We start from the raw sequence: 112,225 nt of genomic DNA on the forward strand, positions 1-112,225 counted from the left end.
TGAAACTTTTTATATGTTGCTTGCCGCTAGGTCTGCCCGGCACTTTTTGCTAAGGTGTCCGGCATCCCAATAAGACCATATCGCGAGGTGTCTGCTTGATTAGGGTGCTAGTGGTCGACGACCATGATCTCGTTCGTACAGGCATTACACGGATGCTGGCCGATATCGATGGCCTGCAGGTGGTAGGCCAGGCCGAGTCCGGGGAAGAATCCCTCATCAAGGCTCGTGAGTTGAAGCCCGACGTGGTGCTGATGGACGTCAAGATGCCAGGCATCGGCGGTCTCGAAGCCACGCGCAAACTGTTGCGAAGTCATCCCGACATCAAAGTGGTCGCGGTCACTGTGTGCGAGGAAGATCCGTTTCCCACACGGTTGTTGCAGGCCGGTGCGGCGGGGTATCTGACCAAGGGCGCCGGATTGCCGGAAATGGTTCAGGCCATTCGCCTGGTATTTGCCGGCCAGCGCTACATCAGCCCGCAAATTGCCCAGCAACTGGCAATCAAATCCTTTCAGCCGACCAACGATTCACCGTTCGATGCGTTGTCTGAACGGGAAATCCAGATTGCGCTGATGATTGTCGGCTGTCAGAAGGTTCAGATCATTTCCGACAAATTGTGCCTTTCGCCGAAAACCGTTAACACCTACCGCTACCGCATTTTCGAGAAGCTCTCGATCAGCAGCGATGTCGAACTGACGCTGTTGGCGGTTCGACACGGCATGGTTGATGCCAGCCTCTGACCATGACTGAAGCATTCGATTCGGGCGCCTTTCTTTCGACCGTCAGTGGGCGCCCCGGCGTGTACCGCATGTTCGACAGCGATGCGCGTCTGCTGTACGTCGGCAAGGCGAAGAACCTCAAGAAACGTCTGGCCAGTTACTTTCGCAAGACAGGCCTGGCGCCGAAAACCGCGGCACTGGTCGGGCGTATCGCCCAGGTCGAAACCACCATCACGTCCAACGAGACAGAGGCGTTGCTGCTCGAGCAAACCCTGATCAAGGAGTGGCGGCCGCCGTACAACATCCTGCTGCGCGACGATAAATCCTATCCCTATGTCTTTTTGTCTGACGGGCAATTCCCGCGCCTGAGCATTCATCGCGGGGCTAAAAAGGCCAAGGGCAAGTATTTCGGTCCCTATCCGAGTGCCGGGGCGATTCGCGAAAGTCTCAGTCTTCTGCAGAAAACGTTCTTCGTGCGTCAGTGCGAGGACAGCTACTACAAGAACCGGACCCGGCCGTGCCTGCAATATCAGATCAAGCGTTGCAAGGCGCCCTGCGTCGGATTGGTCGAGCCTGAGGTTTACGCCGAGGACGTGCGTCACTCGGTGATGTTCCTCGAAGGGCGCAGTCATGCGTTGACCAATGAGCTGTCGACGGCGATGGAAGAGGCAGCAATCAACCTCGAATTCGAACGCGCCGCCGAACTGCGCGACCAGATTGCCTTGCTGCGTCGGGTGCAGGATCAACAGAGCATGGAGGGCGGTACCGGCGACATCGATGTGATCGCTGCGTTCGTCAATCCGGGCGGTGCCTGTGTCCACCTGATCAGCGTGCGGGGAGGGCGGGTGCTTGGCAGCAAGAACTTCTTCCCACAAGTCGGGATTGAAGAAGAAGTGGCCGAGGTCATGGCCGCTTTCCTCGGGCAATACTTCATCAGCAGCCCTGAACGCGATTTGCCGAGCGAACTGATCGTCAACGTCGTGCACGAAGACTTCCCTGCGCTGATCGAGGCCATTCAGGCGCTGCGCGGACGTGAGCTGACTATCAGCCATCGGGTACGCGGCACACGGGCGCGCTGGCAGCAACTGGCTGTGACCAATGCCGAACAGGCGCTGGGCGCCCGGCTGGCCAACCGTCAGCACGTTGCCGCGCGTTTCGAGGCATTGGCAGAAGTGTTGAACCTCGACGAGCCGCCGCAACGGCTGGAGTGCTATGACATCAGCCACTCCAGCGGTGAAGCCACGGTGGCCTCCTGCGTGGTGTTCGGCCCGGAGGGGGCGATCAAATCGGATTACCGTCGGTACAACATAGAAGGCGTGACCGCCGGCGACGATTATGCCGCCATGCATCAGGCCCTGACCCGACGCTTCAGCAAGTTGAAGGAAGGCGAGGGCAAATTGCCGGACATCCTGTTGGTGGACGGCGGCAAGGGGCAGCTGTCGATGGCGCGTGATGTGCTCAACGAGCTGGCTGTCCCGGATCTGATCTTGCTGGGGGTCGCCAAGGGTGCCACGCGCAAGGCGGGATTCGAGACTTTGTATCTGAATGATGCGGCGCACGAGTTCACCTTGCGGGGTGATTCGCCGGCGCTGCATCTGATCCAGCAGATTCGTGACGAAGCCCATCGCTTTGCAATCACTGGCCACCGCGCACGCCGCGGCAAGACCCGCCGCACGTCAACGCTCGAAGGCGTAGCAGGCGTCGGGCCAACCCGGCGTCGGGACTTGTTGAAACATTTTGGTGGATTGCAGGAGCTGTCTCGTGCAAGCATCGAAGAGATCGCCAAAGCACCGGGGATCAGCAAAAAGCTAGCAGAGTCGATTTATGCAAACCTGCATAGTGAGTAGAATGCCCATTCACCTCGTAGCCAGTTGTGCCGATGAATATCCCTAATCTGATTACCGTTCTCCGCGTCCTGCTCATCCCGATCTTCATTCTGTTGTTCTATCTGCCTTACCAATGGAGCTATCTGGCCTCAAGTTCGGTTTTCGCCTTTGCGGCGGCAACGGACTGGCTGGACGGCTATCTCGCGCGACGCCTGGAGCAGAGCACGCCGTTTGGTGCGTTTCTGGATCCTGTCGCTGACAAACTGATGGTTGCCGTTGCCCTGGTGCTACTGGTGCAAGAACACGGCAATCTTTGGCTCACACTTCCGGCGGCTGTCATCATCGGTCGCGAGATCGTAGTTTCGGCATTGCGTGAGTGGATGGCCGAGCTTGGTGCGCGGGCCCATGTGGCCGTGTCGAATCTGGGCAAGTGGAAAACTGCTGCACAGATGCTCGCGCTGGTGATCCTGCTGGCCAATCCAAAAGATTTCAGCTTTTGGGTTCTGGTCGGTTATGCGTTGCTGATGGTCTCTGCAGGCCTGACCCTGTGGTCGATGGTTCAATACCTCCGCGCTGCCTGGCCACATCTGAAGACCGATGTTGAAAAGAAATAAAACTTTTTTGAATCAAAGGGTTGACGGGGCATCTGGAATCTATAGAATGCGCCACACCAAGCGGGAATAGCTCAGTTGGTAGAGCACGACCTTGCCAAGGTCGGGGTCGCGAGTTCGAGTCTCGTTTCCCGCTCCAAGTTTGTACAACGTTTGTTGTTGCGCTACTGACAGCAAATGTTTTGAGGCCGAGTAGCAAAATGGTTATGCAGCGGATTGCAAATCCGCCTACGCCGGTTCGATTCCGACCTCGGCCTCCACTATAAACAAGCTCCGTAGATCCATGATTTACGGAGCTTTTTTATTTGCGTTGCACTGAAAGATTTAGTCTTTGAAACCGCAACTGCAAACTTGCTTCACCGGGAAGTGATGTATATATTTCCCCCTCTGCCGCCGACATGCAGTTCCTGTCAGGACTGTGAATCGTCGTCAGAACCAAGCAACACCGCGCTACCGCCCGAATGGCGAAACTGGTAGACGCATGGGACTTAAAATCCCCCGCTCGTAAGGGCGTGCCGGTTCGATTCCGGCTTCGGGCACCATGAATATCAAGGGCTTGCGTGAGTTTACTCATGCAGGCCCTTATCATTTGCGCTCCGCAATTTCGGAGCCTGCTCCGCAACTCACTTGGTCGGGGTGACTTTCTTGCCGATCCTTTTCCGGGTGTCATTCTCCGTCGACACTTCTGTGGTGTGCCCGAGCTGCTCCTTGTTTTCCATAGCGCACAAGTATCGCGAAACGCGCACGGCTTTCTTTAACTCGGCCTAGCGTCGGGGTTTGTATTAAAGATTTCAGCTTTGCAGACGACATAGTGGTGTTAAGAACAATACGCCGGAGGAAAAAATGGGATTTTTCGACAAGGTCAAGGAGCTGGCTCTCAAAGCTAAATGCGGAGTCGGCATTCACGCCGGAGACTATGTCAAGGCTGTTAGTGGCCCGGCGTGTTTGCTGGAAAAAACATGCCCTGACTGTTTTGAGCATTTGACCAAACACAAGCATGAGTTTGGTGAGTTTACCTACAAGAACCATCATACCTGTACGATGATTCGCAACTGCGTACATTGCGAACACGAAGATTCAAAGGTGAAGCATGAAGATTTCGTCGAGATGGGCACAGATGATTTTTGCAAGGTGAAGGAAAAATGCATCAGATGCGGCTTCACTCAGGTGAAGAAGGAGGACCACTACATGACTGAGGTCTCCCGTAACGATACGCATAAAACGCTTTCGTGCATCCGGTGTAACAAGACCGAGACAAGGCAGTTAGAACGATACTGAGTTTGAAAACATCCAAAACCCGGCCACCGAGCCGGGCTTTTTATGCGCATGATTCTTGTCTGAACGCTGTTTTGAAAAGCCACCACCTTTTTCCCTTTCCTATCCCAGGTGTACTTTTCGGTCATTGCGAGCGAAGTGAGCTAGTGTTTCTTTCTGGCTCAACCGAACACAGGACAATGATGATGAAGCGACTGCTATTGAGCGTTTTGCTGATGTCTTCAGGCTTTGCTCAAGCCGGCATCCCGCTGTTGAACGCAACATGCCCGGGCAATATCGAGGTCCATGCTGACAAGGGCGGCCCGATCTATATCAACGGTAAAGAAGGGAAACTGAAGAAATTCAACGATAACGCCTTCGAAGCCAAAGGCAGTGGCGTGACCATCTCGCTGACAATCATGCCCGACGGCTCACCTGATGTTTCTTACACGGGCAAGAACAAAGCCAATGGGGTTTGTCAGGTGAAGGAAACAAAGTAATTCGGGTTGTTCCATTAATAAGCAATGATCAGCGGGGCGTTGAGCAAACAAAAAAATGGGCCGATTTAATCGGCCCATTTTTTTTGCTCAGACAAAAGTTTGCCCAGTAAACCCTCTAGGCAAGCGCTGAAGTCCGGCCATCGCGGTCAACCGCTCGATCCACTCCGAACGCCAGTCGGACGCGGAGTGTGCAGCCCTGGAATGGCGAGCCGCGCGCCGCGCCGCATTGCGCTGGTCTTTGCGCGCATCCTTGTATGCGTCGGTATTGCGGCAGCTGCGGCACTTCACACGATTGAGTTCGCTGCTGGAGGAGAGGTTGTTGCCCTTGTGCCCGCAGGCCAGGTGCCCGTCGACTTTGAAATGAATGACCATAAGACGTCTCCTTGGTGACGTGTAAAGGTATTGACCTCTCACGACCAAGGACGTTCTTTATTCGCGCACCGTGAATCGATGGCTTACCTGAAGCGTGGCAACGGCCGGTCGATCGGTTTGAGCGATGACAGGGTGCTGCGAATCAGCGGGGTATCCTTTTCGATATCGTTCAGCCGGTCGCGGATGCGCAGGGCGGTGGGGTGCCCGCCTTGATGGTCGACCCAGTCGGCGATCTCTTTGCAGGCCGCGGCCAGGCGTGCTTCGCGGGCATCGAGCAAGGTGAGGAGAGTGGTGATGGACTCTCTTTCGGACATGGAACACCTCCGTTCATTAATCCGCTCGGTGGCAGCAAAAAGCCCGCGAAGGGCGAGCTTTCTGCCGTTGGGGCGCTGCTCCTTCAGCTGGTTTGAGTATAGACCCGTAAATGACAGCTATCAGCCCGACGACTCGGGGGCGGTCACTCGCGAGCTGGCGGCGTTGAGCCGATGACATTCCTTGCGGGCGTCTTCTTCCCGATCGTAGCCATCGCCGATGAAACCGCCGGTTCGCGTGTCGCAGATGCGATACCAGCCCAGGGCTTCTGCGGGCTCATGGAGAGTCTCTCCGGCGCGCCGGCCGTGGATGACGATCTTGTTGCAGCGCTTCACGACGAATATGTCTTCCATGGCGTCACCGCGGCTGATTCGTACCAGATCAACTATAGAAGCCCTGAGCAATCGTGCAAAAAATAGCCAAGTCAGTTCGTCGGGTGCAGTTGCCAGCCTAATGGGTGCCAGCGCAGATGGTGAGTCGGATTCAACGCCTCGAGGAAGTCCTGATCGTGGGAAACGGCGACAATGGCACCCGGAAATGACTGCAACGCCCGTTCGAACGCTTCCACCGACGGCAGATCCAGATGGTTGGTCGGCTCATCCAGCAGCAACAGCTGCGCAGGATCCGTTCGCCACAAGGCCAGCGCCAGTGCGGCTTTCAGGCGCTCGCCACCGCTCAACGAAACGCAGGGAGCCGTGGCGCGGCTTGCATCCAGCTGCAAGTGTGCGAGATAGCTGCGCAGGGTGCCCTCGGTCAGTGCAGTTCCTTGCATCATCAGCTGTTCGGTGATGGAACGCTGATCGTCCAGTTGCGCCAGTTGCTGATCCAGGAATGCGAATGGCACGTGAGTCGTGGCGGTTCCATCGACGGGTGTCAGTTCCCCGGCGAGCGCTTTCAACAGGGTTGATTTGCCACAGCCGTTGGGACCGCTGACAGCGATGCGCATCGGGCCGTGGATCGTAAGGCTCAGTGCGCCGTTTGACAGCCAGGGCAGCCGAGCGTCAACCAGCGAGCAGATCTGGCGGTTGTTCGGCACCGCGCTCCCGGGCAGGTTGATCAGCACGCTGTCCTCGGGTTGCACCTTGGCGTAAGCCTCGCGCACCTGGGCATCGAGCTCTGACTTGCGGGCCTGATGACCCTGACGTACATGCCCCATGATCTCTCGCGCGGCGCCCTTGATCGCCACGTATTCGAAACTGGCAATGTTGGCGGTTTCGGCGTTGCGCCGCGAGTTGGCGGCGTGGCGCTGTATCGTGTCGTGTTCGCGCCGTAGCCGAATCCGCTCTCGCTGGCGTTCGCTTCTGGCGTGGTCGAGGCGTGCCTGCGCCGCGGCTTGATGGATCCGCTGATGCTCGCGGAATGCCGAGTAATTGCCACCGAATTCGATAGCCCCCGACGCGCTCAACTCGACAATCCGCAGCATCCGGTCGAGCAGCTGCCGATCATGGCTGACGACGATCAAACCAGTGTGCCAGCGTTCCAGTAAGTTCATCAGCCATTGTCGTCCTGGTGCATCCAGATGGTTGGTCGGCTCATCGAGAACCAGCAGCGGAGCCTGACTCAAAAACGCGCCAATCAGTGCGATGCGCGCTTGCTGGCCACCACTGAGGTTTCCGGTCTCGTCGGTGAAGGCGACTTCGGCCAGGCCGGCGTCATCGAGCAGGCGGCGCAGACGGTCCGCCAGATCCCATTGTTCGCCAATGAGATCGAAATCCTCGACTGATCCGCAGCCCCGGTTCATTCGGTCCAGAGCCTGAAGAATCGCGGCGCTGCCGGTGGACTCGGCGACCGTCTCGCCGGGTGCAGCGACAAAGCTCTGCGCCACGTAGGTTGTCGCCACGGCGCGCGTCACGCTGCCGCTGGTGGGTTGCCATTCTCCGGCGATCAGGCGCGCCAGTACGCTTTTGCCAACGCCATTGCGCCCGACGATGGCGGTCGGGGTGTGATCGAATTTCAGATTGAGTGCAGTGAAAATCGTCTCGCCATTGGCGAACTGAAAACCCAGTTGATTCAGGGAGACGAGAGCAGGCGTACGCGAGACGTGAGTCATCGGCACCTCCAGAAAATGTCGTGAACACTGACACGCGCCATGAATGGCGTGTCGCGATTACATTTTTGAAGGCTTAGTTGTTCACTTCTGCGGTCGTCCCGGGGAGGTAGGAGGGCGTAGCCTAGTCGAGACGGCCGAAGGCTTCAAGGCGTGCCTGCCTGCTCGACCATCCGCTCAAGGAATAGCGCCAATGCGACTTCTTCCTTGCGCAGGCCTTTGCGGATGCGCGGCTTCGGCAGCTCGGCCAAGGCGCCGAGCATGAAATGCTCGACCACCGCCGGGTGGATGTAGCACTTTCTACAGACCGCCGGCGTGTTGCCCAGTTGGCGGGCGACGCCCTTCACCATCTCGACCACATGCCGCTTGGCCTCGGTCTCGGATTCCCATTGCAGCTCCCGCAGAACCGCCAAAGCGAGGGCGCTGCCGGCCCAGGTTCGGTAGTCCTTGGCGGTGAAATCCGCGCCGGTCAGGGTTTGCAGGTAGGTGTTGACGTCAGAAGAGCTGACGGTATGCCGCTCGCCATTTTCATCCAGATACTGAAACAGGTTCTGCCCCGGAATTTCCAGGCAGCGCTTGATGATCCGCGCCAGTCGCCGGTCCTTCACCGTGATCTGATGTTCGATGCCGCTCTTGCCGCGAAACTGGAACAGGATCGCGCTGCCGTTGACCTCGACATGCCGGCTGCGCAGGGTTGTCAGGCCGTAGGAGCGATTGTCCCGCGCGTATTGCGTGTTGCCGACGCGGATCAGCGTGGCGTCGAGCAGCGTGATGACCGTCGCCATGACTTTGTCGCGGCTGAAGCCCGGCGAGGCCAGCAGCGCCTCCAGCTGTTTGCGCAGTTTGGGCAGCGCCAGACCGAACTCACGCAGACGCGAATACTTGTCCGCGTCGCGCACTTCGCGCCAGCGAGCGTGATAGCGATATTGCTTGCGCCCACGTGCGTCCCGGCCGGTGGCTTGCAGATGGCCGCGCGGGTCGGCGCAGATCCACACGTCGACGTAGGCCGGCGGAACAGCCAGTGCGTTGATGCGTTTGATCTCGTCAGGATCGGTGATGCGCTGGCCTGCGGGGTCGAAATAGGCGAATTTTCCGCGCAGTTTTTTTCGGGTGATACCGGGCTGTGTGTCATCGACGTAATGCAGATCCGAAGGCAACACTTCGGTGAGCGCAGTATCGGGCATGGCGGACTTCCTTCGCGTCAAATCAGGCTGTTAAAGCCATTGACCGCACGCCATGACGGTCGTGCCCGCGGATTTACGCCAACACCGCGACGGCCTTGATCTGGGCCCACAATGACTGGCCCGGATGCACGCCAAGCTGATCCCGCGAGTAGCGAGTGATGCGCGCCAGCAACGGTGTCCCGCCGGCATCGAGGCGAATGAGCACGTGCGCGGCGTTGTCGGCCGGTTGTTCGCTGACGACCGTGACCGGGAGGCGATTGAGGATGCTGCTGAACTCGCTGTTTTGCAGGGTCAGGCTGATGTCGCGTGCGTGCACCTTGCATCGCAGTCTCTGGCCCGTCGTCATCGGCGCGTGAGTCACGCGGATATTCAGTGACGAGTCCGGCAGTTGCAGGGCGAGCAATTGATAGTCGGCATCGTAGCCGCTGACCTGGCCTTCAATGATCACGCCTGCGTCGTTGTCCATGGCCAGTGGCAGGTCGAGCCGCGCCAGGGTTTCGCCAATCGGACCGCTGGCCAGCGCTTTGCCGTCGCTGAGCAGCACCAGATGATCGGCGAGCCTGGCCACTTCGTCCTGAGCGTGGCTGACATACAACACCGGGATTTCCAGTTCGTCGTGCAGGCGTTGCAGGTAGGGCAGGATTTCGCTTTTGCGCTGACTGTCGAGGGCCGCCAAAGGCTCGTCCATCAGCAGCAGTCTGGGGCTCGTCAACAGCGCGCGAGCGATGCCGACACGCTGACGCTCACCGCCGGACAAGTGCTGCGGATGACGATCGAGCAAGTGGCCGATCCCTAGCAGTTCTGTGGCTTGGGTCATGTCGACCCGGCGCTGTGCCTTGGCAATGCGCTTGAGGCCGAATTGCAGATTGGCCAGCACCGACAGATGCGGAAACAGGCTGGCTTCCTGAAAGACATAGCCGAGCGCGCGTTTGTGCGGCGGCACGAAAATGCCTTTCTCGCTGTCCTGCCAGACCTCGTCATTGATGCGGATAAAGGCCTGTGGCGCGCGTTCGAGCCCGGCGATGCAGCGCAGGCATGTGGTCTTGCCCGAGCCGGACTGACCGAACAGCGCCGTCACACCGCGACCGGGCATCTGCAGATCGACATCGAGGCTGAAGCCCGACCAAGCCAGTTTCAGACGTGCATCAATCATCGATCAGCTCCAGCCCGCGCGGGTCTTGCGGCTGGAATACAGCGCCAGCAACACCAGAAACGAAAACACCAGCATCGCCCCGGCCAGCCAGTGCGCCTGCGCGTACTCCATGGCTTCGACGTGGTCGTAGATTTGTACGGAAACCACCCGGGTCTTGTCAGGAATATTCCCGCCGATCATCAGCACCACACCGAATTCGCCGACGGTGTGGGCGAAGCCGAGGATTGCTGCAGTGATGAAACCGGGGCGGGCCAGGGGCAGAATCACGCTGAAGAAGGTATCCCAGGGATTGGCGCGCAAGGTCGCGGCCACTTCCAGTGGGCGAGTGCCGATCGCGGAGAAGGCGTTTTGCAACGGCTGCACCACGAACGGCATGGAATAGAGCACCGAGCCGATCACAAGGCCGGTGAAGCTGAACGTCAAGGTGCCAAGCCCCAGCCACTGGGTGAAATGGCCAATGAAGCCATTGGGGCCGAGGGCCAGCAGCAGATAGAAACCGATGACCGTCGGTGGCAGCACCAACGGCAGCGCGACAATCGCGCCGATGGGGCCGCGCAGCCAGGAACGGCTGCGCGACAACCACAGGGCAATCGGCGTGCCGACGACCAGCAGGATCGCGGTGGTGAGGGACGCCAGTTTCAGGGTCAGCCAGATCGCCGCGAAATCGGCACTCGTCAGCGACATTTACAGCTGATAACCGTAGGACTTGATGACCGCAGCGGCTTTCGGGCCTTTGAGGTAATCAACCAGCGCCTTGGCAGCGGCGTTGTCCTTGCCTTTGTTGAGGATCACTGCGTCTTGCTTGATCGGGTCGTGCATGCTCGCCGGAACGATCCACGCCGAACCGCTGCTGACCTTGCCGTCCTTGTAGATCTGCGACAGGGCGACGAAGCCCAGCTCGGCGTTGCCGGTGGACACGAACTGGTAGGCCTGGGTGATGTTCTGGCCTTCGACGATCTTGGCTTTGGTGGCGTCGGTCAGTTTCAGTTTTTCCAGCACCTGAGTGGCGGCCAGACCATAAGGGGCGGCTTTCGGATTGGCGATGGACAGGTGCTGGTACTGGTTTTTCTTCAGGACGTCGCCTTTGGCGTCGACGTAACCTTCCTTGGCCGACCACAGTGCCAGGGTGCCGATGGCGTAGGTGAAGCGCGAACCCTTGACGGTGTCGCCTTCTTTTTCGAGTTTTTCAGGGGTGGTGTCGTCCGCCGAAAGGAATACTTCGAACGGCGCGCCGTTTTTGATCTGGGTGTAGAACTGGCCGGTGGCGCCATAGGCTGCGACCAGTTTGTGCCCGGTGTCTTTTTCGAAATCGGCGGCAATCGCCCGGATCGGCGCGGTGAAGTTGGCCGCGACAGCGACTTGCACTTCGTCGGCCTGCGCGGCGCCGATGGCGAATACCGCGAGCAGGGCAGGGGCAAAACGTGAGGCACGATTGATCATGTAACGGCTCCGTGGATGGCAAGTGCAGTGGGCAGTTGTTATTGGAAGGTAGACTGCGCCGATGCGAGGGGGTGAAACGCTATATAGAGAAATATATAGCGAAATGCCGCCAAACGGAAAGCACTGCTTTTAAACCGGGTGAGAGCGCCACGCTCCTCACCCGTTCGGGTTCATCATCGCGTCAGTTTCGCCAGTGCGCCTTCCGCCAGTTGCCGGGTCAGTTCGGCGGTGCCGAGGTCCTTACCAAGTGTGAAGGCCTGGCCGGCCCAAAGGTTACTGAATTCGGCTTCACCCTTCGCGCGCAACGGCATCAAGGCACCGCCGGCCAGCGGAAAGGCGGGGGCCTTGTCCGACATCGGGCCCAGCTCGCGCATCACCCGATTGAGAATCCCCCGCGCCGGGCGCCCGGTAAACAGATTGGTCACCGCTGTCTCGCTTTCCTTGGCGGTGCGTAAGGCCTTGTGATGCGACGCACTGACTTTCGCTTCCGGGGTAAACAGATACGCCGTCCCGACTTGAACCGCCGAAGCACCGAGCATGAACGCTGCCGCGACGCCGCGCGCATCGGCAATCGCACCGGCGGCAATCACCGGCACACTCACGGCGTCGACCACTTGCGGCACCAAGGCAAACGTACCGACCTGACTGCTCAGGTCAGCGCTGAGGAACATCCCGCGATGGCCGCCGGCCTCGTAACCCATGGCGATGATCGCGTCGCAACCGTTCTGCTCCAGCCAGATCGCTTCGTCGACGGTGGTTGCCGACGAGATGATTTTCGCACCGGTGGCCTTGACCCGATCCAGCAGGGATTTTTCCGGCAGGCCGAAGTGGAAGCTCACCACTTCAGGGCGAAATTCTTCCAGCACTTCGCAGGCGGCCGCATCGAAGGGCGCGCGGTTGGATACCGGCGTCGGTGCATCGAAATCGACACCCAGTTCGCGATAGTAAGGTTCCAGCAGGTTTTTCCAGTCACGGGCCTTTTGCTCATCGGCGGCCGGCGGTTGATGGCAGAAGAAGTTGACGTTGAACGGCTTGTTCGTGCCCTGGCGAATGGTCTTCAGCTCTTCGCGCAGTTGCTCGATGGTCAGCATCGCGGCCGGCATCGAACCCAGGCCACCGGCGTTGCACGCTGCGATGACCATGGATGAATTAGTGGCTCCGGCCATGGGGCCCTGGATGATCGGCAGTTCGATACCGAACAGGTCAAGAATGCGGGTATCAGGCCATTGGCTCATGGAATAGCTTCTCCGACGACGAAACAGGGCAGGGACGGTAGCAGCCGGTTTTTTAACGCAAAGCCACCCCCCATGACCAGCACAGATTTGTAGCTTGAACAGCCGGCGCTGGCTCGGCGTTCGGGCCCGATTGGCTAAAGGTCGAGTGGGGCAAAATGTTTCAGTGTGCTATTCCAAACCCTCGACATCCTGAATTCCACCCGTGAGAGGCAGTCATGTTCAAAGGCATTTTGATCGACAAAGACGACAGCGGTTATCGCGCCAACCTGCATGAGATCAACGACGAGCAGTTGCCCGAGGGCGATGTGACGGTTCGCGTCGCGTACAGCACGCTGAACTTCAAGGACGGCCTGGCGATCACCGGCAGTAGCCCGGTGGTGCGCAAGTTTCCGATGGTGCCGGGGATCGATCTGGCGGGTACCGTTGAAGTCAGCTCGCACCCCGATTACAAGGTTGGCGATGCGGTTCTGCTCAACGGCTGGGGCGTCGGTGAAAACCACTGGGGCGGTCTGGCGCAAAAAGCGCGATTGAACGGTGACTGGCTGATTCCGCTGCCCAAGGCATTCACCGCCGCGCAAGCCATGGCCATCGGCACGGCCGGCTATACGGCGATGCTTTGCGTCATGGCGCTGGAGCGAAACGGCGTGACCCCGCAACAGGGCGAAGTGCTGGTAACGGGGGCCAACGGCGGCGTCGGCAGTTTTGCCATCGCATTGCTGAGCAAGCTGGGCTACCGCGTGGTCGCTTCGACCGGTCGGGTGTCGGAACACGAATACCTGAAACAACTGGGCGCGGGCGAAATCATTGATCGCGCCACCCTGTCCGAACCCGGCAAGCCGCTGGCCAAGGAGCGCTGGGCGGGCGTTATCGATTCGGTCGGCAGCCACACGCTCGCCAATGCCTGTGCCAGTACCCGGGCCGAAGGCACCGTGGCTGCGTGCGGTCTGGCTCAGGGCATGGATTTCCCCGCATCCGTGGCGCCGTTCATTTTGCGTGGCGTGACGCTGGCCGGGATCAACAGCGTGACCCAACCCAAGGCGCGCCGCATCGAGGCTTGGGATCGCTTGGCGAAGGATCTGGATTTTGCCCTGTTGCCGCTGATCAGCCATGAAATCGGCCTCGGCGAAGCTATCGACGCGGCACCGAAGTTGCTGGCGGGGCAACTCCGGGGGCGAGTTGTCGTTGATGTGAATCGCTGATTACTGTCAGGGTTTGCCTTCACGCTCGAGCAATTTGCGCTTGCGCTCCACGCCCCAGCGATAGCCGCTGAGGTTGCCGTCGCTGCGCACCACCCGGTGGCACGGAATGGCCACCGCGAGGCTGTTGGCGCCGCAAGCCTGAGCCACTGCGCGCACGGCTTTTGGCGAGCCGATCCGCAGGGCGATGTCCGCGTAGCTGGCGGTGCTGCCGACCGGTATTTCCCGCAGCGCCTGCCACACCCGTTCCTGAAATGCTGTGCCGCGCACATCCAGCGGCAAGTCCAGTCCGATGGCAGGCGCTTCGATGAAACCGACGACGCGAGCGATCAGTTGTTCGAACTCGGCATCGGCACCGATCAGGTTGGCCCGGCGAAACTGGTCCTGCAGGGCGCACACCAATTGGTGCGGATCGTCGCCCAGCAGAATCGCGCAAATCCCGCGCTCACTCTGTGCCACCAGAATAGCCCCGAGCGAGCATTGGCCGACGGCGAAGCGGATGTCATTGTTCTGGCCGGCGGCCCGGAAGTCGCCGGGTTTCATGCCCAGCACCTGATCGGCCGCCTCGTAGAACCGGCTGTTGGAATTGAAACCGGCGTCATACAGCGCTTCGGTCACCGAGCCGCCGTCGGCCAGACGCTGACGAACCCGGCGCGAGCGATGCGCGGCGGCGTAGCCCTTTGGCGTCAGGCCGGTTGCGGCCTTGAAGACACGATGAAAGTGAAAGGCGCTCAGACCGGCGGTTTCGGCAAGATCGTTGAGCGCCGGCAGGCTGTCCGAAGCCTCGATCTGTCGACAGGCTGCCGCGACAGTGGCGGTATGCTGCGCGGCGACTTCGGTCTGATCCTTGCTCGCCCGTTTGCTGGGGCGATAGCCCGCGGCTTCGGCGTCCTCGGCGTTGTCGAAAAACTCGACGTTCTGCGGTTTCGGCAAGCGCGCCAGGCTGCTGGGGCGGCAATAGATGCCGGTGGTTTTTACGGCGTAGACAAACTGGCCGTCCGCCCGAGGGTCGCGTGCCACGACAGCGGCCCAGCGTGGATCGTCTTCAGTGTTCAGTGAGGTGGAAAGCGTTTTCATGATGGAGAGTCCGTTGACCTGTTGAATTTCAGGTTAACCAGTGCCACCGGCCGGAACACTCCGACCCTTGCGGTCAAACTTTGCAGGATTATCCGGCGGTGCGAAACGTCAGGTTGAAACGCTGTTCGCCCAGGCGCGGGTGCCGGCCGGGTTTGATCGGCAGGATGCCGTGATAGCGCAGCCGGTCTACGCCGCCCCAGATCACCATGTCGCCGTGCAGCAGCGAGATTTTCTGGCTCCTGTCGCCGCGTGCGAAACCGCCGAACAGGAACGTCGCGGGCAAGCCCAATGACAGAGAAACGATCGGCGCTTCGTAGGCGTTTTCGTCTTTGTCCTGATGCAACGACATCTTCGCGCCTGGGACATAACGATTGATCAGGCAGGAATCCGGCATGAAGTCGGCAAATCCGGCGCGTTTCGCTGCGGCCTGGGCCAGCTCGCGAAACACCTCGGGCATGACTGGCCAGGGTTGGTGGCTCACGGGATCTTCGGATGAATAGCGGTAGCCGCTCCGATCGGTGATCCAGCCCAGTGCGCCGCAACTGCTGGTGGCCACCGACATGCTGAAGCCCCCGGGCGTCATCATGTGGCGCAACGGGGCGCAGGCGATGATCGATTCCAGGGCCGGCAACAATTGCTCGATTTGCGGCAGGGCAAACCCGCGCAGCACCCAGGACTGCTCGCCGATCTGTTCGGCGCGCCGGGGTTGCTCGGATTCTGTGTCGGCGAACAGATCGAAGGTGGTTTGCATGATCGTCAGGTCGCGTCGTGGAAGATGATGCCCAGAGTATGCCGTGTTCCGCTGTGCAGTCGGCTGACACCGTGGCGCATGGTCACCCGATAGTCGCCGCGCACGCCTTTGACCGGGCGCTGGTTGACGGCAAAGATCAGCGCATCGCCTTTTCTCAGGTCCATTACCAGCGGCCGGGACTGCATTCTCGGACGCTGTTCGGTCATGACGAACTCACCGCCGGTGAAGTCTTCGCCAGGTTCTGACAGAAGAATCGCCACTTGCAGCGGAAAGACATGTTCGCCGTACAGGTCCTGATGCAGACAGTTGTAGTCCTGCGGGCCGTATTGCAGCAAGAGCGGGGTGGGTCGCAGTTGACCGGCGGCGTGGCAGCGCTCGAGAAACTCGCGGTGTTGCTCTGGAAAGCGCGCTGGCAGGCCCATTCGTTCATGCCAGCGGTTGGCCAGTGGCACGAGTCGCGGGTAAAGCGCGCTGCGTAGGCGTTCCACAGCGGGCGGAAGCGGATAGCGCAGGTATTTGTATTCCCCGCGCCCGAAACCGTGGCGAGCCATGATGACCTGGGACCGAAACGGTTCGCTGTGCGGGTAAAGCGCACTCAACCGATCACAGGTGTCCGGGCGCAGCAGCGTGCTGATGACAGCACAACCGTCCTGATCCAGTTGCTGCTCCAGGGCGATCCAGTCGAGCGCATCGAGCGGGGAGGCGGGTGAGGGTGACATGCTGATTCCTTGGCGTACATTCAGGTATCAGTCTGGGTCGTCCACCCGGCCGCAACACTCCGCCGCTTGCGGTCGAATTTCGTCCGGGTCTTACAGGGCCTTGCTGACGCGGATGTCGCTGATCACATCGTCGCTCTGGCCGTGCAGAGCATCCAGTGCAGCTTTGGCTTCTTCCGGCGTGCCATTTTCCAGCTGGGCGAACTCGAAACGGCGCTCACCGTTGAGTTTGTACTTGATCACGTATTTGGTCGTTTGGGCCACGTTGATGCTTACCTGTCTGCGTTGGCGGAACCGCTCAGCTGAGTTTGGAGCTCGAGCGGCGAATGATCTTGATCGAGTGCGTCAAGGTCGGTTTGCGAGTCACGCTGATCGCGCGGCGGTTGACGGTGTCGATGGTGATGTTCCAGAAACCGGTGCTCGGCGCGGTGATACGGGCCGGGAACGTGTCGAAAGCGCCGCCGTGATAGGTGTGACGGCCGCCATTTTTGAAGCTGCGGAAGTTGGCGTCGTTCATCAAGCGGATGTTGCAGGTTTGCGAGCATTGGATGACGACGATGTCGTCTTCGTTGAGGTGCTCGCGCTGGTGAATGAATTTCATGGGCGCCTCCAGAAGGGCTTTTTCTACAAAATCAAAACGATAGCATTGTCGATTGGCGCAGTTTATCAGCCCGGACGGGTTATTATCCGGCCGTCGGGCGCCGCTTTGACAATTAAAAACAGATATTCACGATTTGATGTGGGTTAAATGCAGTGAGCCTCGGAGAAAAACGGCATTCGTGCTGTCGGAGGGTCTTTATTGGAGGTTTTGTATGAAATGGGGTGTGGTGATTCTGCCGTTGGCATTGGCAATGGGTGGTTGCGCAAGCGTTTCGGAAATCAATGAAACGCTGCCAACCATGAACGTCATTTCCGGCAAGAAACCCCATGAATATGCTGAGTGCCTGGCCGAAAAGCTGTCCGACAGCCGGGGTGCCTTGCAGGTCGAGCGACACAAGGATGAGGTTCGGGTCATCGTTCCAGGCAAGCTGGGATCGGGTCCGGCCGCGGTGTTTGACATCGAGGATCGCTCCGGCGGCAGCAGCATCAAGCTGCATGAGCGAATGTCCAATGTGCCGCTGCGCCCCTGGGATGTGCGCAAAGCCGCCACGGCCTGTATTTCCGGCTGATAGACTGTCAGCAGTCAGCATTGATGCCGTCACAGCGTTGCTGTGGCGGCATTGTCATTTCTGGAGAGGTGAATGAAGAGAGAGCAGGTGCGGGAGCGACACAAGGAAGGGCTCATTGCGGCGACCCATGTGATCCAGAACCCGGCGAATCCGGGGGAGTGGATCGTGTTTTTCAAGAAGAGCGCCGGCCGCAGTTACTTCCTGGTCGACGATAACGACGAAGTCGAGTCCTTCAACCGGCTCGACGACCTGATCGAGGTCGTGCGCGGGCTGGGGATCAAGTTCGCCGAAATTCATATGTAAGGCTATTTACACACGACCACCACGCTGCGGTTTTTGTAGTTGCCGACATCGACGCCCAGTGTCTTGTCGTCTTCCTTGGGCGCCGGTGTGCCGTCGGTCCCGACGATGCGGTAGCCGGTTCCGGCGCAGGACGCGTCAGCCTTTTCATAGCAGGTGGCCCAGGAATTGGCTTCACCGGAACAGTCGATGCTCAACCCTTGTTCGCCGTTGTTCAGGTAGGTGGTCTGCGAGGTAGCGCAACCGGCCAGAGCCACGAGCGCAATCAAGGGCAGGAAGTTGATGCAGGGGCGGTTGATCATGGCGATGTCGTCTTCGAGAGGGAGAGGGCTAGACGCTATGACAGCGCCGACATGAAAAGGTTATAGCGATTGGCCAGTTCTTTGTGCGAAGCCCAAAAAAAAGCCCTGCGCGAAGGCAGGGCCGTGATTTGCAGTCGTCGATCAGTCTTGATCCTTGCCGCGACGCTTCGGTGAAGGAGGCGTGTAATCAAGCACCGCGGCCACTTCAATCGCCATCGCTTCAGTGGGCAACGGGCCGGACACGTCTTCGCCGTTGGCGGCAGTGATATGCCACTGGCCATCTTTCGCCTTGGCGACGGTGTACCCGTTGATGATTTTTGCTGCGGACATCTAGCGGCCTCGTTGGCTGGTTCAAAGGCGCCATGATAACGGTAAATGGGCGAACGGGCGCAGGTCGATGCGGCGTTCCGAGATCTTTGGGCTAAGCTGAATGCGCAGCCTCCGTGTGCGGATTGAACTATCTGCCAGATTATTTCTCTATGTTGACATCGGTTAGCCAGTGCGGGGCATTGTAAGGTGCACGCCGCCTGATTAGACTGCGCCGAAACTCGTACACACAGCCCTTTCAAGGACTTATATGATCAAGAAATGCTTGTTCCCAGCAGCCGGTTACGGTACTCGCTTCCTCCCAGCGACGAAGGCCATGCCCAAAGAAATGCTGCCGGTGGTAAACAAGCCACTGATCCAGTACGGCGTCGAAGAAGCTCTGGACGCTGGTCTGACTGAAATCTCCATCGTGACCGGCCGTGGCAAGCGCGCCCTGGAAGACCACTTCGACATCAGCTACGAGCTGGAAAACCAGATCAAGGGCACCGACAAGGAAAAATACCTGGTCGGTATCCGCAAGTTGTTGGACGAGTGCTCGTTTTCCTACACTCGTCAGACCGAAATGAAAGGCCTGGGTCACGCGATCCTGACCGGTCGCCCATTGATCGGTGACGAACCGTTCGCTGTGGTGCTGGCGGACGACCTTTGCGTCAACCTCGAAGGCGACGGCGTATTGACCCAGATGGTCAAGCTGTACAAGCAGTTCCGCTGCTCGATCATTGCCATCCAGGAAGTCGATCCGCAGGAAACCAGCAAGTACGGCGTGATCGCTGGCGAAATGATCCGCGACGACATCTATCGCGTACACAGCATGGTCGAGAAGCCAAAGCCGGAAGACGCGCCGTCGAACCTGGCGATCATCGGCCGCTACATCCTGACCCCGGACATCTTCGACCTGATCGAACAGACCGAGCCAGGCAAGGGCGGTGAAATCCAGATCACAGACGCCCTGATGAAACAAGCCCAGAACGGCTGCGTAATGGCCTACAAGTTCAAGGGCAAGCGTTTCGACTGCGGTGGTGCAGAAGGCTACATCGAAGCAACCAACTTCTGCTTCGAGAACTTCTACAAGACTGGCAAGGCTTACTGATAAAGCCTGATCTGTCTGTACGAAAAAGCCACCTTCGGGTGGCTTTTTCATTTTCCGCCCCTATATCGGCAGGAGTGCTTGCCCAACGGACGACGGCGGGTATGCTGATCGCCTGCCGAGGAGATAGAAATGGCCTACGATTTTGACCTTTATGTGATTGGCGCCGGTTCCGGCGGTGTGCGGGCTGCGCGTTTTGCTGCCGGGTATGGTGCGAAAGTGGCGGTGGCCGAGAGCCGTTATCTGGGTGGTACTTGCGTCAACGTCGGTTGCGTACCGAAAAAACTGTTGGTGTACGGCGCCCACTTTGCCGAAGACTTCGAACAGTCCTCGGGTTTTGGCTGGAGCCTGGGCGAGGCGGATTTCGATTGGGCCACGCTGATTGCCAACAAGGATCGCGAGATCAATCGCCTGAACGGCATTTATCGCAGTCTGCTGGTTAATAGCGGTGTGACGCTGCATGAAGCCCACGCGAAAATCGTTGGTCCGCACGAAGTTGAGGTCAACGGCGAGCGCTACACCGCGAAGAATATTCTGATCGCCACCGGTGGCTGGCCGCAGATCCCGGAGATTCCGGGGCATGAGCATGCGATCAGCTCGAACCAGGCGTTCTTCCTCAAAGAACTGCCCAAGCGTGTACTGGTCGTCGGTGGCGGTTACATTGCCGTCGAATTTGCCGGGATTTTCCATGGGTTGGGCGCCAACACGACGTTGCTGTATCGCGGGGATCTGTTCCTGCGCGGTTTCGACGGTTCGGTGCGTAATCATCTGCAGGAAGAGCTGACCAAGCGCGGTCTGGATCTGCAATTCAATGCCGACATTGCCCGCATCGACAAGCAATCCGACGGCAGCCTGAAGGCCACCCTCAAGGATGGTCGCGTGCTGGAAGCGGATTGTGTGTTCTACGCCACCGGTCGGCGTCCGATGCTGGACAACCTGGGGCTGGAAAATACCGATGTGCAGCTAGACGACAAGGGTTTCATCAAAGTCGACGAGCAATATCAAACCACCGAGCCGTCAATTCTGGCGCTGGGCGATGTCATCGGTCGTGTGCAGTTGACGCCAGTGGCGCTGGCTGAAGGCATGGCAGTGGCACGGCGTCTGTTCAAACCTGAGCAATACCGCCCAGTGGATTACAAGATGATCCCGACAGCAGTGTTCAGTCTGCCGAACATCGGCACCGTCGGCCTGACCGAAGAAGAGGCGCGGGACGCGGGTCATGACGTGGTGATCTACGAAAGCCGCTTCCGGCCGATGAAGCTGACCCTGACTGACTGCCAGGAGCGCACGCTGATGAAGCTGGTGGTCGATGGGAAGTCCGACAAGGTGCTGGGCTGTCACATGGTCGGGCCGGATGCTGGCGAGATCGTGCAAGGTCTGGCAATCGCGTTGAAGGCTGGCGCCACCAAGCGTGACTTCGACGACACCATCGGGGTGCACCCGACGGCGGCCGAAGAATTTGTCACCATGCGTACGCCGGTCGGCGCTTAAGTCTTTTTCGGTTCTGCTGCGTCTGGCGCTGCCGCAACGGTGGTGGCCAGGCGCAGACTGTCTTGCGCCTTGGTCAATTCCTTTTCCAGTGACTGATTGAGCTGCGACTGTTCGTCGACGTTTTGCTTGAGCGTCTGGCTTTCCAGCAACGCCACGCGCAGGCGTTCCTGGAGGAGGGTGCGTTCGCTGTCGACGCGGGACGCTTGCTCCAGCAATTGATCCTGTCGCTGATTGCTGTGCTTGAGCTGATCCTGCACCAAGCTCAGTTCACGCACGGTGCCGCGATTTTCGGTCAGCAGGCGCTCGTTGTCGCGGTGCAGCTGGGTGATCTCGTCCTGACGTACCAGCGCACTTTGTTGCGCCTGGCGCAGCTCCATCTGCAACTGCTGCACCTGAGTTTCGTGACGGCTTTGCTCCTGCTCGCGCTGTTCCTTGATGGCGTTGCGGTAGTGTTCAAGCGCATCGCGGGCATGCAGGTGTTTCTCTTCCAGCGAGCGGATCTGCTCATCCTTGTCCTGCAAGCGCAATTCAAAATCGGCCAGCGCCTGATTCAGTCCGGCATTGCGAGTCTGCTCGGTCTGCAGCATCGAGCGTGTATCGCTCAAGGCTTCGGATTCCTTGGCCAGCGCGGCGGCCTGGATGTCGTGCTTCTTCTCCAGTTGCGCGTGATCCTGACGAAGCTGATTCAGCTCGTCCTCCAGTGCCTGACGCTGTTGCTCGTACTGCTCGCGCGCCTGATCAATCGGCTCCTGCGCCTGTTCTTTCAGGCGTTGGGCAAGGCGCGTGACGAGTGCCAGCAGCTCGTCATCGATGGGTTCTGCTGAAGGATCGGCCGGCTCGCTGCCGTCATCCAGCTCCTTCAGATAACGATGAATCGTGGTTTTTGAACCCGTATTACCCAGCTCGATGCGTACTGCGTCGATGCTGGGGTGTTCGCCACGGGCGAGGATCGCTGTGCGCGCGATCTGAACTACTGCTTTGTTAACGCCGCCACGTGCCATATCTGCTCCTACCATTTCGTACTGTGGTACATGCCACCAAAGTACGCAGTGTACCATGTTGAAAATAAAGTGAAACAAGCACCGATAAACGGGCGGGATATACTGGTATTACCCCATGTGAAACCCCTAAAATCGGTTTCCGCACAAACCCTCAGTACGCCACGAGAAAATCAGCCCATGAGCGATATCGATCGCTACCTGCAAGCCGCCACCCGTGACAACACCCGCCGCAGCTATCGTGCGGCCGTCGAGCATTTCGAAACGGTATGGGGTGGGTTCCTGCCCGCGACAGCGGACAGCATCGCGCGGTATCTGGTGGCGCATGCGGGCGTGTTGTCGGTCAACACGCTGAAGTTGCGTCTGTCGGCGCTGGCGCAGTGGCACAACAGTCAGGGCTTCGCCGATCCCACCAAGTCGCCGGTGGTGCGCAAAGTGTTCAAGGGCATTCGCGCCCTGCATCCCGCCCAGGAGAAGCAGGCCGAGCCATTGCAACTGCGGGATCTTGAGCAGACCGTCGCCTGGCTTGAGCAGGAGATGAAAGACGCCCGGGAAAAACAGGATCGACCGTTGCTGCTGCGGGCCTGCCGTGATCGAGCATTGATCCTGCTGGGCTTCTGGCGTGGCTTTCGCAGCGATGAATTGTGTCGTGTGCAGATCGAGCATGTGCAGGCGCACGCCGGCAGCGGCATCACCCTGTACCTGCCCCGCAGCAAGGGTGATCGGGAAAACCTCGGCCAGACCTATCAGGCCCCGGCGTTGCTCAAGCTATGCCCGGTGCAGGCTTATATCGAATGGATCACCGAGGCAGCACTGGTACGAGGCCCGGTGTTCCGCGCCGTCGACCGCTGGGGCAATCTGAGCGAGGAGGGCTTGCACGCCAACAGCGTGATTCCGTTGCTGCGCCAGGCCCTGGAGCGCGCCGGGATCTCCGCCGAGCGCTACACCAGCCATTCCCTGCGACGCGGCTTCGCAACATGGGCCCACCAAAGCGGCTGGGATCTCAAATCGTTGATGAGTTACGTGGGCTGGAAGGATATGAAGTCCGCCATGCGCTATGTTGAAGCGAGCCCCTTTCACGGGATGGCCCGGATTACGGATAAGCCGCTGTCGCCGTAGATATCGTTTTCTTCTATTAATACAGTCCGCTAATAGCGAAAACAAATCAGCAGCATCAGGTTTGCCAATGAGCCATCCGTCGAGTGACTGGGTAGGATTCACCCATCGAATTCACAACCCTGACGGAGAGTCATCAATGCCTATCATCAACAGCCAAGTAAAACCGTTCAAAGCTACCGCGTTCAAAAACGGCGACTTCGTACAAGTCTCGGACGCTGACCTGAAAGGCAAATGGTCCGTAGTGTTCTTCTACCCGGCCGACTTCACTTTCGTTTGCCCAACCGAGCTCGAAGACCTGGCTGACAACTACACCGCCTTCCAGAAACTGGGCGTAGAGATCTACAGCGTTTCGACCGACACCCACTTTGCCCACGCTGCCTGGCACAACACTTCGCCAGCCATCGGCAAAATCCAATACACCATGATCGGCGACCCGACTCAGGTCATCTCCCGCAACTTCGACGTGCTGATCGAAGAAGCTGGTCTGGCTGACCGTGGCACCTTCGTGATCAACCCTGAAGGCCAAATCAAAATCGTTGAACTGAACGATGGCGGCGTTGGCCGTGACGCTTCCGAGCTGCTGCGCAAAATCAAGGCTGCTCAGTACGTCGCTGCTCACCCAGGCGAAGTTTGCCCGGCCAAGTGGAAAGAAGGCGAGGCCACTCTGGCTCCGTCCCTGGACCTGGTCGGCAAGATCTAAGTCTGTGACACACGCAATGCAGGGCGGGATTCCGCACCTACTTAAGTAAGCTGCACCGCCCAATAGAAAAGCCCGGGCGAGATTCGCTCGGGCTTTTTTTCGCCTCAAATAAAGTCAGGAGATCGCCCGTATGTTGGACGCCAATCTTAAAGCCCAGTTGAAATCGTACCTGGAACGGGTCACCCAGCCGATCGAGATCGTTGCTTCACTCGACGACGGTGCGAAATCCCGTGAAATGCTCGATCTGCTGAAAGACGTTGCCAGTCTTTCGCACCAAATTACCTTGATCGACAGCGGCGACGATGCACGCAAGCCGTCGTTCTCGATCAACCGCCCGGGTGCCGATATCAGCCTGCGTTTCGCCGGTATCCCGATGGGCCATGAATTCACTTCGTTGGTGCTGGCCCTGCTGCAAGTCGGCGGCCACCCTTCGAAGGCCAGTGTCGAAGTGATCGAACAGATCCGCTCGCTCAAGGGCGACTTCAACTTCGAGACTTACTTCTCGCTGTCCTGCCAGAACTGCCCGGACGTCGTTCAGGCGCTGAACCTGATGGCCGTGCTGAACCCGAACATCCGCCACGTCGCCATCGACGGCGCGCTGTTCCAGGACGAAGTCAATGATCGCAAGATCATGGCCGTGCCGAGCATCTACCTCAACGGCGAAAACTTCGGCCAGGGCCGCATGGGCCTGGAAGAAATCCTCGCCAAACTCGACACCGGCGCCATCGAGCGTCAGGCCGAGAAAATCAGCGCCAAAGAGTCTTTTGATGTGCTGGTAGTCGGCGGTGGCCCGGCGGGTGCTTCCGCGGCGATCTACGCCGCACGTAAAGGCATTCGCACCGGTGTTGCAGCCGAGCGCTTCGGCGGTCAGGTGCTGGACACCATGGCCATCGAGAACTTCATTTCCGTGCAGGAAACCGAAGGCCCGAAACTGGCGACCGCGCTGGAAGAACACGTCAAGCAGTACGACGTCGACATCATGAACCTGCAACGCGCCGACAAGCTGATCCCCGGCAAGAATGGCGAGCTGCATGAAGTCCGCTTTGCCAGCGGCGCGACCCTCAAGGCCAAGAGCGTGATTCTGGCGACCGGTGCACGGTGGCGTGAAATGAACGTGCCGGGCGAGCAGGAGTACCGCAACAAAGGCGTGGCGTACTGCCCGCACTGCGACGGCCCGCTGTTCAAAAGCAAGCGTGTGGCGGTGATTGGCGGCGGTAACTCCGGCGTCGAAGCGGCCATCGACCTGGCGGGTATCGTCTCCCACGTGACCCTGCTGGAGTTCGACGTTCAGCTGCGCGCCGACGCCGTATTGCAACGCAAGCTGCACAGCCTGCCGAACGTCACCGTGATCACCAGTGCGTTGACCACTGAAGTCACCGGCGACGGCCAGAAGGTCAACGGCCTGCGCTACAAGGATCGCAATACTGACGAGCTGCGCACGGTCGAGCTGGAAGGGATCTTCGTGCAGATCGGTCTGCTGCCTAACACTGATTGGCTCAAAGGCACCATCGAGCTGTCGCCGCGCGGCGAGATCATCGTCGACAACCGCGGTGAAACCTCGATCCCCGGCATCTTCGCTGCCGGTGACGTGACCACCGTGCCGTACAAGCAGATCGTGATTGCAGTGGGCGAGGGCGCCAAGGCTTCTCTCAGCGCTTTCGATCACCTGATCCGCACTTCGGCTCCGGCGTAAATCCCGGGCCTGAAAAAGAAAACCCCCATCAGTGATGATGGGGGTTTTTCTTTGCGGGGGTGCTTTCTAGCCAGGTTCAGCTTTACAGCGGTGCCGGCTGGATGATCTCGACCCAGTAGCCATCCGGATCCTTGATGAACGCCAGACTCTTCATGCGGCCATCGGTCAGGCGCTTCTGGAAGTCGCAGCCCAGTTCTTCAAAGCGTGCGCAGGCAGCGACGATGTCCGGTACCGAGATGCAGATGTGGCCGAAGCCACGCGGGTCGGTGTTGCCGTTGTGGTAGGCAAAGTCCGCGTCGTTTTCGGTGCCGTGGTTGTGGGTCAGTTCCAGGATGCCGGGAATCGACTTCATCCACTCGGTGCGGGCAGCGGCGTCGGCCGGGATCTGCGATTTGTCGACCAGGGCGAGGAAGTACAGGCTGAATTCAGCTTCCGGAAAATCACGCTTCTCTACCAGCGAGAAACCCAATACACGGGTGTAGAAGTCCAGCGACTTGGTGATGTCTTTGACGCGCAGCATGGTGTGGTTGAACACGAAGTTGCGGGTTGCGCTGTCCGGGGTGGCGGTGACGCCAGGGAAGGTGTTCAGTTCTTGCAGGCTCATGGGCCCTCCGTAACAAATTGGGGCGAGTGAATGGGCGCAATGATACGCATGCCTGGCAGCATCGCCAAACCGAAAGCGCGGGCTTGCCCTGTGAGCGGGCGGGCCTCAGACTTTACGGCTCAATCCGCGAGTGCCTCTGGTAATGATCCGACCGTTCAAATCGCTGTTCGTTTTCCTGGGTTTTTCCCTGCTTGCTCTGCCTGCCTTTGCCGAGGCGCCGAGCATCACCTGGCCGGCTGGCTGGGAAGTCGAGGCGCTGCCTGAAACCTCCCCGGAAGTCTCCCGTCAGCGGGCAGTGAAGACTGACGCCGATGGCAATCAGGTGATGGTGATGGAGTTGACGATGACCCGCGTGGAAAGCGGCCATCAGGTCAACTTGCAAGGCGTGTTGCTGGAGATGCGCAAGTCGGTTCAGAAAGACTTTTTCCAGAGCGGTTATCAGAGTGTCTGCAACAAGGTTCACGCGAGTACGCTGGGCTCGCTGACCGCGCTTGAAACCACTTGTACGGTGACTGAAAACGGCCGCCATGTGTTGTCGCAAACATTGGTTGCAGCGGTCGAGGCGGATAAGGCTTACGTACTTTCGTATGCAGGGCAGGCAGAGGTTTATAAGGCGAGCGGCGACGACATAGTGGCTGCGCGAAACAGCTTGAAATTCTAGTCGTCTGTTCGTGGCCGGTCTGGTGTTAGATACCGGAACTGATTAAACATAAAGTTAATCTCCGGCTAACAGGGCAACATTCGGAAGCATAGTTTCAGTGCGAGAGCGGTTTGAGACTCAACTTTCCCGCCAGAAAAATCGTTGTATTTGTTAAATATTGTCCAAAAAAAAGCCCTGCATATGCAGGGCTTTCATGTTTGCGAGGGATTAACCGCGCAACCAGGAATCAACGGTAGCTGCACCGTATTGTTCCTTCCAGGCCTTCAGGCCGCGATGGTTGCCACCCTTGGTCTCGATCAGCTCGCCGGTGTGCGGGTTCTGATAGACCTTGACCACGCGAGCGCGGCGGGTTTTAGGTGCGGCGGTCGATTGCAGACCGGATTTCGCCGGGTTCGGATCGAGAATGGCGATGATGTCTTTCAGGCCTTTGCCGTAGGTTTTCATCAGCCCCTGGAGCTTTTCTTCGAATTCGATTTCTTTCTTGAGCCCGGCATCGTTCTTCAGCGATTCCAGCTGCTTGAGCTGTTCCTGAAGGGCCTTTTCAGCTGCACGAAATTCAGCGAGTCTGGACAATATCTTTACTCCAATAGTGTGTTTGGCTGATACCAACCGCAAACAAAGCTATAAGCCAAGAGCCTTGAAGCGACTCGGTGATAATGGCTCACCTGCCCATCTTGCAACAGGTAAGAAAAATTGTAGTAGTTAATGCGACAAGAGTAAATCCTGACTTTTTCTTCATGTAACAACAACGCTGTTTTGTATCAATTTGGTGCGCGCTGTCGGCGAGTCTGGATTTATCCCGCCAAGTTAATGATGAGTTAATGCTTCGATGAAGTCTGCAGCCGGCATCGGTTTGCCGAAAAGGTAACCTTGCAGAAAGTTGACATGGTGAGCGGCCAGATAATCACACTGGGCTTGCGTCTCCACACCTTCGGCCACGATGCCCAGATCCAGTTTGGTAGAAAGCTCGATGATGGTGTCCAGAATGTGCCGCGACAGGGCATCTTTATCGATCATGGCCACGAATGTCTGATCGATCTTGAGGAAGTCGACATTGAAGGTCCTCAAATAGCCGAGGCTTGAATGACCGGTGCCAAAGTCGTCAATCGCGATCTTCACGCCCATTGCGCGCAGTTGCGCGAACAGTTGATGGGTGATGTCGGACGGCTCGATCAGCTCGCGTTCGGTCAGCTCCAGTACCAGGCTGATGCTGCCAGGCTGGAACGCTGACAAAAATTCACGGCAATCTTCAACCAGCTCCAGATCGTGGCAGTGGCTGGCGGTGATGTTGATGCCGATGTGGAAGGGCGCGGTAAAGGTCGATGACAGCGGCCCCAGCACAACAGCCGTTTGTTGCATCAAGGCGCGGGTCATCGGCACGATCAACCCGGAGTGTTCGGCAAAGGGAATGAACAGGTCCGGACGCACCAGCCCCTCCTTGGGATGTTTCCAGCGCATCAGCACTTCCGCGCCCGACCAGCGTTTGCTGTCGCTGTGCACCACCGGTTGAAAATAGGGAATGAATTCACCTGCTTCCAATGCCCGAAGCATTTCATGGCTGGGCGAGGTGGAGCGCTTCTGAACGATGTAGCCGATCGCTCCTGATACGGCGCCGAAGAACATCAGCAGACTGAACAGCGGCGGATACTCGTCTTTCATGTAGCGCCAGGTTTCGCCTTCCGGAAAAGCCGCTGTCACTGAGAATGCATAGTGTGATGAGTGCAAGGTACTTTGCGCCACGGGCAACGCGGGCAGGGCGCCCTGATGCACTTTGCCGTCGGCGGAGAGCCAGTTGTTGCCGACTTGCAGCAACAACAACGTGTGCCGGCCGATCAGGCGCAGGATGTTGCTCAGGTGATAGCCGTCCAGCGTGCTCAGTGCGCCACCGCGTCCCTCGCTCAGGCGATACACCAGCAGCGCGGTGTTTGGCGTCACCGGGTTGCCGTTCATGAGCCACAACTTGCCTTGGGCGTAGTCGCCGGGATTCACGACTTCCTTGAAGTCGCCGAACAGCGAACTGCAATAGAGGTTGTCGTCCCACACCAGATTGGTCGAGCGCACAAACGGGCGGCGGGTGACTTGTTCGCGCAGGGCCAGTTTAACCGTCTCGCAGGTCTGGCCGGCCAGAGGCAACAGTTCGCGGGCGGCCTGGGCAGTGTTGTCGAGCATCAGTTCGAACTGCCGCAGGGCTTCATCGGCGGTGTGTTGCGAACTCTGCTGAAGGGCGCGTCCGGCCTGCATATAAAGAATCACGCTGCCGAGTACGATCGGCAGCAAGCCGCACAGCAATGTCACGATAATCCGTGTGCTGCGCTTGCGGCGGGGCCTGACGGTCAGTGGCATGGGCGCATCCTGTCGCGGTGGAGTGGGGCTCTTGATGGCAGGCGAAGCGTGCGCGCAAAGCCCGAGGTCTGAGCCCATGATAGATGGCCAATGACACCTGCGCCGCTCAACGATAATCCAGCCGGGTTGCCAGCTGAATGAATGCCAGCGTGGCAGGCGATGCCTGGCGCTGGTCCAGCACCGCCAGGCCGACCTGCCGGGTGACTACGGGGGACAGCGGTCGCTTGATGTATCGCGGTTCCGGATCGAAAGGCAACGAACCTTCGGCCACCACGGTCATCGCATCGCCCCGGCCCACGGTGTCGAGCGTGCTGAGCAGCTGCGAACAGCGATAGCGGATGTTGGGGCTCAACCGCGCGGCGTTGAACAGGCGCGAAACCAGTTCCGACGAACCCGCCTCGGTCAGCACAAACGGATCGTTGCACAGGTCTTTAAGACTCACTGAGTCGTGCGCCGCCAGCGGGTGACCGAGCGGAAGAAGGGCGACCATCTGATCTTCAATCAAGGTGAACGTGTCGAAGCGCTCCTCGGGCAGCACCACAAAACCGATATCGATCCGCCGCTCCTCCAGCCACTGAATGACCTGCCGATCCGGGCCTTCATCGATGTGCACTTCGATCCCCGGATGCGCCTCGCGATACTGCTGAAGAATCCGCGGCAACAATTTGATCGAAGACGTCGGCCCGAACGAGCCGATGCGCAGCGTGCCGCGTTTCATGCCGCGCGCATCCGCCGCCTCCTGACGCAAGGTGTTCGCCAGCCCAAGCATCGCCCGTGCCCGCAACAGCAGTTGTTCGCCGATGTCGCTCAGTTCCACTTGCGATTGATGCCGGCGCAGCAGCTCGACGCCCAGTTCCTGTTCCAGCGACTTCAATGCATGAGACACCGCTGACTGGGAAATTCCCAGACGATGGGCGGCGAGGGTGAAGCCGCGCAGTTCGGCCACCAGCGAGAAAATTTCGAGTTGGGTCAGGGTCATGAGTAAAGACTCATTTTACGATGATGAGGAATCAATCGAATGATACGTCATCCGTCAGTCTCATCGTTGGAGCGTTATGAGTTGTCATGAACCTGTTCGTCCGGTCGCCTCGGACATGCCCGTCTATTTGAACCTGGCCTTGGTCACCATGATCTGGGGCGGAACGTGGGTGGCCGGGCGTTTTCTGGCCGGCAGCCTGAGCCCGGTGTTTGCTGCCAGCCTGCGGTTTCTGCTGGCCAGCGTGGCGTTGCTCGTGTGTTTAAGGCTCGCTCGAATACGGTTGGCGCGGCCTACGTTCAGGCAATGGCTGCAACTGGCCCTGTTGGGGTTCTTCGGAATTTTCTTCTACAACCTGTGCTTCTTTTACGGGTTGCAATACATCAACGCTTCCCGGGCCTCGTTGATCGTGGCGCTGAATCCGGCGGTCATTGGTCTGGCGTCATGGCTGCTGTTCAAGGAGCGGCTGAGCCCGTTGAAGGTGACCGGCATCGCAATCTGCATCGGCGGGGCGGGTGTGGTGATCGTCAGTCGCAACCCGCAGCTGTTGAGCGAAACGCCGGACGCGTGGATTGGCGATCTGCTGATCCTCGGCTGCGTTTTGAGCTGGGGCGTCTATTCGCTGTTCTCTCGCGGCCTGAACCAGAGCATCGGTCCGGTGCAGACCGTGACCTTTTCGATTCTGCTGGGCACCCTGATGTTGTGGGCGCTGGCCCTGAGCCGGGGCGAAGTGGACGTTGCAGCGCTGGCGGCACTTGGCACACGCCAATGGCTGAGCCTGGCTTATCTGGGCGTACTCGGTTCGGCGCTGGCCTACATCGGTTACTACGATGGCATCCGTAAAATCGGCGCCACACGCTCCGGCGTGTTCATTGCGCTCAATCCGCTGACCGCCGTGCTGGCCGGTGCAATCCTGCTGGGTGAACAGCTGACGCTGGCCATGTGCCTGGGCGGCGTGCTGATTCTGGCGGGCATCTGGCTGTGCAACAAACCCCTTGCACCGGCCGGAAAAAAGCGGATTTTATAGAGAGGGCAGACAACCCTATTTACGCTGTGTAGAATCGGGTTACGCATACAATAATAATCGTCTTCTGGCAGCAGAAGCCTCGCCCGCAAGAGCCTTGGGTCGACAATGAAGATATTCGGGTTTCAACTGATCTACGGTGACTTCCTCGCCCGCAGTGTGCGTGGCATCTCCTGTGCGCCACCCACCGGTCTCAGCATTACTGACAAATAACTCTGGTTAATTGATAAGAATGATGAGGCGCCAACCATGGCAGATTTATACGAAAACCCAATGGGCCTGATGGGCTTCGAGTTCATCGAGTTCGCATCGCCGACACCTGGCACCCTGGAGCCGATCTTCGAGATCATGGGCTTCACCAAGGTCGCGACCCACCGTTCCAAGAACGTGCACCTGTATCGTCAGGGCGCGATCAACCTGATCCTCAACAACGAACCCCACAGCGTTGCTTCGTACTTCGCGGCCGAGCACGGCCCGTCCGTTTGCGGCATGGCGTTCCGGGTCAAGGATTCGCAGAAGGCCTACAACCGCGCACTGGAACTCGGCGCCCAGCCGATCCACATCGAAACTGGCCCGATGGAACTGAATCTGCCGGCGATCAAAGGCATTGGCGGTGCGCCACTGTACCTGATCGACCGTTTCGGCGAAGGCAGCTCGATCTATGACATCGACTTCGTGTTCCTCGAAGGCGTTGACCGCAACCCGGTCGGTGCCGGCCTGAAGATCATCGACCACCTGACCCACAACGTGTATCGCGGTCGCATGGCCTACTGGGCGAACTTCTACGAGAAGTTGTTCAACTTCCGCGAAATCCGCTACTTCGACATCAAGGGCGAATACACCGGCCTGACCTCGAAAGCGATGACAGCGCCGGACGGCATGATCCGCATCCCGCTCAATGAAGAATCGTCGAAGGGCGCCGGGCAGATCGAAGAGTTCCTGATGCAGTTCAACGGCGAAGGCATCCAGCACGTGGCGTTCCTCACCGACGACCTGGTCAAGACCTGGGATCAGTTGAAGAAGATCGGCATGCGCTTCATGACCGCGCCGCCGGACACCTACTATGAAATGCTCGAAGGCCGCCTGCCGAACCACGGCGAGCCGGTGGATCAACTGCAATCGCGCGGCATCCTGCTCGACGGTGCGTCGGATAAAGAAGACAAGCGTCTGCTGCTGCAGATCTTCTCGGAAACCCTGATGGGCCCGGTGTTCTTCGAATTCATTCAGCGTAAGGGCGATGATGGTTTCGGCGAAGGCAACTTCAAGGCTCTGTTCGAATCGATCGAGCGTGACCAGGTGCGTCGTGGCGTACTCGCTACCGAGTAATCCGCACCAGATGTAAAAAAGCCCGGCCTGCAGAAATGCAGGCCGGGCTTTTTATTGCGCGTCTTACGGGCGCCGTTGGCGCATCAGATGCTTGAAGCCTTCAAACACCAGCACCACCACGGCGAGCCAGATCGGGATGTAGGTCAGCCATTCTCCGGGCTTGATGCTCTCACCCAGCAGCAGCGCCACGCCGAGCAACAACACTGGCTCTACGTAACTCAACAAACCAAACAGACTGAACGGCAGAAGGCGACTGGCAATGATGTACACCACCAGCGCCGATGCACTGATCAGACCGAGCAACGGAATCAGCCATGTCAGCGCCGGGTACAGATCGAACACGCCGAAACCCTGTTCGCCGCCGCGCACAAACCAGTACGCCACCGGCAGCATCAGGGTCATGTCGACCCACAAACCGCCGAGGTTGTCGGTCTTGAGGTATTTGCGCAGCACGAAGTACAGCGGGTAGCCGACGACCACCACCAGCGTCGCCCAGGAAAACCCGCCGACCTGATACAACTCGTTCAACACGCCGAGGCTGGCAAAAAACACCGCGACTTTTTGCAGGTATGACAGGTTTTCGCCATAAGCGATGCGTCCGGTCAGGACCATGGACAACGGCAGCAGGAAGTAACCCAGCGAGACGTCAAGGCTGTAGCCATTGAGCGGCGCCCACATGAACAGCCACAACTGCACGCCCAGCAGCGCTGACGAAAGAATCAGGCCACCGATCAACTTCGGCAGCGCAGGGATCCGGCGCAGCAGCTCCAGCACCCGCCGCCATTCGCCGGAAACCAGCATGAACACGGTCATGCAGGGCACGGTCAGCAGCATGCGCCAACCGAAGATTTCCACGCCGCTCAACGGGGTGAGCAACGAGGTGTAGTAATACATGACGGCAAACAGCGTCGATGCTGTCACCGATAAAGCAATGCCTTTAGACAAACTGTCCTCGCGGGGGTGATGGTGAAACGGGGCGCGCAGGATACGTGGTTTTTGTGCTGAATATTGGCCGAGTGATCAATATTTCCAACATTCGACACAGGTCCGGTGAGAGCACGGACCTGTGTCGAAGCATAGGTGCTTAAGCCTGATGCGGTTTACGCCCCGACACAAAATGGCTCACATCATTAAACCCCGGCGTAGAAGCATGCCCCGGCGTCACCAGTGAGTCGATAAACGCTTCATCCTCAGCCGTAATCTTCACCGCCTGCGCCTTGGTGTACGCATCCCACTGTTCTTCAGTACGCGGCCCGACAATCGCCGACGTCACCGCGCTGTTGTTCAGTACCCAGGCAATTGCGAATTCAACGATCCCGACCCCACGCTCCTGGGTGTATTGCTGAATCTGCTGGGCAATGCGCAACGACTCCACGCGCCACTCGGTTTCCAGAATCCGTTTGTCCTGACGCCCGGCACGGCTGTTGGCGTCCGGGGTCACGTCCGGTGCGTACTTGCCGCTGAGCACGCCACGGGCCAGCGGGCTGTAAGGCACCACGCCAAGGCCGTAAGTCTGGGCGGCGGTGATCTGCTCGGTTTCGGCCTGACGGTTGACGATGTTGTACAGCGGCTGGCTGATCACCGGGCGATCGACGCCGAGTTTGTCCGCCACGCGAATCACCTCGGCAATCCGCCAGCCGCGATAGTTCGACAGGCCCCAATAACGGATCTTGCCCTGGCGAATCAGATCGCCAATCGCCGAGATCGTCACTTCAAGCGGGGTGTTGTGGTCTTCGCGGTGCAAGTAATAGATGTCGAGGTAGTCGGTGCCGAGCCGGGTCAGGCTGGCCTCCAGACCGTTGAAGATGTGCTTGCGGCTCAAGCCGCTGCGGTTCGGCACGCCATCCACCGGGCCGAAACCGACTTTGGTCGCCAGCACCCATTCATGCCGATGACGGGCGATGGCTTCGCCGACGATCTCTTCCGAGCGGCCGTTGGTGTAGACGTCTGCGGTGTCGATGAAGTTGATACCCTGATCCCAGGCCTTGTCGATGATGCGCAGCGAGTCTTCCGCGCTGGTCTGCTCGCCGAACATCATCGTGCCGAGGGTGAGGGTGGACACCTGCAATCCCGAGTGACCCAGTGTGCGATAGCTCATGCCGAAATCCTTTTGTCGGTGGGAAAGCTTCCATCAAATACCAGAAGCGCCCGGCGCGGCAAAGTGAATTTATCGACGCAATGCCTCGCAGCGCTCGCGTAAAAACGCCTGCAACACCTTGACCCGTTCCGACACCTGCACCCGGTGCGGGCACAACAGATTGAACGGCACGCTCTCGCCGAGCCAGTCATCGAACAGCGTCAGCAGCCGTCCGGCGCGTACGTCTTCGGCCACGTCGAGCCAGGCTTTATAGGCGATGCCGTGCCCGGCTAGTGCCCAGCGGCGGGCGACTTCGCCGTCGTCGCTGAGGTAGTCGCCGCGCACTTCGACCTCGACCGTTTCGTCGTCGCGATGGAAACGCCAGGTGTTGTAGGGACGGCCGTTGCGCAGGTAGAGCAGGGCGCTGTGCTCGCTCAGTTCAGCAGGATTTTGCGGTGTGCCGTGGCGTTTCAAATACACAGGGCTGGCGCAGGCCACGCGGCGATGCTCCTGCAGAATCGGCAACGCCACCATCGTCGAATCACTTGGCACGCCAAAGCGCAGCGCAACATCCACCGTCTCGCGAAACAGATCCGCATGTCGGTCGTTGAGCAGCAATTGCAGCTGAATGTGCGGGTGCTCGCGCTTGAAATCGTCCAGCCACGGCAGCAACACATTGCGCCCGAAGTCCGACGGCGCCGCCAGTTGCAGCACGCCGCTCAAGCCTTCGGTCTGCTGCTTCAGCGCCTGCTCGCCTTCCGCCAGGGTGGCCAGCGCCAATCGCACGCTTTCCAGATACCGCCGGCCTTCTTCAGTCAGGCGCATGCTGCGGGTCGAGCGGGCGAACAGGCGAATGCCAAGGCGGGTTTCCAGACGTTTCAATGCGATGCTGGCGGCCGCCGGCGTCAGCTCCAGCGCCCGGGCGGCGGCGGAGATGCTGCCGGAGTCGGCGGTGCGGACGAAGATTTCCAGATCGAGGATTGAGCTCATTAGTAAAAATCCGTTGAAGATCCTTGGCGTTTTGCGGGATTTTTCCGGGATTGGCAAGCGCAGATACTGAAATCCTGAATAACCGCAGGAGACAGACATGACGTGGACATTTGATCATCTGGCCTTCAACACTGCTGACGGTCAGGCGCTGCAGGACGCTTTTGGTGGGTTGTTGGGATTGATGCCGGGGCGCCGGCCGCCGTTTCCGTTTCCCGGGCGGTGGTTGTATCAGGATGAGCAGGCGTTGGTGCATGTGATTGAGCAGCCGGCGCTGGATGAGGCGGCGTTGAGTCATATTGCGTTTCGTACCGATGAAGACGCAGCCGCGGTTTTGAAGCGGGTGCAGGGCAGTGGGTTGCCGTATCAGGTGGCGCAGGTGCCGGAGGACGGGATCTGGCAGATTTTTGTGAGGATGCCGGGAGGATTGGTGCTGGAGCTGGATGCGAAAACGGAGGTTTTGTGAAATTAAGCCACCACTTGTTTCACTCTAATATTTTTCACAATTAGCATTTTGTCCTTTGATTCTTGAGATTTTCAGCTCAATTAGCGCACTTGGCTATAAGCGAGACTTGGTTATTCAAAAATGCACTTGAAAACTGTCAGAACTGACAGTGGAAATTCGCTCCGCGACACATCAGGATTTATTCAAGCACCAAGAGCTATTCAAATCGGTATTAAACCCGGCATCACACATCAAAAATTGACTTCATTGAAAAATGAAGCAAGCACACGTCGATGTACATCGAAAAAGGAATGCATCATGACCGTCACACAGAAGCAGCCAATTGCACCACTTCCGACGTCCCCATCGATTCCCCTAATAACAGCTCTTAGTACTACTACCCCTCCCTTGAATCCGCCAGGGGTACCAAACGGCGCCCCAGCACCGGTGCTGGACTCCTCGGGTCGTGTTGTTCAACACCCAATACCGGCTACTGCCAGGAATGGGCAAACTATAATTATTTATTTGTCAAATCCCGCCAACGCCCAACTCTGGACTCTTTACAGTGTGACACTAGATCAAAATTTGTTATCAATTATGTACAAGGATCAGAACGGTGTATTCAAGTGGTGGGGGTTGTGGGAAGGGCTGAAAAATAACCAAGTCCCACTAGGGACCTATGAGATAAAAGTCACATACTGGACTTCTCCAACTTCGGTAGCAATCGTTTCGCAGGCGTTAACTATTACGTATTCTTGATTAAAGCAAAAAGCCAGAGTGGGAAGCTGAGCAGGACAGCACGACAAGGTCATAATTAAAGATGCTGGTGAAGCCCAGTCATATTGACAGTTAATTAATGGAAATAAGAAACCTGTCTTTCTGGGGTATGTGGAAACCAGGTAATCCGCCCGATGTAAAAAATGCTCCGTATTTAAAGATACGGAGCATTTTCGTCATGGGCTGCTCAGTGGCGGATTTATTTTTCGGGATTTGGTGAGTGTTTAAGTGTGGTGTTTAAAGGACACGTTCAGACACGCACCCCAGGCTACACAACCTTGCGCCGTTGCCTACGACTAAGCCAGAATCCGCCGGCTTGTGCGCTCAAGGGCCGGGTTTTATCGTTGTCCCGTCGCTGAAAAGAACAGCGATCGGGTTTGGTAGCCCGGGTCTTTAAGTGCAGAGTGCTCCATTTTGTAGAGTCTTTTGTCTCTGTTTTATGGTGGTCATTCGCAGGGCACCTTCGGGTGCGCCGTTTCTCCTAAGGCCCGGTCTACCAACCTGCGTCTGGCCACCACCATCGTTTGGTAGCGAGTGTGGTGGCTCCAATAAGCGCCTTAGGAGTTTCACCATGATCAAACCAACACCCAACCCACCCGAAACCGACACCACCTCGCCCTACGAGTCCCTCGACTCCAAGACCTTCCACGAAGCCGCCGAACGCGCCCTCGATCACTACCTCAATCCGCTGCTCCCCAGAAAACCGCTGCTCAAACCCAACACCCGCTACCTCATCGCCCCCGGCATCGACAGTGAAGAACTGCTGGCCGATGCCTCTGAAACCCTGACCTGCGCCAAAACCATGGCCACCGACTTCGCCGGGCTGGTGGACGGCTCGCATCGGCATGTGCTGCTGGGGATCGCGCAACTGATCATGCTGGGGGAACTGGCGGTGAATCGGGCGCTGGATAATCTGGAACTGAAGGCTGAAGCGCCGCTGTAGCCAGATCTAAAAGAAAAACGGCCCGTAATGGGCCGTTTCTGTATTTCGACTAATGCTTAAGCCCGCAACGTCCGCGTCATCCGCAACGCCAGCAGACTCCCGCCAACAATCACACCCGCCAGCAGATACAACGCCGCATCGGTCGACCCAGTGCTGTCCTTCACCCAACCAACAAGGTAAGGGCTCAAGAACCCCGCCATCTGCCCCATCGAGTTGATCAACGCCAACCCACCCGCCGCAGCGCCCGCGCTCAGCATGGCCGTCGGCACCGGCCAGAACATCGGCAGACCGGTCAGCGCGCCCATGGTCGCAATGGTCAGGCCGAGAATCGCAATCGCCGGATTCGCCGCGAAGTTCACCGCGATCAGCAGGCCGACAGCGCCCATCAACATCGGCACCACCAAATGCCAGCGACGTTCTTTACGCAAGTCCGCCGAACGACCCACTACCAGCATGAACACGGCGGCCAACAGATACGGAATCGCACTCAACCAGCCAATCACCAGGTTGTCGCTGAAGCCGAGGTTCTTGATGATCGACGGCAGCCAGAAGTTGATCGCATATACGCCGCTCTGGATGCAGAAGTAGATCAGGCCGAAGGCCCAGATGGCCGGGTTCTTGAACACGGCAATCAGCGAATCGGAAGTGGTTTTCGGCTTGTTCGCCAGGTCTTCTGCCTGATCCGCTTCCAGCACCGAACGTTCATGCGGGGTCAGCCATTTGGCGTTCGCGAAGTTATCGCTCAACAGGAAGTAGGCGAGTGCGCCGAGGATTACAGTCGGAATGCCTTGCAGCAGGAACATCCACTGCCAGCCGGCGAGGCCACCTTGCCCTGCGGCGAAGTGATTGAGGATCCAGCCGGAAAACGGGCTGCCGAGCAAACCCGAAACAGGGATTGCCGACATGAACAGCGCCATGATCCGGCCACGGCGGAAAGTCGGGAACCACTGCGAGAGATACAGCACAACGCCCGGGAAGAACCCGGCTTCGGCGGCGCCAGTGAACAGGCGCAGGGTGTAGAACTGGGTTGGCGTGGTGACGAACAGCAGGCAGGTCGACAGCGTGCCCCAGGTGATCATCATCAGCGCAATCCAGCGCCGGGGGCCGAACTTGGTCAGCGCCAGGTTGCTCGGTACGCCGCACAGCACGTAGCCGATGAAGAAGATACCGGCACCGAGGCCGTACACGGTTTCGCTGAATTTCAGCGCGTCGAGCATCTGCAGTTTGGCGAATCCAACGTTGACCCGGTCGAGGTAGTTGAACAGGTAGCAGATGAAGATGAAGGGGATCAAACGCAGGGTGATGCGTTTGTAGACGGCGTTTTTATCGTCATCGATGGTCTGGGCGGCAGCGGCGCTCTGCGACATGGCGGCTCTCTCTTTATTATGATTTTTTGCGATGCAAAGGGTAACGTTGATCGCCCTGAGAGTCTCGGCCACCTTTGGCCGGATTGTCTTTGTGCCTGAGCACAGGGTTTGCCGCCAGACCCTGTGCGGGTGAACAACCGTCCGCGCCTGTTTTCAAGGATTCCAGCCCCTATGTTCGAACTCGATCACGACCTCGCCCAGGACATCGTCGACCGGGCCATGGCCATTTTGCCGTACAACGTCAACGTCATGGACAGCCAGGGGCTGATCCTGGGCAGTGGCGAGCCGGAGCGCATCAACACCCGCCACGAGGGCGCGCAACTGGTGCTGGCCAACGGACGGGTGGTGGAGATTGACGCGCAGACGGCGGTGCATTTGAAAGGTGTGCAGCCGGGGATCAATCTTCCGCTGTTGCTCGATCAACGCTTGATCGGCGTGCTTGGCATCACCGGTGAGCCGGAGCAGCTGCGCACTTACGCCGAACTGGTGCGCATGACCGCTGAAATGCTGGTCGGCCAGCGCAACCAGCAATCCGAGCAGCAATGGCGGCGGCAGCGTTGCGATGACTTGCTCGCGCTGCTGTTGAGTGAAGCAGGGGATTCGCCGCGCTTGGTGGATGAAGCCCAGCAGCTAGGGCTCAAACCGCAACTGACACGAGTGCCGTATCTGTTCGAGTTGGGCCTGGAACACGGACCGGGGCAAACCGTCGAGGCGCTGAGTGCCTGGCTGATGTCGCGCTATCCCGACAGTTGGTGTGTGAGCTCGGCCAAGTCGTCACTGCTCTGGTGCCGGCCGGCGAGTCAGGCCGTCGAGCATGATCGCCTGCTGGAAAAGCTCGATGGTCTGGGCTGGAACATTCTGCGTATCGCGGTGGGCGGGCAGGCCGACGGGTTGACCGGGTTGCGCCGTTGCTATCGGCGGGTCGGCGACTTGCTCGCCTATGGCCGCGAAGTGCTGCCGCGTTCACGGCTGCTGACCCTCAATCGCTATCGTTTGCCGGTGATGCTCTGGCGCCATCGCAACGATGATGCGCTGGATGAACTGCTCAAGCCGTTGCGCAAGGTGATCGCCAAGGACAGCAACGGCCAGTTGCTCGCGACTTTGCGCAGCTGGTGCGATCACGACGGGCAGAGCCAGGCCTGCGCAGATGCATTGGGCATTCACCGCAACAGCCTGCGTTACCGGATGGAGCGAATTGCCGAGTTGAGCGGGGTCGATCCGCTGAAGCTCGACGGCATGCTGGCGTTGTATCTGGGGGTGCAATTGCTGCCGCAGACTGACGATTTGTCGAAATGAACAATAAACGCCAATCCAACTTGTGCAGCGGACAGGCGTCAACCGGCAAGGCGACTGGCAGCATGAGGGGCATTGGAACTGGAGAATTTGCATGAAAATCGTCATCGCCCCCGATTCGTTCAAGGACAGCCTGAGTGCCCAAGGCGTTGCAGAAGCCATCGCGCTGGGTCTGGCGCAGGTCTGGCCGCAGGCGACGCTGGTCAAATGCCCGATGGCCGACGGTGGCGAAGGCACGGTGGAGTCGATTCTCGCCGCCTGCGAAGGCGAACTGCGCCGCACCCGCGTGCGTGGCCCGTTGGGCGCAGCAGTTGAAGCTGCATGGGGCTGGTTGCCGCACAATCACACCGCAATCATCGAAATGGCTGAAGCCAGCGGCCTGCAATTGGTGCCGCCGGGGCAACGCGATGCGTGCATCAGCAGCACGTTCGGCACGGGTGAGCTGATCCGCGCTGCGCTGGATGCCGGCGCACAACGCGTCATTCTGGCCATCGGCGGCAGCGCCACCAACGACGGCGGCGCTGGCGCGATGCAGGCGCTGGGCGTGAAACTGCTGAATGCTCAAGGGCAAGCTCTGGTGCCGGGCGGATTGGCGTTGGCGCAACTCGCACGTCTGGACCTGAGCGAACTCGACCCGCGTCTGGCTCACGTCCGTTTCGACATCGCCGCTGACGTCAACAATCCACTGTGCGGCCCCCACGGCGCTTCGGCGATTTTTGGCCCACAAAAGGGCGCATCACCGGCGCAAGTTCAACAACTGGATCAGGCCCTCGGCCACTTCGCCGGACTCTGCGCGCAGGCGTTGGGCAAGGACGTACGCGATGAACCGGGCAGTGGTGCCGCAGGTGGGTTGGGCTTTGCCGCCAAAGCGTTTCTCGGCGCACGCTTCCAGGCCGGTGTCGAAGTCGTCGCAGAACTGGTCGGACTGTCCGACGCAGTGAAGGGCGCAGATCTGGTGATTACCGGAGAAGGGCGCTTCGATGCCCAGACCCTGCGCGGAAAAACCCCGTTTGGCGTGGCGCGGATCGCCAAGCAACACGGCGTACCGGTAATCGTCATAGCCGGTACGTTGGGCGAGGGCTATCAAGCGCTCTACGATCACGGCATCGACGCTGCATTCGCGGTCACCAGCGGCCCGATGTCCCTGGAACAAGCCTGCGCCGAAGCCCCGCGCCTGTTGCGTGAACGTGCAACAGATATTGCTCGCGTATGGGGTATGGCAGCTCCAGCCTGACCTGTCAGTCATCATCTGAAGCGAAGGGTGTTTCACCGCTGAAACACCCGCAACACTTTGAAAAATATTTCATCTTTCCCCGCAAACTTCCTCAAGCCTGGCCGATACAGAAGTCAGGCGCACACAAGACTTCTTAAAATAGTGACGCCGGACTGAAGCCCGCCCCAAGGGCCAGTGATCACGGCATGGACGCTCGTAGTTTCAATCATCCGAGAGTCCTCCTATGTCCTTGCGTAATCTGAATATCGCGCCCCGTGCCTTCCTCGGTTTTGCTTTTATTGCCTTGCTGGTGATCGTGCTTGGCGTGTTCGCCGTCAACCGCATGTCGATCATCCGTCAGGCTTCCCTGGAGATGGACTCGACGCAGTTGCCAAGCGTCACCCAACTCGCCGTGGTCACGGAAAACGTCTTGCGTCTGCGCATTCTGTCGTTCCGCATTCTGGTCAACCGCGAACCGGCCGGTTTGCAGGAAGCCCAGACCCGCATCGGTGTGCTGGTGGACAAGGTGCGCGCTGCCCAGGCCAGTTACGCGGCATTGCCGGCCGGCCCGGAGGAACGCGCGTTATATCAGGAGTTTTCGACGACTCTCGACAACTATGTGCAAGCGCAGAACCAGATGATGGAGCTGTCGCGCCAGGACAAGCTCGACGAGATGCGCGCCCTTATCAACACGAAGATCAAGGACGGCACCGACAAGATGGGCGAACAGCTCAACAAGCTGATCGCGATCAACGCTGCCGATGCGAAAACCGCTTCCACTCAAGCGGGTGAGTATTACAACAGTGCCATTACTGGAATCATCGCCGTGGCCGTGATTGCCGCGTTGCTGACCGTGCTGTTGGCCTGGCTGCTGACCCGCAGCATCGTCACCCCGCTGAACCGCGCCGTCGCTGCCGCGCAAACCATCGCTGGCGGCAACCTGACCAAAGCCATCGAAATCGACGGCAAGGACGAACCGGCGCGCCTGCTTGAAGCGCTGGCGGCGATGCAGACCAATCTGCGTAAAACCATCGAACAGATTGCCGGCTCCGCCACGCAACTGGGCGCCGCTGCCGAAGAACTCAGCGCCGTGACCGAAGAAGCGTCCCGTGGCCTGCAACAGCAGAACGACGAAATCGAACAGGCCGCCACCGCCGTCAACGAAATGACCGCTGCTGTAGAAGAGGTCGCACGCAACGCGGTGTCGACTTCCGAAGCCTCGAACCAGTCGACCCACGCTGCCCGTGAAGGTCGCGACCAAGTGGTGAAAACCGTCGATGCGATCCAGACCATGACCCACGACGTCCAGAACACCGCGCAAATGATCGAAGGCCTGGCCGCTCAGGGCCGCGACATCGGCAAGGTGCTGGACGTGATCCGCGCCATCGCCGAACAGACCAACCTGCTGGCGCTCAACGCCGCCATCGAAGCGGCCCGTGCCGGTGAAGCGGGTCGCGGTTTCGCCGTGGTGGCGGACGAGGTTCGCGCCCTGGCCCATCGCACTGCGCAATCGACTCAGGAAATCGAAAAAATGGTCGCCGGCATCCAGAACGGCACCGGCGAAGCGGTCGAGTCGATGCAGCAAAGCAACCAGCGCACCCAGACCACCCTGGAAATGGCCCGCGCCGCCGGTGTTGCACTCGAGCAGATCACCCAATCGATTCACCAGATCAACGAGCGCAACCTGGTGATCGCCAGCGCTTCGGAAGAACAGGCGCAGGTGTCCCGCGAGGTCGATCGCAACCTGGTCAACATTCGCGACCTGGCCACCCAATCAGCTGCCGGCGCGAATCAAACCAGCGCCGCGACCCACGAACTGTCGCGTCTGGCGGTGGATTTGAATGCGATGGTGGCGCGCTTTGTGATTTGACCTAGGGTGAAGGCTGGAGACCGCGCAATCAGGAGACGTACATGCGCTATTCAGCCTTGACCCAACGAATCGCCGGGGAGGGAGCAGCAGCCTGGCGGATTCACGACCGAGCGCTGGAGCTGCGCGCCGAAGGGGTCGATGTGTTGCTGCTGTCGGTGGGTGATCCGGATTTCGATACGCCGCTGCCGATCATCCACGGCGCCATCGACAGCCTGTTGGCGGGCGATACCCATTATTCCGAAGTGCGCGGCCGGCTGGAGTTGCGCAGGCACATCGCCGAGCACCATCGGCAACGCAGCGGCCAGGACGTCGATGCCGAGCATGTGATCGTGCTGCCCGGCGCGCAATGCGCGGTGTATTCGGTGGCGCAATGTCTGCTGGATCCGGGCGATGAAGTGATCGTCGCCGAACCGATGTACGTGACTTATGAAGGTGTGTTCGGTGCCTGTGGCGCAACCGTGGTGCCTGTTCCGGTGCGGCCGGAAAACGGTTTTCGCGTCGACCCGGTGGATGTCGCGACGCGGATCACTCCGAAGACACGGGCCATGTTGCTCAACAGTCCCAACAATCCTTCCGGTGCGAGCCTGTCGTTGTTGATCTGGCAGGAGCTGGCGGCGTTGTGCATTCGTCATGACCTGTGGCTGATCAGCGATGAGGTCTACAGCGAATTGTTATACGAAGGCGAGCACGTCAGCCCGGCGAGCCTGCCGGGCATGGCCGAGCGCACCGCGACCATCAACAGTCTGTCCAAATCCCATGCGATGACCGGGTGGCGGATCGGCTGGATGATCGGGCCGAAACCGTTGGCCGAGCATCTGGTGAATCTGTCGCTGAGCATGTTGTTCGGTCTGCCGGACTTTGTGCAGAAAGCGGCGCAGATCGCGCTGGAGAAAGATCTGCCGGAAGTGATGCAGATGCGCGAGGAATACCGGTTGCGTCGGGATCTGGTGTGCGAGCGGTTGCGTGGTTGTCCGGGGTTGTACCCGATCAAACCGGATGGCGGGATGTTCGTGATGGTCGACGTGCGCCAGACCGGGCTCGGCGCGCAGGATTTTGCCGAGCGATTGCTGGAGGGGTATGGGGTTTCGGTGCTGGCGGGTGAGGCGTTCGGGCCGAGTGCGGCGGGGCATATTCGCATCGGGCTGGTGGTGGATAGAGTAAAACTGGCGGATGCGTGTTCGCGGATTGCACTGTGCGCTGCGCAGCTTCTCCAGGTGCGCAGCGCCTGAGGGTTTCCTCCTGATCGTTCCCACGCTCCGCGTGGGAATGCAGCCCGGGACGCTCCGCGTCCCTTCCAGAGCTGGAACGCGGAGCGTCCCTTGAGGCATTCCCACGCAGAGCGTGGGAACGATCATCAGTGGAGAGAATTCACCAGGTTGGCGGGTTTTTCACCGGCCAACCCCGCCAACAGATTCTCCACCGCACACCGCGCCATAGCCTCGCGCGTTTCATGAGTCGCCGAACCCATGTGTGGCGTTGCCACCACGTTATTCAGTTGCAACAACGGCGAGTCATGATTCAACGGCTCACGCTCGAACACATCCAGTCCCGCCGCGCGAATCCGGTTATGCCGCAAGGTTTCGATCATTGCAGCTTCGTCTACTACCTTGCCCCGTGAGATGTTGATGAAGATGCTCTCCGGTCGCATCAGCGCAAACTGCTCGGCGCCGATCAGACCTTCGGTCTGCGCCGTCAACGGCAAGGTCAGACAGATGAAATCCGCCTGTCGCAACAGATCCTCCAAACTGCGGTACTGCGCATCAAAACGTTCTTCAACCGCCGGTTTGCGCGACTGGCTGTGATAGATCACCGGCATCCCGAACCCGAAATGCCCACGCTGGGCCAACGCCTCACCGATCCGCCCCATACCGATGATGCCCAGCGTCTTGCCATGCACATCGGTACCGAAATGCGCCGGGCCGATGCTGCGGTGCCAGTGACCGCCACGCACCATGTTCGCCAGTTCCACCACGCGCCGGGCAGTGGCCAGGATCAGTGCGAAACCGGTGTCGGCGGTGGTTTCGGTGAGCACGTCCGGGGTGTTGGTCAGCAGGATTTTGCGCCGGGTCAGGTAGTCGATGTCGTAGTTGTCGACGCCCACCGAAACGCTGGAAATCGCTTCAAGCTTCGGCGCCAGATCGAGCAGCGCCGCGTCCAGTTTCAGGCTCGCGCCGAGCAAGCCGTGGGCACCGGGCAGGGCGTCGCGCAGTTTCATCAGGCCATCGGCGTCGAGGCTGTCGATCAGTGTCACATCGACCTGTTCCTCAAGACGCGCCATCAATTGCGGCGACAGTTTCTTGTACAGCACAACCTGCTTTTTCATCGCAGTCATCTCTCTATCAATTCAGGAATGAGCCGGCTGCGGACGCGGTGCGACGCGCTTGGCCGTCACCCGGTCGCTTGCGCCGGGCTTGAGAAAAATCGTCAGCACCACCGAGAGCATCAGCGCGCCGCTCATCAACAGGTACGAAGCGCCGGGCGAACCGGTGGAGCTGTTCAGGTAACCGACCAGATACGAACCGCCGAAAGAACCGAGGGCGCCCATGCTGTTGATCAGCGCCATGGCGCCGCCGGCAACGTTGGCCGGCAGGATCTCCGGGACGATGGCGAAGAACGGCCCGTACGGCGCGTACATGCAGGCGCCGGCAATCACCAGCAGCGTGTACGACCACCAGAAATGCTCCGCGCCCAAGGCGTAGGAGCCGTAGAACGCCACCGAGGCAATCAGCAGCGGCGGCCAGACGAAACGTTTGCGCTTTTGCAGTTTGTCCGAGCCCCACGACACCAGCAGCATGCCGATCACTGCCGCCAGATACGGCAGGGCCGACAGCCAGCCGGCCTCGATCATGTCCATCTGCGCACCGGCCTTGAGGATCGACGGCAGCCACAGCACGAAGCCGTAGACGCCGATGCTCCAGCAGAAAAATTGCAGCGCCAGAATGATCACCTTCGGCGAACGGAAGGCCTCGGCGTAGTTCTTCACCGCTTTGATGCCGACCTGTTCGGCAGCGAGCGCGCTTTCCAGATCGTGCTTTTCCTGCTCGCTGAGCCACTTGGCCTGGGCCGGACGATCATCGGCGAGCTTCCACCAGATGAATGCCCAGAGCACCGCCGGCAAGCCTTCGATGATGAACATCCAGCGCCAACTGAAATGCTGCACCAGATAGCCCGAAACCACCGACATCCACAGCATCGTTACCGGGTTGCCGAGGATCAGGAAGGTATTGGCCCGCGAGCGTTCGGCGCGGGTAAACCAGTGGCACAGGTACACCAGCATCGCCGGCATCACCGCCGCTTCGACCACGCCGAGCATGAAGCGGATGACGATCAGCCAATAGGCGTTGGAAACCACGCCGGTCAAGGTGGCGAGCCCGCCCCAGAGGATCAGGCTGACGAAGATCAGCTTCTTGACGCTATGCTTCTGCGCGTAGATCGCGCCGGGCACCTGGAAGAAAAAGTAACCGAGGAAGAATAGCGCGCCGAGCAGCGAGGACAGGCCCGGCGTGATCATCAGGTCGGCGGCCATCCCGGAGGCAGCAGCGAAGCCGTAATTGGCGCGGTCGAGGTACGCCAGGCTGTAGGTGATGAACACGATCGGCATGATGTACCACCAGCGGCGGGTGGCGAGGGTTGCGGTTTTCATGGTCTTGCTCCTGAGCTTGTTGTTTTTGTCGCAGCAGGTTCAATGGTTTATTGCTTGCTCGTTCCCACGTCGAGGCGTCGAACCGTCCGCGTGGGAACGCCTCCGGGGACGCTCGGCGTCCCATGTGACGCAGAGCGTCACGAGCTGCATTCCCACGCAGGAGCGTGGGAACGATCAGCGGTGAGTTCGGATCGGGTCGGCAAACCCTCCATGTCCCCCCGGCTCTGCACCGCCCGGCTGCCAATCCAGTTGGCACGTCTGACCGCCTCGGGAAAACTCTGGTGCTCCAGCAGGGCACTGATCATCCCCACCGCAAACCCATCCCCGGCACCGACCGTATCGACCACGGTTTCGACCGGCACCCCGGCGACAAATCCCTGATCCAGATGCGTGCGGTAATACGCGCCCTGCGGCCCGAGCTTGATCGCCACGGCTTCGGCGCCCTGATCGAGATAGAACGCGGCGATGTCCGCCGGATCCTCAAACCCGGTCAGCAGCCGGCCTTCGCTCAACCCCGGCAACACCCAGTGGGCGAGGGCGGCGAGGCGGTTGATTTCAGTGATCATCTCCCGCTCGCTGGCCCACAGGCTCTGGCGCAGGTTCGGGTCGAACGACACGCTGCGCCCGGCGTTGCGCATGCGGGTCATCAGTTCACGGGACATTTCCCGCGCCGAAGCCGACAGCGCCGGCGGAATGCCGGTGGCGTGCAGGTGCCGGGCGCTTAACAACGTCGGGGTGATCGACTGCGGCGATAGATGACTGGCCGCCGAGCCGCGACGGAAGTATTCGACCGTCGGATCGCTGCCGTCATCGTTGCGCGATTTGAGCTGGAAACCGGTCGGGTGCGCGTTGTCGACTTCGACATGGCTGCAATCCAGGCCTTCGCGGGCCAGGGTTTCGACGACAAATCGTCCCAGCGAATCGGCACCGACACGGCTCAGCCAGGCCACCTTGAAACCCAGCCGTGACAATCCGATGGCGACGTTGCTGTCGGCCCCGGCAATCCGCTTGTGAAACTGCTCGACCGAGGCCAGATCGCCGCTCTGTTCAGCAACAAACATGGCCATGGTTTCGCCGAACGACAGAATATCGATCTCAGACATGAGCAGGCTCCAGACGGGACTGGCCGAGGCGGGCAAGGGCGGCGACGTGTTCGGTGGTCAACTGCACCAGGTCATCGCCCTGCAACGGGTATTCGGCGGCGCGCATGACCCCTTGGGCCATGTGCCGCAGCAGTTGTTCCCACAGATGCAGGTCGGTGGCGGCGGGCGGCACCGCGACCAGTTTGCCGTCGGCACGGCGGGCCACGGCTTTGCAATGCACGTAACCGACATGACGGCCCAACAGTCGAGCGGCACCGGTGGCGGACTGGTCTTGCCACTGCCAGTTGCCGATATCGAAAGTCATCTTGATTGGCAAGTTGTGTTGCTCGACGGCGGCGAAGAAGCGCTGGAACGGTTCGATCCGCCCGCCGTGCAGCGTCTGATCATTCTCTACCAGCAACTGCACCGGGCTTTGCGCAAGGATTTGCGCCAGCGTCTGCAGATCGTTGTTGTCGGTGAAAAAACCAAGGGAGACCTTCAGCCACTTCGAGCCGAACGCTTCGGCGTTTTGCAGCGCGGTGATGAGTTCCGGATTGGGCCGCGACTGACCGGCGAGCCACAGTTCGGTCGGTGAGGAATAGATGCTTTGCAGGCCTTGGGCTTGCGTGGCGGTGGAGAGTTGTTCCGGGACTTCGTTGGTCAGCAACTCTTCGCGCCATTCGATGCGATGGGCGCCGGCAGCGGCCAGCACTTCGATGAAAGAGCCTTGGCCGCGACGGCGAACAAGATCGGCGCCGTAGCTGGACAGGCTGATGGAAACGGCAGGTTTATTCATTGTTATCTACCTCTGAAACCGGTTTCATTTTTGTTCAAAAAATTTTGGGTGGCCCCGCAGGGCCTTATTCTGCCTTGCTGCGCGTCGAACCGCGCTCAATCAGCACCGGTGCAAAATCCCGCGTCCGCGCCGCTTCATCATCCCCACGCAACCGCTTGAGCAAGCACTCAAACGCCCGCGCACCAATCTCCTCCGTCGGCTGAGCGAGGGCAGTAATCCCGCTGCCCACCAACGGATACCAGTCCAGATCATCCAGCGCGATCAACCCGACATCCTCGAACAACCGGCAGCCAATCTCGCGCAAGGCCAGGGTGCAAGCCAACGCCGCCACGCCGTTGGCGCAGAACAGGGCTTTCGGGCCCGAATCAGGTGTGTTCAAAAAGGTTTGAAGATCGTTCGCAAGACTCGAACCGGTTTCCAGCACCGCGCCACGCATGTCTTTGCGCTGACCAATCTGCTGCTGAAAACTGCTGACCCGCTCGATCCGCGAACTGGTGCCGTCATAGGGTTCGGTCACCAGCAGCACATTGCGATAGCCACGCTGCTGAAGATGTTCGAGCGCCATCTCGATGGCCTGCGGGTTGTTCAATCCGACCATGTCACTGTCGAGCCCCTCGACCTTGCGATCCACCAGTACCAGCGGCATTTCCCGCTTCAGCCCATCCAGCTCATCCCGATGATGGCCCAGGGTGTTCACGATCAGCCCTTCGATGTTGTACGAGCGCAGCAGCGCCAGGTGCTGGCGTTCCTGCTCGTCATCGCGGTCGGTGTTGCACACCACCAGGCTGTAACCGTGCCGGCGGCAGGCGGTTTCCACACCGTGCATCACGGCAATCGAATAAGGGTTGCGGATATCGGCCACCAGCATGCCGATCAGACGAGTGCGCCCGCGTTTCAGGCCTCGGGCCATCTGATTGGGGCGGTAGCCCAGTTCGGCAATCGCCTGCTCGATGCGCCGGGCAATGGCATCGGAGAGCAGGGCGCGGTCATCGCCGATAAAGCGCGAGACGCTGGCCTTGGACACGCCAGCGTGTTCGGCGACATCGAGCATGGTCACGCGGCTGCGCTGGGCGGCGGAGAAATCGTTCACGGTTGAAAAAGCCTTTTTATTGGAATTGTTCGAGTCAGCACGGCAAGGCTGAAACCGGTTTCAGATAACCGCATTAACCATCGCTTCGTCAAGCCCGAGAGGATCTGAATCAGAAACAGCTGAAGGTCAATTCCGACCAGCGGTCATCAAACCTGTCAGATCTGACAGTAGGCGAAAGCGCGGTTACTGCGTTTAATTTCTTCCGAAGCAAAGTGTTTTTTACGCCTCTGGAGAACAGTGGATGAGCGCCAAAAAATCCATCGGGACATTCGCCTTGCCGTTGACCATCGAAGGGGTGGGTGCCGACAAAGTGCTGCCTCTGGATGCGCATATCAACGGCGTCACACTGCGCATGTCGCCGTGGGTTGCACCTTCGATCATCCCCGGCAAAAGTGATTTGCTGGAGATCTGGATACTTGAGCCCGGGGCAATATCCGAGACGCGTTTCTACAACAACCTGTTTCCGGTTCCGGTGGTCTTTCCGGGCACGATCCACCTGCCTGCGCAGTACTTGCAACAGACAGGCGACATCACGTTGAGGTACCGGGTGACCTCCGGCGACACCAGTAATGAAGATGACTCGATACCGCAAGTGTTCATCCTCAAGCGCCCGGTTCCGGTCAAATTGAAAGAGGTGGTTTATCCCGACGCGAACCTTTGGGGCTGGCTCATGTGTTTAACATTCCCGGCGATCTGGGATGTGGTGGTCGTGCGGGTTCCGGCGCAACCGGGAACGTTTCTGGCGAATGATGAGTGCGTACTGAATTGGGAAGGCTGCACGAGCCTGAACGGTGTCAACCCAATTCCGGGCACAGCGCTACGAATTCGAAAAACGCTGTCGCAACAGGAAGCGACCTCTCCCCAAGGGTTCGATTTCAGACTCGACAGTAGCTACTACGTCCAATACATCAAACCGATCGAATTCGGATCTGCGATGTGCACCTACACCCACTACCGAAACGGTGTTGCGCTGGCCAGTTCATATCCGGAATTCGTGAAGATCGACAGGCGCCTTTCCGGGAAACCGCCTTGCGGTCCTTGAATCAAGCAGTCCAAAAAAGCAGTGAAAAGCGATAGATCCAACAAAACGTTGGCAGAACGTCAATCCCAGGAACACGCAGCCCGCAGTCGCGAAATTCTTCATTGGGAAACAACGTTGATGGTTCAACAACACACTCATCGATGGAGTTCACGAACATGAATATGCAGGCTAAAACGGGTGGTGGTGCTCTGGCGTTGCCGCCAACGATTGTGGGTCAGTTGGCAGATGGTCGACTGACGTATCAGCAACTGAAAGTTGATAAAAAAGTGACCTTTCAGTTGGCGGACGTTGATGACAAAACTCCGGATGGTGCGCACCAAATTCAACTGTATATCTTTCCGGAAGGGGCGACGCTGATACCGGGAGATCCGACTTATTTAGTGGACACTAAGCTTAAAGCCAGCCAGCCAGGAGGTGACTGGACTTTTCCGGTCAGTTTTGACCGGACCGGCACGCAGCTCAGTATCTTCGTCGACAAGTTCTCGGCTAGCGGGGATTACAACAAGTTTTTTGCAGCGTTCGTTATCATTGACGCATTCGGGAACCTCGACAACTCTCAACCGCATCTCGTGATCCTCATCGACCTGACTGCACAATGGCAGCGCCAACCCGGCACTGGCAATGGCACCGGCAATCGGCCGCCGCAGATCAGCCTGACAGGTTTGCCAACCCTCATCGATGACGCTTGGTTGAACAACCCTGCCAACGCTGGCGGCTTGAACATCACCATTCCAACGGGCTGGACAAAATTCGAACCAGGCCTTGATCTGGTCAACTTCTTCATCTCCCAACTCACCACATTCACCGGCATGCAAGGTGAGGGCGCTGTTGTTGTAGATTTGCCGGTGCGGCCTGACGGCGTTATCAATATTTCACTGGTCATTCTGCAAGCGTTGAAGGATGGCGCGTATTTTTACTCCTACAACCTAGAGGATGACGCGGGCAATATCAGCAACAACGCACCCATCACGCTGCTGTTCAATCGGGTCAGCGCACCGGCCCCGGTGCTGGGTATTCCAAGGATTCCGGCGACCGGTATCAACGGTCAGACGCCCATTACGCTCGCATCATTCAAATCTGATCCAGATGCAGTGGTAATGGAGATCGATTTCCCGACCAACTCGTTGCAAGATGACCGAATCCTGCCGCATATCATGGATTCGAAGGGTATTGTCCATGATCTTGCGGAACAGACAATCCCGGCGCCAGGCACTGCCGGGCCGCTGAAATTCGTGATTGATTACGCCTTTTGGGCGGTGGTCTTCGGCGACCCTAACCGGGACACCGAAGAGCAGGTCGAGTACTGGTACGAATTGATTCGCTCGACGATTACACCGAATCCGGTTTCCACGCCTCAGCAATTTGCTACTGTCGATTTTGCATACGCCGGGGATGAGCAGCCGAACCTTCCTGAACTGGAAAACCCCAATGCCATCCCGGTGATCGTTCAGGGTGGCGGCACGCCTGTGCCTGCACCCAACACGCTTGGCCCGGCTCAGGCCGGTCTTGATGCAACCATGATCTGGAACTTGTGGACAAATCCTCTGCGGCCGATTACCGGTCGAGAAATCGTCACGTTCTTCTATCAGGGCAAACAAGTGGGTCAGCCTGTGGGCGTGCAGGTTGGCGCGACGAGGGTCACCACGCGATTGCCTTGGGCCGAGATTCTGTTGGAAGGGAACGGCACCGGCGCTACCGCGCGCGAGGCCTACATTGTTGTCTCCTACCCCGGCAGTTCAAACGCGATGACGCAGACGCCTGTTACGCGTGTCAACGTGACAGCGATCGTGATCAATCTGCCGGCGCCGAAGATTGTCGTTTCGGCGTTCAGAACCCCCACCGGTGCGGTGGTTCCCGAGAGCTTCTTGATGTCCGTCAACTGCCCGTGTCTGGATCACCCGGCTGTCGCGAACGGACCGATGCCGCCGTATGAGGCTACACGCAGACTGCGGATCAGGGTCGAGCGGGATGCCAACATCCCGACAGGTGCAACGGTTGCGTTAAAATTTGAGGGGCGGACGACCAACGGAGCTGGCGGGACGGTGATACCCAACACGCCATTCACAGATTCCAAGCTCATGCCTGCAACGGGCCCTCTGGAATTTGACGTGCCATACACCAATGTCCGTCCGATCCAGCTGCCGAGCCCCGGTCCTGGCCAGCGTCCGGCGACTCAATATGCGTACATCGAGTATGGGGTCAACGGCATTACAGCGTCGGTCATCGTCCCTGTCGCGCTCTTGAACTCGAGCCTGGTGTATTGCGACCAGAACCGTCCTTGATCGTGCATCAACAGTACTTCGAGTGAAGTTTCCTGCGATGGGGACGGCAGTCAATACCGTCCCCATCGTGGGAATCGAAGTCAGATACGGGTGCTCTTACGGGACAAGGGGATAAGTCGTACGAAGATGGAGATTAGTCCTACATATCCCTCGGAAAGTTATCCGTAGTCTGGCGACCGCTTCAGTTCCGGCTCGCAACTCGTTTGAGTCGGACGCTCGTTCCTCACGGAATGTAATCGAGTAGGACTCAACCATGTCGCCCAAATTGAACACCCCGTTTCAGAAAACCTCGATCAGCTTGGGAATTTTGTCCCTGCTGCCCCTATTGATGAATTCGCCGCTCACCCAGGCGGGTACCGTTCCGGCGGGTACCATGCTTGCCATTGACGGCACGACGCCGGTGCAAATCTGGCAACTTCAAGACAACGCCATCCTGAATGCCACCAATGCCACGACACTGGAAATGAACAGCAATCCCGGTGGCCTGATCAATCTGACGGGCTCGAATGTCAACGCCGCAGCGGTCTCGGGGATTTCACTGGTCAACGCCAGCGCAACCCTGGACAACTCAACGGTTAACAATGCCACTGGCATCGGCATTTCGGCAGTACGCAATAACAACAGCGTAGGCGGTTCAAGCGTGACGCTGCGTAATGGCTCAGGTGTTCAGGGCTTGACGGGGGGCATTGCGGGCAACCGATTCAGCGTCATCAGTCTGCAAAACTCCACCGCCGAAGGCACTGGTGCGAACAGCTTCGGGATCAGGATGCTGGAAGGTTCACTGTCGGCCACCGGCAGTACGATTAGCGGCGGTCTTAATGGCGTGACGGTTGGCACTGACACTCAGGTGAACGCCGTTATCCCGACCAAAATAATTCTGGACGGCACTCGTGTCGAAGGCCAGACCGGCTCGGCACTGGTGGTCGGCATCAACGCGCCGAATTTCCCGACAGTGGCAGACATCGAAGTGCGTAACCGTTCGACGCTGGTGGCCGGCAACAACACGTTGCTTGAAGTCCGACAAGGTGCTTCGGCTGGATTCCTCGTCGACAACAGTGACCTGACCGGTAACGTCACGGTGGTTTCGGGCAGTTCCGCGAATGTCACGTTGCAGAACAATGCGTCGCTGACCGGTGATCTGCAAAACGTCACGACCGCGGTGTTGAACAATCAGGCGCGCATGACCGGCAATGTGCTCGGTGCTTCGAGTGTGGCGCTCGACAACGGCTCGACCCTGACCGGCAATCTCGACAACGTCGCCACGGTGACGATCAACAATCAGAGCGTCATGAACGGTGACGTCAATGCTTCTGCCAATAGTGCTTCGAGTCTGACGCTGGACAATGCTGCCACGCTCACCGGCCAGGTGAACAATGTCGCCAATTTTGCGATCAACAATCAGGCGCTATGGCAGATGACTGGCAGCCAATCGGTGAACAATCTGTCACTGGGCAATGGTGGCACGGTAAGTTTTGGCACTCCTCAGCAATACTTTCAATTGAACGTCGCCAACCTGTCGGGCAACGGCACGTTCCGGATGGGCACCGACTTCAATCAGGGTCTCAGCGATCTGCTGAATGTCACGCGCAGTGCTTCCGGCTACCATCAGTTGCTGGTCACCAGTTCCGGTCTTGATCCGATCAATGACTCGTCCATCAAAGTGGTGCAGAGCGTGGCGTCAGGCGCGCAGTACGGCCTGGTGAACAACCGTGTCGACGTAGGCGCATTCACTTATCTTCTGGTGAAGAAGGGAGATGACTGGTTCCTGCAACCGGACAAGACTGTTGTCAGCACACCGACACGCGCCGCATTGGCCATTGCCGGTACAGCCCCGACAGTGACCTATGGCGAAACGGTTCTGCTGAACAACCGCATGGGTGATTTGCGGGTCAATGGCGGGCAAACGGGCGGATGGGTGCGCTCTTTCGGCAGCCAGTACAGCATCAGTAACAATGCTTACGGAAATGGTTACAAACAACGACAGTATGGTTTCTCGATGGGCGTCGATACGCCGGTGCATATCGCCGGCGAGCGTGTACTGCTCGGTGTGTTTGCCGGTTACAGCAAATCCGATCTGGATTTGAGCCGCGGCAGCTCCGGGGAAATCGGCAGCACCTCACTCGGTCTTTACGGCACCTGGCTGGGCGACAGCGGTTACTACCTGGACACGGTGGCCAAGCTCAATCACTTTCGCAACAAGGCCGACGTGATGCTGAGTGACAACACCAAAACCAAAGGCAGTTACAACAGTCTGGGTGCAAGCGCGTCGGTGGAGTTCGGCAAGCATATTGAGTTCGCGGATGGCTATTACATCGAACCGTTCACCCAATGGCAGGGAGCCTCGGTGCAAGGCAAGGATTTTCGTCTGGACAATGGTCTGAGTGTCGACGCTGATACAACCCGTTCCATGCTGGGCAAGGCGGGCCTGAACTTAGGGCGAGGCATGAAACTGGCGGATGGCAGTGTCCTGCAACCCCACGTGCGGGTGGCTGCCGTACATGAGTTCGTCAAAACCAACGAAGTGCGGGTCAACGACAACAAGTTCAACAATGATCTTTCCGGCACGCGCTTCGAAGTGGCCGCCGGCGCATCCTGGACCCTGAATGACCGCTGGCAGCTGCACGCGGAGCTGGACACCAGCAAGGGCGACAACGTCACCAAAGACTTCGGTGTGAACATGGGGGCGCATTACAGGTTCTGAGGGAACGGAAACTAAAAAGGGAAGCGATGGCTTCCCTTTTTTGTGCCTGCGGCTGCATCACTTCAAGACTTGAAAACCTCCCTTCAACTGGAAGGTAGTGCCATCGGCGTTCTCCAGCGTCACATTGAAATCGGCCGCGACATTCTTTTGATCGCTCGCAGGCTTGATCTCGATGTCACCTGAAATGCCTTCACTGATCGCAGTGCCGTCTTTATAGCTGACGGCTACGTCAGAGCGGCTGGTCAAGACATGTTTCCCGATCGGGAAACCATCGGGGACGATCAGGGTAAGTTCACGTGCCGGGTTTGTTTTGGCTTTCGTGCCCGAAGGTGGCCGATCAATGGCGGTTATCTCTACCGCGTCGATTTTGTCAGGGCCGACCTTTTTGGTTTCAATCAGTCGGGAAGAGGCAGTGAAGTCCGCGACAGGGGCTCCACCGTTGGCGAAAGCTTTTGCGGTCACAAAATTACCGGGGGCAAAACTGGTGCGTCTGATCACAGCGTTCATGAATTGGATCTCCGTTCACTTTGGGGAAGTATCCAAAGGCCATTGGGCCCTAACTCTGGATGCATCATAAAAGCGCGATTCAGGCGATCTGTACACTGTCAGACTTGACAGGTTACAGCCCTTGAAATCTGTGAGCGAATAGCCACTGACGCCAGCCCTCAGCCAAACAATCCGGCGGCGATGTTGATCGAGAAACCCAGAATCGCTGTGTTGAATACGAAACCGATCAGCGACTGCGCCAGCACGATCTTGCGGATCTCCCGCGTGGCCACGCCGACATCCGCCGTCTGCACCGCGACGCCGATGGTGAACGAGAAGTACAGAAAGTCCCAGTAATTGGGCGTCGTCAGGCCTTCGGCAAAGCGCAGCGCCGGCTCTTTGCCGTCCCAGGTGTAAAACAGCCGGGCGTAGTGGACGCAGAAAATCACCCCGATCAGCAGCCATGAGCCAATGACCGTCAGTGCGGTAAAACCGTAGTGCATCAATTTGTGGTGGGTATCCAGATCCTTGCTGCCGACAAGTTCCAGGGTGATGGCCGCCAGGCTGGCCAGCGCCGCAATACACACCACGAACAGCACCAGCCCGGCGTTTTCATCTTCGACGACGGCGATCTGCTTGACGTCCGGCGCCTTGGCCCTGGCGGTGAGCCAGAGCATCAGCGCCAGGTAGGTCCAGACCCCGGCATTCCAGCCAATGAGTATTTTACTGATGACGGAATCGGCGGGTACCAGAAGGCCGACGGCAAGGCCGACCAGGAACGCGGCAGAGAGGCGAGGGTGGGTGCGGGCGAGGAAGCGCATGGGCGGCTCTTTGTTGACGGCGTCGAGCAAACCATAGCATGGGTGTGGGTTCTGGCTGGCGCGGAGGACTGCAAAAAGAAACCTTGTGACTCTGTCAGCATCGACAAGAAGCCCAAGGTTTTTATGTTTCAGAAGGATGGGCGGGAAGCTGGATCAGTTATGGATCTGAAGCTTGCCTTTGGAGACTGTCACGGTTTTTGGAACAGCGTCACCGTTCTGGCCGAGGAAGTCGAACTCGGCTTCAATTTGCCCCTTCTCCGAGCCGGCAACAGGGAAGCTGAGAAAGGTGACTGTCCCTTGAATCGCTTTGTAAAAAGGATCGATACCAAGCGCGAGTCTTTCCACGAAAACCGCTCTGACCAGACTGACATCCGTATTCAAGTCGTAGGGGGTATTCAAACTGGCGGTTTGCACCACATTCAGAACAATGCTCAGACTCCGTTGAGGACGACTCGGGCCATCAATCCACCATTCTCCCCTGGCTGACCAGGCCTCTTGTTTGAAAAGTTGATCGTATTGAGTCGTGAGGAGAACCGTTTCTGCCGTGTAGCTATTCTTCACTGGCGGCTCCAGGCCATCGACGTCAGCGGTCAAGCTATCTTCGGACACTGGTTGAGCAGCACTCATGGTTTTGCTCTCCTTTGGTCGTTCGGCACCAGATGCAGTTTTCCCTTGACAGTCACTTTCTCTTTTCCATTCTGCGACACCGCAACGAAGTCGAACGTTGCCATGGCTTCATCTTTAGCGGCGTCCACGGTGACAGTGACTGTGCCGCTTTGCGCAAGGAAAGGCGCTTCGACAGAGCTTGATGTACTTTTCCACCAGCGGCCTGTCGCTTGGCGTTCAGGATCGGCGAAATCGAAGGTCTGGTTTTCCATATCGCCCTTGTTTATGAAATTCAGGGCAATGTTTCTGCGTTCATTCGGCGATTGCACCAACGAGGCCCACCCCTGAAGGGAGCGGCCCATACCCAATGAGTAGAACTTTTCTTCTGCGTTAAAATTCCGGAGTTCGGGATCGCTCGTGGTGGCTGTGAATTTGCCATCTGCATTGCCCTTTACATTCGTCATGAGAAGCTCCTGATTCAAGTCAAACCGCTAAGTCAAACGTGACAGGAGCTAGCCTAAGTTTTTGGAGCAATTGGCGAACCTGTCAACTTTGACAGGTGTAAAAACCGATCGACTTATAGCGAAACTTCATTTTTTGCCGGCCCATCGGGTTACGGCTTTCACCACCACCACAAAAAACACCGGCACAAAAATCACCGCCAACGTCGCGGTAATCATCCCGCCAATCACTCCGGTACCGATCGCCTGCTGGCTCGCCGAACTTGCGCCGGTGGCAATCGCCAGCGGCACCACGCCCAGAATGAACGCCAGCGAAGTCATGACAATCGGCCGCAACCGCAGGCGCGCTGCTTGCAGCGTGGCGTCAATCAGGTCATGCCCTTCGTCATAAAGACTCTTGGCAAACTCGATGATCAGGATCGCGTTCTTCGCCGACAGGCCGATGATGGTGATCAGGCCGACCTTGAAGAACACGTCGTTGGGCATCCCGCGCAAAGTCACCGCCAGCACCGCGCCGAGTACGCCCAGCGGTACAACCAGCAACACCGATGTTGGAATCGACCAGCTTTCGTACAACGCCGCCAGGCACAGGAACACGATCAGCAGCGACAGCCCGAGCAGAATCGGCGCCTGACTGCCGGACAAACGTTCCTGCAACGACAGACCAGTCCATTCCTGACCCAGGCCTTTCGGCCCCTGAGCGACCAGCCGTTCGATTTCCGCCATGGCTTCGCCGGTACTGTGGCCGGGTTTCGGCTCACCGGAAATCGAGATCGCCGGGTAGCCGTTGTAGCGGGTCAACTGCGCCGGGCCTTGAGTCCACGTGGCTCGGACGAACGCCGACAGCGGCACCATTTTTCCGGCGTCGTTGCGCACATGCATTTTCAGCAGGTCATCGACCTGACTGCGACGGTCACCTTCAGCCTGCACGACAACGCGTTGCATCCGCCCCTGATTGGGGAAGTCGTTGACGTACGAAGAGCCAATGGCGGTGGACAGCACGTTGCCAACATCGGCGAACGAAACCCCCAAGGCGTTGGCCTGCTTGCGGTCCACTTCCAGTTGCACTTGCGGCGCTTCGGCCAGTGCGCTTTCACGCACGTTCATCAGGATCGGGCTTTTCTCGGCGGCTTCCAGCAACTGGGTGCGCGCCTCCATCAAGGTCGCATGGCCGAGGCCGCCACGATCCTGCAGGCGGAACTCGAAGCCGCTGGACGTACCGAGACCGTCAACCGGCGGCGGCAGCACGGCGAACGCCACGGCGTCCTTGATCTGGCTGAGGGCAATGTTGGCGCGGTCGGCAATCGAACTTGCCGAGTCGTCGCCGCCACGCTGCGACCAGTCCTTGAGCGTGGTAAACGCCAATGCGGCGTTCTGCCCGCTGCCGGAGAAGCTGAAACCGAGAATCACAGTGCTGTCGCCCACGCCCGGTTCGCCGGCGTTGTGCGCTTCGATCTGCTCGACCACCTGCACCGTACGGTTCTTGCTCGCACCGGGCGGCAGTTGGATGTCGGTGATGGTGTAACCCTGATCTTCAACCGGCAGGAACGAGGACGGCAGGCGCGCGAAGCACAGGCCCAGACCCACCAGCAACACAACGTAGATCAGCAGATAACGACCGGTGCGCTTCAGCGCGTAACCGACCCAGCCTTGATAGCGATCGGTCAGTTGCTCGAAGCGACGGTTGAACCAGCCGAAGAACCCGGTTTTCTCGTGGTGTTCACCCTTGGCAATCGGCTTGAGCAAGGTTGCACACAGTGCCGGGGTCAAGGTCAGGGCGAGGAAGGCCGAGAACAGAATCGAAGTGGCCATCGACAGTGAGAACTGGCGATAGATGACGCCCACCGAACCCTGCATGAACGCCATCGGAATGAACACCGCGACAAGCACCAGCGTAATGCCGATGATCGCGCCGGTGATCTGGGTCATCGCCTTACGCGTCGCTTCTTTCGGCGACAGGCCTTCGGTGGCCATAATCCGTTCGACGTTCTCCACCACCACGATGGCGTCGTCCACCAGAATGCCGATGGCCAGCACCATGCCGAACATGGTCAGCACGTTGATCGAGAACCCCAGCGCAAGCATGGTCGCGAAGGTGCCCATCAGCGCCACCGGCACCACCAGCGTCGGAATCAGGGTGTAGCGGATGTTCTGCAGGAACAGGAACATCACTGCGAACACCAGCAACATCGCCTCGCCAAGGGTGTAGACCACTTTGGTGATCGAGACCTTCACGAATGGCGACGTGTCGTAGGGAATCTTGTATTCCACGCCGGCCGGAAAGTAGCGCGACAGTTCATCCATTTTGGCGCGGATCAGCGTTGCAGTGCTGAGGGCGTTGGCGCCCGGCGCCAGTTGTACGCCGACGGCGGTGGACGGCTTGCCGTTAAGACGGGTGCCGAACTGGTATTCCTGGCTGCCGATCTCGACCCGCGCCACATCCTTGATGCGCACGGTGGAGCCGTCCGGGTTGGCCTTGAGCACGATGTCGGCGAACTCTTCCGGGGTCGACAGTTGTCCCTTGACCAGAATCGTCGCGGTGATTTCCTGAGTGCTCGGGTTTGGCAGATCGCCGATGCTGCCCGCCGAGACCTGGGCGTTCTGCGCGACGATGGCGGCGTTGACGTCGGCCGGCGTCAGGTTGAAACCGATCAGCTTCTGCGGGTCGACCCAGATCCGCATCGCCCGTTCGGCGCCATACAGCTGGGCCTTGCCGACGCCGTCGATGCGCTTGATCTCGTTCATCACGTTGCGCGCCAGATAATCGCTGAGCGCTACGTCGTCGAGCTTGCCGTCGCTGGAGGTGAGGGTGATCAGCAACAGGAAACCGGCGGAGACTTTCTCCACCTGCAAACCTTGCTGGTTGACCGCTTGCGGCAGGCGCGACTCGACCACTTTAAGGCGGTTTTGCACGTCAACCTGTGCCAGTTCCGGATTGGTGCCCGGCTGGAAAGTGGCCTTGATGGTGGCGCTGCCGAGGCTGCTCTGCGATTCGAAATACAGCAGGTGATCGGCGCCGTTGAGCTCTTCCTCGATCAGGCTGACCACGCTTTCGTCGACGGTCTGCGCCGAGGCGCCCGGGTACACGGCATAGATTTCGATCTGCGGCGGCGCGACGTCGGGGTATTGCGCCACCGGCAATTGCGGGATGGCCAGTGCACCGGCCAACAGGATGAACAGCGCGACGACCCAGGCGAACACCGGGCGGTCGATAAAGAACTGCGGCATAGAAGAGCGTCCTGCTTACTGACCAGAGGTCTGGGCAAGTGGAAGAGGGGTGTCGTCGATCTGCACCACTTCGCCCGGACGGGCGTGTTGCAGGCCTTCGATGACAATGCGGTCGCCGGCCTTCAGGCCGCCGGTGACGATCCAGCGGTCGTTCTGCACGGCACCAAGCTGAACCGGCTGCTGGGCGACGCGCATCTGATCGTCGATGGTCAGCACTTGGGCCACACCGGCGCTGTCGCGCTGCACCGCGCGTTGCGGCACGGTAAGGCCGTGCTGGATCAAGCCTTGTTCCAGGCGCACGCGAACGTAGCTGCCGGGCAGCAGATCGAGATCCGGGTTGGGAAACTCGCTGCGCAGGATGATCTGGCCGGTGCCCGGATCGACGGTGATGTCACTGAACAGCAATTTGCCTGGCAGCGGATAAAGGCTGCCGTCGTCCTGGATCAGCGTGGCCTTGACCTGATCCTGGCCGACCTGCTGCAACTGGCCGGACCGGAATGCCCGGCGCAGCTCATTGAGTTCGCGGGTCGACTGGGTGAGGTCGGCGTGGATCGGGTTCAGTTGCTGGATCAGCGCCATGGGCGTGGTTTCGTTCTGGCCCACCAGTGCGCCTTCGGTCACCAGCGCGCGACCAACGCGGCCGGAAATCGGCGCGGTGACGGTGGCGTAACCAAGGTTCAACTTCGCGCGCTCGACGGCAGCCTTGTTGGCGGCCACGTCGGCGGCAGTCTGCCGGGCATTGGCGCGGGCGTTGTCGTAATCCTGTGCGCTGATGGCCTTGTCGTCGATCAACTGGGCGTAGCGCTGTTCCTGCAGTTTTGCCTGGAACGCGTTGGCCTCGGCCTTGCGCAGGGCGGCTTCGGCGCTATCGAGGTCAGCCTTGAACGGTGCCGGATCGATGCGGAACAAAACATCGCCCTTTTTCACGTCGCTGCCTTCGCGGTAGGTGCGTTGCAGCACGACGCCGGCGACCCGGGCGCGGACTTCGGCAATGCGCGGCGCGGCAATCCGCCCGCTGAGTTCGCTGCTGATCGACAGGGGGCGCGCCTCAAGGGTTTCGATCCGCACGGTGGCCGGCGGCGCCTGTTCCTCGGCGTTCGAGGATTTATCACAGGCACTCAGCGTCAGCGCCAATGCGATCAGGCCGAGCCCGGCCAGCAGATTCTTCGACATGTACAACCCCCAATATTGATCTGCGCATCCTACGGACAGTCGCCGAGGGTAGCGGTGAAGCTTTGTAGGCGCTGTGTGAAATTGTGTAAGGGTTTTGCTCCGGGACGAGTGAGGGCGTATATCCTTTACGCCTTGATATTTATTGCGACAGATAAAGCATCGCGAGCAGGCTCGCTCCCACAAGGGATTGCATTCCAAGTGTGAGAGCGAGCCTGCTCGCGATAGCGGACGATGGGTCGCCACTGTATTTCTGGATCACCTCAATGCCCAACATTCTTCTGGTCGAAGACGACACCGCCCTCGCCGAACTGATCTCCAGTTACCTCGAACGCAACGGTTACTCCGTCAGCGTGATCGGCCGCGGCGACCATGTGCGCGAGCGGGCGCGGCTCAATCCGCCGGATCTGGTGATTCTCGACCTGATGCTGCCGGGCCTGGATGGCTTACAGGTCTGTCGATTGCTGCGCGCCGACTCGGCAACGCTACCCATCCTGATGCTCACCGCTCGCGATGACAGCCACGATCAGGTGCTGGGCCTGGAAATGGGTGCCGACGATTACGTCACCAAACCCTGTGAGCCGCGCGTCCTGCTGGCGCGGGTCCGGACTTTACTGCGGCGCAGCAGCCTCGGCGAGCCGATGACCGCCAACGACCGGATCCTGATGGGCAATCTGTGCATCGACCTGTCGGAACGCACGGTGACCTGGCGCGAGCAACCGGTCGAGCTGTCCAGCGGCGAATACAACCTGCTGGTGGTGCTGGCCCGTCATGCCGGCGAAGTGCTGAGCCGCGACCAGATCCTGCAACGTCTGCGCGGCATCGAATTCAACGGCACCGATCGCTCGGTGGATGTGGCGATCTCCAAGCTGCGGCGCAAGTTCGACGACCACGCCGGCGAGGCGCGCAAGATCAAGACCGTGTGGGGCAAGGGTTATCTGTTCAGCCGTTCCGAGTGGGAATGCTGATTCGATGTTCAGAATCCTGTTTCGCCTCTATCTGGTGACGATCGTCTCCTACAGTGCGGCGATCTATCTGGTGCCGGATCTGGTAGTGATGGCGTTCAAGCAGCGATTCGTCACTTACAACCTCGACTATTCCCGAGGCCTGCAATCGCTGATCACCAAGCAGTTTCGCGCGGTGCCGCAGGATCAGTGGCCGGCGCTGGCAGCATCGATGGACAAGGATTTTCAACCGCTGCACATCGTGCTCGCCCGTATTGATGACCCTGGCTTCACCGCCATCGAGCAAGAGCGGCTGCGGCGTGGTGAGAACATGGTGCGGGTGGGCGACTGGGGCTGGCGCACGCTGGCGGTCACGCCGCTCAACGACGAAATGGCGGTGCAGATGGTGGTGCCGCCGGATCCGATGGACGTGAACCTGTTGTACTGGAGCATCAACGTGCTGATCGGCGCCAGTCTGCTGGCGTGCCTGTTGCTCTGGTTTCGCCCGCACTGGCGCGATCTGGAACGCCTCAAGGGCACGGCCGAACGTTTCGGCAAGGGCCATTTGAGCGAGCGCACGCAGATTGGCGCAAGCTCCAACATCGGCAGTCTGGCCAATGTGTTCGACACCATGGCCGGCGATATCGAAAACCTGCTCAACCAGCAGCGGGACCTGCTCAACGCCGTGTCCCACGAATTGCGCACGCCGCTGACCCGCCTGGACTTCGGCCTGGCGCTGGCGCTGTCCGATGACTTGCCGCAAGCCAGCCGCGAACGCCTGCAGGGGCTGGTCGCGCACATTCGCGAACTGGATGAATTGGTGCTGGAGTTGCTGTCCTACAGTCGCCTGCAGAATCCGGCGAAGTTGCCGGAGCAGGTCGAAGTGTCGCTGGACGAGTTCATCGACAGCATTCTGGGCAGCGTCGATGAAGAACTGGAATCCCCGGAAATCGTCATCGATGTGCTGCTGCACAATCAGCTGGAACGCTTCTCCCTCGACCCGCGCCTGACGGCCCGCGCGATTCAGAACCTGCTGCGCAACGCCATGCGCTACTGCGAGAAACGCATTCAGATCGGTGTGCAGGTCTGCCCGAAAGGCTGCGAGATCTGGGTCGATGATGACGGCATCGGCATTCCGGAAGACGAGCGGGAGCGGATTTTCGAGCCGTTCTATCGACTGGATCGCAGTCGCGATCGGGCGACCGGCGGGTTTGGCCTGGGGCTGGCGATCAGCCGGCGGGCGCTGGAAGCGCAGGGCGGGACGTTGACGGTGGAGGGTTCGCCATTGGGCGGGGCGCGTTTCAGGCTTTGGCTGCCAACCCCGACCTGATGATCGCTGAGGTCCCACCCAGAGCGCTGATCGTTCCCACGCTCTGCGTGGGAATGCCGCCCAGGACGCTCCGCGTCCTTTGTGACGCAGAGCGTCACCGTATGCATTCCCACGCGGAGCGTGGGAACGATCAGCAAGTGGGTCAAAGCAGTTCCGTGGACTGGATCAACCCAACCCCAGCTACCTGCATCCGCTCGATCGCCGACGCCAGCGAGCCGTTCAAATCAATCGCCCGGCAAGCATCCAGCACCACAAACGCATTGAACCCCGCCGCCCGTGCATCCAGCGCGGAGAACATCACGCAGAAATCCAGCGCCAGGCCAACCATGTACACCGTGTCGACCCCGCGTTCCTTCAGATAACCGGCCAGACCCGTGGTCGTGACGCGATCCGCTTCCAGAAACGCCGAATAGCTGTCGATGTCCGGGTTGCAGCCCTTGCGGATGACCAACTGCGCGTGGGGCAGATCGAGTCCCGAGTGAAACTCGGCACCGCGTGAACCCTGAATGCAATGATCCGGCCACAGCGTCTGCTCACCGTACGGCAGTTGAATCACATCGTAAGGCTGACGCCCGGGATGGCTGGAAGCAAACGAAGCATGCCCCGCCGGATGCCAGTCCTGGGCGATGACCACTTGCTTGAACTGCCCGGCGAGCCGGTTGATCAGCGGAACGATCATGTCACCTTCGGGCACGGCCAACTGGCCACCGGGAATGAAGTCGTTCTGTACGTCGATGACCAGCAGGGCTGTGCGTGGCGAAATCGGCATAAATCCATCCTTCTTGGAAAATCACCCGAGCAGCATAGTGACAAAGTTCTTTAAACGTTCAGCCGGGTCTTAAACATTTTTGCCATGTCCTCCAGCTCGGAAGCCGGGTGGTGGCCGATCAGCATCCAGGCGTGTTCGCGTTCGGTCCAGTAAACCACGTTCATCCCGTGCCGGCGTTCATGGGCCAGCGGCTGGCTGCCGCTGTTGGTGCGCGTGACGCATAGCGCCAGCGGGCCGTGGGTGGCGTCGAGCCAGGTCATCTGGGCGATGGGCACGCCGTCATACTCGAGCAATTGCGCGCGTTTGAACTGTGCGCCCGGCAGTTTCAGTTTCGCCGGCGACAGGCTCACGCCCAGCCGCGCATCGACGGTTCGCAGCTGCGCCAGTTGCGAGGCTTCGTCGGTGGGCAGATGTTCGAGGGTCTGCGGCACATACAGCGCCATGTAATCGCCCACCAGCTCGCGCCAGTTGTGCGATTGCTGCGTTTGCCAGGCCAGGAACAAGCGGTCCGCCGCGACACCTGCGAGCGCCACGCCCGCTGCTGCGGCGCCTATGAACCAGCGCCGGCTCAAACCGGGCTTCTGCGGTGACGGCGCGGCATCGAGCCGGGCCTGCAAACGGTCGAGCGGCGCCTGTTGGGCCAGTTCGTCGTAGGCAGCCTTGAATGGCAGGTTGCTGCGACTCAGCCATTGCACGCGCAAACTCAGCAGCGGATCGTCGGCGATGAGGCTGTCGAGTTGGCTGCGCTGTTCGCGGTCAAGTTCATCGTCCAGATACGCCACCAGTTGCTCGTCGGAAGGCGCATTCATTGCCGGTCTCCTGCGGGGGTGTTCGGTACCGCTTGCAGCGGCGGGTATTCGGCCAGTTTCAGGCGCGCGGTGGCCAGACGGCTCATGACCGTGCCGATCGGCACTTGCAGGATCTCGGCGATTTCGCGATAGGACAGGCCTTCGACGTAGGCCAGATAAACCGTTTCGCGCTGGGTTTCCGGCAGCGCATCGACCCGGCGGATCACCTGCGCTGCCATCACATGAGTCTGCGCGGCGTATTCACCATCGAACGTCAGCTGGCTTTCGGCATCCGCCACACCCTGGCCCTGGCGCACCCGGCGGGCGCGCACCTCATTGAGCCAGATCGAATGCAGGATGCTCAGCAGCCACCGATCCATGCGTGTGCCGGCCACGTACTGGCCCGAACGTTCGAGCGCCCGCACGCAGGTGGCTTGCACCAGATCCTCGGCCACGTGCCGATTGCGCGACAGCAGCAAACCGTAACGCCACAGGCGCGCCAGGTGTTGCCCGAGTTCGGCTCTGAAGGCCTGATCGCTGAAAATGTTCGCCTCCGCGTGTCGTGTCAGGTTTTCGATGAATCGTTGATGGCTTCGGCCAGGTCCCGGTATTCCTCGCAGGTAGTGCCGCAGATCTTCTGGATGTGCTGCAACTGCTCCTGCGCCAGATCGACGCGGCCCTTGATCATATAGGCTTCGCCCAGGTATTCGCGGACTTGCACGTACTGCGGATCAAGTTTGACCGATTGCAGGTAGTAACCGATGCCTTCGTCGGTGCGCCCCAGTTTGCGCGTGGCGTAACCGCGATAGTTGAGGGCCTTGGCGGTGTTCGGTTGTTCCAGCGTGTCGAGCAGGGCCAGGGCTTCTTCATAACGGCCGGCCTTGGCCAGACGGTAGGCGTAGTCGGTCCGGTCGGCGTCGGGCACCAGATGGCTGGTCTGCATCACGCACTTCTGGGTCTTGGTGTCGAATACCTGGCCTTTGGGGCAGTTGGGTTTCTGCACCGGCGCCTCTTCATCGCCATTGGCGAAGGCGAGGGGGCTCGCGAAAACGGCGGCCACCAGCAACGGGGCGGCGAACATAACGGAACGGATAGTCATGGGCAAGGCTCCACAGGGGGTCATGTTTCACTTTGAACACCGCAGGGTGAAAATTTATTCATTGCTTTGTCAGGCTTTGTTAAAGGAAAGCCCTTTTTCCGGCGCTATGCTCGTCAGCACTCGTTGTCGATCTGCAGTTCTACCATGGGAGTTTGGCCATGAAAGATCAGGTTCACCACTCGGCCGCCAGCGGCTACAAAACCGCTGCCGACACCTACGTCAAAGGCCGGCCCGACTATCCGCCGGCCGTCAGTGAATGGCTGACGGGCACACTGGGCCTCGATGGCCACAAGACCGTTATCGACCTCGGCGCCGGCACCGGCAAGTTCACCGGACGGCTGGTGGCGACCGGCGCCCAGGTGATCGCCGTGGAACCGGTGGCGCAGATGCTGGAAAAACTGTCGCTGGCCTGGCCGCAGGTGCTGGCCGTCAGCGGTACGGCGACGGATTTGCCGCTGCCCGACGCCTCGGTGGATGCCGTGGTCTGCGCCCAGGCCTTTCACTGGTTTGCCAGCACAGAAGCGCTGGATGAAATCGCCCGGGTCCTTAAACCGGGAGGCAAGCTGGGCCTGATCTGGAACCTGCGCGACACCCGGATCGACTGGGTGCCCAAGCTGGACGCCATCGTCAATGCGCTGGAAGGTGACACACCGCGCTTCTACACCGGCGAATGGCGCAAGGCCTTTCCCCATCCGGCGTTCGGGCCGTTGCAGGCGCAGCACTTTCAGCATGGCCATACCGGCTCGCCGGAGGATGTGATTTTCACCCGGGTGCGCTCCACCAGTTTCATTGCGGCGTTGAGTGACCGACAACGTGCGAAGATCGACGAGCAGATTGCTCAACTGATTGCCGGCGAGCCGCAGTTGCGGGGCAGGGAAGTGGTGACGGTGCCTTACGAGACCGCCGCCTTCGTCGCGGTGAAGAACGGCTAGAGTCCCGCATTTGGCCGAACCGCCGTGCTGATGCCTTGTTATAGTTCGGGCCTCATTTTCAGCCCGGTAAAGGACTTCTGCCATGACTCAATACACCGCCTTCAGCGTCGAACTGGCCGACAACATCGCCCATGTGCAGATCAATCGTCCGGAAAAGATCAACTCGATGAACGCCGCGTTCTGGAGCGAAATCGTCGAGGTGTTCCAGTGGATCGACGACACCGACGAAGTGCGGGTGGTGGTGCTCAGCGGCGCCGGCAAACACTTTTCCTCGGGCATCGACCTGATGATGCTGGCCGGCGTGGCCAATGAGCTGGGCAAGGACGTCGGCCGCAATGCGCGCCTGCTGCGCAAGAAGATCCTGACCCTGCAAGCATCCTTCAATGCGGTCGACAATTGCCGCAAACCGGTACTCGCGGCGATCCAGGGTTACTGCCTGGGCGGCGCCATCGATCTGATCGCCGCCTGCGACATGCGCTACGCCGCCGAAGACGCGCAATTCTCTATTAAAGAAATCGATATCGGCATGGCGGCTGATGTAGGCACTTTGCAACGGTTGCCACGGATCATCGGTGACGGCATGCTGCGTGAGCTGGCTTACACCGGTCGCACCTTTGGCGCCGAAGAAGCGCGCAGCATCGGTCTGGTCAATCGCGTCTACAGCGACAAGGACAGCCTTATCGAAGGCGTGATGGACATTGCCCGGGACATCGCCGGCAAGTCGCCGATCGCGGTCACCGGCACCAAGGAAATGATCAGCTACATGCGCGACCATCGCATCGACGACGGTCTCGAGTACGTTGCCACCTGGAACGCCGCCATGCTGCAATCCAACGATTTGCGCGTGGCCATGGCCGCCCATATGAGCAAACAGAAACCCGAATTTCTGGATTGAGAAACCATGACATCTCGCTGGACCACTGCAGTACTGGACACCGATCAACCCGGCGGCTGGGCCGTGGCGCGCAGCCCCGAGGGTTTCCTGTTCGATGACAACGGCGCGCTGTTCCCCCGGGAATGGCTCAAGCGCCAGGACTTGTCGATCCTTGCCGAGCACGGTATCGGTCATCTCGATGGCGAGCCGGTGTATCTGCTGGAACTGCGCAGCACCAGCGAGGTGCCGGGTTGCAGCTGGAAAGGCCTGCGGGCGTTCATGCTCGATGGCGATCACACGATCTACAAAGTGCTGGGTTATGCGGCGCAGATTGGTACTTGGGCGCGCGAACACCGTTTCTGCGGCAACTGCGGTCAGGCTATGACCCAGGTGCCGCGGGAGCGGGCGATGTATTGCCAGCCCTGCGATCTGCGCAGTTATCCGCGGATTTCGCCGAGCATGATCGTGCTGGTGACCCGTGGCGATGAAGTGCTGCTGGCGCGTTCACCGCGTTTCGTCACCGGGGTCTACAGCACGCTGGCCGGGTTTGCCGAACCGGGTGAGTCGGCCGAGGATTGCCTGATTCGCGAAGTGCGCGAGGAAGTGCAGATCGAGGTGAAGAACATCCAATACATGGGCAGCCAGTGCTGGCCGTTCCCGCATTCGATGATGCTCGGCTTCCATGCCGAATATGCCGGTGGCGAGATTGTCTGTCAGGAAGACGAGATCGAAGACGCCCAGTGGTTCAACGTGCACGATCTGCCGCCGTTGCCGGCGTCCAAATCGATTGCCCGTTATCTGATCGACGTCTACGTGGCGCGGCGCTTAGGCCACGCTGAACCAGTGCTGCCAGGCTAGACGCACGGTCAACCCCAGCACCACGGTGATGAACACCGGACGAATGAACTTGGCGCCGCCGCTGATCGCGGTGCGCGCCCCGAAGAATGCGCCGACCATCACCGACAGGCCCATGCTCAGGCCGATGATCCAGTCCACCTGCCCGGAAAACACGAACACCGACAGCGCCGCAATGTTGCTGACGAAGTTCATGCTGCGCGCCACGCCGCTGGCCTTGACCAGATCGATCGGGTACAGCAGCAGGCTACTGACCGTCCAGAACGCGCCAGTGCCGGGGCCGGCTACGCCGTCGTAGAAACCGAGGCTGAAGCCCTGGGTCGATTGCCACTTCTTCTTGATCGGTGCGTCGCTGTCCAGCGGCGCTTTCGGCGTGCCGCCAAACAACAGGTACAGGCCACAGGCGAAGACGATCACCGGCAGCATCTTGTTCAGCCATTCGGCGGGCAGGTAATGGGCGACGACGGCGCCGGTCAGCGCACCGACCAGCGTGCCGACGATGGCGTGCATCCACTGCCGTGGGTGAAACAGCTTGCGTCGGTAGAAGGTGAAACTGGCGGTGGCCGAACCGAAGGTCGAACTCAGTTTATTAGTGCCCAGCACCAGGTGCGGCGGCAGGCCGGCGGTGAGCAACGCAGGCGTGGTCAACAGACCGCCACCGCCGGCGATGGCGTCGATGAATCCGGCAATGAAAGCGACAAGGGCCAGAACGGCCAGGGTGGTGAGGTCAACGCTGAGTTCGAAAGGCATGGAATCGGCTTATTTCGGCAGGGCGCAGAGCTGGGCTGCGGGGAGGGCAGTCATGTTACTCATTTCCGAATGTTGCGGCGACCCATAAGACTCGACCAGCGACGGCTCAACTGTTGCCCACCCAACACGCACCCAACAATTCACCCTCTCACCATGCATGCCGATTTCCGGAGAAACCAATAAAACCGGGTCTCCCGCCGCTGGCACGCTTGCTGCTCTGGCTTACTCACCTTCATCAACTGTCCCGAGGACACGCCAATGAGTCAGCAAGCCGCGAAATTTGCCTACTGGGTGCCGAACGTCAGCGGTGGCCTGGTGGTCAGCAAGATCGAGCAACGCACCGATTGGGGCATCGACTACAACCGCAAACTGGCGCAATTGGCCGAGGCGGCGGGTTTCGAATATGCCCTGACGCAAATCCGCTTCACCGCCGGTTACGGCGCCGAGTTTCAGCATGAATCGGTTGCCTTCAGCCACGCGCTGCTCGCGGCCACCAGCCAACTCAAAGTCATCGCCGCCATCTTGCCCGGCCCGTGGCAACCGGCGCTGGCGGCCAAACAATTGGCGACCATCGATCAACTCACCAACGGCCGGATTGCGGTGAACATCGTCAGCGGCTGGTTCAAGGGCGAATTCCAGGCGATTGGCGAGCATTGGCTGGAGCACGACGAGCGCTATCGTCGTTCTGAAGAGTTCATCCGTTCATTGCGAGGGATCTGGAGTCAGGACAACTTCACCTTCCGTGGCGATTTCTATCGCTTCGACAATTACAGCCTCAAACCGAAACCGCTGGGCCGCCCGGAAATCTTTCAGGGCGGCAGCTCCCGTGCCGCACGTGACATGGCGGCGCGGGTGTCGGATTGGTATTTCACTAACGGCAACAGCGTCGAGGGCATCAAGGCACAGGTCGACGACATTCGCGCCAAAGCGGCGGCAAACCATCATTCAGTAAAAATCGGGGTGAATGCTTTTGTGATCGCCCGAGATACCGAAGAAGAAGCCAAAGCGGTGCTGGCGCAGATCATCGATCAGGCTGACCCGGAAGCGGTGAATGCCTTCGGTGATGCAGCGAAACAGGCGGGCAGGGCGTCGCCGGAAGGTGAGGGCAACTGGGCCAAATCGACCTTTGAAGATCTGGTGCAGTACAACGACGGCTTCAAGACCAACCTGATCGGCACGCCGCAGCAGATTGCCGAGCGCATCGTCGCGTTGAAAGCGGTGGGGGTTGATCTGGTATTGGCGGGGTTCCTGCATTTTCAGGAAGAGGTGGAGTATTTCGGTCAGCGGGTGTTGCCGCTGGTGCGGGAACTTGAGGCCAAAGCGCAATCGGCCCGGACTGCCGAATTCGCCTGAAAATCCCTCCTGCACACTGTGCAGGAGGGATCGGCTACTTAATTACAGACCCAGCTCGGACAATCCCGGATGATCATCCGGGCGGCGGCCCAGCGGCCAGTGGAACTTGCGTTCGCTTTCCTTGATCGGCATGTCGTTGATGCAGGCGTAACGCTGGAACATCAGGCCGTTGTCGTCGAATTCCCAGTTCTCGTTGCCGTAGGAACGGAACCAGTTGCCCGAGTCGTCGTGCCACTCGTAGGCGTAGCGCACGGCGATGCGGGTGTCGGAGTAGGCCCAGAGTTCCTTGATCAGGCGGTAATCCAGTTCCTTGGCCCATTTGCGGGTCAGGAAAGCCTTGGCTTCTTCGCGGTTGTTGGCGAATTCGGCGCGGTTACGCCATTTGGTGTCCAGGGTGTAGGCCAGCGACACGCGCTCCGGGTCGCGGGAGTTCCAGCCATCCTCGGCCAGACGAACTTTTTCAATGGCCGATTCACGGTTGAACGGTGGCAATGGCGGACGAACTTCGGCTGCAGTAGACATGTTTGTCTCCCGATCTATTAACAGTTAAACAACTTGTCAGGCTTATTAAGGCGTTACAGGTCCAATAACTTTCGCGCCATGCATTGCGCATTATCGGCGGCACTGTGATCACCCATCACAAGCGCTACGGTAATGGCGCCGTCAATCAGGATCAGCAGCTGTTTGGCCAGCAGTTGCGGGTCCTCGGCCCCATGTTCGGTACACAGCTCGCACAGGTAGTCGAGCAGTTTCTGTTTGTGGTCTTTGGCGACCAGGCGGACCGGATCCTCGGGATCGCCGGTCTCGCCGCTGGTGTTGATGAAGGCGCAGCCCCGGAAACCTTCCGAGGCGAACCAGCCCTTGAGCACGGTAAACAGGTTGAGCAGGCGGTCGGCCGGGGTTTCGGCCTGATCGACGGCGCTTCTGTACCAGTGCATCCAGCGCACGTCTCGGCGTTGCAGGGCGGCGACGGTCAGCTCCTCCTTGTTGGCGAAGTAGCGGTAGATACTCTTTCTGGAAACGCCGGCGGTTTTCACCAGAAGATCCATGCCGGTGGCAGCGATGCCACTTTTGTAGATCAACTTTTCGGTGACATCCAGAATGATGTCTCGGGTCGTGTCGTTGCTGGTGATTTCGTTCATATGGCGAACAGTAGAACGATCGTTCTCCTTGGTCAAGCAGTTATTTTATGATCGCTCTCGCGTTCTACTTGATCGTTCCCACGCTCTGCGTGGGAATGCCTCAAGGGACGCTCTGCTTTCCAGCTCTGGAAGGGACGCGGAGCGTCCCGGGCTGCGTTCCCACGCAGAGCGTGGGAACGATCAATCAGGCGGGAAGACCCGAAGGAGTTGATGGTGTAAGCTCTCGGTTCTTCGGATTCGACCCATTGCGAGCCCTATGCCGTTGCTTTTCAAACGCTCTCTGCTGCCCAAACTGCGCAGCTTTCCGCTGACCGCCGAGGCCGTGACGATCCTGCCCGGCGCCGCCGATTTCCGCCGTTGCCTGCTGGAGAAAATCGCCCAGGCGACCCAGCGCATCTACCTCGTCGCGCTTTATCTGCAAAACGATGAAGCCGGCCAGGAAATCCTCGATGCCTTGCACGCCGCCAAACTCAAGCGTCCCGAGCTTGAAATCGCGGTGGTCGTCGACTGGCTGCGGGCCCAGCGCGGCTTGATCGGTGCCGGCAAACAGCCGGGCAACTCGGCGTGGTATCAGGAAATGACCCGCACCCACCAGAGCGTGGTGCCGGTCTACGGCGTGCCGGTGCAGACCCGCGAGTTGTTCGGCGTGCTGCACCTCAAAGGCTTCGTGATCGACGATTGCGTGGTCTACAGCGGTGCCAGCCTGAACAACGTCTACCTGCACAAGTTCGACAAGTACCGTTTCGACCGTTATCACGTGCTGCAAAGCCGCGAACTGGCGGACTCGATGCACCACCTGGTCAAGCACGGCCTGATCGAATCGAAAGCGGTGCATCGCCTTGACCTGCCGAACCTGCCGACCACCCGCAGCCTGCGCAACGACATCGGCGATCTGCGCAGCCGCCTCAAATACGCGGCGTATGACACCAGTGCCGGCAGCACGGCGCATACCGGCCTGTCGGTCAGTCCGTTGCTCGGCGTGGGCAAGAACAACCCGCTGAACCGGGTGATTCTGGAACTGATCGCCAGCGCGCAGAAGCAACTGACCATCTGTACGCCGTACTTCAACCTGCCGCTGGGGGTGATCCGCGAGATCAACCGGGCGCTGGCGCGTGGCGTGAAGATCGACATCGTGGTCGGCGACAAGACCGCCAACGACTTCTACATCCCGCCGACCGAGCCGTTCAAGGTGATCGCCGCGCTGCCGTATCTGTACGAGATCAGCCTGCGCCGTTTCGCCAAGCGTCATCAGCGCAACATCGACAGCGGCCAGTTGAACCTGCATCTGTGGCGTGAAGGCGACAACAGCTATCACCTCAAAGGCATGTGGATCGACCAGCGCTATACGCTGCTGACCGGCAACAACCTCAATCCGCGGGCGTTCCGTCTCGATCTGGAAAACGCCTTGCTGATCGATGATCCGAAAGGCGAGTGGCTCGAGCCGCGCCGTGCGGAGCTGGAGAACATCTTCGTTCACACCACGCGAATCGCACGTTTCCAGGATCTGGAAGCTTTGCCGGATTACCCGGCGGGCGTGGCCAAGTTCCTCAAGCGCGTGAGCCGGGTGCGGGTCGAGCGGTTGCTCTATCGCATTCTCTAAATCGGCCCACAAAAAATCCCCCGAACGCAGCAAGCGTCCGGGGGATTTTTTTATGCGCGGATTCAGTTCAGCCCGAGTTTGCCACGCAATGTCGACAGGTCTTCCGCCAGGGTATTGACCGGGCCGACCAGCGCCTTGCGGTCGTTGTCCTTCACCTTGTCGTAAGTCTCGAAACCGCCGTCCTTGGTCTTGTACTTCGCCAGGATCTTGTCCACGGTGGCGAAGTTCTTGTCGACTTTGGCGACGAAGGCCTTGTCCTGTTTCTCGATCTGCGGACGGAACAGGTCGACGATTTTCTTCGCGCCGTCGATGTTGCCCTGGAAGTCGTACAGGTCAGTGTGGCTGTAGCGGTCTTCTTCACCGGAGATCTTGGTCGCGGCGACTTCTTCGAGCAGCGCAGCGGCGCCGCCGACGACTTTTTCCGGCGGGAACGTCAGGCCGGCGACGCGGGTCTGCAGGTCTTTCACGTCCTTGTTCAGGCCGTCCGCCAGGGCGTCGAGATCCTTGGTGCTCTTTTCCGAGAACAGCGAGTATTCGATCCGGTGGAAACCGGTGAAGTCTTCGGCTTTCACGCCTTGCTCGTGGTCGTCGACGCGGGAGTCGATAGACGCGTCGAGGTCACTGAACAGCTCGGCGATCGGCTCGATCGACTCGTAATAGACGCGGGTCGGCGCGTAGAGCTTCTGCGCGGTGGCCAGGTCGCCTTTTTTCACCGCGTCGGTGAACTGCTGGGTGTGGCTGGCCAGTTCATCCAGTTGTTCGGTGACATAGATCTTGTAGTCCGACACCGGCCCCACCAGATCCAGAGGCGCGGTCGCGGCTAACGCCGACAGCGGGGTGTTGAGCAAACCTAGGGTGAGCAATAACGCAAGTGGCGTCTTTTTCATGGGGGCGGCTCCTGTTGAATGCTATGCAGTTGTTTTTGGTTGAGTAGCGTTGAGCAGCGAGCGACCAATGAAATCCTTGTCGCCCGTGACACCCGGCAGGGTGAAGAAGTAACCGCCGCCGACCGGCTTGAGGTATTCCTCCAGCGGCTCGCCGTTGAGGCGGGTCTGCACGGTGATGAAGCCTTTTTCCAGGTCGGCCTGGTAGCAGATGAACAGCAGGCCCATGTCGAGCTGGCCATTCTTGTTCACGCCGTTGGAGTAGTTGAACGGACGGCGGAGGATCAGGTTGGCCTGGCTCGCGGCGGTGCGCGGGTTGGCCAGGCGGATATGCGCGTCGAGCTTGGTCAGCTTGCCTTCCGGATCCTTGCTGTAATCCGGGACTTCGGTTTCATGGCTGGCGCCCATCGGCGCGCCGGTGGTTTTGACCCGGCCGATGATGCTTTCCTGTTCCTGCAACGGCGTGCGGTCCCAGCGTTCGACGAAGTTGCGGATGATCCGCACCGCCTGATAACTGCCGTGGGCCGCCCAGGCCGGTTCGTCGCTGCCCGGTTGCACCCAGACGATGCGGTCCATGGCCTTGCCGTCGTTGGAATCCGGGTTGGCCGAACCGTCACGGAAACCCAGAAAGTTGCGCGCCGATTGCGCCGGCACACCGGGTTTGGCAGGGGCTTGCGGCGGCACGCTGCCTTCCTGTTTCCAGCGCACCAGCAGCAGGTCCGGCAGGTTTTTCACGATGTCGCGCAGGGCGTGGATGTTGGTGTCGGCGGTGTTGGAGCAGAACTGCAGGCTCAGGTCGCCGTGGCAGCAATCGGCTTCCAGCGCATCGTTAGGGAAACCGACCATGCGCACCAGACGCTTGGGTTTGGCGGCGGCGAGGCCGAAGCGCTCGTCGAACAGCGATTCGCCCACCGACACGGTGATGGTCAGGTTGTCCGGTGTCACCACCGGGCCGAGGATGCCGGAGTCCGGCGGCGGCAGCTTCGGATCGATCTGCGCCACCGGGCCGCCTTTCATCAGGAACGCGATGCGCTCGTTGAGGGTGCGGAACAGACGCTCCAGGTCTTCACGGTCGCTGGCCAGCACATCGAACGACACCAGCATGCCGGCCGCCGGGCGCGGGGTGACGATGCCGCTCTGGTGTACGCCGTGAAAGTCGTGGTGATCCTGGGTCTTGTCGCTGCTCGGCGCTTCGGTGACTTGCGCAGGGGCGGCGGCCATCGCCGGGCAGCTCAGGGCAGTACCGGCCAGTGCGACGCCGGCGGCGCCCATGCCCATCAGTACGCGGCGACGTTGCAGGTTGAAGTGTTCGGAATCGTTCATCGGTATTTGTCTTCTGCTTACAGGCCGGAGAGGCCGAGGGCGGGATCAATGGCGTCGAGGGCGTCGGCCAGGGCCTTGGCCTTGTCGGCGATCTGCTTGCGTTGCTCACCGTTGACGGTGTCGTAACTGGCGTAGCCGTCCTTGACCTTGAAGCCGTTGAGCGTGGTATCGAAATCAGCCAGCGCGCCGTCGATTTTCGGCAGCAGGTCGGCGGCGGATTTGCTTATCAGCGGGCGCAGCAGTTCGACGACTTTGTGCGCGGTTTCCTGATTGGCCGCGAAGCCGTTGAGGTCGCTGTGGCTATAGCGTTCCTCTTCGCCGCTGGCGGCGCGCACGTCGGCGAGGGTGTTGAGGTTGCGCACGACGATTTCCACCAGTTGTTCCGGCGGCAGCGACTGGGCCAGCAGCTGTTGTTTCAGCGTGGTGACGTTGTCGAGCAAGCCTTGGACAATCGGTGTCAGGCCATCGAGTTTGCGTTGCTGGAACAGCGCGTATTCGAGACGGTGGAAACCGACGAAGGCCGGATCCTGCTCGCGTTTTTCGAAGTAATCGGCGCGGGCGTTGATGCTGTTGTCCAGCTCCGCCAGACGTTGTGCGGCGGGGGCCAGACGCTGATACGCGGCACGGGCCGGCAAATACAAAGCCTGGGCCTGGGCCAGATCGCCGCTGTCGATGGCTTGATTCAGCGCCGTCACGGCTTTGATCAGCGCGCTGCCCTGGCTGGCCAGATAGACGCGGAACTCCGACAGCGGCCCGACAAAGGCAACCATCGACGGCTTGGCCTTGGCGGCGGCATCCGAAGCGGCGGTCGGCGTCACGTGCAGCGTGCCGCGCGGGTTGCTCAGCAGGCCACAGGTGATGGCGTAGTCGCCGGGTTGCAGGTTGGCGTTGATCACCTGGCTCAGGCCCGGCGCGATGTTCTCGCGTTCTTCGATCACCAGCACGCCGTCGAGGATTTCCCATTCCACCGCCCGGTCGGAGCGGTTGACGATGCGAAAGCTGGCGTGGCCGGCCGGCACCGTCAGGGCGTTCGGCTCGCAACTGTGCGGATGGATGTTCACCACCACTTCGTCATGGTTGTGCTGACGTTTGGCGGCGGCCATTTTCGAGGCGTAGTAGAACAGGCCACCGGCGGCGATCATCACGACCACCGAACCGGCCACCGCCCAGCGCAAGGCGCGGGGAGGCGAGGCCTGAGGAGTATTAGGCTTTGACATGAAGGCCCTTATTGGCTGGAAACGGAAGACGATTGGGCAGCGGGCTTGGGCGCCGGCATGAAGAACATGACCAGCGCCACCAGCAGATAAATCAGGTACGCGCCGAGGGTGCTGACGGTCGGCGCGTCCTGATAACCGAACATGCCGGCCAGCACCGAGCCCAGCGGGCCATCCATCGGCAGCGTCGCGCTGAAGTCGAAGAGCACGGTTTGCAGGTGGTTCCACACCCCGGCCTCATGCAGGGCCTGTACCGAGTTGGCGAGAATCCCGGCGGCAACCACGAGGATGAACAGCCCGGTCCAGCGGAAGAACGCCGAGAGGTTCAAGCGCATGCTGCCGCTGTAGATCAGGAAGCCGACGATGATCGCCAGGATCAGGCCGAGCAGGGCGCCGATCGGCGCGGCCGGGCCTTCGCTCTGCTGGAACACGGCGAGCAGGAAGAACACGGTTTCCAGACCTTCACGGGCCACGGCGAAAAACACCATGGCGATCAGCGCGATGACCTGATGCTTTGACGCGGTCAGCGCGTGATCGAGGGAGGCTTGCAGCGAATGCTTGATCGAACGCGCCACCTTGCGCATCCAGAACACCATTGAGCTGAGAATCCCCACGGCCACCAGCCCGACCACGCCTTCGAACAGTTCCTGCTGCTTTTGCGGGAATTCGGCACTGACCAGTTCCAGGCCACCGCCGACCAGCAAGGCCAGCGCGGCGGCGAGAAAAACCCCGATCCACACCGCCGGCATCCACTGGCCACGGCCGGTCTGTTGCAGGTAGCTGGCGATGATGCCAACGATCAGCGCGGCTTCGATGCCTTCGCGCAACATGATCAAAAAGGGAACGAGCATTCGACGATCACTGTGTAACGAAATGAGGTTACAAGTTGTAACATAATGAAAGTCATTCTCACATGGCATTCATTGACATTTAGCTGAACCGGAGCTGAACGAGTCTGAACATCCACGCCACCGAGCCAGCTGCGCTAAGATGCCCGCCACTCGAACAACAACAGGATTGCGCGCGTTCCATGTCGGAAAAAGACACCATCGCCATTCAACTGGTGCGCGAGGCACTGCTGCAAAGTTGTGCCCCGGGCCTGCCCACGGAGGAAGTCTTGAGCAAGGTCGGGATCGATCCGGCGATGCTGTCCACCGATGACGCGCGCGTCCCGGCCAGTCAGTACGCGCGGTTGTGGCGCCTTCTGGCGCGGCGCGGCGATGACGAATTCTTTGGCATGGACCCGCGCAAGCTGAAATCCGGCAGCCTGGAATTCCTCTGCCGCAGCGCGATGGCCCAGCCGAACCTGGCTGCAGGTTTGAGCACCGGTCTGAATTTCCTGTCGTTGATGCTTGAACGTCTGCCGGCGCAACTGGTGCACCAGCAGAGTCTGGCGGAAATCGTGCTGCTGGAAGACGACCCGGAACCGCGCCGCGCCTTCACCTATTTCACTTACTGGATGATCGTCCACGGCGTGGCGTGCTGGCTGGCGGGGCGGCGGATTCCGATCCTGGCCATCGAGCTGCGCTGCCCGGCGCCGGATTTCTGTGATGACTATCGGGTGATGTTCTCGGAAAACCTGCGTTTCGACCGGCCGCGCACGCGGATGATCTTCGCCGCCGACGTGCTGGATCTGCCAATCAAGCGCAGCGCCGAGGAATTGAAGCGCTTTCTGGCCCATGCCCCGGCCAACATTCTGGTGAAGTACCGCGACCCGGAAAGCCTTGCGAGCCGGATCAAGCAGGATCTGCGGCAATTATCCGCAGATAAGTGGCCGGAAACCGACGCGCTGGCCCAGCAGTTGTGCATGTCGGCCTCGACCCTGCGCCGGCGTCTGGCGGAAGAAGGGCAGACCTATCAGGGCCTCAAGGACAGCGTGCGCAAGGAACTGGCGATTACTTGGCTGGCGGAGCCTTCGATCAGTTTTGCCGAGATCGCCACGCGGCTGGGGTTTGCCGATGCAAGCTCGTTCTACAAGGCGTTTCGCAAGTGGTCGGGGACCAATCCTGGGCACTATCGCAGCTTGATCCTCAACGAAGCGGTCTGATCCACCACTGACTCAGCGCCCACCGCCAACTCTCGTTCCCACGCTCTGCGTGGGAATGCCTCAAGGGACGCTCCGCGTTCCAGCTCTGGAAGGGACGCGGAGCGTCCCGGGCTGCATTCCCACGCAGAGCGTGGGAACGATCACACCCTTTGAATCTTGGCCAAACCAGTCATCCACTTTGAGGGCTTTGACCATTGCCGCAGCCGGCGTGCGGCGCGAGTATTCCTCTGTTGTTTACGGTTCCCCAACCTAATAAGAACAGAGGGATTCTGGCAATGCGCGATTACTTGTCTGCCACCGCACAGTTTGATTATCAGCACACCGTGGACGCCGCGCTCAGCGGCACGCTCGAGGCGCTTAACGCCTGCGTCGAATGTTGTGACCGCCACGCCTTGCCGGGGCGTATCGCGCTGTTCTGGGAAGGCCGCGACGGCGCCAGTGCGACGTATACCTTCAGCGACCTGCAGGACAAAGCCGCGCGTTTCGCCAATTTCCTTCTCGCCCAAGGCGTGCAGAAGGGCGACAAAGTCGCCGGCCTGCTGCCGCGCAACATCGAATTGCTGATCACCGTGTTCGCCACCTGGCGCATCGGCGCGGTGTATCAACCGCTGTTCACCGCGTTCGGCCCCAAAGCCCTTGAACATCGCCTGAACAGCTCCGGCGCCAAAGTCGTGGTGACCGACGCCGCCAACCGGTCGAAACTCAGCGAAGTCGCCGACTGCCCGACGCTGGTCACCGTTGGCGGCCCGAAAGGCCAGGGCATCGTCCGTGGCGATTTCAGTTTCTGGGCCGAGCTGCCCAACCATTCAAATGTCTGCGAACCGGTGATGCTGACCGGCGAAGACCCGTTCCTGCTGATGTTCACCTCGGGCACCACCGGCCCGTCGAAAGCGCTGTCGGTGCCGCTCAAGGCAGTCGTGGCGTTTCAGAGCTACACCCGCGATGCCGTGGATCTGCGCCCGGAAGATGCGTTCTGGAACGTCGCCGATCCGGGCTGGGCCTACGGCATCTATTTTGGCGTGACCGGCCCGTTGTCGATGGGCCATCCGATCACGTTCTACGATGGCCCGTTCACCCTCGAAAGCACTTGCCGGGTGATCAACAAGTACGGGATCACCAACCTCACCGGTTCGCCCACGGCGTATCGCCTGCTGATTGCCGGTGGCGATGAGTTCGCCAAATCGATCAAGGGCAAGCTGCGCATTGTCAGCAGCGCCGGCGAGCCGTTGAACCCGGAAGTGATCCGCTGGTTCGCCGACAACCTCGGCGTGGTCATTCACGACCACTACGGCCAGACCGAGCTGGGCATGGTGCTGTGCAACCACCACGGCCTCGAACACCCGATCCACCTCGGCGCCGCCGGTTTTGCTTCGCCGGGCCATCGCATCGTGGTGCTCGACGAGCAGAACAACGAACTCGGCGTCGGCCAGCCCGGCATCCTCGCCATCGACCGCACACAGTCGCCGATGTGCTGGTTCGCCGGTTACCAAGGCGCGCCGACCAAGGCCTTCGTTGGCAATTACTACCTGAGCGGCGACACCGTCGAGTGGAACCCGGACGGCAGCATCAGCTTCGTCGGCCGCAGCGATGACGTGATCACCACGTCCGGCTACCGGGTCGGCCCGTTCGACGTGGAAAGCGCACTGATCGAACACCCGGCCGTCGTCGAGGCAGCAGTGGTCGGCAAGCCCGATCCGGAGCGCACCGAACTGGTGAAAGCTTTCGTCGTGCTCAACCCGCAATACCGCGCGGAACCTGCGCTGGCCGAAGAACTGCGGCAACACGTGCGCAAGCGTCTGGCCGCGCATTCATACCCCCGTGAAATCGAATTTGTCAGCGAGTTGCCGAAAACCCCGAGCGGCAAATTGCAGCGCTTTATCTTGCGCAACCAGGAAATCGCCAAGGCTCAAGAGGCCGCGGCGCACAACGTTTCAGCTTGAATCCAAGGAAACAGTCATGCAGATCGAAAACAAGGTTTTTATCGTCACCGGCGGCGCATCCGGCCTGGGTGCCGCCACCGCTGAATTGCTGGTGAGCGCCGGCGCCAAAGTGATGCTGGTGGACATGAACGCCGACGCCGTCGCCGCCCAGGCCCAGCGCCTCGGTGCGCAGAGTGTGGTGGCCGACATCAGCAACGAAGCCGCCGCCGAAGCCGCCGTGCAGGCGACCGTTAAAGCCTACGGTAGTCTGAATGGTCTGGTGAACTGCGCCGGCATCGTTCGCGGCGAGAAAATCCTCGGCAAGAACGGCCCGCACGCCTTGTCCAGTTTCGCGCAGGTGATCAACGTCAACCTGATCGGCAGCTTCAACATGCTGCGTCTGGCAGCGGCAGCGATTGCCGAAAGCGAAGCCAACGCTGACGGCGAGCGCGGCGTGATCATCAACACTGCCTCCGTTGCGGCGTTCGACGGCCAGATCGGCCAGGCCGCGTATTCCGCCTCCAAAGGCGCGATCGCCAGCCTGACCTTGCCTGCCGCCCGTGAGCTGGCGCGCTTCGGCATCCGCGTGATGACCATCGCCCCGGGCATTTTCGAAACCCCGATGATGGCCGGCATGACCCCGGAAGTGCGCGACTCGCTGGCCGCCGGCGTGCCGTTCCCGCCGCGCCTGGGCAAACCGGCCGAGTACGCCGCGTTGGTGCGGCATATCATTGAAAACAGCATGCTCAACGGCGAGGTGATCCGTCTCGACGGTGCCTTGCGCATGGCCGCCAAGTAAGGAGGATTTCCCATGACCATCTCCAACGATCCGATTGTCATCGTCAGCGCCGTCCGCACCCCGATGGGCGGTTTTCAGGGCGAACTGAAAAGCCTGACCGCGCCGCAACTCGGCGCCGCTGCGATCAAGGCGGCGGTTGAACGCGCCGGTGTCGCCGCCGATGCGGTCGATGAAGTGTTGTTCGGCTGCGTATTGCCGGCCGGTCTCGGCCAGGCGCCTGCGCGTCAGGCTGCGCTGGGCGCGGGGCTGGATAAATCCACCCGCTGCACCACGGTCAACAAGATGTGCGGTTCGGGCATGGAAACCACCATTCTGGCCCACGACATGCTGCTGGCCGGCAGCGCCGATGTGGTGATCGCCGGCGGCATGGAAAGCATGTCCAACGCGCCGTATCTGCTGGACCGCGCCCGCGCCGGTTACCGCATGGGCCACGGCCGGGTGCTGGATTCGATGTTCCTCGACGGCCTCGAAGACGCCTACGACAAGGGCCGCCTGATGGGCACCTTCGCCGAGGATTGCGCCGAAACCAACGACTTCAGCCGCGAGGCTCAGGACGCCTTTGCCATTGCCTCGACCACCCGCGCCCAGCAGGCGATCAAGGACGGCAGCTTCAAGGCCGAGATCGTTCCGCTGACCGTGACCGTTGGCAAAGAACAGGTTGTGATCAGCAACGACGAGCAGCCGCCAAAAGCCAAACTGGACAAGATTGCCTCGCTGAAACCGGCGTTCCGCGAGGGCGGCACCGTGACGGCGGCCAACTCCAGCTCGATCTCCGACGGCGCAGCGGCGCTGGTGCTGATGCGTCAGTCGCAAGCGCAGAAGCAGGGCCTGAAACCGCTGGCGGTGATTCACGGCCACGCAGCCTTCGCTGACACCCCGGGCCTGTTCCCGGTGGCGCCGATTGGCGCGATCAAGAAGCTGATGAAGAAAACCGGCTGGTCGCTGGATCAGGTCGATCTGTTTGAAGTCAACGAAGCCTTCGCCGTAGTCGGCATGGCGGCGATGACCCACCTGGAAATCCCTCACGACAAGCTCAACATCCATGGCGGCGCCTGCGCCCTGGGCCATCCGATTGGTGCCTCCGGCGCGCGGATTCTGGTGACCTTGCTCTCGGCCCTGCGCCAGAAGGGTCTGAAGCGCGGCGTCGCGGCGATCTGCATCGGCGGCGGCGAAGCCACGGCGATGGCTGTCGAGTGCGTCTGAACCCGAGTTAAGGATTTGCCATGATTCCCAATGACGACCAGCAACAAATCCGCGACATGGCTCGGCAGTTTGCCGAGGAACGGTTGAAACCGTTCGCCGCCGAGTGGGATCGCGAGCATCGCTTCCCGAAAGAAGCCATCGGCGAAATGGCCGGGCTGGGCTTCTTCGGCATGCTGGTGCCGGAGCAGTGGGGCGGTTGCGACACCGGTTACCTGGCCTACGCCATGGCCCTGGAAGAAATCGCCGCCGGCGACGGCGCCTGCTCGACGATCATGAGCGTGCACAACTCGGTGGGTTGCGTGCCGATCCTCAAGTTCGGCAACGACGACCAGCGTGAGCGCTTTCTCAAACCGCTGGCCAGCGGCGAAATGCTCGGCGCTTTCGCGTTGACCGAACCACAGGCCGGTTCCGACGCCAGCAGCCTGAAAACCCGCGCACGCCTTGAAGGCGATCACTACGTGCTCAATGGCTGCAAACAGTTCATCACCTCCGGGCAGAACGCCGGGATCGTGATCGTGTTTGCGGTGACCGACCCGAGCGCCGGCAAACGCGGGATCAGCGCATTCATCGTGCCGACCGACTCGCCGGGCTACAAAGTCGCCCGCGTCGAAGACAAGCTCGGCCAGCACGCCTCGGACACCTGCCAGATTCTGTTCGAAGACGTGAAAGTGCCGGTAGCCAACCGGTTGGGCGAGGAGGGCGAGGGCTACAAGATCGCCCTGGCCAACCTCGAAGGCGGCCGCGTCGGCATCGCTTCGCAATCGGTGGGCATGGCGCGCGCCGCGTTCGAAGCGGCGCGCGATTACGCCCGTGAACGTGACACCTTCGGCAAGCCGATCATCGAGCATCAGGCCGTGGCGTTCCGCTTGGCGGATATGGCCACCCAGATCGCCGTGGCGCGGCAGATGGTGCACTACGCCGCCGCCCTGCGTGACAGCGGCCAACCAGCGCTGGTCGAAGCGTCGATGGCCAAACTGTTCGCCTCGGAAATGGCCGAAAAGGTCTGCTCCATGGCATTGCAAACCCTCGGCGGTTACGGTTACCTCAACGACTTCCCGCTGGAGCGCATCTACCGCGACGTGCGGGTCTGCCAGATCTACGAAGGCACCAGCGACATTCAGCGCATGGTCATTTCGCGCAATCTTTGAGAAGGAATCTGCACATGAGTTATGAAACGATTTTGCTGGAAACCCATGGCCGCGTCGGCCTGATCACCCTCAATCGCCCGCAGGCGCTGAACGCCCTGAACGCGCAACTGGTCAGCGAAGTGAACCGCGCGCTCGATGGTTTTGAAGCCGACGCGAACATCGGCTGCATCGTCATCACCGGCTCGACCAAAGCCTTCGCCGCCGGCGCCGACATCAAGGAAATGGCCGATCTGACCTACCCGCAGATCTACATGGACGACCTGTTCAGCGACAGCGATCGCGTGGCCAACCGCCGCAAGCCGATCATCGCAGCGGTCAACGGTTTTGCCCTGGGTGGCGGCTGTGAACTGGCGTTGATGTGCGACTTCATCCTGGCCGGCGACAACGCCAAATTCGGCCAGCCGGAAATCAACCTCGGCGTGCTGCCGGGCATGGGCGGCACCCAGCGCCTGACCCGCGCGGTGGGCAAGGCCAAGGCCATGGAAATGTGCCTGAGCGGCCGCATGATCGACGCGGTGGAAGCCGAACGCTGCGGCATCGTCGCGCGGATCGTGCCGAGTGCCGAGTTGCTGGATGAAGCGCTGAAAGTCGCGGCGGTGATCGCCAGCAAGTCGCTGCCGATTGCGATGATGGTCAAGGAAAGCGTCAACCGCGCGTTTGAAGTGAATCTGACTGAAGGCGTGCGCTTCGAACGCCGCGTATTCCATGCGGCGTTTGCGACGCAGGATCAGAAGGAAGGGATGGCGGCGTTTGTGGCGAAGCGGCCTGCCGAGTTCCAAGGCAAATAACGCGGCGCCCTCAAAAGCCCCCTCACCCTAACCCTCTCCCAAAGGGAGAGGGGACTGACCGAGTTGTTTTCGGGAGTTGCACCGACCTGAGCTACCGAGTTGAACTCAGGCTTGAATAGTGCGGGATTGGTGTCTTCGTTTGGCAATTCCATAATCGACCGGGATGTTTCAGGTCGATGTATGACGCCAGACACCTCGGTCAGCTCCCTCTCCCTCCGGGAGAGGGCTGGGGTGAGGAAAAGGGGCCGACACGGTCACAACTGATAGTTCTTCAACTCCCGAGCAATCACCATCCGCTGTATCTCGCTAGATCCCTCATAAATTTGGGTAATCCGCGCATCCCGGTAGTACTTCTCAACCGGGTAATCCTCCAGATACCCATACCCGCCATGAATCTGAATCGCTGACGAACACACCTTCTCGGCCATTTCCGAAGCAAACAGCTTGGCCTGTGAAGCCTCCGACAGACACGGTTTGCCCGCCGTACGCAGCCGCGCCGCATGCAAAATCATCAAGCGTGCTGCGTTGATCTGCATCTGCATGTCCGCCAGCAGGTTGGCGATGCTCTGGTGCTCGACAATCGCCTTGCCGAACTGCACCCGATCACAGGCGTAACCTAGCGCAGCTTCAAACGCCGCTCGGGCGATGCCCAATGCTTGCGCGGCAATACCGATGCGTCCGCCTTCCAGGTTGGAAAGGGCAATCGCCAGGCCTTTGCCACGTTCACCCAGCAGATTCGCTTCAGGAATGCTGCAATTACTCAGCGTCACCGCGCAGGTGTCGGAGGCGCGGATGCCCATCTTGTGTTCGGTGCGATCAACGATGAAACCCGGCGTATCGGTCGGCACCAGGAACGCCGAGATACCGCGCTTGCCCAGATCCGGATCGGTCACCGCAAACACGATCGCCAGTTTTGCCCGCTTGCCGTTGCTGACAAATTGCTTGGCGCCGTTGATCACCCATTGCCCGTCGCGCAGTTCGGCGCGGGTGCGCAGGTTGTGTGCTTCGGAGCCGGCCTGGGGCTCGGTCAGGCAGAAGCAGCCGATCACCGCTCCGCTGGCCAGGTCCGCCAGCCAGGTCTGCTTCTGTTCTTCGCTGCCGTAGTTGAGCACCGGCCCGCAGCCCACCGAGTTGTGGATGCTCATGAACGCGCCGGTGGCGCCGTCACCGGCGGAAATCTCTTCCACCGCCAGCGCATAGGCCACGTAGTCGACGTAAGTACCGCCCCATTCCTCAGGCACCACCATGCCCAGCAGGCCGAGTTCGCCCATCTTTGCCACCAGACCGTCATCGATCCAGCCGGCCTTTTCCCAGGCTTGCGCGTGGGGGGCGATTTCGCCGCGGGCAAAGTCCCGGGCCATGTCGCGGATCATTACCTGGTCTTCAGTCAATTCGAGATCGTGCATGGCTCAGCTCCCGCTCTCTTCGAAACCGTGGAAGAAACTCTCGACCTGCTCGGCGTGCAGTGCAGCCAGGGTCGGCGGGTTCCAGCGTGGTGATTTGTCTTTGTCGATCAGCAAGGCGCGGACGCCTTCGATCAGGTCGCCGCGTTCGAACCATTGGCGATCCAGATGCAGTTCGAGGGCGAAGCAGTGTTCCAGGCTCAGGTGCCGGCCGCGACGCAGCATTTCCAGGGTCACGCCCATGGCCAGCGGCGAGCGGGTTTCCAGCAGGTCGGCGGTGGTGGTCGCCCATTCGTGGCTGTCGGCGACGGTGACGGCGCGCAGTTGCTCGACGATGCTCGGCACGTCAGGCAAGGCGAAGAAATGGTCGATGGCCGGGCGCAAGGCCTCAAGCGGCGCATCCGGCAGGGTTTGCACGGCGTGGCGGGCCAGCAGGTTTTGCAGGTCTTTGAGCGGCGTGTCGTGCCACTCCAGGTGATCGAGCTGTTCGTCGAGAGTGCCGAGTTTGCTGCTGTCCAGATACCAGTCGGCGAGGCCGCAATACAGCGCATCCGCTGCACGGATCTGCACGCCGCTGACGCCCAGATAAATCCCCAGCTCGCCGGGAATGCGCGGCAGGAAATAACTGCCGCCGACATCCGGGAAATAGCCGATCGCCACTTCCGGCATCGCCAGACGGCTCTTCTCGGTGACCACCCGCAGATCGGCGCCTTGCACCAGACCCATGCCGCCGCCGAGGACGAAACCGTCCATCAGCGCCAGCACCGGTTTGCGGTAGTGGTGGATCGTCAGGTCGAGGGCGTATTCCTCGACGAAGAAATCTTCGTGCAGCGTGTCGCCGCTTTTATGGCTGTCGTACAGGGATCGAATGTCGCCACCGGCACAGAAGGCTTTCTCGCCGGCACCGCGCAGCACGACAGCGTGGATATCGGCATCGGCGGCCCAGGCGTCCAGGTGTTGCTGGAGCTGGCGCACCATGTCGAGGGTCAGGGCATTGAGGCCGGCGGGGCGGTTGAGGGTCAGATGACCGATGTGATTGCGAACCTCGGCCAGCACTTCGTGCGGCGTGGCATCCATGGACGAAGTCCGCGGGGATGAAGCCTGAGCAGTCATCACTAACTCCCTGCTTTTATTGTCTTTATTCGAGAAGCTCGCGCGCGAGCGTTACCGGATCGTAACAGTGCAAATTTGCCGTGTACAACGGGGATATGTGCACGGGCTGTCTGCATTTTTACCTTAGGCCAAATGCACGGGATCGGGGCTTCTTTTCAATCGACAACGCTGACAGGGACTGGCTCCGGACTCAGCGGAACACCTGGCCAATGCTGCGCCGCTTGGCGTGCAGTTCACTGGCATGAATCAACTGTTCCAGATCCTCCGGCGTGACGTCGATGAACGCTTCCATGTCCGCCAGCGCCCGTTTCAGGTCTTCAGCCGTGATGGACTGAATATCCACCGGGGCCACAGCCGGCGCGGGTTCGGCAGGGCGTTTCGGGTAGCGGATGCGGGTGAGGTTGTTGTAGGCCAGTGCGGCCAGCAGCAGGCACGCGGCGCTGAGCATCACCGGTTCCAGGGCTTTCCAGTCCATGGCGATGGTCATCGGGTCGGCCAGCACCATGGTCAACGCGACGGCGCCGGCCGGTGGGTGCAGGCAGCGCAGCCAGCACATCAGGATCAGCGCCATGCCGGCGGCGAGGCACGCACTGCCGAGGGATCGACCGAGGACGTGGGCCACCAGCAACGCAACGACGCCTGCGCACAGGTAGCCGCCGATGATCGACCATGGCTGGGCGAGGGCGCCGGACGACACCGCGAATAGCAAAACCGCCGAAGCGCCCAGTGGGCCGATCAGGTGGTAGGCCACTTCAATGCCGAACACCTGACTGCACGCCCACACGCTGAACAACGTGCCCAAGGCCATGCCGATCGCGGCGCGGCTCCATTCGGTGGGGCGGGTGTTGATGGCGGCGGGCAACCAGCGAGCGAGCATGCAGAATCGATCCTTTGCGAAATTCAGGGCAAAAAAAAGGACTTGTCCGTAAACGCGGAAAGTCCTTCGAAGTGTTCCAACTATTGGGGGAGGAACGCGCACAGTGTGCCAAGCAATCACGATGCTGACAAATTCATATAAATGCAGTTTCAGTGCATTATTTATGCAGTAAAGCCACGCGTCGCCCGCTCATGAAACAAAGGAAACCGCCCATAGCCGTCAATGCGCTGAGCGCATAGAACATGGTCGGCGCCGGCGTGTGCATCAGCAGGAAGCCGCAAATTACCGGGCTCAGCGCGCCACCCAGCGCCGCCAGATTCTGCGCGCCGTAATAGCTGCCGCGCAGTTCTTCCGGGGCCAGGGTGTCGACGAACAGAAATTCCGACGGGTAAATGATCATTTCGCCGAGAGTGAAGATGAACATCGCGATGCACCACGTCACCAGGCTGTCGGCGAGGCTGAAACCGATCAATCCAACGATGAACAGGCTGGTGCCGGCGGCGATCCAGTAGCGCAGTTTTTCCCGGTTGAGGAAACGACCGATCTGGTATTGCAGCAGGATCACCGCGATGGCGTTGCAGGCGAGCAGGGCGGCCATGGTTTGCAACGCACGCTGCGAATCCTCGACCACCAGCAGGTATTGCGACAGGTACAGGGTGAAGCGGCCATGGACCACGGTGCTGAGCAGACAGCCGCAGGTGAACATGATCAGCGTGCGGTCGTTTTTCAGGGTGATCAGGGTCTTCAGGAAGCTTTGCGGCTGGCCGATGGCGGCGACCGGGCTGGCGTCCTTCGGGATGCCGATCATCAGGAAGATGCTGCCGAAGGCGATGCCAGCGGCTATCAGGAACGGCGCAATCGGGTACACCCCGGCGATCACCACACCGAGCATCGGGCCCGTGGCGTAGCCGATGTTGGTCAGGGTATAGCGCAGGGAAAATGCCTTGGCCCGTTGGCCCATGGGCAGGTTTTCACTGAGGATCGCCTTGGAGCCGATCAGGAACAGCGCCGAGGCGGTTTCGGTGATGACCAGGGTGGCGGTCGTCAGGTACAGGTCTTTGGCGAATGTCAGCAGCACGAAGCCGATGGCGCTGGAGAGCATCGCCAGAATCAGCAACCGGCGCTTCTCGAGCCGGTCGATGATGTAGCCGCCGTACAGCGCAAGCAGGGTGGCGATGAACACCGCGATGCCCAGCAATAACCCGACATCCTGTTGGTTGAGGCCGAGCTTGTTGCTCAAAAACAGGGTGAGCAACGGACTGGTGATGGCGCGGCTGACGACGATGGTCAGCGAGACGATCATCAGGCGGCGGATAACGAGCGAGTAGGTGGCCACGGAAAATCAAATGTCCTTATTCGGTTAACAGGTGCTCGAGATCGCGCACGGAATCCAGCGTTTGCAGTTGCCGCAGCTGCGCCAGTAAAGGCTCAGCCTTGACCGGTGAAATGACCCGCAACGCCAGACTGAAAAACTTCTCCTCCAGCGCCGCCTCGCTCAGCGGATTGCCCGGCGCCCCCAGCGGCACATCGACACACATACTCGCCTCACGCCCGTCGCGGGTTCGTACAACGACCACTGGCTCGCCATCCTCCGACAGTCGCTCATCCACTTCAAGGCGAATGCGCGTCAGCCAGTAAGCGATGCGCGGATCGTTGCGTGGCTGTTCGTCGTAAGCCTCCAATCGGCAATGACCATGCACCAGTCGCGCGGCGAGGCCATAGGGCAGGCTCATCTGCGCGGCGGCCAGACTTTGGATGTCGCGACCGCCGCACATGTCGAGCAGAAACCCGCACAGGTGCACCTGAACGTCTTCCACCTGATCCGCGCCGATCTGCAATTGCTCCAGCAACAAGCCGAGCGCATCGATCGCCGAATGAGTGCCACGGCAGGCGGCATAGGGTTTGATCGAGCAGCGCGCGAGTTTCCAGACCTGTCCCAATTCGGCATCCAGCGCATCCGGCTGCGCGCTGCCCGGCGCCAGGGTTTTGAGAAACCCGCCCCAGACATCCTCGAACAACACCGACGGCCCGCTGACGCCTTCACGGGCAAAACGCGCCGCGAGCAAACCACCCTCGGCCGCACGACCGCTGTGCAGTTTCTTGCTTTGCGAACCATCATGGATGAACGCCCACAACCCGCCGCTGAAACTGCCGGCGATGCCCAGTGCCGACACGGTTTGCCCGACATCCAGCGCAAAGATCCGTGCACAGGCCGCCGCCGCGCCGAACACGCCGCAAGTGGCGGTCGAATGCCAGCCGGCGCCGTTGTGCGCCGAATAACTGCCGCAGGCTTCCAGCACCCGCCGGCCGATTTCGTAGCCGATGACCACGGCGGTGATGAATTCGCGACCGTCCACCGGCCTATCCACCAGCGACAGCGCCGCCATCACCGCCGGCAACACCACCGCGCCGGAATGATCGCAACCGCCGGTGTCGTCCAGCTCCAGCGCATGGGCGGCGATGCCATTGAGCAATGCCGCATGCCCCGCGCCGACCCGCAACGATGAACCCCAGACCAACGCAGTGCCGGGTTCGGCGCCGAACACCTGCCGCGCCTGAAGCGCCACCGCGCTGTCGGCCCCGGCCAGTGCTGCGCCGAAGGTGTCGAGAATGTGTCGCTTGGCCTGTTCCACCAACGCTGGCGGCAGATCTTCAAACCGTGTGTCGACGCAAAACTGCGCCAGCCGCTGCATGCGTTCGGTCATACGAGGTAGTCCCGATAGTGGCGCTCATACACCGACGCCGGATGATCCTGCGCGACCGGCGCCGCCGTTTGCGCCCACCACTGCGCGACTTCGGCACCGGTGGCGATCCACACGCCGTCATGCTGCTGAATGCCTTGCAGCAATTCCCGCAGCACACCGATACGCCCCGGCGTGGCGATGATTTCCGGGTGCAGGCGCAGCACGTAGCACAGGCCGAAACGGTGGAATCCGGCGAAGTCCATTTGCAGGTTGCCCAGGGTATGGCTGTAGGAGGCGATCCGCGATTGCGCCGGCGGCACGGCCGGGCTCAGATTGAATGCGAAGTAAGGCTCGTCTTCCAGTTCGTAATGCAGCGGCAACTCGACCACTTCAGGCGCAGTTGGATGCAAGAACGGCAGGTCATCGCCACGCCAAGATGACGACCAGAGAATGCCGTGAGCTTTCAAGGCTTCGATGAAGCCCGGCGCTCCGTTACCCGCAGGAATCCGGAAACCGGTCGGACGCACGCCGGTCAACGTTTCCAGCGCTGCACAACCCTTGGCGACTTCCGCACTTTGCGCCGCCAGATCCAGCGTGTCGTAATCCTGATGCCGGTAGCCGGCGCAGGCGATTTCATGGCCGTCAGCCTGGATGGCCGCTATGTGCTGCGGATTTTCCTCGGCAACGATGCCGGGCACGAACCAGCTGCTGCGCACCCCGAGTTCCCTGAACAGGCCGAGCAAACGCTCGACGCCGCGTTGCGTGCCATAGCGCCATACCGAGAGCGTCTTGTCGCGCCCGGCGACTTCCGGGGCCTGGGTGAGAATGCCGTGGATGTCGTTGTAATCGACGGTCAGCACCACCGCGCAGCGTTTGCCGGCGGGCCAGAGGTTGTCAGCGTCAGCCATGGTGATGCTCCTTCAGCCACCAGCGGGCGACGTCGCGGCAGGTGGCGAACCACACGTCATCGCGCTGGCGCATGTGTTCGAAGAGTTTCTCCAGCAACAGGATGCGCCCCGGTTTGCCGGTGATTTTCGGGTGGAAAAGGGTGGTCAGGCACAGGCCTTCGTCCATTGCGCCGTCGTACTCGCGTTGCCAGTTGTCGAGGGTCAGCTCGTAGCTGGCGGTGCGGTCGAGCCCGGACGGGAAGTTCGGTGCGCGGGTGTAGGCGAGGGAGGCGTAGTCGTCCATTTCCCAGCGGCCGGGGATTTCCACCAGTGGCGTGTCGTGGCCGGGGACGTTGACCAGATACGGGCGGTCGTCGCCGCGCATGCTGCTGGAATAGATGACGCCGTTGTCGGCCAGCATTGCCGGGGTTTCGGCGCGCCAGTCGCCAGACGGAGTGCGAAACCCCTCGGCGCGGATGTGCAGGTATTGCCAGAAGACGTCGCGGGATTTGTTCATCACGGCCTGCTGCTGGTCCAGCGTCAGGGCGTAGAAGGATTCGTGTTTGTAGCCGTGGTAGGCGACTTCATGACCGCGCTCGACGATGGCCTGGCATTGTTTCGGCCAGTTTTCCACGACCCACGCGGGGACGAAAAAGGTGGTCGGGATCTTGAAGGCGTCGAGCAGATCCAGCAGGCGCGGCAGGGCGCGGTAGGGGCCGTAGCCGCCGAAGCCGAAGTATTCGGGTTTGTGCCAGATCGAGTTGTTGAGCATGGCATCGCCGGTCGGGCCGTCGAGGTCGAAGGCCAGGGCGAGGCAGGCGTGGTGCTGGTCGGGCCAGGTGGGTTGTTGGGGGGCGGACATTGTTGTGACGCTCCGGGGTTTGGTCAGTTGGATCCTGGGTGTTGATCAGATCGAGCCCTCACCCCAGCCCTCCCGAAACGTCGGACCGCCCGGAGGGAGAGGGAGCCGATCGGGGTGTTCTTCAGGGTTACATCGACCTGAAAAAACGAGTCGAACTCAGGCTTTGAACAGCATGAAAATCGGCTCCCTTTCCCCCTCGCCCCCCTTGGGGGAGAGGGCTGGGGTGAGGGGGAGCGATCTCGAGCCTTACTTGCCCGCGTTAATGGTCACATCCTTGATCGCACCCAACTCCAGATCCCACTTCTTCAGAATCGCGTTATAGCTGCCGTCATCCACCATGCTCTGCAACGCCACCTTCACCGCTTCACTCAGCTCAGGCTTCTTCTTGCTCACACCCAGGCCGGTGAACTGCACGGAGATCGGTTGGCCGACCGTCTTGTACATGTCCTTTTCCTGGGTCTTGAGGTACGACAGGGTTTCGCTGCCCTGCATCGCCGCATCAATGCGGCTCTGACGCAGTTGCGCGCGGGCATCGGCCGAGCCTTCGGTGCCGATCACGTTGATTGCAGGTTTGCCGGCCGCTTCACAGTTTTCCTTGCTCCACGCGGCGATTTCCGCCGGGAAGGTGGTGCGGCGGCTGGTACCGACTTTCTTGCCGCACAGGTCGATGATCTCGTTGGTCGCCGCATTCTTCTGCAAGGTGTAGAACTGCGGGCCGCTGGTGAAGTAGTCGACGAAGGTCACGCTGGCCTGACGCTCGGCGGTGTCGGTCATGCCTGACAGGACCATGTCCACGCGGTCGGTGGTCAGGGCGTTGATCATTTGCTCGAAGCCGGTTTCCTGCCACTTGATCTTCACCCCGAGGCGTTCGGCCAGGGCGTTGCCCAGGTCGTAGTCAAGGCCGGTGAGCTTGTTGGTGGCCGGGTCCTTGAAGTCCATCGGCGGATAGTTGGGCATGATCGCGACGACGATCTCGCCTTTCTCCTTGATGCTGGCCGGCAACTCGGCGGCCACGGCGAAACCGCAAGACATGAGGGAGGTGAGTACTGCTGGAATGACGAAGTTCTTCATGGACGTTCTCTTATGAGTGTTGTGAAGGCCAAAGGGGCCTCAGGTTCGAACGGCAGAAATGAAGCTTTGGGTGCGCGGGTTTTGCGGACTTATTAGTATTTCTTCGGGGCTTCCAGCCTCCACGATCTGCCCGCCGTCCATGAACACCATGCGGTTGGAAACCTCCCGGGCGAAGCCCAGTTCATGGGTGACGACGATCATGGTCATGCCGGTCTGCGCCAGATCGCGCATCACCGACAGCACCTCACCGACCAGTTCCGGGTCGAGTGCCGAAGTGGGTTCATCGAACAGCATCAGTTTGGGGCGCATGGCCAGGGCGCGGGCAATCGCCACCCGTTGCTGCTGACCGCCCGACAACTCGATCGGGTAGCTGTTGCGTTTGTCGGCCAGGCCGACCCGGGCCAGCAGTTCCAAGGCTTCTTCGTGCGCCTCCTTGGGCGAACGCTTGAGCACCTGGCACGGGCCTTCGATGATGTTTTGCAGCACGGTCATGTGCGGGAACAGGTTGAAGCGTTGGAACACCATGCCGGTGGCCAGGCGCTGACGGGCGATCTGCGACTCGTTGAGTTCGTGCAGCTTGTGCCCGACCACGCGGTAGCCGACCAGCTCGCCGTCGACCCAGAGGCCGCCCTTGTCGATCTTTTCCAGCTGATTGACGCAGCGCAGCAGGGTGCTCTTGCCCGAGCCGGACGGGCCGATGATGCACAGCACTTCGCCTTGCTCTACCTCGATGTTGATGTCCTTGAGCGCGTGGTACTGGTCGTAATATTTGTTCAGGCTCACGGCCTTGACGATGTTTCTCATGTTCGACTCCTCAAGAACGCTTGCCGGCGCCGCGAGCGAAACGACGCTCCAGACGGCTTTGACCGAAGGACAGGACGGTGACGGTGGCCAGGTACCAGATACCGGCGACGATCAGCAGCTCCATGACCCGGGCGTTGGCGTAGTAAATGTTCTGGGCGTTGTAGAGCAGTTCCGAGTACTGGATGACGCTCGCCAGCGAGGTCATTTTCACCATGCCGATGAATTCGTTGCCGACCGGCGGAATGATGATCCGCATGGCCTGGGGCAGGATGATCCGGCGCAGCGCCTGCAGGCGCGGCATGCCGATCGACTTGGCGGCTTCGTACTGGCCGGTGTCCACCGAGAGCAGGCCGGCGCGCACCACTTCAGCGGTATAGGCGCCCTGATTGATGCTCAAGCCGAGCAGGGCGGCCACGAACGGGGTCATCAGGCTCACGGTGTCGAGTTCGAACAGGCCGGGAATGCCGATGGTGGGGAAGATCAGCGCCAGGTTGAACCACAACAGCAGTTGCAGAATCAGCGGCGTACCGCGAAACAGCCAGGTGTAGGTCACGGCCACGTAACGCAGGATCGGGTTGGCCGACATGCGCATGATCGCGGTGATCACCCCGAACACGATGCCCAGCGCCATGGCGAGTACGGCCATGATGATCGTGTTGAACAGGCCCCACATGATTGCTTCGGAGGTGAGGAACTGGCCGATGTACGACCATTCGATCTTGCCTTCGGCGAAGGCGCGCACCAGGCCGATGATGGCGATCACAATCAACGTGGCGAAGAAGATCCGCCCGTAATAACGCCGTGGCACATGCTGGTACTGGGTAATGTCGAACTGGTTTTCCGCCAGTTTGCGCTCCGCCTGGAGTCGTTCTGCCTGAGTCTGGCTCATGGTGTTTCTCCGTACACTGTACTTTTCGATCAACCCCCTCCCGGTGGGAGGGGGACCCGGCTTAGAGGCGGAAGCCCTGGTAGTTTTCGGTCCACTGTTGCTGCGCGGCGAGGGCGGTTTTCAGGCGGCCGATCTGCTCGCGCACCTGTTGCGGTGCGGTGCCTCCCCAGCCGCTGCGGGCAGCGATGGCGGCTTCCAGGGTCAGGCTGTCACGCACGTCTGCCGTGAGGCGCGGGTCGATCTCGGCCAGCAGCGCCGGCGAGGCTTCCCACAATTCGAGGTCGTGTTTTTCGCAGGCCTGCACCAGTGCGCCGGTGATTTCGTGTGCCTCCTTGAACGGCACGCCGCGCACCGCCAGCCAGTCGGCAACTTCGGTGGCGAGGGTGAAACCCAGCGGTGCCTGACGGCGCAGTTCCTCGACGTTGACGGTCATGGTCGCGACCATCCCGGCCATCGCCGGCAGCACCAGCAGCAGGGTGTCGACGCTGTCGAGCACGCCGTTCTTGTCTTCGCTCAGGTCGCGGTTGTACGACAGCGGCAGGGATTTGAGCGTCGACAGCAGACCGGTCAGGTTGCCGATCAGACGGCCAGCCTTGCCCCGGGCCAGTTCGGCGATGTCCGGGTTTTTCTTCTGCGGCATGATCGAGCTGCCGGTGGCGTAGGCGTCATCCAGATCGACCCAGCGGAACTGGCGCGACGACCACAGGCAAAACTCTTCGGCCAGACGCGAGATGTTTATCCCGAGCATGCTGGCGATGAACAGGAATTCGGCGACGTGATCGCGGCTGGCCACGGCGTCGATGGAGTTTTCGCAGACCCCGGCGTAACCCATTTCCTTGGCTGACTGCTGCGGCTGACGAGCGATCGCGGAACCGGCCATGGCCGCAGCACCGAGGGGCGACAGCGAAGTGCGCGCGTCCCAATCCACCAGACGCTGTACGTCACGCAGCATCGATTGGGCGTGGGCCAGCAGGTGATGGGCGAACACGATCGGTTGCGCCTGCTGCAAGTGGGTGAAACCCGGGCAGATGCTCTCGACGTGCTGCTCGGCCTGATCCACCAGCGCTGTTTGCAGGGCCAGCACTTCCACGGCCAAGGTGCGGACGTGATCCCGCAGGAACAGGCGCAGGTCGTTGGCAGTCTGGTCATTGCGCGAACGGCCGGCGCGCAGCTTGCCGCCCAGTGCGCCGAGGCGCTCGGTCAGCAAGCGCTCGATAAAGGTGTGAACGTCTTCGTCGTCCAGGGTCGGGGCGATGCGCCCGGCAGCGAAATCGGCACCGATGCCGTCCAGGGCTTCGATCATCGTGCGGGTTTCCTGCTCGTCGAGCAGGCCGGCACGTTGCAGTTCCCCGGCGTGGGCCTTGGAGCCGGCCAGATCGTAAGGCGTCAGGCGGAAATAGCGCTCGGGGCAACGGGACAGGGCCGCCAGGGCTGCGGACGGGCCGCTTTTGAAACGGGCACCCCAGAGACGGTCGGTGGTTTGAGACATTTGTTGTTTTCCTCGTCGGTAACGCGAACTGAAATCGATGTGCCGGGCCTGTCGAGCACGCTGAAAAGTGAGCAGACGGAATCAGGCCAAAGCAGTTTTCAAGAGGGCAGTTGCAAAGAGACAAGAGCTGATCGAAGTGTCAGCTTTTAATATTTGGCGATCAGTGAGTTGGCACTGATGTTCGGGATTTTCTGGCGGTTGCCAAGGCTGGTTTTCTGTGATCATTATTATTAGCCGGCGATGTTTTTGTTGTTGGACACAGATTGTTGAACATTGCGCCAGAGGTAAATCAGCATTATGGAAACCCCACTTTCCAATTCCGGAAACCCACCGGTCAAAACCGCTCACCGGGCACCTTTGGCCCTCAGCGGACTGGATTTCAAACTGCTCAAGGTGTTCAAGGCGGTGGTCGAGGCCGGCGGCTTCAGCGCGGCGCAAAACGAGCTGAATGTGGGCCTGGCCGCGATCAGCAAGCAGATCTCCGACCTGGAAATCCGCATCGGCATGCGCCTGTGTACCCGGGGCCGCGAAGGGTTTCACCTGACCGAAGAAGGGCGTCTGGTGTATCAGGCGTCGATCGATCTGTTTGCTTCGGTCGACAACTTTCGGGATCGGCTTAGTTCGGCACAGAACGAACTTATCGGCGATCTTGGAGTGGGGGTGATCGATAATACGATCAGTGACGATAATTCGCCGTTAGTTGCTGCGCTCAGAAAGATAAATGAACATTCGCCGAAAGTAAGATTTCAACTTCAAGCCACCCAGCTGGATGAAGTGGAAAGAGGCGTAGTTGAAGGGCGCTTAGTTGCCGGAATAGTCCCGGTTTATCAAAGGCGCGAAGAGTTCGATTATTACCCGCTCTATGAAGAACGCTCGCAGGCCTACTGCGCCGTCGGCCATCCGTTGTTCGAGATGCCCGCGGAGCAGATGGGCGGCAACGTGCTGCAGGATTACGAGTGCATCAACCACCGCTATGCGATCCATCGCGACAAGCTCAACTTCGCCCGCTACGACAGTTTTTCCGCCTCGGCGACCCAGGTCGAAGCGGTGGCGTTGCTGATCAAGACCGGGCGTTTCGTGGGCTTTCTGCCCCGGCACTACGCCGCCACGCTGGTGGCCGCCGGGCAGTTTCGCGCGGTGTGCCCGGAGCTGATCCACTTCGACACGCCGTTCAATCTGATCCTGCGGCACAACACCGTGCGCAGTCCGTTGGTCAAGGCGTTCGCCCAGGCACTGGGGGTTGATCTCAAGCCGACGGCGTGAGTATCAGGCGCATGGCGCAACGTCGCTCACCGGGCAATCCGTGAGTGATTTCATCGCGCAATACATCGCGCAGACGTGCGTCCGTGTCTTCGGTGTTCAATAGCGCAAAACCCATGCGTTGATAGAACGGCGCATTCCACGGCAAATCGCGAAATGTCGTCAGCGTCACCGCCCGAAGTTGCCACAGACGCGCCTGTTCAATCGCCGCCAACAGCAACTTGCGACCGACGCCCCGGCCCTGAAAGTGTTGGCTGACGGACAGTTCCTCAATGTGCAACTGTTGGTCGACAGTCACCGCCCTTAAAAAACCTGCAAGTTGCCCGTCGTTGTTTTCCGCCATCCACATTTCACCCCGTTCAATGGCCGGTAAATGCGCCGAGGCCTGCGGCACGGCGGCATCCGCCAGCCAGGCCAATGAAGGGTCGAGGCGAAACAGCGCGGCGGCCGAGCGCTCGATGGCGGGGAGGGCGGTGGCATCGGCTGCCAGGGCCTGTCGCACAGTAAAGGTCATCAGTCAGCGGTCCCTGTCGAAATCACGTCGCGCAGGTTAAGGCGTCAGCCACAGCAACACATAATCGTTTTTGTCGAAACGCCCACTCAAGACCGGCTGCAGCGCACCGAGCGGCGTGCCTTGCAACGCCTGGAAGTCGCTGCGATCCATCATCAGCCACGCCGGCCCCTTGAGCGCTTCGAGCGCTTGCGTGGTTTCAGTGAACAGCGGTTGCAGATCCTGCTCGACGTTGACCATGAACTTGATCGCCTTGGCGTCCTTGCCCATGCCGTGCAGCACCAGCGGCGCGGGGTGCTCGTGGATCCGCGCCAGTGCCGCCTGGCTGAAGGTTCGCGTGTCATACAGCTGGCGCTCCACCGGCTCGAACACCAGCGCGTACGCCGACCAGACCGCCAAAACAGCGCTGAACGCGAGGACTTCGGTTCGCCAGCGCGGCAGCCACAACCGCGACAACGCGGCCAGTTGCAGCAATCCGAGCACGATCATTACCGGCATCAGGTCGGTCAACGTCTGGGGAAACCGTCGCTTCGCCACCCACAACAAGACGATCAGCAATGCGGGAATCAACAACCACAATCCCTGCATGCCGATGCGCAGCCAGGCAAACACCCGACCATGCAACACCTGAAACGGATACGCCGCAATAATCGCCGCCATGGGCAGCATCGGCAGCAGATAACGGGCCTTTTTCGCCTGTGGAATCGACAGCCCGAGCATCACGATCAACCCCGCCGCGGCGCAATATTGCACCAGGCGCAAGGCCGGGCCGCGTTGCCGGGGCTTGCTCAGCCAAGCGGCCGCGAGTGCCAGCAACGCCAGCGGATACGCCAGCGCGTAGTTGCCCAGTGAGCTGGTGAAGTAATACAGCGAACCGCTGACGCCTTCGCTGCCGTCCATGCGCCCCATGAACTGCATGCGGATCACGTCCTGACGAAACGCCGGCCCGCCGCTGACTTCCGCCAGCCACAACAACAGCCCGACGCAGGCCGCCAGCAACAGCGAAGCCAGCACACCGAAGGTCAACAGGCGCGACCATTGGCGATCCAGCAGGTAGTAACTGCACAGCATGCCGGTCGGCACCACCAGCCCGATCGGCCCGCGAATGCCGAACCCCAGCAGCAACAGAATGAACACTAGCGGCCAGCGTCGAGCGGCAGCGAAATGGTCGTGGGCATAGCCGAGGTAGAACACCGAAAACGCCACGGCGGCGAGCATCAGGTCCTGCGACACCGCGCGGGTTTCGCTGATGAAGGTGCTGGTGAGCATCAGCAGCGCGATGCTGACCACCGCCCAGCGCACGGATGCGGGCGCGAGCAAGCGATACATCAACGCCACGATCACCGCGCCGGCGACAGCGCTCGGCAGCCACGCCGTCAGGCTGTTGACCGTCCCGAACGGCAACGACAACAGCCAGATGAACAAGGTCGAGAGCGACGAATAATCGGCGTAAGGCTCACCATAAGTGGTGGGAAAAATACTGGGCCCGTGCCGCAGCATTTCCTGGGCGAACAACACGAAGCGCGAGTCGAAACCGATGGGCGCCTGCCCGTACACGCCGGCGATGAACAGCAGAAACGCCAGCAGCCCTGCGATCAGGGACTGCCGGCGCAGGGCAGGGGTTAAACCGATCAAGCCACGTCCGAGGCGTGCGGCCATTGCTGCAACGGAATCGGCAGGGAGCGCGATTCGCCACGGCCCATCGGGAAGTAATGGAAGCCGTTGCGGGCCAGGCGTTCGGCGTCGTACAGGTTGCGGCCGTCGAAGATCACCGGGGCCTTGAGGCGTTGCTGGATCAGGTCGAAATCCGGCGCCTTGAACTGCTGCCATTCGGTGCAGATGATCAGCGCGTCGGAACCGGCGAGTACCGATTCCGGGGTGCCCATCAGCATCAGTTTCGATTCGTCCGGGTACAGATGCTGGGTTTCCTGCATCGCTTCCGGGTCGAACGCCCGCACACTGGCGCCAGCGGCCCACAGCGATTCCAGCAGAACCCGGCTCGGCGCATCGCGCATGTCGTCGGTGTTCGGCTTGAAGGCCAGCCCCCACAGGGCGAAAGTCTTGCCGCGCAGTTCGCCCTTGTAGAACGCGTTAATGCGTTCAAACAGCTTGTGCTTCTGCCGCTGGTTGATCGCTTCCACCGCTTGCAGCAAATCGCTGGAGCAGTGCGCCTCTTCGGCACTGTGGATCAGCGCGCGCATGTCTTTGGGGAAGCATGAACCGCCGTAACCGCAACCGGGGTAGATGAAGTGGTAGCCGATGCGGCTGTCGGCGCCGATGCCCTGGCGCACCGATTCGATGTCCGCGCCCAGGTGTTCGGCCAGCTCGGCGATCTGATTGATGAAGCTGATCTTGGTCGCCAGCATGCAGTTGGCGGCGTACTTGGTCAGCTCGGCGCTGCGCAGGTCCATGAACATGATGCGGTCGTGGTTGCGGTTGAACGGCGAATACAGATCGCGCATCACGTCGCGCACTTCTTCGCGCTCGCAGCCGATGACGATCCGGTCCGGCCGGCGGCAATCGGCGACCGCCGAACCTTCCTTCAGAAATTCCGGGTTGGACACGATATCGAACTGCAACAGGCGCCCGGCCTTGATCAGCGCCTTGTCCAGGTGGGTGCGCAAGGTGTCGCCGGTGCCGACGGGTACGGTGGATTTCTCCACCAGAATCAGCGGTTGTTCACGATGCCGGGCCACGGCGTCGCCTACCGACAGCACGTAACGCAGGTCTGCCGAGCCGTCTTCTTTCGACGGGGTGCCGACTGCAATGAACGCGACCTTGCCGTGCTGCACAGCGAGTTTTTCATCGCAGGTGAATTGCAGCCGCCCGGCGTCCAGGCCCTCGCGGACCAGGCTGGCCAGCCCCGGCTCGAAGATGCTGACGTGGCCCTGGCGCAGCAGCTCGACTTTCTTCTCGTCGATGTCCATGCACACCACGTCATGGCCGACTTCGGCCAGCACGGCGGCCTGCACCAGGCCGACATAACCGCTACCAAACACTGTGATTTTCATGGCGAACTCCTCAATTCGGGCGCACGGGCCGGACGAGTGTTGATGGTGATGACCCCGAGCATGACCAGAGCCACACCCAGTGATTTAGAGAAACTGAAGGATTCGTTGAACAGCGGCAGACTGGCCGCCAGCAGGTACACCAGCGCGTAGCTGATGCTCAGCAGCGAATAGGCCCGCCCCAACGGCAGATCGCGCAGGGCGGCGAGCCAGCAGAGCATCGACAGCGCATAGGCGAAGATCGCCGCGAGCACCACGGCCAGCGCAACTGAATCGACGCTTTGTACGGACAGCCACTGATCCGGCCGGGGCAGACGTGTCATGCTCCAGCGCATGCTCAGTTGCGCCACGCTGACCAGCAGCACGCTGGCCAGGGCGAAGAAGATTCCACGACCCTGGTTCATGACTGTTGCCCCAAAAGCGCCACGCCACCGATTACCAGAAACACGCCGAACCAGTGTTGAACGTCGACGGGCTCCTTGAACACGAAGCGGGCGATCAGGGTGATGATCACGAAATTGAGGCTGAGCATCGGGTAGGCGATGCCGACGGGCAGGCGCTGCAACACCAGCAGCCACACCAGCAGACCGGTGCCGAGGGCAAACAGGGCCAGCCACAACCACGGCGAGCGCAGTTTGCGCGACCACGGCAAGCTCGCGCCGCGCCAGCTCTCGACGGCGAATTTCTGCGCGACCTGGCCCAGGCAGGTCAGCAGGCAGGCGAGCAACAGCAGCCACAGGCTCATGACGCCTCCTGCGGAAGAATCACGATCACCAGATTGCCTTGCTCATAACGAACGCCGTCCTTGGGCAGTCTGTCGAGTTCGTCCAGTTCGTCTTGCCCCTTGACCCGCATCACCACGCCGACCGAACCGGTCTTGCGGGCTTCGCGCATCCACTGTTGCACCTGATCGGTATCAACCCGCTGTTGAATGCCATCAGGATAGGCAAGGCCATATTTCAATTCGCCTATCGTGTTGTACATCGCCACCTGCGGGCGTTTGACCCGCCAGGACAGGGCCGACGCGGCGCCCAGGTCGTTGCTCAACAGGTGCGTGGTGGCCGCCAGTTCTGTTTGGTGGGCGAGCACGAACTGGTCAGGCATCTTGTTCGCCACCACCGATTTGGGCAGTGCCGCCGGCAGCAGCGCGATCAGCAGCAGGCTGCCCACCGCCGGTGCCGCCCAGCATTGCAACGGGCGGAAGGCTTGCAGCAGGTTGCTGATGATCCAGCCGGTCAGGGCGATGAACACCAGCACCAGGCTGTGCAGTTCGTGGTCGTACAGCGGACGCTTGAGCTGCACGTAAACCAGCCCGATCAGCGTGACGATGCCCAGCAACAGGTTCAGCAGGCCATTGAGGCCCAGCGCCCGGCCTTGCTCCAGACGCAAGCGATCGGCCAGCGCGTGGCCCAGCAGCAACGCCAGCGGCAGCAGGCACGGCAGGATGTAGGTCGGCAACTTGCCGTTGCTCAGGCTGAAGAACAGCAGCGGCATCAGCAGCCACAGGCCGAGAAACGCGATGCCGGTTTCGCGGCGGGTCTGCCACGCCTGCTTGAATGCCACCGGCAACATCCCGACCCACGGCAGACTGAACGCCACCAGCAGCGGCAGATAGAACCACCACGGCGCATCATGCTGGGCATCGTCACCGGCAAAGCGGCGGATGTGTTCGTGCCAGAAGAAGAACCGCCAGTAATCCGGTTCCTGACCGTGCACCGCCAGCACCCACGGCAGGCTGACGATGATCGCTACCGCGATGGCCACCGGGCCGTACAGCAGCAATTCTTTCCAGCGCTTTTGCCAGAGCATCCACGGCAAGGCGATCAGCACCGGCAGCAGCCAGGCGAGAAAGCCTTTGGTCATGAAGCCCATGCCGCAGGCCAGTCCCAGCACTGCCCAACCGGCCAGCCGCTGACCGTTGGAGCGGCTGTCGAGGGCAAACCACAGCGCCACCAGACTCAGGTTGACCCAAAAGGTGAATTGCGGATCGAGGTTGGCGTAACCGGCCTGGCCGGCGACGATGACGAAACTCATGTAGAGCAGGGCGCAGACGAAGCTTCTGCGCGGGTCATTCCACAAACGGCGAGCGATGAGGAAGCACAGAAGCACGCTCAGCCCGGTGCTCAGGGCCGAGGCAAACCGCACGCCGAACAGGTTCTGGCCGAACACGGCCTGCCCGAGGGCGATCATCCAGTAACCGGCCGCCGGTTTTTCGAAGTAACGCAGGCTCATGAAATGCGGCGAAACCCAGTTGCCGCTCAGCAGCATTTCCTGGCTGATCTGCGCATAACGGGTTTCATCGGGAATCCACAAGCCATGACTGCCCAGCGGCAGCAGATAGGCGAGCAGGAAAATCCCCAGCAACAGCGGCAATGCCCAGCGTTTGCTCATGCGCCTTGCACTCCCAGCCACCCTTCGCGGCCTTCGAGGGCACCGCGTTGCACACGGCCGACGGGCAGGGTGTTGAGAAACTCGGGCAGCAAGTCGCCCAGCGGTTGAAAGTTGATGTTTCGCTGGCGTGCGTCGGCCAGCAGTCGACGAAAATCTTCGGCCATCAGAATCCCTTCTACTTCGGCGTGAATGGTGTAGACGTTGAGGTTGTCCGGGCGGAACCGGTCGAGGATGAAGGCGTTGAAATCCTTCGCCGCCACACTCGGCCCGACCACTTCATCGAAGGTCGGCAAGTCCACCGGAATCTGCGGCGCACCGACCGAACCGTCAGACAGCAACGGTCGGAACAACCGCTGCCCACGGCAATCGCTGTTGTAGCGAAAGCCGAAGGCCTGCTTTGCTTCGATCACACGCTCGTCCGCGCGCCAACCGGCGGCGGCCGAACACATGACTTTTTCGCCGAGGATGTCGCTCAAGGTGTCGACGCCCTGACGGATCTGCTCGACCAGTTGCGCATCGCTCCAGCGCCCGGCATTGGCCTGCCAGCCGTGGTGATCCCAGGCGTGCAGACCGACTTCGTGGCCGGCGGCCCGGGCCTGACGCATCAGGTGCCCGAGGTCGCGGCCGATCGGTTTGCCCGGCCAGGCCGTGCCGGCCAGCAGGATGTCCCAGCCGTACAGGCCGGCGGCGTTGGAGCGCAGCATCTTCCACAGGAACTGCGGACGGATCAGGCGCCACAGATGCCGGCCCATGTTGTCCGGGCCGACACTGAAGAAAAACGTCGCCTTGATCTGCGCTTCATCGAGGATTTCCAGCAAGCGCGGCACGCCTTCGCGGGTGCCGCGAAAGGTGTCGACGTCGATGCGCAAACCGGCCTGCATCAGCGCTTGCTCTCGATTTCGGCCATGGCCTCACGCAGGAAGAAATCCAGCGTGTTGCCGATGGTCTCGCGCATTTCCACGGTCGGCGTCCAGTCCAGCAGGCGCTTGGCGTTGGCGATGCTCGGTTTGCGGTGCTCGACGTCCTGGTAACCGGCGCCGTAGAACGCCTTGCTTTCCACGTCGCGGAAACCGGCGAACGGCGGGAAGTTGGAACGCAGCGGATGAGCCTCGAACTGGCGCAACAGTTCTTCGCCCAACTGACGAATGCTCGCTTCGTTGTCCGGGTTGCCGATGTTGATGATCTGGCCGTTGCAGACGTCGTTGTCGTTATCGATGATCCGCGCCAGCGCCTCGACGCCGTCGGCGATGTCGGTGAAGCAGCGTTTCTGTTCGCCGCCGTCGAACAGGCGGATCGGCGTGCCTTCCACCAGATTGAGGATCAATTGGGTGATGGCGCGGGAGCTGCCGATGCGCGCCGAGTCAAGGCGATCCAGGCGTGGGCCCATCCAGTTGAAGGGACGGAACAGGGTGAAGTTCAGGCCCTTGGCGCCGTAGGCCCAGATCACCCGGTCCAGCAGTTGCTTGGACACCGAGTAGATCCAGCGCTGCTTGTTGATCGGGCCGACGATCAGGTTCGAGCGGTCTTCGTCGAAGTGCTTGTCCTGGCACATGCCATAGACTTCCGAGGTCGACGGGAAGATCACGCGCTTGTTGTATTTGACGCAGTAGCGCACCAGTTTCAGGTTTTCTTCGAAGTCGAGCTCGAACACCCGCAGCGGGTTGCGCGTGTATTCGATCGGCGTGGCGATGGCCACCAGCGGCAGCACCACGTCGCATTTCTTGATGTGGTACTCGATCCACTCCGAGTGAATGCTGATGTCGCCTTCGACGAAGTGAAAACGCGGGTGGCTGCGCAGGCGGTCGATGGCGTCGGAGCCGATGTCCAGGCCATAGACTTCGTAGCGCTCGCCACGCAGCAGACGCTCGGACAAGTGGTTGCCGATGAAACCGTTGACGCCGAGGATCAGCACCCGTGTACGGCGCGGGCCACGACCGGATTCGGCGCCGCGCAGCAGCGAGCCGTCCACCAGACCGAGTTCATTGGCCAGTTGCGGGCCGCTAAGGTACAGGCCGTTGTCGTTGCGCTGGCCGGCGTTGATCACCAGCGAGTCTTCACCGCAGGCGATGCGCAGCGGATCGACACTGATGACGCGGCCCGGCGCCTGACCTTCGTTGCCCTTGACCACGTCGGCGTTCCACACGATCAGCTTGTGCTCGCCCACGGCGCAGAAGGCGCCCGGGTAAGGCTGAGTCACGGCCCGCACGAGGTTGAACAGTTTTTCGGCAGGTTGCGCCCAGACCAGTTTGCCGTCTGCCGGGGTGCGACGACCGAACACCGTGGCCTGGGATTCGTCCTGCGGGGTTTCCCGCAGTTTGCCGTGCAGCATCGCCGGCAGTGCATCGCGCAGCAGGTCGCTGGCGGCGATCCGCAGTTTGCCGTGCAGGCTCAGCGCGGTGTCGCTGCGTTCGATGGCCACGCGTTGCTGGGCGAGGATGGCGCCGGCGTCGGCACGCTTGACCATGCGATGCAGGGTGACGCCGGTTTCGGTTTCGCCGTTGACCAGCACCCAGTTGGCCGGGGCGCGGCCACGGTAGCGCGGCAGCAGGGAGCCGTGCAGGTTGAACGCGCCTTTTTTGGCGGTGGCCAGCAATGGCTCGCTCAGCAGGTTGCGATAGTAGAAGGAGAAGATGTAATCCGGATCGAGCTTGGCAATCCGCTCGATCCACAACGGGTGGTTGGCGTCTTCCGGTGCATGAACCGCGATGCCTTTGTTGGCGCACAGTTGCGCCACCGAGGCGTAGAACGCGTTTTCCTGCGGGTCATCGGCATGGGTGAACACCGCCGCAATGTCGTAGCCGCTGTCGAGCAGGGCTTGAATGCCGGCGCAGCCAATATCGTGGTAGGCGAAGACAACGGTTTTTGCGCTCATGAGAGAACCTGATCAGACGAGGAGTTGGAAGTAAGGCCGTCAACGGTGATGGCGGGGGCCGGCGTGGCGGGGTGCCCGCGCAGGACCTTTTCGATGAAGAATCGCGGGCGGGCGCGCACATCGCTGTACATGCGCCCCAGGTATTCGCCCAGCAGGCCCATGCCGATGAACTGGCCGCCGGTGAACACGAACAGCACGGCGAACAGCACGAACAGGCCATCGCCGGCCCATCCGGCGCCAAAGGCCAGGCGCATGACGATCAACGCCGCCGCGAACAGCACGCCCAGGCCGGCCATGGCGAAGCCGACGATGCTCAGCAGGCGCAGGGGCGTGGTGGTCATGCAGGTGATCAAGTCGAACATCAGGTTGATCAGGCGCATCGGGCTGTATTTCGAATCGCCGTGTTCGCGCTCGGCGTGGGCCACGGTGATTTCCGTGGTGTGGCGGGCGAAGCTGTTGGCGAGGATCGGGATGAACGTGCTGCGTTCGCGGCAGGCGAGCATCGCGTCGATGATGGTGCGGCGGTAGGCGCGCAGCATGCAGCCGTAGTCGCTCATGGCGACGCCGGTGGAACGTTGCACGGCGAGGTTGATGAGTTTCGACGGATAGCGGCGCAGGGCCGAATCCTGACGGTTGCCGCGCACGGTACCGACCACGTCAAAACCTTTTTCGGCCTCGGCCACCAGTCGCGGGATTTCTTCCGGCGGATTTTGCAGGTCGGCGTCGAGAGTGATCACCACGTCGCCCTTGCACTGTTCGAAACCGGCCATGATCGCCGCGTGCTGACCGTAGTTGCGGTTGAGGATGACGGCCACAAACGGGCTGTCATCGACCGAGGCAGCGTCCTCGAGCAGTTGCGCGGAGGCGTCGCGGCTGCCGTCGTCGACCAGCACGATTTCGTAGTCATGCCGCAATTGCTGGCAGGCGGCTTGGGTGCGGCGCAGCAGCTCCGGCAGGCTGTCTTCTTCGTTGTAGACCGGGATGACGATCGACACGCAATGAATCGGATAAGGTCTCACGGGCGTTTCCCCATCAGGTGTTCAATGGCCCCGACGACCCGGTCCAGATCCTGATCGGTCATGTCGGGAAACAACGGAATCGAGCACAGCCGCGCCGAGTTCCACTCGGTGTCGGGCAGGGACAGGTGCGGATCACGCTGGCGATACCAGGTGTGCAGGTGGGTGGCGATGAAGTGGATGCCGGTGCCGATGCCTTGCTCCTGCAAACCCTTCATGAAGGCTTCGCGATCGATCCCGCAGCGCTCGCTGTCGATGCGCAGGATGAACAGGTGCCAGGCGTGGGTTTGCGCGTAGGCAGGCACCGCCAGCGGTTGCACCGGCAGGCCTTCGAGTTTTTGCAGGTATTGCGTGGCCAGTTCGGTGCGACGGGCGTTGATCGCGTCCAGACGCTCCAGTTGCACCAGGGCAATCGCGGCGTTGATATCGGCCAGGTTGTATTTGAAACCGGGCTCGATCACCTGGGCCTGGGGTTTGCGGCCGTGGGTCAGGCGGTCGTACGCATCGACGCCCAGACCATGAAACTTGAGCATGCGCACGCGGTTGGCCAAGGCTTCGTCGTCGGTGACGAACATCGCCCCTTCGGCGCAGGTCATATTCTTGATCGCGTGGAACGAGAAGATCGCGGTGCGTCGCGAACCCACGTGACGGCCCTTGTAGCGGGTGCCGGCGGCGTGGGCGGCGTCTTCGATCACGGTGATGCCGTGCTTGTCGGCCAGGGCGTAAAGCGGATCGAGATCGAAAGCAGCGCCGGCGTAATGCACGGGAATGATCGCTTTGGTGCGCGGGGTGATGGCGGCTTCGATGCGCGCGGCGTCGGTCATCAGGGTGTCGCGGTCGACATCGACGAACACCGGTGTGGCGCCGAGCAGGGCAATCATGTTGGCGGTGGACACCCAGGTCTGCGACGGGGTGATGACTTCATCGCCGGGGCCGACTCCCAGCGCCAGTAAAGTTACATGCATGGCACCGGTGGCCGAGGAAAGTGCCACGGCATGGCGGCAACCGACGTACTGGGCAAACTGTTCTTCAAGAGCCTGGTTTTTCGGCCCGGTGGTGATCCAGCCGGAGCGCAGGACTTGCTCCACGGCGGCAATTTCTTCATCACCGATACTGGGGCGGGAGAAGGGGAGAAACGCCTGACTCATGCACACCTCATTGCAAAGAAAAAAGAAATAGACCCATTGAATAATTGGATCCAATAAAAGCGTAGACGCGAAAAAATCCTTTGCATCAATAAGTTGCCAAGACGACATAACGTCGGGTTCGGTTGACTTTTCAGGCATTGCCCGGCAGCTTGGACAGCGCCGGCACAGGACTCAGTGGAATTAAGGTTATGCCCGTTTTTGTGAAAGGAACATGAAAAACCGGTCGGCGAATCGTTTATCTGAAACCCATACAGCCACTGTTCAGACTTCTACCGTTTATCGCGGTTTTTAGTAGAAAAGTCCTACGGAAGTGTTCCCCTTATATTAAGAATGTTGCAGTTGTTAGTTGCTGTGTTGAACTGCTTTTACTCAAGGCCCGACGTTTGATTGACTTACCCGTTGCATCCCCCGACACCCTGAAAACCAACCCGATGACCGTGTATCTGGCGCGTCTGGCTCCCTCCAGCCAACTCACCATGCGTTACGTTTTGCAAGATGCCGCCGACCGACTCGGTTTCGAAGACATGAACGTCGAAGACATTCCGTGGCACGCGCTGCAACCGGAAGATGTCGTTGCGTTAGTCGCCGCATTGCGCGCCGACAATTACGCGCCAAATACGTCTTCGCTTTATGTAAACGCAATTCGCGGTGTGATGAATGAAGCCTGGCGCATGAGCCTGATCAGCCAGGACCATCTATTGAAGATGCGCTCGGTCAAAGGCATTGCCGGCACGCGACTGTCCCAGGGGCGCAATCTGAAGCGCACGCTGATTCATGAATTGATGGAAGTCTGCGCCGCTGATCCACGGCCACAAGGTTTGCGCGATGCAGCGGTGATTGCGCTGTTGTACGGCACTGGGATGCGCAAGTCGGAGTCGGTGGATCTTGACCTGAATCAGGTCGACTTCACCGAACGCAGTCTCTTTGTCACCGCCAAGGGCAATAAACAACTGATCAAATACGCACCGGCCTGGGCGTTCGCCAAACTCAATGCCTGGCTGGAGTTTCGGCGTTCGGAACTCAAGGAGGGCGAAAGCGACGACGCGTTTCTGTTCAACCGCATCCGCCGTGGCAGCCATATTACCCGCGAGCGCATCACCAAGCACGCGATCTACTACATCGCCCGCCAACGCGGCACCCAGGTCGGAGTGAAGATCATGCCCCATGATTTCCGCCGTTCGTTCATCACTCGGGTGATCGAAGAGCATGACCTGTCGATCGCCCAGAAACTGGCGCATCACAGCAATATCCAGACAACCGCCAATTACGACGTGCGCGACGACAACGAG

At 60.3% G+C, this 112,225-nt stretch carries 108 protein-coding genes and 3 tRNA genes (1 of these 111 only partly in view); 43 read left to right on the forward strand and 68 right to left on the reverse strand.

Features of this window, described 5'->3' with window-relative positions; genetic code table 11:
• Positions 1–95: 95 nt before the first annotated feature.
• The 8 genes from uvrY to CAF74_RS05125 all read left to right on the forward strand — a co-directional run bounded on the left by uvrY (position 96) and on the right by CAF74_RS05125 (position 4,907).
• On the forward strand, positions 96–737 hold the full coding sequence (uvrY, locus tag CAF74_RS05090) for a UvrY/SirA/GacA family response regulator transcription factor (RefSeq protein WP_032829778.1): 642 nt from the start codon (positions 96–98) through the stop codon (positions 735–737).
• A 2-nt stretch (positions 738–739) separates the two neighbouring features.
• Positions 740–2,563: an excinuclease ABC subunit UvrC gene (gene uvrC / locus CAF74_RS05095; protein WP_085745521.1), complete on the forward strand. Its 1,824-nt coding sequence runs from the start codon at positions 740–742 to the stop codon at positions 2,561–2,563.
• Positions 2,564–2,595: 32 nt separating this feature from the next.
• A complete protein-coding gene (gene pgsA, locus CAF74_RS05100; protein WP_085745522.1) occupies positions 2,596–3,156 on the forward strand; it encodes a CDP-diacylglycerol--glycerol-3-phosphate 3-phosphatidyltransferase in 561 nt (186 codons plus the stop codon).
• A gap of 60 nt (positions 3,157–3,216) precedes the next feature.
• Positions 3,217–3,292: transfer RNA gene (locus CAF74_RS05105), tRNA-Gly, on the forward strand.
• Positions 3,293–3,339: 47 nt separating this feature from the next.
• Positions 3,340–3,413 (forward strand) — tRNA-Cys (locus tag CAF74_RS05110).
• Between the two features lie 195 nt (positions 3,414–3,608).
• Positions 3,609–3,695 (forward strand) — tRNA-Leu (locus tag CAF74_RS05115).
• 301 nt (positions 3,696–3,996) lie between these two features.
• Positions 3,997–4,431, forward strand: coding sequence for a hypothetical protein (locus tag CAF74_RS05120; RefSeq protein WP_085745523.1), 435 nt, complete (start codon positions 3,997–3,999; stop codon positions 4,429–4,431).
• 182 nt (positions 4,432–4,613) lie between these two features.
• Entirely contained in the window at positions 4,614–4,907 is a 294-nt protein-coding gene (locus CAF74_RS05125; protein ID WP_085745524.1) for a hypothetical protein, read from the forward strand.
• Between the two features lie 87 nt (positions 4,908–4,994).
• Here the strand turns inward: CAF74_RS05125 and CAF74_RS05130 are convergent, their stop codons facing one another.
• The 9 genes from CAF74_RS05130 to CAF74_RS05170 all read right to left on the reverse strand — a co-directional run bounded on the left by CAF74_RS05130 (position 4,995) and on the right by CAF74_RS05170 (position 12,650).
• The gene (locus CAF74_RS05130) at positions 4,995–5,279 is read right to left on the reverse strand and encodes a hypothetical protein (protein WP_085745525.1); all 285 of its coding nucleotides are present in this window, start codon (positions 5,277–5,279) and stop codon (positions 4,995–4,997) included.
• A gap of 83 nt (positions 5,280–5,362) precedes the next feature.
• On the reverse strand, positions 5,363–5,593 hold the full coding sequence (locus tag CAF74_RS05135) for a hypothetical protein (protein ID WP_007958902.1): 231 nt from the start codon (positions 5,591–5,593) through the stop codon (positions 5,363–5,365).
• Positions 5,594–5,713: 120 nt separating this feature from the next.
• Positions 5,714–5,944 carry a hypothetical protein gene (locus CAF74_RS05140; RefSeq protein WP_007958903.1) on the reverse strand — a complete coding sequence of 77 codons (231 nt, stop codon included), beginning with the start codon at positions 5,942–5,944 and terminating at the stop codon, positions 5,714–5,716.
• A gap of 71 nt (positions 5,945–6,015) precedes the next feature.
• A complete protein-coding gene (locus CAF74_RS05145; protein WP_085745526.1) occupies positions 6,016–7,641 on the reverse strand; it encodes an ABC-F family ATP-binding cassette domain-containing protein in 1,626 nt (541 codons plus the stop codon).
• A gap of 143 nt (positions 7,642–7,784) precedes the next feature.
• Complete coding sequence (locus CAF74_RS05150) at positions 7,785–8,822, reverse strand: DNA topoisomerase IB (protein ID WP_085745527.1); 1,038 nt, start codon at positions 8,820–8,822, stop codon at positions 7,785–7,787.
• A gap of 73 nt (positions 8,823–8,895) precedes the next feature.
• Positions 8,896–9,975: a molybdenum ABC transporter ATP-binding protein gene (gene modC, locus CAF74_RS05155; protein WP_085745528.1), complete on the reverse strand. Its 1,080-nt coding sequence runs from the start codon at positions 9,973–9,975 to the stop codon at positions 8,896–8,898.
• A gap of 3 nt (positions 9,976–9,978) precedes the next feature.
• Positions 9,979–10,659 carry a molybdate ABC transporter permease subunit gene (gene modB / locus CAF74_RS05160; protein WP_007958914.1) on the reverse strand — a complete coding sequence of 227 codons (681 nt, stop codon included), beginning with the start codon at positions 10,657–10,659 and terminating at the stop codon, positions 9,979–9,981.
• Positions 10,660–11,415 (reverse strand): molybdate ABC transporter substrate-binding protein, encoded by a 756-nt coding sequence (gene modA / locus CAF74_RS05165; RefSeq protein WP_085745529.1) that lies wholly within the window; start codon positions 11,413–11,415, stop codon positions 10,660–10,662.
• 173 nt (positions 11,416–11,588) lie between these two features.
• Positions 11,589–12,650, reverse strand: coding sequence for a nitronate monooxygenase family protein (locus tag CAF74_RS05170; protein WP_085745530.1), 1,062 nt, complete (start codon positions 12,648–12,650; stop codon positions 11,589–11,591).
• Positions 12,651–12,865: 215 nt separating this feature from the next.
• Between CAF74_RS05170 and CAF74_RS05175 the strand changes: the two genes are divergently transcribed.
• Positions 12,866–13,849 (forward strand): MDR family oxidoreductase, encoded by a 984-nt coding sequence (locus tag CAF74_RS05175; RefSeq protein ID WP_085745531.1) that lies wholly within the window; start codon positions 12,866–12,868, stop codon positions 13,847–13,849.
• Positions 13,850–13,855: 6 nt separating this feature from the next.
• Here CAF74_RS05175 and ada read toward each other — a convergent pair whose 3' ends face one another.
• From ada to CAF74_RS05195, 5 genes are all read right to left on the reverse strand, one after another.
• Positions 13,856–14,923 carry a bifunctional DNA-binding transcriptional regulator/O6-methylguanine-DNA methyltransferase Ada gene (gene ada, locus CAF74_RS05180; RefSeq protein WP_085745532.1) on the reverse strand — a complete coding sequence of 356 codons (1,068 nt, stop codon included), beginning with the start codon at positions 14,921–14,923 and terminating at the stop codon, positions 13,856–13,858.
• Positions 14,924–15,011: 88 nt separating this feature from the next.
• Entirely contained in the window at positions 15,012–15,674 is a 663-nt protein-coding gene (gene alkB / locus CAF74_RS05185; RefSeq protein ID WP_085745533.1) for a DNA oxidative demethylase AlkB, read from the reverse strand.
• Positions 15,675–15,679: 5 nt separating this feature from the next.
• Positions 15,680–16,393, reverse strand: a complete 714-nt coding sequence (locus CAF74_RS05190; RefSeq protein ID WP_085745534.1) for a 2OG-Fe(II) oxygenase — start codon at positions 16,391–16,393, stop codon at positions 15,680–15,682.
• Between the two features lie 90 nt (positions 16,394–16,483).
• A complete protein-coding gene (locus tag CAF74_RS29210; protein WP_166673412.1) occupies positions 16,484–16,654 on the reverse strand; it encodes a hypothetical protein in 171 nt (56 codons plus the stop codon).
• Between the two features lie 34 nt (positions 16,655–16,688).
• Positions 16,689–16,991 carry a DUF1883 domain-containing protein gene (locus CAF74_RS05195; RefSeq protein WP_007958929.1) on the reverse strand — a complete coding sequence of 101 codons (303 nt, stop codon included), beginning with the start codon at positions 16,989–16,991 and terminating at the stop codon, positions 16,689–16,691.
• 211 nt (positions 16,992–17,202) lie between these two features.
• Between CAF74_RS05195 and CAF74_RS05200 the strand changes: the two genes are divergently transcribed.
• Positions 17,203–17,559: a hypothetical protein gene (locus CAF74_RS05200; protein ID WP_085745535.1), complete on the forward strand. Its 357-nt coding sequence runs from the start codon at positions 17,203–17,205 to the stop codon at positions 17,557–17,559.
• Positions 17,560–17,631: 72 nt separating this feature from the next.
• The gene (locus tag CAF74_RS05205; protein ID WP_011334337.1) at positions 17,632–17,862 is read left to right on the forward strand and encodes a hypothetical protein; all 231 of its coding nucleotides are present in this window, start codon (positions 17,632–17,634) and stop codon (positions 17,860–17,862) included.
• Between the two features lie 2 nt (positions 17,863–17,864).
• Here CAF74_RS05205 and CAF74_RS05210 read toward each other — a convergent pair whose 3' ends face one another.
• Both CAF74_RS05210 and CAF74_RS05215 read right to left on the reverse strand, forming a co-directional pair.
• Positions 17,865–18,161, reverse strand: coding sequence for a hypothetical protein (locus CAF74_RS05210; protein ID WP_085745536.1), 297 nt, complete (start codon positions 18,159–18,161; stop codon positions 17,865–17,867).
• 141 nt (positions 18,162–18,302) lie between these two features.
• Positions 18,303–18,491: a hypothetical protein gene (locus tag CAF74_RS05215; protein ID WP_085745537.1), complete on the reverse strand. Its 189-nt coding sequence runs from the start codon at positions 18,489–18,491 to the stop codon at positions 18,303–18,305.
• Positions 18,492–18,738: 247 nt separating this feature from the next.
• Here CAF74_RS05215 and galU point away from each other — a divergent pair, with 247 nt between their 5' ends.
• Positions 18,739–19,578, forward strand: a complete 840-nt coding sequence (gene galU, locus CAF74_RS05220) for a UTP--glucose-1-phosphate uridylyltransferase GalU (RefSeq protein WP_007912230.1) — start codon at positions 18,739–18,741, stop codon at positions 19,576–19,578.
• Between the two features lie 129 nt (positions 19,579–19,707).
• Positions 19,708–21,066, forward strand: coding sequence for a glutathione-disulfide reductase (gorA, locus tag CAF74_RS05225; protein WP_085745538.1), 1,359 nt, complete (start codon positions 19,708–19,710; stop codon positions 21,064–21,066).
• Here the strand turns inward: gorA and CAF74_RS05230 are convergent.
• Positions 21,063–22,067 (reverse strand): DNA-binding protein, encoded by a 1,005-nt coding sequence (locus CAF74_RS05230; RefSeq protein ID WP_085745539.1) that lies wholly within the window; start codon positions 22,065–22,067, stop codon positions 21,063–21,065. The genes gorA and CAF74_RS05230 overlap by 4 nt on opposite strands.
• A 177-nt stretch (positions 22,068–22,244) precedes the next feature.
• Between CAF74_RS05230 and CAF74_RS05235 the strand changes: the two genes are divergently transcribed.
• The 3 genes from CAF74_RS05235 to ahpF all read left to right on the forward strand — a co-directional run bounded on the left by CAF74_RS05235 (position 22,245) and on the right by ahpF (position 25,576).
• Entirely contained in the window at positions 22,245–23,183 is a 939-nt protein-coding gene (locus CAF74_RS05235; RefSeq protein WP_139832886.1) for a site-specific integrase, read from the forward strand.
• A gap of 136 nt (positions 23,184–23,319) precedes the next feature.
• Positions 23,320–23,883: an alkyl hydroperoxide reductase subunit C gene (gene ahpC / locus CAF74_RS05240; protein ID WP_085745541.1), complete on the forward strand. Its 564-nt coding sequence runs from the start codon at positions 23,320–23,322 to the stop codon at positions 23,881–23,883.
• Positions 23,884–24,013: 130 nt separating this feature from the next.
• Complete coding sequence (gene ahpF / locus CAF74_RS05245; protein WP_085745542.1) at positions 24,014–25,576, forward strand: alkyl hydroperoxide reductase subunit F; 1,563 nt, start codon at positions 24,014–24,016, stop codon at positions 25,574–25,576.
• 82 nt (positions 25,577–25,658) lie between these two features.
• Here ahpF and gloA read toward each other — a convergent pair whose 3' ends face one another.
• The gene (gene gloA / locus CAF74_RS05250) at positions 25,659–26,180 is read right to left on the reverse strand and encodes a lactoylglutathione lyase (RefSeq protein WP_065260490.1); all 522 of its coding nucleotides are present in this window, start codon (positions 26,178–26,180) and stop codon (positions 25,659–25,661) included.
• A gap of 142 nt (positions 26,181–26,322) precedes the next feature.
• On the opposite strand from gloA, the gene CAF74_RS05255 reads away from it, so the two are divergent.
• Positions 26,323–26,841 carry a DUF4946 domain-containing protein gene (locus CAF74_RS05255; protein ID WP_007958947.1) on the forward strand — a complete coding sequence of 173 codons (519 nt, stop codon included), beginning with the start codon at positions 26,323–26,325 and terminating at the stop codon, positions 26,839–26,841.
• A 207-nt stretch (positions 26,842–27,048) separates the two neighbouring features.
• On the opposite strand, the gene CAF74_RS05260 is transcribed toward CAF74_RS05255, so the two are convergent.
• From CAF74_RS05260 to CAF74_RS05270, 3 genes are all read right to left on the reverse strand, one after another.
• Positions 27,049–27,414 (reverse strand): histone-like nucleoid-structuring protein, MvaT/MvaU family, encoded by a 366-nt coding sequence (locus CAF74_RS05260; RefSeq protein ID WP_011334329.1) that lies wholly within the window; start codon positions 27,412–27,414, stop codon positions 27,049–27,051.
• 234 nt (positions 27,415–27,648) lie between these two features.
• Complete coding sequence (locus tag CAF74_RS05265; protein ID WP_085745543.1) at positions 27,649–29,184, reverse strand: EAL domain-containing protein; 1,536 nt, start codon at positions 29,182–29,184, stop codon at positions 27,649–27,651.
• Between the two features lie 106 nt (positions 29,185–29,290).
• Positions 29,291–30,163, reverse strand: coding sequence for a LysR family transcriptional regulator (locus tag CAF74_RS05270; protein WP_085745544.1), 873 nt, complete (start codon positions 30,161–30,163; stop codon positions 29,291–29,293).
• Positions 30,164–30,239: 76 nt separating this feature from the next.
• On the opposite strand from CAF74_RS05270, the gene CAF74_RS05275 reads away from it, so the two are divergent.
• Together CAF74_RS05275 and hppD are read left to right on the forward strand one after the other, a co-directional pair.
• Complete coding sequence (locus tag CAF74_RS05275; protein ID WP_085745545.1) at positions 30,240–31,187, forward strand: DMT family transporter; 948 nt, start codon at positions 30,240–30,242, stop codon at positions 31,185–31,187.
• 246 nt (positions 31,188–31,433) lie between these two features.
• Positions 31,434–32,510 carry a 4-hydroxyphenylpyruvate dioxygenase gene (gene hppD, locus CAF74_RS05280; RefSeq protein WP_007958955.1) on the forward strand — a complete coding sequence of 359 codons (1,077 nt, stop codon included), beginning with the start codon at positions 31,434–31,436 and terminating at the stop codon, positions 32,508–32,510.
• Between the two features lie 63 nt (positions 32,511–32,573).
• Here the strand turns inward: hppD and rarD are convergent, their stop codons facing one another.
• The 3 genes from rarD to CAF74_RS05295 form a co-directional block, all read right to left on the reverse strand.
• Positions 32,574–33,455, reverse strand: coding sequence for an EamA family transporter RarD (rarD, locus tag CAF74_RS05285; RefSeq protein ID WP_085745546.1), 882 nt, complete (start codon positions 33,453–33,455; stop codon positions 32,574–32,576).
• 139 nt (positions 33,456–33,594) lie between these two features.
• Positions 33,595–34,608: an aldo/keto reductase gene (locus CAF74_RS05290; protein ID WP_085745547.1), complete on the reverse strand. Its 1,014-nt coding sequence runs from the start codon at positions 34,606–34,608 to the stop codon at positions 33,595–33,597.
• 69 nt (positions 34,609–34,677) lie between these two features.
• Positions 34,678–35,577: a LysR family transcriptional regulator gene (locus tag CAF74_RS05295; RefSeq protein ID WP_085745548.1), complete on the reverse strand. Its 900-nt coding sequence runs from the start codon at positions 35,575–35,577 to the stop codon at positions 34,678–34,680.
• A gap of 97 nt (positions 35,578–35,674) precedes the next feature.
• On the opposite strand from CAF74_RS05295, the gene CAF74_RS05300 reads away from it, so the two are divergent.
• Positions 35,675–36,040, forward strand: coding sequence for a hypothetical protein (locus CAF74_RS05300; RefSeq protein WP_085745549.1), 366 nt, complete (start codon positions 35,675–35,677; stop codon positions 36,038–36,040).
• Positions 36,041–37,367: 1,327 nt separating this feature from the next.
• Positions 37,368–37,739 (forward strand): DUF6124 family protein, encoded by a 372-nt coding sequence (locus CAF74_RS05305; protein WP_085745550.1) that lies wholly within the window; start codon positions 37,368–37,370, stop codon positions 37,737–37,739.
• Positions 37,740–37,795: 56 nt separating this feature from the next.
• On the opposite strand, the gene CAF74_RS05310 is transcribed toward CAF74_RS05305, so the two are convergent.
• Positions 37,796–39,106: an MFS transporter gene (locus CAF74_RS05310; protein WP_085745551.1), complete on the reverse strand. Its 1,311-nt coding sequence runs from the start codon at positions 39,104–39,106 to the stop codon at positions 37,796–37,798.
• Between the two features lie 171 nt (positions 39,107–39,277).
• On the opposite strand from CAF74_RS05310, the gene CAF74_RS05315 reads away from it, so the two are divergent.
• The 4 genes from CAF74_RS05315 (at position 39,278) to CAF74_RS05330 (ending at position 44,711) form a co-directional block, all read left to right on the forward strand.
• Entirely contained in the window at positions 39,278–40,402 is a 1,125-nt protein-coding gene (locus CAF74_RS05315) for a sugar diacid recognition domain-containing protein (RefSeq protein ID WP_085745552.1), read from the forward strand.
• Positions 40,403–40,493: 91 nt separating this feature from the next.
• On the forward strand, positions 40,494–41,633 hold the full coding sequence (locus tag CAF74_RS05320) for a glycerate kinase (protein ID WP_085745553.1): 1,140 nt from the start codon (positions 40,494–40,496) through the stop codon (positions 41,631–41,633).
• 223 nt (positions 41,634–41,856) lie between these two features.
• Positions 41,857–43,482: a methyl-accepting chemotaxis protein gene (locus CAF74_RS05325; RefSeq protein WP_085745554.1), complete on the forward strand. Its 1,626-nt coding sequence runs from the start codon at positions 41,857–41,859 to the stop codon at positions 43,480–43,482.
• Positions 43,483–43,523: 41 nt separating this feature from the next.
• Entirely contained in the window at positions 43,524–44,711 is a 1,188-nt protein-coding gene (locus CAF74_RS05330) for a pyridoxal phosphate-dependent aminotransferase (RefSeq protein ID WP_085745555.1), read from the forward strand.
• A gap of 125 nt (positions 44,712–44,836) precedes the next feature.
• Here the strand turns inward: CAF74_RS05330 and CAF74_RS05335 are convergent, their stop codons facing one another.
• The 5 genes from CAF74_RS05335 to CAF74_RS05355 form a co-directional block, all read right to left on the reverse strand.
• Complete coding sequence (locus CAF74_RS05335; protein WP_085745853.1) at positions 44,837–45,805, reverse strand: D-glycerate dehydrogenase; 969 nt, start codon at positions 45,803–45,805, stop codon at positions 44,837–44,839.
• Between the two features lie 21 nt (positions 45,806–45,826).
• On the reverse strand, positions 45,827–47,125 hold the full coding sequence (locus CAF74_RS05340; protein ID WP_085745556.1) for an MFS transporter: 1,299 nt from the start codon (positions 47,123–47,125) through the stop codon (positions 45,827–45,829).
• Positions 47,126–47,262: 137 nt separating this feature from the next.
• Entirely contained in the window at positions 47,263–48,228 is a 966-nt protein-coding gene (locus tag CAF74_RS05345; protein WP_085745557.1) for a sugar kinase, read from the reverse strand.
• On the reverse strand, positions 48,221–49,003 hold the full coding sequence (locus CAF74_RS05350) for a sugar phosphate isomerase/epimerase (protein WP_085745558.1): 783 nt from the start codon (positions 49,001–49,003) through the stop codon (positions 48,221–48,223). The genes CAF74_RS05345 and CAF74_RS05350 overlap by 8 nt, the downstream gene beginning before the upstream one ends.
• A gap of 64 nt (positions 49,004–49,067) precedes the next feature.
• Positions 49,068–50,093 (reverse strand): LacI family DNA-binding transcriptional regulator, encoded by a 1,026-nt coding sequence (locus tag CAF74_RS05355; RefSeq protein ID WP_085745559.1) that lies wholly within the window; start codon positions 50,091–50,093, stop codon positions 49,068–49,070.
• 241 nt (positions 50,094–50,334) lie between these two features.
• Between CAF74_RS05355 and CAF74_RS05360 the strand changes: the two genes are divergently transcribed.
• The 3 genes from CAF74_RS05360 to CAF74_RS05370 all read left to right on the forward strand — a co-directional run bounded on the left by CAF74_RS05360 (position 50,335) and on the right by CAF74_RS05370 (position 56,118).
• Positions 50,335–51,135, forward strand: a complete 801-nt coding sequence (locus CAF74_RS05360; RefSeq protein WP_085745560.1) for a hypothetical protein — start codon at positions 50,335–50,337, stop codon at positions 51,133–51,135.
• A gap of 155 nt (positions 51,136–51,290) precedes the next feature.
• On the forward strand, positions 51,291–53,417 hold the full coding sequence (locus CAF74_RS05365) for a hypothetical protein (RefSeq protein ID WP_085745561.1): 2,127 nt from the start codon (positions 51,291–51,293) through the stop codon (positions 53,415–53,417).
• 373 nt (positions 53,418–53,790) lie between these two features.
• Positions 53,791–56,118: an autotransporter outer membrane beta-barrel domain-containing protein gene (locus CAF74_RS05370; RefSeq protein WP_256578342.1), complete on the forward strand. Its 2,328-nt coding sequence runs from the start codon at positions 53,791–53,793 to the stop codon at positions 56,116–56,118.
• A gap of 57 nt (positions 56,119–56,175) precedes the next feature.
• Here the strand turns inward: CAF74_RS05370 and CAF74_RS05375 are convergent, their stop codons facing one another.
• The 6 genes from CAF74_RS05375 to CAF74_RS05400 all read right to left on the reverse strand — a co-directional run bounded on the left by CAF74_RS05375 (position 56,176) and on the right by CAF74_RS05400 (position 62,893).
• Positions 56,176–56,625, reverse strand: coding sequence for a hypothetical protein (locus tag CAF74_RS05375; protein WP_085745563.1), 450 nt, complete (start codon positions 56,623–56,625; stop codon positions 56,176–56,178).
• A gap of 158 nt (positions 56,626–56,783) precedes the next feature.
• Positions 56,784–57,425: a DUF1345 domain-containing protein gene (locus CAF74_RS05380; protein WP_085745564.1), complete on the reverse strand. Its 642-nt coding sequence runs from the start codon at positions 57,423–57,425 to the stop codon at positions 56,784–56,786.
• A gap of 153 nt (positions 57,426–57,578) precedes the next feature.
• Positions 57,579–58,052 (reverse strand): hypothetical protein, encoded by a 474-nt coding sequence (locus CAF74_RS05385; protein WP_085745565.1) that lies wholly within the window; start codon positions 58,050–58,052, stop codon positions 57,579–57,581.
• Positions 58,049–58,495 carry a hypothetical protein gene (locus tag CAF74_RS05390; protein WP_085745566.1) on the reverse strand — a complete coding sequence of 149 codons (447 nt, stop codon included), beginning with the start codon at positions 58,493–58,495 and terminating at the stop codon, positions 58,049–58,051. The genes CAF74_RS05385 and CAF74_RS05390 overlap by 4 nt, the downstream gene beginning before the upstream one ends.
• Before the next feature lie 126 nt (positions 58,496–58,621).
• Entirely contained in the window at positions 58,622–61,720 is a 3,099-nt protein-coding gene (locus tag CAF74_RS05395) for an efflux RND transporter permease subunit (RefSeq protein ID WP_085745567.1), read from the reverse strand.
• A gap of 15 nt (positions 61,721–61,735) precedes the next feature.
• Positions 61,736–62,893 (reverse strand): efflux RND transporter periplasmic adaptor subunit, encoded by a 1,158-nt coding sequence (locus tag CAF74_RS05400; protein WP_085745568.1) that lies wholly within the window; start codon positions 62,891–62,893, stop codon positions 61,736–61,738.
• Between the two features lie 263 nt (positions 62,894–63,156).
• Between CAF74_RS05400 and CAF74_RS05405 the strand changes: the two genes are divergently transcribed.
• Positions 63,157–63,858 (forward strand): response regulator transcription factor, encoded by a 702-nt coding sequence (locus CAF74_RS05405; RefSeq protein ID WP_007960391.1) that lies wholly within the window; start codon positions 63,157–63,159, stop codon positions 63,856–63,858.
• A 4-nt stretch (positions 63,859–63,862) separates the two neighbouring features.
• Positions 63,863–65,164 (forward strand): ATP-binding protein, encoded by a 1,302-nt coding sequence (locus tag CAF74_RS05410; RefSeq protein WP_085745569.1) that lies wholly within the window; start codon positions 63,863–63,865, stop codon positions 65,162–65,164.
• Positions 65,165–65,306: 142 nt separating this feature from the next.
• Here CAF74_RS05410 and pncA read toward each other — a convergent pair whose 3' ends face one another.
• The 4 genes from pncA to CAF74_RS05430 form a co-directional block, all read right to left on the reverse strand.
• Positions 65,307–65,933, reverse strand: a complete 627-nt coding sequence (pncA, locus tag CAF74_RS05415; protein ID WP_085745570.1) for a bifunctional nicotinamidase/pyrazinamidase — start codon at positions 65,931–65,933, stop codon at positions 65,307–65,309.
• A 50-nt stretch (positions 65,934–65,983) separates the two neighbouring features.
• Positions 65,984–66,742 (reverse strand): anti-sigma factor, encoded by a 759-nt coding sequence (locus CAF74_RS05420; RefSeq protein WP_085745571.1) that lies wholly within the window; start codon positions 66,740–66,742, stop codon positions 65,984–65,986.
• The gene (locus CAF74_RS05425; RefSeq protein WP_139832887.1) at positions 66,739–67,224 is read right to left on the reverse strand and encodes a sigma-70 family RNA polymerase sigma factor; all 486 of its coding nucleotides are present in this window, start codon (positions 67,222–67,224) and stop codon (positions 66,739–66,741) included. The genes CAF74_RS05420 and CAF74_RS05425 overlap by 4 nt, the downstream gene beginning before the upstream one ends.
• A gap of 62 nt (positions 67,225–67,286) precedes the next feature.
• A complete protein-coding gene (locus tag CAF74_RS05430) occupies positions 67,287–67,820 on the reverse strand; it encodes a tetratricopeptide repeat protein (RefSeq protein ID WP_085745573.1) in 534 nt (177 codons plus the stop codon).
• Positions 67,821–67,978: 158 nt separating this feature from the next.
• On the opposite strand from CAF74_RS05430, the gene CAF74_RS05435 reads away from it, so the two are divergent.
• The 3 genes from CAF74_RS05435 (at position 67,979) to nudC (ending at position 70,484) form a co-directional block, all read left to right on the forward strand.
• Positions 67,979–68,752, forward strand: a complete 774-nt coding sequence (locus tag CAF74_RS05435; RefSeq protein WP_085745574.1) for a class I SAM-dependent methyltransferase — start codon at positions 67,979–67,981, stop codon at positions 68,750–68,752.
• 82 nt (positions 68,753–68,834) lie between these two features.
• The gene (locus tag CAF74_RS05440; protein ID WP_085745575.1) at positions 68,835–69,647 is read left to right on the forward strand and encodes a crotonase/enoyl-CoA hydratase family protein; all 813 of its coding nucleotides are present in this window, start codon (positions 68,835–68,837) and stop codon (positions 69,645–69,647) included.
• Positions 69,648–69,653: 6 nt separating this feature from the next.
• Positions 69,654–70,484 carry an NAD(+) diphosphatase gene (gene nudC, locus CAF74_RS05445; RefSeq protein ID WP_085745576.1) on the forward strand — a complete coding sequence of 277 codons (831 nt, stop codon included), beginning with the start codon at positions 69,654–69,656 and terminating at the stop codon, positions 70,482–70,484.
• Here the strand turns inward: nudC and CAF74_RS05450 are convergent.
• Positions 70,452–71,231 (reverse strand): TSUP family transporter, encoded by a 780-nt coding sequence (locus tag CAF74_RS05450; protein WP_007951261.1) that lies wholly within the window; start codon positions 71,229–71,231, stop codon positions 70,452–70,454. The two genes, nudC and CAF74_RS05450, sit on opposite strands and share 33 nt — an antisense overlap.
• A 258-nt stretch (positions 71,232–71,489) precedes the next feature.
• Between CAF74_RS05450 and sfnG the strand changes: the two genes are divergently transcribed.
• The gene (sfnG, locus tag CAF74_RS05455) at positions 71,490–72,584 is read left to right on the forward strand and encodes a dimethylsulfone monooxygenase SfnG (RefSeq protein ID WP_085745577.1); all 1,095 of its coding nucleotides are present in this window, start codon (positions 71,490–71,492) and stop codon (positions 72,582–72,584) included.
• 42 nt (positions 72,585–72,626) lie between these two features.
• On the opposite strand, the gene CAF74_RS05460 is transcribed toward sfnG, so the two are convergent.
• Both CAF74_RS05460 and CAF74_RS05465 read right to left on the reverse strand, forming a co-directional pair.
• A complete protein-coding gene (locus CAF74_RS05460; RefSeq protein WP_085745578.1) occupies positions 72,627–73,106 on the reverse strand; it encodes a nuclear transport factor 2 family protein in 480 nt (159 codons plus the stop codon).
• Between the two features lie 53 nt (positions 73,107–73,159).
• Entirely contained in the window at positions 73,160–73,726 is a 567-nt protein-coding gene (locus CAF74_RS05465) for a TetR/AcrR family transcriptional regulator (RefSeq protein ID WP_007951264.1), read from the reverse strand.
• Positions 73,727–73,982: 256 nt separating this feature from the next.
• On the opposite strand from CAF74_RS05465, the gene pssA reads away from it, so the two are divergent.
• Positions 73,983–75,326 carry a CDP-diacylglycerol--serine O-phosphatidyltransferase gene (pssA, locus tag CAF74_RS05470; RefSeq protein WP_085687126.1) on the forward strand — a complete coding sequence of 448 codons (1,344 nt, stop codon included), beginning with the start codon at positions 73,983–73,985 and terminating at the stop codon, positions 75,324–75,326.
• Positions 75,327–75,388: 62 nt separating this feature from the next.
• On the opposite strand, the gene efeO (CAF74_RS05475) is transcribed toward pssA, so the two are convergent.
• From efeO (CAF74_RS05475) to efeU, 4 genes are read right to left on the reverse strand one after another with little or no spacing between them, the layout of a single operon-like run.
• On the reverse strand, positions 75,389–76,213 hold the full coding sequence (gene efeO, locus CAF74_RS05475) for an iron uptake system protein EfeO (protein WP_085745579.1): 825 nt from the start codon (positions 76,211–76,213) through the stop codon (positions 75,389–75,391).
• Positions 76,214–76,234: 21 nt separating this feature from the next.
• The gene (gene efeB / locus CAF74_RS05480; RefSeq protein WP_085745580.1) at positions 76,235–77,533 is read right to left on the reverse strand and encodes an iron uptake transporter deferrochelatase/peroxidase subunit; all 1,299 of its coding nucleotides are present in this window, start codon (positions 77,531–77,533) and stop codon (positions 76,235–76,237) included.
• Positions 77,534–77,550: 17 nt separating this feature from the next.
• A complete protein-coding gene (gene efeO / locus CAF74_RS05485) occupies positions 77,551–78,750 on the reverse strand; it encodes an iron uptake system protein EfeO (protein WP_085745581.1) in 1,200 nt (399 codons plus the stop codon).
• Between the two features lie 8 nt (positions 78,751–78,758).
• A complete protein-coding gene (gene efeU / locus CAF74_RS05490) occupies positions 78,759–79,598 on the reverse strand; it encodes an iron uptake transporter permease EfeU (protein ID WP_007951269.1) in 840 nt (279 codons plus the stop codon).
• Between the two features lie 179 nt (positions 79,599–79,777).
• On the opposite strand from efeU, the gene CAF74_RS05495 reads away from it, so the two are divergent.
• The 6 genes from CAF74_RS05495 to CAF74_RS05520 all read left to right on the forward strand — a co-directional run bounded on the left by CAF74_RS05495 (position 79,778) and on the right by CAF74_RS05520 (position 86,651).
• Positions 79,778–80,794, forward strand: a complete 1,017-nt coding sequence (locus tag CAF74_RS05495; RefSeq protein WP_085745582.1) for an AraC family transcriptional regulator — start codon at positions 79,778–79,780, stop codon at positions 80,792–80,794.
• Positions 80,795–81,069: 275 nt separating this feature from the next.
• Positions 81,070–82,734: an AMP-binding protein gene (locus tag CAF74_RS05500; RefSeq protein ID WP_085745583.1), complete on the forward strand. Its 1,665-nt coding sequence runs from the start codon at positions 81,070–81,072 to the stop codon at positions 82,732–82,734.
• Positions 82,735–82,750: 16 nt separating this feature from the next.
• On the forward strand, positions 82,751–83,512 hold the full coding sequence (locus CAF74_RS05505; protein WP_085745584.1) for an SDR family NAD(P)-dependent oxidoreductase: 762 nt from the start codon (positions 82,751–82,753) through the stop codon (positions 83,510–83,512).
• A gap of 12 nt (positions 83,513–83,524) precedes the next feature.
• Positions 83,525–84,715, forward strand: a complete 1,191-nt coding sequence (locus CAF74_RS05510) for an acetyl-CoA C-acyltransferase (protein WP_085745585.1) — start codon at positions 83,525–83,527, stop codon at positions 84,713–84,715.
• Between the two features lie 20 nt (positions 84,716–84,735).
• Positions 84,736–85,863: an acyl-CoA dehydrogenase gene (locus CAF74_RS05515; protein WP_011334278.1), complete on the forward strand. Its 1,128-nt coding sequence runs from the start codon at positions 84,736–84,738 to the stop codon at positions 85,861–85,863.
• Between the two features lie 14 nt (positions 85,864–85,877).
• The gene (locus tag CAF74_RS05520; RefSeq protein WP_039768644.1) at positions 85,878–86,651 is read left to right on the forward strand and encodes an enoyl-CoA hydratase; all 774 of its coding nucleotides are present in this window, start codon (positions 85,878–85,880) and stop codon (positions 86,649–86,651) included.
• 254 nt (positions 86,652–86,905) lie between these two features.
• Here CAF74_RS05520 and CAF74_RS05525 read toward each other — a convergent pair whose 3' ends face one another.
• The 11 genes from CAF74_RS05525 to argH all read right to left on the reverse strand — a co-directional run bounded on the left by CAF74_RS05525 (position 86,906) and on the right by argH (position 98,730).
• Positions 86,906–88,057 (reverse strand): acyl-CoA dehydrogenase family protein, encoded by a 1,152-nt coding sequence (locus CAF74_RS05525; protein ID WP_085745586.1) that lies wholly within the window; start codon positions 88,055–88,057, stop codon positions 86,906–86,908.
• A gap of 3 nt (positions 88,058–88,060) precedes the next feature.
• A complete protein-coding gene (locus CAF74_RS05530) occupies positions 88,061–89,167 on the reverse strand; it encodes an enoyl-CoA hydratase/isomerase family protein (RefSeq protein ID WP_085745587.1) in 1,107 nt (368 codons plus the stop codon).
• 190 nt (positions 89,168–89,357) lie between these two features.
• Positions 89,358–90,044, reverse strand: coding sequence for an HPP family protein (locus CAF74_RS05535; RefSeq protein ID WP_085745588.1), 687 nt, complete (start codon positions 90,042–90,044; stop codon positions 89,358–89,360).
• Between the two features lie 157 nt (positions 90,045–90,201).
• A complete protein-coding gene (locus tag CAF74_RS05540; RefSeq protein WP_074690513.1) occupies positions 90,202–91,380 on the reverse strand; it encodes an MFS transporter in 1,179 nt (392 codons plus the stop codon).
• A 16-nt stretch (positions 91,381–91,396) separates the two neighbouring features.
• Positions 91,397–92,749, reverse strand: a complete 1,353-nt coding sequence (locus CAF74_RS05545; RefSeq protein ID WP_085745589.1) for an MmgE/PrpD family protein — start codon at positions 92,747–92,749, stop codon at positions 91,397–91,399.
• The gene (locus CAF74_RS05550; RefSeq protein WP_085745590.1) at positions 92,746–93,636 is read right to left on the reverse strand and encodes a polysaccharide deacetylase; all 891 of its coding nucleotides are present in this window, start codon (positions 93,634–93,636) and stop codon (positions 92,746–92,748) included. The genes CAF74_RS05545 and CAF74_RS05550 overlap by 4 nt, the downstream gene beginning before the upstream one ends.
• Positions 93,629–94,477, reverse strand: coding sequence for a polysaccharide deacetylase (locus tag CAF74_RS05555; protein ID WP_085745591.1), 849 nt, complete (start codon positions 94,475–94,477; stop codon positions 93,629–93,631). The genes CAF74_RS05550 and CAF74_RS05555 overlap by 8 nt, the downstream gene beginning before the upstream one ends.
• Before the next feature lie 246 nt (positions 94,478–94,723).
• The gene (locus CAF74_RS05560) at positions 94,724–95,548 is read right to left on the reverse strand and encodes an ABC transporter substrate-binding protein (RefSeq protein WP_085603455.1); all 825 of its coding nucleotides are present in this window, start codon (positions 95,546–95,548) and stop codon (positions 94,724–94,726) included.
• A gap of 39 nt (positions 95,549–95,587) precedes the next feature.
• Positions 95,588–96,352: an amino acid ABC transporter ATP-binding protein gene (locus CAF74_RS05565; RefSeq protein ID WP_039768627.1), complete on the reverse strand. Its 765-nt coding sequence runs from the start codon at positions 96,350–96,352 to the stop codon at positions 95,588–95,590.
• A 10-nt stretch (positions 96,353–96,362) separates the two neighbouring features.
• Entirely contained in the window at positions 96,363–97,241 is an 879-nt protein-coding gene (locus CAF74_RS05570) for an amino acid ABC transporter permease (RefSeq protein ID WP_085610364.1), read from the reverse strand.
• Positions 97,242–97,302: 61 nt separating this feature from the next.
• Entirely contained in the window at positions 97,303–98,730 is a 1,428-nt protein-coding gene (argH, locus tag CAF74_RS05575) for an argininosuccinate lyase (protein WP_085745592.1), read from the reverse strand.
• A 297-nt stretch (positions 98,731–99,027) separates the two neighbouring features.
• Between argH and CAF74_RS05580 the strand changes: the two genes are divergently transcribed.
• The gene (locus CAF74_RS05580; RefSeq protein ID WP_085745593.1) at positions 99,028–99,993 is read left to right on the forward strand and encodes a LysR family transcriptional regulator; all 966 of its coding nucleotides are present in this window, start codon (positions 99,028–99,030) and stop codon (positions 99,991–99,993) included.
• Here the strand turns inward: CAF74_RS05580 and CAF74_RS05585 are convergent.
• The 10 genes from CAF74_RS05585 to arnB are packed head-to-tail and all read right to left on the reverse strand — an operon-like array spanning position 99,977 to position 110,936.
• Positions 99,977–100,504, reverse strand: a complete 528-nt coding sequence (locus tag CAF74_RS05585) for a GNAT family N-acetyltransferase (RefSeq protein WP_085745594.1) — start codon at positions 100,502–100,504, stop codon at positions 99,977–99,979. The genes CAF74_RS05580 and CAF74_RS05585 overlap by 17 nt on opposite strands.
• 36 nt (positions 100,505–100,540) lie before the next feature.
• A complete protein-coding gene (locus CAF74_RS05590) occupies positions 100,541–102,160 on the reverse strand; it encodes a glycosyltransferase family 39 protein (RefSeq protein ID WP_176240471.1) in 1,620 nt (539 codons plus the stop codon).
• Positions 102,133–103,512, reverse strand: coding sequence for a UDP-glucose/GDP-mannose dehydrogenase family protein (locus tag CAF74_RS05595; protein WP_085745595.1), 1,380 nt, complete (start codon positions 103,510–103,512; stop codon positions 102,133–102,135). The genes CAF74_RS05590 and CAF74_RS05595 overlap by 28 nt, the downstream gene beginning before the upstream one ends.
• On the reverse strand, positions 103,509–103,913 hold the full coding sequence (arnF, locus tag CAF74_RS05600; RefSeq protein WP_085745596.1) for a 4-amino-4-deoxy-L-arabinose-phosphoundecaprenol flippase subunit ArnF: 405 nt from the start codon (positions 103,911–103,913) through the stop codon (positions 103,509–103,511). The genes CAF74_RS05595 and arnF overlap by 4 nt, the downstream gene beginning before the upstream one ends.
• Positions 103,910–104,254 carry a 4-amino-4-deoxy-L-arabinose-phosphoundecaprenol flippase subunit ArnE gene (arnE, locus tag CAF74_RS05605; RefSeq protein ID WP_085745597.1) on the reverse strand — a complete coding sequence of 115 codons (345 nt, stop codon included), beginning with the start codon at positions 104,252–104,254 and terminating at the stop codon, positions 103,910–103,912. The genes arnF and arnE overlap by 4 nt, the downstream gene beginning before the upstream one ends.
• Complete coding sequence (arnT, locus tag CAF74_RS05610; RefSeq protein ID WP_085745598.1) at positions 104,251–105,900, reverse strand: lipid IV(A) 4-amino-4-deoxy-L-arabinosyltransferase; 1,650 nt, start codon at positions 105,898–105,900, stop codon at positions 104,251–104,253. The genes arnE and arnT overlap by 4 nt, the downstream gene beginning before the upstream one ends.
• On the reverse strand, positions 105,897–106,781 hold the full coding sequence (gene arnD / locus CAF74_RS05615) for a 4-deoxy-4-formamido-L-arabinose-phosphoundecaprenol deformylase (RefSeq protein ID WP_085745599.1): 885 nt from the start codon (positions 106,779–106,781) through the stop codon (positions 105,897–105,899). Before arnD ends, arnT begins: the two co-directional genes overlap by 4 nt.
• Complete coding sequence (arnA, locus tag CAF74_RS05620) at positions 106,781–108,772, reverse strand: bifunctional UDP-4-amino-4-deoxy-L-arabinose formyltransferase/UDP-glucuronic acid oxidase ArnA (RefSeq protein WP_085745600.1); 1,992 nt, start codon at positions 108,770–108,772, stop codon at positions 106,781–106,783. The genes arnD and arnA overlap by 1 nt, the downstream gene beginning before the upstream one ends.
• Entirely contained in the window at positions 108,769–109,791 is a 1,023-nt protein-coding gene (arnC, locus tag CAF74_RS05625) for an undecaprenyl-phosphate 4-deoxy-4-formamido-L-arabinose transferase (RefSeq protein ID WP_085745601.1), read from the reverse strand. The genes arnA and arnC overlap by 4 nt, the downstream gene beginning before the upstream one ends.
• A complete protein-coding gene (gene arnB / locus CAF74_RS05630) occupies positions 109,788–110,936 on the reverse strand; it encodes a UDP-4-amino-4-deoxy-L-arabinose aminotransferase (protein ID WP_085745602.1) in 1,149 nt (382 codons plus the stop codon). Before arnB ends, arnC begins: the two co-directional genes overlap by 4 nt.
• 431 nt (positions 110,937–111,367) lie before the next feature.
• On the opposite strand from arnB, the gene xerC reads away from it, so the two are divergent.
• Positions 111,368–112,225: the 5' portion of a tyrosine recombinase XerC gene (gene xerC / locus CAF74_RS05635; protein WP_139832893.1), read on the forward strand. The gene runs 33 nt beyond the window's last position; 858 of the gene's 891 nt are visible here — the first part of the coding sequence; the start codon lies at positions 111,368–111,370; its stop codon lies beyond the right edge, outside the window.

Source organism: Pseudomonas sp. R45(2017), assembly GCF_002112305.1.
In the GTDB taxonomy this organism is placed as follows: domain Bacteria; phylum Pseudomonadota; class Gammaproteobacteria; order Pseudomonadales; family Pseudomonadaceae; genus Aquipseudomonas; species Aquipseudomonas paraglycinae.

What these genes read in the sequence shown, in the direction of transcription:
- uvrC (WP_085745521.1), top strand. Translation starts at nt 740, where the DNA reads ATGACTGAAGCATTCGATTCGGGCGCCTTTCTTTCGACCGTCAGTGGG.
- pgsA (WP_085745522.1), top strand. Translation starts at nt 2,596, where the DNA reads ATGAATATCCCTAATCTGATTACCGTTCTCCGCGTCCTGCTCATCCCG.
- CAF74_RS05120 (WP_085745523.1), top strand. Translation starts at nt 3,997, where the DNA reads ATGGGATTTTTCGACAAGGTCAAGGAGCTGGCTCTCAAAGCTAAATGC.
- CAF74_RS05125 (WP_085745524.1), top strand. Translation starts at nt 4,614, where the DNA reads ATGAAGCGACTGCTATTGAGCGTTTTGCTGATGTCTTCAGGCTTTGCT.
- CAF74_RS05130 (WP_085745525.1), bottom strand. Translation starts at nt 5,279, where the DNA reads ATGGTCATTCATTTCAAAGTCGACGGGCACCTGGCCTGCGGGCACAAG.
- CAF74_RS05135 (WP_007958902.1), bottom strand. Translation starts at nt 5,593, where the DNA reads ATGTCCGAAAGAGAGTCCATCACCACTCTCCTCACCTTGCTCGATGCC.
- CAF74_RS05140 (WP_007958903.1), bottom strand. Translation starts at nt 5,944, where the DNA reads ATGGAAGACATATTCGTCGTGAAGCGCTGCAACAAGATCGTCATCCAC.
- CAF74_RS05145 (WP_085745526.1), bottom strand. Translation starts at nt 7,641, where the DNA reads ATGACTCACGTCTCGCGTACGCCTGCTCTCGTCTCCCTGAATCAACTG.
- CAF74_RS05150 (WP_085745527.1), bottom strand. Translation starts at nt 8,822, where the DNA reads ATGCCCGATACTGCGCTCACCGAAGTGTTGCCTTCGGATCTGCATTAC.
- modC (WP_085745528.1), bottom strand. Translation starts at nt 9,975, where the DNA reads ATGATTGATGCACGTCTGAAACTGGCTTGGTCGGGCTTCAGCCTCGAT.
- modB (WP_007958914.1), bottom strand. Translation starts at nt 10,659, where the DNA reads ATGTCGCTGACGAGTGCCGATTTCGCGGCGATCTGGCTGACCCTGAAA.
- modA (WP_085745529.1), bottom strand. Translation starts at nt 11,415, where the DNA reads ATGATCAATCGTGCCTCACGTTTTGCCCCTGCCCTGCTCGCGGTATTC.
- CAF74_RS05170 (WP_085745530.1), bottom strand. Translation starts at nt 12,650, where the DNA reads ATGAGCCAATGGCCTGATACCCGCATTCTTGACCTGTTCGGTATCGAA.
- CAF74_RS05175 (WP_085745531.1), top strand. Translation starts at nt 12,866, where the DNA reads ATGTTCAAAGGCATTTTGATCGACAAAGACGACAGCGGTTATCGCGCC.
- ada (WP_085745532.1), bottom strand. Translation starts at nt 14,923, where the DNA reads ATGAAAACGCTTTCCACCTCACTGAACACTGAAGACGATCCACGCTGG.
- alkB (WP_085745533.1), bottom strand. Translation starts at nt 15,674, where the DNA reads ATGCAAACCACCTTCGATCTGTTCGCCGACACAGAATCCGAGCAACCC.
- CAF74_RS05190 (WP_085745534.1), bottom strand. Translation starts at nt 16,393, where the DNA reads ATGTCACCCTCACCCGCCTCCCCGCTCGATGCGCTCGACTGGATCGCC.
- CAF74_RS05195 (WP_007958929.1), bottom strand. Translation starts at nt 16,991, where the DNA reads ATGAAATTCATTCACCAGCGCGAGCACCTCAACGAAGACGACATCGTC.
- CAF74_RS05200 (WP_085745535.1), top strand. Translation starts at nt 17,203, where the DNA reads ATGAAATGGGGTGTGGTGATTCTGCCGTTGGCATTGGCAATGGGTGGT.
- CAF74_RS05205 (WP_011334337.1), top strand. Translation starts at nt 17,632, where the DNA reads ATGAAGAGAGAGCAGGTGCGGGAGCGACACAAGGAAGGGCTCATTGCG.
- CAF74_RS05210 (WP_085745536.1), bottom strand. Translation starts at nt 18,161, where the DNA reads ATGATCAACCGCCCCTGCATCAACTTCCTGCCCTTGATTGCGCTCGTG.
- CAF74_RS05215 (WP_085745537.1), bottom strand. Translation starts at nt 18,491, where the DNA reads ATGTCCGCAGCAAAAATCATCAACGGGTACACCGTCGCCAAGGCGAAA.
- galU (WP_007912230.1), top strand. Translation starts at nt 18,739, where the DNA reads ATGATCAAGAAATGCTTGTTCCCAGCAGCCGGTTACGGTACTCGCTTC.
- gorA (WP_085745538.1), top strand. Translation starts at nt 19,708, where the DNA reads ATGGCCTACGATTTTGACCTTTATGTGATTGGCGCCGGTTCCGGCGGT.
- CAF74_RS05230 (WP_085745539.1), bottom strand. Translation starts at nt 22,067, where the DNA reads ATGGCACGTGGCGGCGTTAACAAAGCAGTAGTTCAGATCGCGCGCACA.
- CAF74_RS05235 (WP_139832886.1), top strand. Translation starts at nt 22,245, where the DNA reads ATGAGCGATATCGATCGCTACCTGCAAGCCGCCACCCGTGACAACACC.
- ahpC (WP_085745541.1), top strand. Translation starts at nt 23,320, where the DNA reads ATGCCTATCATCAACAGCCAAGTAAAACCGTTCAAAGCTACCGCGTTC.
- ahpF (WP_085745542.1), top strand. Translation starts at nt 24,014, where the DNA reads ATGTTGGACGCCAATCTTAAAGCCCAGTTGAAATCGTACCTGGAACGG.
- gloA (WP_065260490.1), bottom strand. Translation starts at nt 26,180, where the DNA reads ATGAGCCTGCAAGAACTGAACACCTTCCCTGGCGTCACCGCCACCCCG.
- CAF74_RS05255 (WP_007958947.1), top strand. Translation starts at nt 26,323, where the DNA reads ATGATCCGACCGTTCAAATCGCTGTTCGTTTTCCTGGGTTTTTCCCTG.
- CAF74_RS05265 (WP_085745543.1), bottom strand. Translation starts at nt 29,184, where the DNA reads ATGCCACTGACCGTCAGGCCCCGCCGCAAGCGCAGCACACGGATTATC.
- CAF74_RS05270 (WP_085745544.1), bottom strand. Translation starts at nt 30,163, where the DNA reads ATGACCCTGACCCAACTCGAAATTTTCTCGCTGGTGGCCGAACTGCGC.
- CAF74_RS05275 (WP_085745545.1), top strand. Translation starts at nt 30,240, where the DNA reads ATGAGTTGTCATGAACCTGTTCGTCCGGTCGCCTCGGACATGCCCGTC.
- hppD (WP_007958955.1), top strand. Translation starts at nt 31,434, where the DNA reads ATGGCAGATTTATACGAAAACCCAATGGGCCTGATGGGCTTCGAGTTC.
- CAF74_RS05290 (WP_085745547.1), bottom strand. Translation starts at nt 34,608, where the DNA reads ATGAGCTATCGCACACTGGGTCACTCGGGATTGCAGGTGTCCACCCTC.
- CAF74_RS05295 (WP_085745548.1), bottom strand. Translation starts at nt 35,577, where the DNA reads ATGAGCTCAATCCTCGATCTGGAAATCTTCGTCCGCACCGCCGACTCC.
- CAF74_RS05300 (WP_085745549.1), top strand. Translation starts at nt 35,675, where the DNA reads ATGACGTGGACATTTGATCATCTGGCCTTCAACACTGCTGACGGTCAG.
- CAF74_RS05305 (WP_085745550.1), top strand. Translation starts at nt 37,368, where the DNA reads ATGATCAAACCAACACCCAACCCACCCGAAACCGACACCACCTCGCCC.
- CAF74_RS05310 (WP_085745551.1), bottom strand. Translation starts at nt 39,106, where the DNA reads ATGTCGCAGAGCGCCGCTGCCGCCCAGACCATCGATGACGATAAAAAC.
- CAF74_RS05315 (WP_085745552.1), top strand. Translation starts at nt 39,278, where the DNA reads ATGTTCGAACTCGATCACGACCTCGCCCAGGACATCGTCGACCGGGCC.
- CAF74_RS05320 (WP_085745553.1), top strand. Translation starts at nt 40,494, where the DNA reads ATGAAAATCGTCATCGCCCCCGATTCGTTCAAGGACAGCCTGAGTGCC.
- CAF74_RS05325 (WP_085745554.1), top strand. Translation starts at nt 41,857, where the DNA reads ATGTCCTTGCGTAATCTGAATATCGCGCCCCGTGCCTTCCTCGGTTTT.
- CAF74_RS05330 (WP_085745555.1), top strand. Translation starts at nt 43,524, where the DNA reads ATGCGCTATTCAGCCTTGACCCAACGAATCGCCGGGGAGGGAGCAGCA.
- CAF74_RS05335 (WP_085745853.1), bottom strand. Translation starts at nt 45,805, where the DNA reads ATGAAAAAGCAGGTTGTGCTGTACAAGAAACTGTCGCCGCAATTGATG.
- CAF74_RS05340 (WP_085745556.1), bottom strand. Translation starts at nt 47,125, where the DNA reads ATGAAAACCGCAACCCTCGCCACCCGCCGCTGGTGGTACATCATGCCG.
- CAF74_RS05345 (WP_085745557.1), bottom strand. Translation starts at nt 48,228, where the DNA reads ATGTCTGAGATCGATATTCTGTCGTTCGGCGAAACCATGGCCATGTTT.
- CAF74_RS05350 (WP_085745558.1), bottom strand. Translation starts at nt 49,003, where the DNA reads ATGAATAAACCTGCCGTTTCCATCAGCCTGTCCAGCTACGGCGCCGAT.
- CAF74_RS05360 (WP_085745560.1), top strand. Translation starts at nt 50,335, where the DNA reads ATGAGCGCCAAAAAATCCATCGGGACATTCGCCTTGCCGTTGACCATC.
- CAF74_RS05365 (WP_085745561.1), top strand. Translation starts at nt 51,291, where the DNA reads ATGAATATGCAGGCTAAAACGGGTGGTGGTGCTCTGGCGTTGCCGCCA.
- CAF74_RS05370 (WP_256578342.1), top strand. Translation starts at nt 53,791, where the DNA reads ATGCTTGCCATTGACGGCACGACGCCGGTGCAAATCTGGCAACTTCAA.
- CAF74_RS05375 (WP_085745563.1), bottom strand. Translation starts at nt 56,625, where the DNA reads ATGAACGCTGTGATCAGACGCACCAGTTTTGCCCCCGGTAATTTTGTG.
- CAF74_RS05380 (WP_085745564.1), bottom strand. Translation starts at nt 57,425, where the DNA reads ATGCGCTTCCTCGCCCGCACCCACCCTCGCCTCTCTGCCGCGTTCCTG.
- CAF74_RS05385 (WP_085745565.1), bottom strand. Translation starts at nt 58,052, where the DNA reads ATGAGTGCTGCTCAACCAGTGTCCGAAGATAGCTTGACCGCTGACGTC.
- CAF74_RS05390 (WP_085745566.1), bottom strand. Translation starts at nt 58,495, where the DNA reads ATGACGAATGTAAAGGGCAATGCAGATGGCAAATTCACAGCCACCACG.
- CAF74_RS05395 (WP_085745567.1), bottom strand. Translation starts at nt 61,720, where the DNA reads ATGCCGCAGTTCTTTATCGACCGCCCGGTGTTCGCCTGGGTCGTCGCG.
- CAF74_RS05400 (WP_085745568.1), bottom strand. Translation starts at nt 62,893, where the DNA reads ATGTCGAAGAATCTGCTGGCCGGGCTCGGCCTGATCGCATTGGCGCTG.
- CAF74_RS05405 (WP_007960391.1), top strand. Translation starts at nt 63,157, where the DNA reads ATGCCCAACATTCTTCTGGTCGAAGACGACACCGCCCTCGCCGAACTG.
- CAF74_RS05410 (WP_085745569.1), top strand. Translation starts at nt 63,863, where the DNA reads ATGTTCAGAATCCTGTTTCGCCTCTATCTGGTGACGATCGTCTCCTAC.
- pncA (WP_085745570.1), bottom strand. Translation starts at nt 65,933, where the DNA reads ATGCCGATTTCGCCACGCACAGCCCTGCTGGTCATCGACGTACAGAAC.
- CAF74_RS05420 (WP_085745571.1), bottom strand. Translation starts at nt 66,742, where the DNA reads ATGAATGCGCCTTCCGACGAGCAACTGGTGGCGTATCTGGACGATGAA.
- CAF74_RS05430 (WP_085745573.1), bottom strand. Translation starts at nt 67,820, where the DNA reads ATGACTATCCGTTCCGTTATGTTCGCCGCCCCGTTGCTGGTGGCCGCC.
- CAF74_RS05435 (WP_085745574.1), top strand. Translation starts at nt 67,979, where the DNA reads ATGAAAGATCAGGTTCACCACTCGGCCGCCAGCGGCTACAAAACCGCT.
- CAF74_RS05440 (WP_085745575.1), top strand. Translation starts at nt 68,835, where the DNA reads ATGACTCAATACACCGCCTTCAGCGTCGAACTGGCCGACAACATCGCC.
- nudC (WP_085745576.1), top strand. Translation starts at nt 69,654, where the DNA reads ATGACATCTCGCTGGACCACTGCAGTACTGGACACCGATCAACCCGGC.
- CAF74_RS05450 (WP_007951261.1), bottom strand. Translation starts at nt 71,231, where the DNA reads ATGCCTTTCGAACTCAGCGTTGACCTCACCACCCTGGCCGTTCTGGCC.
- sfnG (WP_085745577.1), top strand. Translation starts at nt 71,490, where the DNA reads ATGAGTCAGCAAGCCGCGAAATTTGCCTACTGGGTGCCGAACGTCAGC.
- CAF74_RS05460 (WP_085745578.1), bottom strand. Translation starts at nt 73,106, where the DNA reads ATGTCTACTGCAGCCGAAGTTCGTCCGCCATTGCCACCGTTCAACCGT.
- CAF74_RS05465 (WP_007951264.1), bottom strand. Translation starts at nt 73,726, where the DNA reads ATGAACGAAATCACCAGCAACGACACGACCCGAGACATCATTCTGGAT.
- pssA (WP_085687126.1), top strand. Translation starts at nt 73,983, where the DNA reads ATGCCGTTGCTTTTCAAACGCTCTCTGCTGCCCAAACTGCGCAGCTTT.
- efeO (WP_085745579.1), bottom strand. Translation starts at nt 76,213, where the DNA reads ATGAAAAAGACGCCACTTGCGTTATTGCTCACCCTAGGTTTGCTCAAC.
- efeB (WP_085745580.1), bottom strand. Translation starts at nt 77,533, where the DNA reads ATGAACGATTCCGAACACTTCAACCTGCAACGTCGCCGCGTACTGATG.
- efeO (WP_085745581.1), bottom strand. Translation starts at nt 78,750, where the DNA reads ATGTCAAAGCCTAATACTCCTCAGGCCTCGCCTCCCCGCGCCTTGCGC.
- efeU (WP_007951269.1), bottom strand. Translation starts at nt 79,598, where the DNA reads ATGCTCGTTCCCTTTTTGATCATGTTGCGCGAAGGCATCGAAGCCGCG.
- CAF74_RS05495 (WP_085745582.1), top strand. Translation starts at nt 79,778, where the DNA reads ATGTCGGAAAAAGACACCATCGCCATTCAACTGGTGCGCGAGGCACTG.
- CAF74_RS05500 (WP_085745583.1), top strand. Translation starts at nt 81,070, where the DNA reads ATGCGCGATTACTTGTCTGCCACCGCACAGTTTGATTATCAGCACACC.
- CAF74_RS05505 (WP_085745584.1), top strand. Translation starts at nt 82,751, where the DNA reads ATGCAGATCGAAAACAAGGTTTTTATCGTCACCGGCGGCGCATCCGGC.
- CAF74_RS05510 (WP_085745585.1), top strand. Translation starts at nt 83,525, where the DNA reads ATGACCATCTCCAACGATCCGATTGTCATCGTCAGCGCCGTCCGCACC.
- CAF74_RS05515 (WP_011334278.1), top strand. Translation starts at nt 84,736, where the DNA reads ATGATTCCCAATGACGACCAGCAACAAATCCGCGACATGGCTCGGCAG.
- CAF74_RS05520 (WP_039768644.1), top strand. Translation starts at nt 85,878, where the DNA reads ATGAGTTATGAAACGATTTTGCTGGAAACCCATGGCCGCGTCGGCCTG.
- CAF74_RS05525 (WP_085745586.1), bottom strand. Translation starts at nt 88,057, where the DNA reads ATGCACGATCTCGAATTGACTGAAGACCAGGTAATGATCCGCGACATG.
- CAF74_RS05530 (WP_085745587.1), bottom strand. Translation starts at nt 89,167, where the DNA reads ATGACTGCTCAGGCTTCATCCCCGCGGACTTCGTCCATGGATGCCACG.
- CAF74_RS05535 (WP_085745588.1), bottom strand. Translation starts at nt 90,044, where the DNA reads ATGCTCGCTCGCTGGTTGCCCGCCGCCATCAACACCCGCCCCACCGAA.
- CAF74_RS05545 (WP_085745589.1), bottom strand. Translation starts at nt 92,749, where the DNA reads ATGACCGAACGCATGCAGCGGCTGGCGCAGTTTTGCGTCGACACACGG.
- CAF74_RS05550 (WP_085745590.1), bottom strand. Translation starts at nt 93,636, where the DNA reads ATGGCTGACGCTGACAACCTCTGGCCCGCCGGCAAACGCTGCGCGGTG.
- CAF74_RS05555 (WP_085745591.1), bottom strand. Translation starts at nt 94,477, where the DNA reads ATGTCCGCCCCCCAACAACCCACCTGGCCCGACCAGCACCACGCCTGC.
- CAF74_RS05560 (WP_085603455.1), bottom strand. Translation starts at nt 95,548, where the DNA reads ATGAAGAACTTCGTCATTCCAGCAGTACTCACCTCCCTCATGTCTTGC.
- CAF74_RS05565 (WP_039768627.1), bottom strand. Translation starts at nt 96,352, where the DNA reads ATGAGAAACATCGTCAAGGCCGTGAGCCTGAACAAATATTACGACCAG.
- CAF74_RS05570 (WP_085610364.1), bottom strand. Translation starts at nt 97,241, where the DNA reads ATGAGCCAGACTCAGGCAGAACGACTCCAGGCGGAGCGCAAACTGGCG.
- argH (WP_085745592.1), bottom strand. Translation starts at nt 98,730, where the DNA reads ATGTCTCAAACCACCGACCGTCTCTGGGGTGCCCGTTTCAAAAGCGGC.
- CAF74_RS05580 (WP_085745593.1), top strand. Translation starts at nt 99,028, where the DNA reads ATGGAAACCCCACTTTCCAATTCCGGAAACCCACCGGTCAAAACCGCT.
- CAF74_RS05585 (WP_085745594.1), bottom strand. Translation starts at nt 100,504, where the DNA reads ATGACCTTTACTGTGCGACAGGCCCTGGCAGCCGATGCCACCGCCCTC.
- CAF74_RS05590 (WP_176240471.1), bottom strand. Translation starts at nt 102,160, where the DNA reads ATGGCCGCACGCCTCGGACGTGGCTTGATCGGTTTAACCCCTGCCCTG.
- CAF74_RS05595 (WP_085745595.1), bottom strand. Translation starts at nt 103,512, where the DNA reads ATGAAAATCACAGTGTTTGGTAGCGGTTATGTCGGCCTGGTGCAGGCC.
- arnF (WP_085745596.1), bottom strand. Translation starts at nt 103,913, where the DNA reads ATGAACCAGGGTCGTGGAATCTTCTTCGCCCTGGCCAGCGTGCTGCTG.
- arnE (WP_085745597.1), bottom strand. Translation starts at nt 104,254, where the DNA reads ATGAGCCTGTGGCTGCTGTTGCTCGCCTGCCTGCTGACCTGCCTGGGC.
- arnT (WP_085745598.1), bottom strand. Translation starts at nt 105,900, where the DNA reads ATGAGCAAACGCTGGGCATTGCCGCTGTTGCTGGGGATTTTCCTGCTC.
- arnD (WP_085745599.1), bottom strand. Translation starts at nt 106,781, where the DNA reads ATGCAGGCCGGTTTGCGCATCGACGTCGACACCTTTCGCGGCACCCGC.
- arnA (WP_085745600.1), bottom strand. Translation starts at nt 108,772, where the DNA reads ATGAGCGCAAAAACCGTTGTCTTCGCCTACCACGATATTGGCTGCGCC.
- arnB (WP_085745602.1), bottom strand. Translation starts at nt 110,936, where the DNA reads ATGAGTCAGGCGTTTCTCCCCTTCTCCCGCCCCAGTATCGGTGATGAA.